Genomic DNA, 114917 nt, shown 5'->3' on the forward strand with positions numbered 1-114917 from the left:
CAAAAGATCGCAGCCTTCGGCAGCTCCTACAGGGTGTACGCCATTCAAATGTAGGAGCTGCCGAAGGCTGCGATCTTTTGGGCGCACCACAGGTTAATGCGAAGTCCCCTCCGCAAATTCAATCTTGTTACCCACGTTATATTTGCCCGACGGCTTGTTCATTGGCAGGCGCTTGATCTCTTTGAGGGTATTGCTGTCGTACACAATCAACGCGCCATCGTTGGCCCAAATACTCAAAAGCAGGTAGCGGCCATCGCGGGTGAACTCGACATGGGCGGCGGTCTTGCCGGGCATCGGGCGCAAGGTGTGGGCGACTTCCAGGGTTTGTTTGTCGATCAGGTGGATCGCATCGTTATCTGGCCCGAAGAACACGTCGGTCCAGGCATACCGCGAGTTGATGTGACTGCGCATGAAGAACCCCGGGCCGAGGGTCGGAATTTCCTTGATCAGTTTCCAGGTCTTGAAATCGATGACCGAGATCAGTCCCTTGCTGATGTTCGGCGTGGCGAACACCCACTCACCGTTACGTTTCCAATAGGTCCCGGACCCCAGATGCGGCATGCCCGGCAGCGGTATGTCGGTGACCACCTTGCCACTGTCGAGATCGACTACCTGACCGCCCTTGGCCTTGCGCGAGGTGGCCAGCAGTTGCTTGTAGTCCGGTGAAAAGGAAAAGTCGTCCAGCACATCTTCGGCTTTGATACGACGCGGTTCGAAGTCCGGTGTGCCGGCGCTCGACAGTTCCCAGACTTCCTTCACATCCTTGAGCGCCACGATGAAACTGTCCCGTGGCGGGGCGGTGTAGACCGCGCTGACCCGTGACGCGGTGCCGTCCTGGCCGATTGCGGGGATGTTTTTGACCAGCGACAGATCGCGGGCATCGAGCACCACCAGATTGCCCGGCAGATAGTTGCCCACCAACACCCAGCGGCCATCCTTGCTCACCGCCAGGTTGCGGGTATTGAGCCCGGCGCGGACCTCGGCGATCAGCTTCAGGTTGTGCAAGTCATACAGGCTGACCCAGCCATCCCGTGAGGCGACGTAGACGAAGCGTCCATCCGGCGAGAACTTTGGCCCGCCATGCACCGCAAAGTGCGAAGCAAACCGCGCCAGCACCTCGAAACGATCGCCGTCGAGGATGTCGATGTGATGGTCGCCGGCTTCCACTACCACAAACAGGTTCAGCGGATTGGCGCCATGCTGGGGCGTGTCGGGCAGTTTGCTGATGTCGGCGAGGATGGAATGACTGCCGCGAATGTCCTCGTTACTCCAGACAGGCGGGGTGGCCGGTGGTTGCCGAAGGTAGTTCACCAGCGCGTCGATCTGGGCGGGATTGAACACGCTGGCATACCCGATCATCTGACTCGCGGGGCGCCCGTTCTGGATGACGCTGCGGATTTCATCGGGTTTGATCCGGCTCAGGCTCTCCGGCAGCAAGGCTGGCCCCGTACCGCCGAAACGGTTGGCGCCATGGCAGCGCTGGCAATGCTGTTGGTAGAGGTCGGCGGCCGCGTCGGAGGATGGTAGTGCACCGGAATGAGCTGTACCGATCCATAACAAAGGGGCAAGCAGCATGCGCTTCATATCGCCACCTTACCGTGGCGTTGCGACACGGGAGCGGCGTAAAAGCGCGCCGGATATTCCTGCTCTCGGGTGGCGAACAGATCGATCACTCTGCCGATCACCGTCAGCGTCGGAATGCCCGGTGGGCAATCCAGCGCCAGGGTCGGCAACTGCCGCAATGTGCCTCGAGCGACGTACTGGTCGGGACGCGTGCCATTGCTGATCAGCGCCGCCGGTGTATCGGCGGCCATTCCGGCTTCGATCAGGCGCTGGGCGATAATCCCGAGGTTCGATAACCCCATGTAAAACACCAGGGTCTGGCTGTTGTCGGCGAGGCTGCTCCAGGGCAATTGCAATTCACCATCGCGCTGCAAATGCCCGGTAATGAAGCGGCAGGAATTGACCAGGTCCCGGTGGGTCAGCGGAATGCCGGCATAAGCGCTGCAGCCGGAAGCGGCGGTGATGCCCGGGACCACCTGGCAATCGATGTGGCGTTGCAGCAGGTATTCCAGTTCTTCGGCGCCACGACCGAATATAAACGGATCGCCGCCCTTGAGCCGGACCACGCGCTGCCCCTGATCGGCAAGGTCGGCGAGCAGTTCGTTGATCTGTTCCTGGGGCAGGCTGTGGCAGCCGCTGACCTTGCCAACGTAATGCCGGGCGCAGGTGAGAGGGATCAAGCTCAGCAGCTCGGGGCTGATCAGGCGGTCGTAAACCACGGCGTCGGCCTGCATCAACAGGCTCCAGGCGCGCAGGGTCAGCAGGCCTGGATCACCGGGGCCGGCGCCGACCAGGGCCACTTCGCCCGGTCTGAACGGGGACGCAAGTGCGGCTGGTAAAACAATCGATGGGTGCATGTGACGTCCTTGGTTCTTCATCAGGTGGGCCGGCTCCATCCTTTGCCAGATGGCTCGCCAGGCGGGTGCTTCAGTGCATGACGCAAGGGATGGTCATTAATGGCGGCATACCGATTTCTTCATCGCTGAGATAGCAACCGGGGTCCTGGCCCCAGAGGTCGCCCTCGGCCCAGGCGCGGGTGCGGGTATTGCCGTTGCAGATGTTCAGCCAGCGGCATTGGCCGCAACGGCCACCGACGGCGCGCGGATGTGCACGCAGTTGCCGCAACAAGGCGTCCGGCCGGTCCAGCCAGAGCGTGCGAAACGGCGTGTGCCGGACGTTGCCCACCGAGTGCTGCCACCAATAGGTGTCGGGGTGCACTTCGCCGGTGTTGTCGATGTTGGCGATGCCGCTGCCCGAGGCGTTGCCGCCCCAGGCCCTAAGCATGTGTTCCAGGCGCGGGTAATGTTCGGGCAGATGCAGGCCCACCCATTGCAGCAAGAGAATTGCGTCGGCATCGTTGTTGCCACTGACAAAATCGCTGTCGCGACCGCGCTCGATGTCTTGCCAGGCCCGTTCGAAGATCAGCGTCATCGCTTCGCGGCTCATCTGCTGCCGGGCGTCGAGCTTGCGGCTGCGTTTGCCGCGACCGCTGTAGTTGAGGTGCGACAGATAAAATTTCTGCACGTCGTACTCGCGCATCAGCGCCAGCAATTGCGGCAATTGTTGGTGGTTCTCCTGGGTCAGGGTAGTGCGCAGGCCGACACGAATATCCTGTTCACGACAGAGGCGGATCGCCCGCATGGAGCTGGCGAAGCTGCCCTTGAGTTGGCGGAATGCATCATGGGTGGCTTCCAGGCCATCGATGCTGATCCCGACATAATCAAAATTCGCCGCGCGGATCTGCGCGATGTTCTGCTCATTGATCAGCGTGCCGTTGGTGGACAACGCAACAAACATACCGTGGGTGCGGGCGTAGGCGCTGAGCACAAACAGATCGTCGCGCAACAAGGGTTCACCGCCGGAAAGAATCAGCACCTTCACCCCGGCGTCGTGCAGATCGTCGATCACGGCCAGCGCGGCGGGCGTATCCAGTTCATCGCGAAAGACGCTGTCGGCGGACGTGGCGTAGCAGTGTTTGCAAGTCAGGTTGCAGCGCCTGAGCAGGTTCCAGATCACCACCGGCGGCCGGTTGCTGCCCGGTGGGCTGGTTCTGGGAGCAGGCGCGTGGCCGGCCAGGGCGCGCAGGTATTGGCTGATCCTCAACATGCAAATCTCCTTGAGTCGGGGTGTGTTCTGCGCGAAGCGGGTGGTAAACGCAAACCTGATGCCCGTAGCAGCTGCCGAGCTTGCGAGGCTGCGTTCGGCTGCGCAGCAGTCGTAAAACCTGTATGCGTGGTGTGTCTGACATACCGCACTGCCTGATTTAACGACTGCTGCGCAGCCGAACGCAGGCTTCGCCAGCTGCTACACGGTGTGCGTCGAACTGGCCGGCACGACGCGCAAACCGGTTTTCTTCAGGATGCGGCTGCTCACCAGCATCTCGTCGGCGGCGCAGGCTTCGCCCAGCAAGTAGCGCAAGTGTTCGCGGTAGCTGTCGATCTCCTCGCGGCTGCGACCGTGGACCATGGCGAACAGGTTGTAGCGCCACGCGGTACGTCGCGGGCGTCGATAGCAATGACTGACGAAGGGCTGCGCACCGATCAGTGCGCCGAGGCGCGGCATGTCGGTATCGCGCACATCCCAGACCGTCATGCCGTTGTAGCGATAGCCCAGGCGATAGTGGTTGGGGACGGCGGCGATACGCCGGATGGCGCCCTCGGCCTGCAAACGCTTGAGCAAGTCCAGGGTGGATTCGATGCTCAGCTCCAGCTGTTCGGCGAGCCAGGCCCACGGATCGTCCAGCAGCGGCAGGCCGGCCTGGGTCAGCTCGATCAGACGCTGAGCCAGGGTGTCTTCAGACCGGGAAGTACAGACCGACATGGTAGGTCTCCTCTTTGGGCAAGTTGAGCAGCGGCAGGCCAGTCAGGGTTTCGATGTGCTGCAGGGTCTGGGTGATACCTTGTTCGGTCGGGCAAGCGAGCACGAACCACATGTTCCAGGCGTGTTCGCGTCGGTAGTTGTGCGCCACTTCAGGCAGCGCGTGCAGTTGCTCGGCGACGGCTTCGAAACGCTCTTCCGGCACCGCCAGCGCAGCGAGGGTGAAGGCGCCGCCGAGTCGTTCGATGTCGAACATCGGGCCGAAACGGGTGAGCATGCCGTCTTCCAGCAAATCATGGAGGCGGTCGAGCAGTTCGCTGCTGCTGCTGTCCAGTTCGGCGGCCAGTGCCTGCCACGGGTGGCGCACCAGCGGCAGGCCCAGTTGCAGACGGTTGATCAGCCGACGGTCGAGGTCATCCATGGGTGGGGGCTCCGGTTGGTGAGGGGGTAAAGCGTCCGCCGCACTGTTTGAACGCGTGAGTGCTGAACAGCAATTGATGGGGCAGATCGCTTAGCAAGTGTTCTTCCAGCAACGCCTGAATCTGCGCCTCGACCTGCGCGCGTTGGCGCCCGTGAACCATGCAAAAGAGGTTGTAGCGCCACTGCGGCAGACGCCGCGGCCGTTGGTAGCAGAGGGTAATGCCGTGCGCCCGGCCCAGGCGTTGGCCGACTTCGTCGATCAGCGCATCCGGCACATCCAGCACCAGCATGGCGTTGGCGGTAAACCCCAGCGCGCGATGGTTGAGCACCAGACCGATCCGGCGAAACAGCCCTTGCTCGTGCCACTGGCGCATTTGCGCGAGCACCTGGTTTTCGTCGGCGTCTATTCGTTCGGCGAGGGCCTGATAGGGGCGCGATACCCGCGGCAATCCGCCTTCCAGCTGCCGACGCAGCGCCAGTGCCTGTGTGGGAGTCAACCCCGGCTTCATGAGCTTTCTCCCAGGGCAAAACCGAGGTCGATGCGGTAAGCCGTCAGCATCGGCAGATCCAGCGGCATGAGGCCGGTGTCGTTCTCAAGTTGTTCGAGAACCCGTTCGATGTGTTGGCGATCAGGGCCGGTCAGCACAAACCACAGGTTGTAGAAATGCTCCCGCGCGTAGTTATGGTTGACTTCGGGGTATTGGCTGATGTGTTCGGCGACCTGTTGCAAGCGTTCGGCGGGCACGGCGAGGGCGGCGAGGGTGCTGGCCCCGGCGCGACTGTGTTCGAACACCGGGCCGATCCGTGAGAGGGCGCCGGCCTGATCCATTTCTTCCAGGCAGGTCATCACCTGGGCCTCGCAACAACCGAGCATCCGCGCCATCTCCTTGTACGGTTCCGCGCACAGCGGCATGCCGTGCTGGAAGCGGTCGATCAATTGGCGGCTGAGCAGGTCGAGGTTCATGTCAATAACCCATTTTTTGCGCGCGACTGCTGAAGAAGATGCCGCTCGGCGCGGTGGCGGGAAGGGTGCTCAGTTGCTTCAGGCTGTACGGGTCCCAGACCTGAACCTGATCGCCATCGCGTAACGACAGCCACAACTGATCGCCGCGCGCGGTGAATTCCATGTGCAGCACCGCCGGCCCTGGCCGCAGATCGGCAACCACGGCATGGGTTTCAGTGTCGATGACTTGAACCCGATCATTGTCCGGGTAGGCGAAATTGACCCACAGCTGCCGACCGTCCGGCCGCGACGTGACGAACACCGGTTGGCCAGCCACCGGGATGGCAGCGCTCTGCTTCCACGTACGCGAATCCATCACCAGCACCTGATGCCGGCCGACGGCGGGCACGAAGGCCTGGTGATCGGCGACGGCCCAGCCTTCCAGATGCGGCATTTTGTAGACGGGCAGTTTCGCCTGGCCGCGTCCGTAATTGCCGAGCACTCGCTGCACCCCGCGTTCGGGGTGCCAGAGGTCGAGTTGCGCCATGCCGTCTTCGCCGAACAGTCCCGCCATGTAATAGCGACCATCCGGGGTCACCAACGCGTCATAGGGTTGCTGGCCGATGCCGGTGAAACGGCTGATTTGCGGCGTGTTGCCTTGACTGAAATCGGCGCTCCAGATCTCGCCGGTATCGAACAGGCTGAACACAAACCGCTGACCGGGCGCGTCGACCAGGCCGACCACCCGCGAGCGCTTGCTGCCATCGGCCAGGGGCGTGGCCGGAATATTGGCCACCAGTTGCAGGTTTTCGGCATCGAACACCTTGACCCCGCCGGGCACGTAGTTGGACACGGCGATGAGTTTGCCGTCCTGACTGATCGCGCCGCCGATGCTGTTGCCGCCCTGTATCAGCCGTTGATCGATGCGTTGGGTCAGCAGGTCGATCTTGCTCAGCCCGCCGTCGCGGCCGAACACATAGGCATAACGCTGGTCGCGGGAAAACACCACCGAGGCATGGGACAAATCGCCCAAACCCTCGAGTCGGACCAGTGCCGTGCGGGTGTCACTTTCGATGATTTGCACGCTGCCGGTGGCGCGCTCCACCACCACGCCCAGATCGCCGGTGCCACGCAACGGTGTCTGAACACACGCGGATAACAACAGCCCGGTCGCCGCTATAAGCAGGGTTGATCGGATCATGGTGCGGGGTATCCCTGGAGAAGAAGATCGACCAGCCAACGGATGTCATCCGGGCTGAGCAGAGGGGCCCAACCGGGCATTGCGGTGCCGGGCCGGCCGTGGCTGACGGTGGCTATCAGGCTGTCCCTGGACTTGCCCGCCAGCGTTGCGCGGGTCAGGTCGGGACCCAGCCCGCCGGTCATGTGCAGGCCATGGCAGGCGCCGCAGTCCTGGGCCAGCAGGTGTTCGAGTTGTGCCTGACGCTTGGCATCGGGCGCGGCAACCGTGGTTGCACAAATGAGGAGGAGGGCCGCCAGAATCGCAGCGTGTCGATAAACCTTCATGGCGCCCTCCAGTTGGCTATTTGAGACTCAGGACCCAGGTTGCAAGTGTCTTCGCTTCTTCATCCGTCACCGGGTTGGCCGGCATTGGCATCGGGCCCCAGTTGCCTTGCGTACCGTTCTTGATGTGGCTGGCCAGGGTGTCCACAGCCCCGGCCACGCCCGCATTCTTGGCCGCGACATCCTTGAGCGCCGGGCCGACCAGCTTGGTGTCGATGGAATGGCAGGCGGCGCAGGGTTTGCTCTTGAACAGCTCCTGGCCGTCTTGGGCCATGGCCGGTTGCACGCTCAGCGCAGCGGTCAGGGCGAACAGTGAAAACAGAATATTTTTCATGGGGATTCCTTGCATTGATGGAGCTCAATAGATGTCGTGTTGGGTGTTGTAGACGTTGAATTTTCCGGTGGGGGTGATCAGTCGCTTGTCCTTGATGACTGATTTGAGCTTCAGCGTTTTGTCGTCGATCACGACCAGCGCCGACTCCTCTGACTGACCGCTCCATACGGAAAACCAGACTTCATCGCCGGCCTTGTTGTATTCCGGCTGTACCACCCGCATCGCGCCTTGCTTGATGCCGGCGTACTCGGCGATGGGCAGCACGGTGTAGCCGGCGTCGAGTTTGTCGATGTTGAACACCGCCACCGACTGGCTCAGCTTGGCGTCCGGGTTGAGGGTGGTGTCGACATACAGGTGGCGGGAGTCCGGGTGGGTTTTGATAAACAAGGATCCGCCGCCCTGGCCTTTGAGCGAGGCGACCTGTTTCCAGGCGAATTGCGGGTGTTTGACCGGGTCGGTGCCAATCAGCGAAATGCCGTCATCACCGAGGTGGCTGGTGGCCCAGACGGGCCCGTAAGTGGGATGGTTGAAATTGGCGCCGCGCCCCGGGTGAGGGGTTTTGCCGACCTCCACCAAAGCGGCCAGCTTGCGATCCTTGGAGTCGATCACCGCGACTTTGTTGGAGTTGTTGGCGGCGGTCATGAAGTAGCGGTGCGTGCTGTCCCAACCGCCGTCATGCAGGAAGGGCGAAGCATCGATGTAGGTGATGGTGAGGTTTTTGATGTCCTGGTAATTGACCAGCATGACCTTGCCGGTTTCTTTGACGTTAACGATGAACTCCGGCCATTCATGGGAGGCGATGATCGCTGCGACCCGGGGTTCAGGGTGATATTCCTGCTTGTCGACGGTCATGCCACGGGTCGAGACGATCTGTTTGGGCTCCAGGGTTTCGCCATCCATGATGGTGAATTGCGGCGGCCAATAGGAGCCGGCGATGGTGTATTTGTCTTCGTAGCCCTTGAACTTGGAGGTCTCCACCGAGCGCGCCTCGATGCCCACTTTGACTTCGGCGACCTTGGTCGGCTCCACCGGCCACAGGTCGATCATGTCGATTCGCGCGTCTCGACCAATCACCAGCAGGTAGCGACCGGAGGCGGAAATCCGCGAGATGTGCACCGCATAACCGGTCTCGATCAACTTGACGATTTTCTTGCTGTCACCGTCGATCAGGGCAATCTTGCCGTCATCGCGCAACGTCACCGAAAACAGGTTCGGCAGGTTGAGTTTGCTCAATTGCTTCTTCGGACGGTCCTCAGGCTTGACCAGCACTTTCCAGGTTTTCAGCGTCTCGGCCATGCCCCATTCAGGTGGCGTCGGCGGCGCGTGCTGAATGAACTTGGCCATTGACGTGATCTGATCCTTGGTCAGCGCATTGGACGTCCCCCAATTCGGCATGCCCGCCGGTGAACCGTAGGTAATCAACGCCTCCAGAAACGGTTGCCCGCGGGACTGGGTGATGTCCGGTGTCAGTGGTTTGCCGGTGGCGCCTTTGCGCAAAACGCCGTGGCAGCCGGCGCAGCGCTGGAAATAAATTTCCTTGGATGAGTCGAACTCGGCCTGACTCATGTCGGGCGCCCCGGCGGCTTTGACCATCAGCGGGCTGGCCGCAGGGGCAGCGGGCTCGTCGGCCCGGGCCGCATGAGTCACCGCAAGGGCCAGCGCCGAACACCATGTGGCGACAGTCAGAGCAAACGTTTTTCTATTGCTGATCAGCATTCCATTTCTCCTCAGGCAAGACCTTTGCGATGTGCTGAAACGGCAGCGCAGAACGCAGGTTCTTAGTGCCGTGCAAGGCTATGCCCGAGCAGGCCAATGCTTGCTTGACCGCGATCAAGTTTGCCGGCCATGTCACTTGCCAGGTTGTCGCAGGGGCCCGTAGCGTGTGGCTTGAATCCGCTTTTGGAACAGACAGCCCATGGACCGAAACCAGTCTTGCGACCCCTTCTATCAACCGCTCAACAATGAGGAGGCGCTGTTCGAGCAAGCCTGGCGACACGGCATGCCGGTGCTGATCAAAGGCCCGACGGGGTGCGGCAAGACCCGTTTTGTCCAGCACATGGCCCATCGGTTGAAACTGCCGCTGTACACCGTGGCCTGCCATGACGATTTGAGCGCCGCCGACCTGATCGGCCGCCATTTGATCGGTGCCCAGGGCACCTGGTGGCAGGACGGGCCACTGACCCGCGCGGTACGTGAGGGCGGTATTTGTTATCTGGACGAAGTGGTCGAAGCGCGTCAGGACACGGTGGTGGTGTTGCATCCACTGGCCGATGACCGTCGCGAGTTGTTCCTGGAACGCACCGGCGAAGTACTGCAGGCGCCGCCGTCATTCATGCTGGTGGTGTCGTACAACCCCGGCTACCAGAACCTGCTCAAAGGCATGAAACCCAGCACCCGGCAACGCTTTGTGGCGATGCGTTTCGGCTATCCGCCGGTGGCCGATGAAGAGCGCATTGTCGCCCGGGAAGCGCAGGTGGACAGCGCGCTGGCGGCTCAAGTGGTCAGGCTGGGACAGGCCCTGCGCCGGCTGGATCAACATGATCTTGAGGAAGTCGCCTCCACGCGGTTGCTGATTTTCACCGCGCGAATGATCCGCTCCGGCATGAGCCCGCGTGAGGCGTGCATGGCCTGCCTGGCCGAGCCGCTGAGTGATGATCCGCTGACGGTTGCGGCGCTGATGGGCGTGGTTGATGTCCACTTCGGCTGAGTCCGGACGCGTTGCGCCGGGGCACTTGCCGGGTGATCTGGCGATGTGGTTTTTCATTCTGGCCGAGCTGTCGGTGTTCGCCATTCTGATTCTGGCGTTCGCCGTGACCCAGGCACTCAAACCGCAGCTGTTCGGTGAAAGCCGTCTGTTGCTCAACACCTCTACCGGCCTGGCGATGACCCTGAGCCTGCTCACCGCCGGGCTGTTCGCCGCGCTCGCTCAAGAGCACGTCAAGCGCTCTCGGTCTCGCCACGGTGCTGTCTACCTGCTGGCAGCGTTGCTCGCGGCCAGTGTCTACGTGGTGTTGAAACTCACGGAATACCGGCACTTGCTGGCCTCGGGGCTGGGCCTGGAGCACAACACCTTTTTCACCCTCTACTGGATCCTCACCGGTTTTCATTTTCTCCATGTACTGCTCGGCATGGTCATCCTCGGCTGGCTGGCCGAGCGTTGCCGTCGTGGCTTGTACAACGCCGCCAACCGCAGCGGGCTTGAATCGGGTGTGCTGTATTGGCACATGGTCGATCTGATCTGGGTGGTGCTGTTTCCGCTGGTCTACGTGCTGAATTGACGGAGGTTCTGATGTCGGCTTCCAGGTTTTTGCTGATCTGTTGGGCAGCGCTGGCCGCGTTAAGTGTGTGCACCGTGGTGCTGGCACAGACAGGCGCGACATGGCTGCTGTCGGTGGCCGTTTTGCTGGTGGCGGTGGGCAAGGCCTGGTTGATTACCGATGGCTTTATGGAAATGCGCCATGCCCCGCGATTGTGGCGGTGGCTGATGGTGAGCTGGGCGGTGGTGTTGGCGGTGGTTGTGGGGCTGACGCTGGTGTCGCTCGACTAATCACCTGTGGCGAGGGGGCTTGCCCCCGTTGGGCTGCGAAGCAGCCCTAAAACCTGCAATCACATTTCATCAGGCATATCGCATTCATAGATTTGCGACTGCTGCGCAGCCGAACGGGGGCAAGCCCCCTCGCCACAGAGGCAGGTGTTCGGCTTTATGGTGCCAATACCCGACCAAAACCATCTGCCTTTCTTGATCGCCATCAAGCAGGTTTCAACCCTTCGCTTTCTATCATGGGCACGCCAAGCAAAGAGGAAGCGACCATGTCAGAGACCTTCACCAAAGGCATGGCCAGGAATATCTACTTCGGGGGAAGTATCTTTTTCTTCCTGATATTCCTGGCCTTGACCTATCACACGGAACAGACCTTTCCAGTGCGCAGCAACGAGGCGCAGTTAACCGAATCGGTGATTCGCGGCAAGACGGTCTGGGAGCAAAACAACTGCATCGGCTGCCACACGCTGCTGGGCGAAGGCGCCTACTTTGCGCCGGAGCTGGGCAATGTGTTCCAGCGGCGTGGCGGGGAGACAGGTTTCAAACCCTTTCTGCATGCCTGGATGAAAATGCAGCCGCTGGGCGTACCGGGCCGGCGCGCGATGCCGCAGTTCAAGTTGAGTGAGCAAGAGGTGGATGACATCGCCGAGTTCCTCAAATGGAGCTCGAACATCAACACCAATAACTGGCCGCCAAACAAGGAGGGCTAAGAGATGAGCATGGCTAATCCGCATCTGAAATTCGCCTCGCAAGCCGTGGCCAAACCGTACTTCGTGTTCGCCCTGATGCTGTTTCTCGGTCAGGTGCTGTTCGGTTTGATCATGGGTGTGCAGTACGTGGTGGGCGACTTTCTGTTCCCGATCATTCCCTTCAACGTGGCGCGGATGGTGCACACCAACCTGCTGATTGTCTGGCTGCTGTTCGGCTTCATGGGCGCTGCCTATTACCTGATTCCGGAAGAGGCCGACCGTGAACTGCACAGTCCGAAGCTGGCGATCATTCTGTTCTGGGTATTCGCCGCCGCGGGCGTGCTGACGATCCTCGGCTATCTGCTGGTGCCTTATGCAGGCCTGGCCAAACTGACCCACAACGAGTTGCTGCCAACCATGGGCCGGGAGTTCCTGGAGCAGCCGACCATCACCAAGATGGGCATTGTGGTGGTGTGCCTGGGCTTTCTCTACAACATCGGCATGACCCTGCTCAAAGGTCGCAAGACCACCGTCAGCATGGTGATGATGACCGGGCTGATCGGCCTGGCGGTGTTCTTCCTGTTCTCCTTCTATAACCCCGGCAACCTGGCCCGCGACAAGTTCTACTGGTGGTGGGTGGTGCATCTTTGGGTGGAAGGCGTGTGGGAACTGATCATGGGGTCGATGCTCGCTTTTGTCCTGATCAAGATCACCGGTGTCGACCGGGAAGTGGTGGAGAAATGGCTGTACGTGATCATCGCCATGGCGCTGATTACCGGGATCATCGGCACCGGTCACCACTTCTTCTGGATTGGTGCGCCTGAGGTCTGGTTGTGGGTCGGCTCGATTTTCTCCGCATTCGAACCGCTGCCGTTCCTGGCCATGGTGATCTTCGCCTTCAGCATGGTGAAGAACCGTCGCCGGCAACACCCGAACCGCGCCGCCACCCTGTGGGCCAAGGGCACCACCGTCACTGCGTTCTTCGGTGCGGGTGTCTGGGGTTTTCTGCACACCCTGGCACCGGTCAACTTCTACACCCACGGTTCGCAACTGACGGCGGCTCACGGTCACCTGGCCTTCTACGGTGCTTACGCAATGATCGTGATGACCTTGATCAGCTACGCCATGCCGCGTTTACGCGGGCTGGGTGAAGCCGCTGACGAGCGTTCGCAGACTTTTGAAATCTGGGGCTTCTGGTTGATGACCCTGTCGATGGTGATGATCACGCTGTTCCTTACCGCTGCCGGTGTCGTCCAGGTTTACCTGCAACGCTGGCAGGCCGACGGAATCGCGTTGCCGTTCATGTCCACGGTCGAACATTTGCAGGTGCTGTTCTGGGCACGTCTGGGCGCCGGTCTCGGCTTCTTCGCCGGCTTGCTCTGTTACCTCCTCAGCTTCAGGCAACGTGGCCGCGCCGCCTTGCGCGCCCCGGCTGCGGTTGTACCTTCATGAGCGGGTGCAATGGCTAGAAAAGGTCGGCCCGGCTGATACAGCGGGCCGTTTTTTTGGTTTCCAGCAAGGGCAAGCATCATGGCGTTTACCGTCGAACTGGAAGAGTGGGTAGGCAGTGTCTGGCATCGTTTCATCACCCGGCGTGCCAGCCCGGACTTCCCTGAAGCGCGGGTTGAACTGGCCAGCCAGCAACGCCCGCTGGCGCTGTTGTTTCGCGCCATGGGCGGCGCCAATGGCATCGGTGTGGAAGCGGCCAGCGACCGCGATCTGCTGCTGCGCCGAAATGTGTTGCAGCAGATCGCCGGCACCTGCAAACAAGTGCCGTTGGCGTGGTGTGACGCGAATAATTTGCGGCTGCCATCGAGCCTGGCGGTGTTCCCTGAAGTCGCCCTGAACGAGGAACTTTATCGCTGGCTCGCCTTGCTGGCGGCACAGGCCGGGCCGATGCGCCACTGGGGGCGGGACAATCAACGCTGGACGCAGCAGCTGTTGCAACGCTATCCCGCGTTGCGTGCTCGTTACAAACGACTGGTCGATGGGCATCTGCAATTGCGCCCCGATCCGGCCTCGTTGAACCCCAGCGAAGCCGCACTGGAACGGGCGCTGCGCCAGGCGCTGCGCGAACCGGGCAGTGTCGAGCATTTCCCCCGCAGCGAACGGGCCGCATGGCCGCTGCCGCTGTGGTTGTATCCGCCGCAAAACCTCGCCAGCCCGCAGGCCGCGGATCTGGGCGATGAATCCGAAGAGTCGCTGACCACGCTGCCCGGCGAACAGAAAAGCGGACGTAAACGCGCAACACGGATCGATGAAAGCACCCGCGATGGCGGGCTGTTGGTGGTGCGCCTGGAAAACCTGTTCAGCTGGACCGAGCACGTGGATCTGGATCGCTGGTCGGACGACAGCGAAGACCCGGACGCCGCCCGAGTCGCCGATGATCTGGATGAACTGACCCTGTCGCGCACCCGTCTGCGCAAGGGCGGCGGCCTTAAGCTGCACCTGGATTTGCCACCGGCCGATGTCGACGATATTCCCTTGGGCGAGGGCATCAAGTTGCCGGAGTGGGACTACCGCAAACAACAGATGCAGAACAGCTTCGTCAACCTGCAAATAATGGTGCCCCGCGACTGCGAGGCACAGCCGTTGCCTTCACGATTGAAGGCTTCGGCGCACCGCTTGCGGCGCCAGTTCGAGCACCTGCGCAACGATCGCCAATGGTTACGCCAGCAACCCCAGGGCTCTGAGCTGGACATGCAGGCCTGGCTGGATTTTCACGTTGAGCGCGAGCATGGCCAGTGTGCCGAACGGGGTCTGTTCATGGAGCAACGGCAGACCCGCCGCGACCTGGCGTGCCTGTTGCTGGCCGACGTGTCGATGTCCACCGACGCCCACCTGAACGATGAGCATCGAGTGATTGATGTCATCCGCGACAGCCTGCTGCTGTTCGGCGAAACCTTGTCGGTGTTGGGCGATGATTTCGCCCTGTACGGGTTTTCCTCGCTGCGCCGTCAGCAAGTACGCATGCAGGAACTCAAGGCGTTCACCCAGCGTTATGACGACACCACCCGAGGTCGCATTCAAGGGCTCAAGCCGGGGTATTACACGCGCATGGGCGCCGCCATTCGACAGGCCACGCAACTATTGGGCACGAGCAAGCGGCGCAGCAAACTATTGCTGCTGCTCACGGATGGCAAACCGAATGATCTGGACCTGTATGAAGGGCGCTACGGTGTCGAAGACACCCGCGAGGCGGTGCTGCAGGCGCGGCGTCAGGGGCTGACGCCGTTCTGTATCACGATCGACCGCGAGGCCGGGGATTACCTGCCGTACATGTTCGGTGCCAATGGCTACACCTTGATCCGTCAGCCCGAACAGTTGCCGCTGCGCTTGCCGCAGTTGTACCGCCAGCTGACTCAACCGTGATGTCCTTGACCACCTGCGTCGTTGTAGCAGCTGGCGCAGCCTGCGTTCGGCTGCGAAGCAGTCGTAAAACCATTCACTGCGGTGTTTCAGTAGTACCGTGGGCTCAGGATTACGACTGCTTCGCAGCCGAACGCAGCCTTCGGCAGCTGCTACAGGGACGCAGGCTGCGCCAGCTGCTACAGGGGATATGTGCGGTCTTCAGCTGCGCGGTAGCCAGAAAAACATCGTCACGCAAAAGATCGTGAGGCCAACGCAGAACCACATGAATCGACGCTGGCGACGTTCTTCGGCATGTTCGGCCAGTGCCGGCAGGGGCATGCCGCATTGGCGGCACTCGATCTTTTGTGGTGGGTTGGCGTGTTGGCAATACAGGCAGACGGACATGGCACTCACTCGAACTGTTCCAGGCGCAGGCGATCAAGAATGGCGATCTGGCGGCCGTCCTGAGTGATGATGTTTTCATCGATCAAGCGGCGAATGATCCGCGAAAAGGTTTCCGGCTGGATCGACAGATGCCCGGCAATCAATTGCTTGGCCATCGGCAGCTCGAATTGGCTGTCAACGGTTTGCTGGCGCACCAGTTGCGTCAGCAGATAACGCACGACCCGGTGGGTGGCGTTTTTCAGCGACAGGGTTTCGATTTCATTGACCCGTTGATGCAAGCGAACGCAGAGCTTGCCCAGCAGTGCAAAGGTCAGCCGACTGTTGTTCTGCAGCAGGCGCATGTAAGTGCTGTTGGATAACCGGTAGAGCTGGGTAGGGCAGATCGCTTCGGCCGAGGCCACATAGTTCGGGGTGTCCATCAGCATCATCGCCTCGGCGAAGGTTTGCCGATCGCTGATGACCTCGAACACTTTCTCCTGCCCATCGGGGGTCAGCCGGTAGATTTTCACCGCACCGGCAATGATGAAATAGAACGAATCGGCCGGCTCACCTTGACGAAACAACGGCTCGCCTTTGTCGATGCTCAACAAGTGGCTGGTACTCATCAATTCATCCAGCTGTTCTTCATTCAACGGCTCGAACAAGTGATGACTGCGCAGAATCTGGTGATGGACGCGATGAAGCACCATGGGAATTCATCCTGAAGACAGAGAAGGGAGGACAGGTCAGACGAGAACCAGGGAAACGCCACTGGCCAGGGCCAGGATCGAGGTCAACACAACAAACCAGGCCACTGGCTGGATGACTTTTTTCATGACGACTCCGGGTAATAGAAAGGGATCCAGGATTTTTGAAAGGTTGCCCATGCAGAGCAAGACGCGGGCCAGGCTTGGAGGGCCTTGTTTATGGGGGTTCTCAAGCATGAGGGTAAAAAAGACTATGCTCTGCAGGGTGTAAATAGCCCTGAAATGGTCATTTTTACCCTGGCGACCGATCACTTCTGTGGCGAGGGGGCTTGCCCCCGTTCGGCTGCGCAGCAGTCGTAAACCGGCAGATGGGTTCTATCTGACGCGCCGCGGATGCCGGTTTCAGGAGCGCTTCGCACTCCAACGGGGGCAAGCCCCCTCGCCACAGGGTCACCATTCTCCCTGTCCAGGCAGGTTCAAATGACCATCGGGGCACGTCCCTTGCACACTTGATCTGCGACAACGGCAAGGAATCGGTAATACCCGATGATTGCCCCTGGATTTACCTCGGCGCCTGCGGGTGGGCGCAAAGGTCGGCAACAAGGTAGAGGAGTGGTTTTATGCAAGTGCTTGACCGCCGTAAAGCGATGGCCATCACGCCGCTGTTTCGGCTGGCCTTTCGGCCGTTTTTCCTCGCCGGCTGCCTGTTGGCGGTGCTGGCCGTTCCGCTGTGGCTGGTCGCTTTTAGTGGTTCGATGTCCGACTGGCAACCGGCAGGCGGTTGGCTGGGCTGGCATCGGCATGAATTGCTGTTCGGGTTCGGCTTGGCGATTATCGCGGGCTTTCTGCTGACGGCCGTGCAGACCTGGACCGGTCGCCCCGGCCTCAGCGGCAAACCGTTGGCCGCTCTGACGCTGCTGTGGTTATTGGCGCGAGTGGCTTGGCTGGCCAACGCGCCGTGGCCGTTGCTCGCGGTGCTGGAACTGGCGTTCCCGTTGGCGGTGGCGGTGCTCATGGGTTTCACCTTGTGGAAGGTGCGGCAGAAACGTAACTACCCGATTGTGGTGGTCTTGCTGTTGTTGGCCGTGGCCGACGGGTTGTCCTTGTACGGCCTGGTCGAGGGGCATGAAGGCTGGCAGCGCCAGGGTGTGCTGAGCGGCATCTGGCTGGTGGCGGCGATGATGGGGTTGATTGGTGGGCGGGTGATTCCGTTCTTCACCCAGCGTGGCCTTGGCCGGGTCGAAGGCGTTGCCGCCTGGCCCTGGCTGGATAGATTGCTGTTGGTGGGCTCGCCGCTGGTGGCGTTGTTATATGCCGCAGGACCTGCGCTCAACCCCACTGTCTGGGTGGGCCTGTTGTTCGCGGTGCTGGCGGCGGGGCATCTGGTGCGACTGGTGCGCTGGCATGACCGGGCACTCTGGCACGTACCGTTGCTGTGGTCGCTGCACCTGGCTTATGGCTGGCTGGCGGTGGCGTGTCTCGGGATGGCGCTGTGGCATTTCGGCGTGCCGATCAATCCGAGCCTGGCGGTGCATTGCCTGACCATCGGGGCCATGGGCGGCCTGGTGTTGGCGATGATTGCTCGGGTCAGCCTGGGGCATACCGGCCGTGCGCTGGAGCCGCCGTCGGGCATGACCCTGGCGTTCATCTTGCTCAACCTGGCGTGCCTGAGCCGGGTCGTGTTGGTCGAGTTCTTTCCCTTGCCGGCATTGTGGCTGGCGGGCCTGTGCTGGGCGCTGGCGTTTGCGCTGTATGCCTGGCGTTATGGGCCGATGCTGTTGCGGGCCCGGGTCGACGGTCATCCGGGATGAGCACGCGAACTGACAGAGGCTGGCGCTGATGTATCCCTTTTTACTGGTCACGCATTTGCTGGCAGCGATTGCTTTCATCGGCACGCTGTTTTTCGAGGTGGTCATCTGGCATCGCGCGCGCCAGCGGTTGGTGGATACTGCGCAAACCACGGCCGATCAGGCGATTGCCATGCGTTCGCGCAAGGTGCTGCATGGTGTGGTGTTGCTGTTGTATGGCGCCGGCATTGGCCTGGCGTGGCAGTACCGGGGCGCATTGAGTCAGCCGCTGGCCAGCAGTTTTGGCACGTTGCTGAGCCTCAAGATCCTGTTGGCCCTGAGCATCATCGGTCATTACTTGCTGCTGGCTTATTGGCTGACCCATGCGCGCCTGACCGTGACTCGCGCCAGCTGGATTCGCCGCAGCATTCTCGGGCACATGGTATTGATCGTGATCCTGGCCAAGGCGATGTTCTATTGGCACGGTTGATCATGAGCGGTGCCGGGTAAACCAGACCCGCGTCAACCGGTAGGCTGCCGCGGGTTGGCGGTGACTGGCGATCGATCAATGACGAGGGTTGAGGGCATTGATGAACAACACGTTGTTTTCCAGATGGATGTGCTCCATCAAGTCATCTTTGAATTCCTGCAGCCCGCGATAGAGGGCGCGCCAAGTGTTACAGGCATCGGCAGGCGGGATGATGTCATTGGTCAGGGCGAGTATTTTCTCCAGTGCTTCGCCATGTTGATCATGTTCGAAGCGCAGCACCTGGATCGGCGGAACCGCATGAGCACCGATGCCTTGTTGCAGCATCGGGAACAGCACCTGTTCTTCCTTGAGCATGTGGCCTTCGAGCTCTTGCTGCATGTCGGTCAAAAGATCGGCCAGGCCGTTGGGGCAACTGCTGCGCGCGCCATGGACCTGCTCGACGCGGCGGGCCAGACGAATCAGCTCCGGCAGTTGCTCGCGGTGTCGGGCGTGGTAGCGCGTCAGAAGGTGGGCGATCAGCAGTCCCAAAGGTTCGTTACGCCAGTCGTGCTGGGTTTCGCCGGCGTCTTGCAGAATGTTCAGGGCGTCGGCAATGAGGACCGGATCGAGGTTTTTGCCAAGGGCCGCTTCACGCAGGCTTTTATGCCCGCCGCAACAGAAGTCCAGTTTGAAGGTGTGGAAGATCCGGGTGGCACCGGGAATGTCGCAGGCCAGTTGGCCGAGGCTTTGTTCCAATAGGGTCTGGCTCATCAGGGTTCCTTGTTTGGGTTTCAACGGTTCCCCAGGCTCATTGCATCCGACGTGCCATATTCAACTGATTGAAAAACATCGGTTATTTTTTAGTTGTGGTGATACAAACCCCGATGCTTCAGGGTGAAACCAACCATAGAGGGTGATTACTACCATGCTGCGAGAAAGCCTGGCAGCCGACCTGATCGTCGAGTTGCCCAATGCCGTGCGGTTGCAACGATTGGTCCAGACCCTGCGCGAATACTTCAACAGTGGCGCCGTGGGCTTGTTGCGTCTGGATGACGACAGCCTCAGGCCGGTGGCGACGGTGGGGCTGGTTCATGAAGCATTGGGGCGCCGCTTCGTCATTGCCCAGCATCCTCGGCTGGCGGCAATCATGGCGTCGCGCGAGCCGACCTGGTTCGAACCCGACAGTCGCTTGCCCGACCCTTACGACGGCTTGCTCGACAACCACATCGGCGAGCCGCTGCCGGTGCATGACTGCATGGGCGTGAGCCTGTATGTCGAGGGGCGGATCTGGGGCGCGATCACCCTCGATGCGCTGCACGCCGGGACCTTCGACAGCCGGGCGCGGGAAGAGCTCAAACGCTGCACCTTGCAGATCGAAGCCGCCGTGCGGGTCACCCGGCTCGAGCAGGAAAACCGTAGCTTGCGCCTGTCCCGCAGCGATCCCCAGGATTTGCGAATGCCGGTCGAGGAGGGCGAGATCCTGGGGCAGAGTGAGGTGTTGCATCAGTTGCTCAATGAGCTGGATGTACTGGCCGACTCCGATCTGCCGGTGTTGCTGTTGGGCGAGACCGGGGTCGGCAAAGAGTTGTTCGCCCGGCGTTTGCATCGTCTTTCAAGGCGCCACCACAAACCGCTGATACACGTTAACTGCGCCGCTTTGCCGGAGTCGCTGGCGGAGAGTGAGTTGTTCGGCCATGTCAAAGGCGCCTTCTCCGGCGCCACCAGTGACCGTGCCGGACGCTTCGATGCCGCCAATGGAGGCACGCTGTTTCTCGATGAAGTCGGAGAGCTGCCCTTGAGCGTGCAAGCGAAGTTACTGCGCACCCTGCAGAACGGCGAGATCCAGCGCCTCGGCGCCGACAAGCCGTTGCACGTGGATGTGCGCATCATCGCCGCCACCAACCGGCACCTGCCGGACAGCATCCGCGACGGCTTGTTTCGCGCCGATCTGTATCACCGGCTTTCGGTGTACCCGGTACCGATTCCGCCCCTGCGCGAGCGCGGTAATGACGTGTTGATGCTCGCCGGGCATTTCCTTGAACTCAATCGGGCGCGGCTTGGCCTGCGTGGTTTGCGCCTGTCGCCAGCGGCGGAACGCGCGCTGCTGTTTTATACCTGGCCGGGCAATGTGCGTGAACTGGAACACGTAATCAGCCGGGCGGCGTTGAAGCAGCTCAGTCGCGGTACGAGTCGCGCGTTGATCATGACGCTGGAGCCTGAAATTCTCGATCTCGACAGCGCGATGGCGGCATCGGGGGCGGCGGTCGAGCCATCCCCGGACGTTACCGCTGATCTGCCGTTCCAGCCCTTGGGCGAAGCCGTTGACGATTACCAGCGCAAGAAAATCCTCCAGGCCCTGAGCCTGTCCGGGGAAAACTGGGCCAGCGCCGCGCGGATTCTGGAAGTCGATCCCAGCAACCTGCACAAACTGGCGCGGCGGCTGCGTCTCAAGTAGGCGACAGTGTTGATGGCGGTCAAGGTGGCTTTGCGCAGTGCCTCGCACACTGCGTAAAACCTTCCGGAGATTACCGCCATGCCCCTGTCCCTGGCCCAAATGCGCCGCAACTACACCCTCAATGGCCTGCGAGAGGAGGTGGCGCTGGATGATCCGCTGGCAATGTTCCGCCAGTGGCTGCAGCAGGCCCGCGACACCGAGTGCGCACCTGTCGAGGCCAACAGCATGGTGCTGGCGACGGTCGACCCTGAAGGACGGCCCCACTGTCGGGTTCTGCTGCTCAAGGGCTTGAGCGATGAAGGTTTTACTTTTTTCGGCAATTACCAGAGCGACAAGGGTCAACAACTGGCCGCCAATCCCTATGCGGCGATGACGTTTTTCTGGCCGGGACTGGAGCGTCAGGTGCGAATCGAAGGGCAGGTGTCCAGGCTCGATCCGGCGTTGTCGGATGCATATTTCGATTCCCGTTCCATGGCCAGTCGCCTGGGCGCCTGGGCTTCACCGCAAAGCCGTCCGCTGGCTGATCGCACGGCGCTGGAAGCCATGCTGGCTGACACCATCAAACGCTTTGTTGGCCAAGCCGTCTCGCGTCCCCAACATTGGGGCGGCTACTGCTTGCGTCCTGAGCGTCTGGAGTTCTGGCAGGGGTGGGCCGACCGCTTGCATGACCGCCTCGATTACCGGTTGCGTGATGGGCTGTGGAAGCGAAGCCGGTTGGCGCCTTGAACACGATGGGGACAGTGTGGGAGCGGGCTTGCCCGCGAAGGCGTCATTTCAGTCAATACATGTGTTGAGTCGAGTATCGCCATCGCGGGCAAGCCCGCTCCCACAGGTTTTGTGTCCGGCACATTCTCTCTATGTCCCCGACGAGGTACCTCCTTGGAGGAATAGGCTCGCTCGCCATTCCGGTTCAGGCTTCGGGCCATACCCTCATCTACGGGAAGACCTGGATATGGCCCATCTGGCGCAACGCACGTTTGAACCCCTGAACATTGCCGTACTGACCATCAGCGATACACGCACCTTTGACACCGACACGTCGGGGCAGACCCTGACGGATTTGCTGCAAACAGCCGGGCATGTGCTGATCGATCGTGAGCTGGTCAAGGACGACATTTATCAGATCCGCGCCACCGTTTCCCGGTGGATCGCCGATCCCACGGTGCAAGTGGTGCTGATGACCGGCGGCACCGGTTTCACCGCTCGCGACAACACCCCGCAAGCGGTCTTGCCATTGCTGGACAAACATGTGGAAGGCTTCGGCGAGTTGTTCCGCCAGGTGTCTCTGGAGGAAATCGGCATGTCCAGCCTGCAGTCCCGGGCATTGGCCGGCATGAGTAACGGCGTACTGGTGTGCTGCGTTCCAGGCTCGCCGGGTGCCTGCCGGACGGCCTGGACCAAGATCCTGCTCGAACAACTGGACAGTCGCACCGGCCCATGCAATTTCGCCCCGCATCTGAAACCGCAAGCGCAGCGGGTCATCGACGCCTGCGAGACACGCTCATGACTGGCCGGGTGTGCGACCTCGGCAACCTGATGCCGGTGGACGAGGCCATCAGCCGTCTGCTGGACCAGGCACCGCCACCGCCCTTGGCGCAAAGGGTTCGTCTGGATCAAGCCATGGGGCGGGTACTGGCGGCGGACATTCATTCCCCGGTGAACCTGCCGGCCTGGGACAACAGTGCCATGGACGGCTATGCCTTCAGGGCGGCTGACCTGCCCCAGGCGGGTGGCTGTTTATCGATTGGCGGGCGCATTGCGGCGGGGGATCAAGCGTGCGCGCCCTTGCTCGCGCAGCAAGCGGTGCAGATCTTTACCGGCGCGCCATTGCCACCGGGCGCCGATACCGTCGTGCCGCAAGAGCGCTGCCGGGTCGAGGGCGAGCGCGTCTGGTTGCCGTCGGTGTCCGCGGGCGATCACGTGCGCAAGGAGGGTGAGGAAGTTCGCCGCGGGGATCTGTTGCTCAAGGCCGGCAAACGCCTGCGCGCACAAGAGCTGGGGTTGTTGGCCGGTGCCGGGATTGCGCGGGTCGAGGTCTATCGACCGTTGCAGGTGTGCCTGCTCAGCAGCGGTAATGAACTGCGTGAGCCGGGCGATCCGTTGGCGCCGGGGCAGATTTACAACAGCAACCGGTATTGCCTCGCCGCGTTGTTGCGCGGCTGGGGCGTCGAAGTGCACGACTATGGCGTCATGGTCGATGAGTTGGCGGCCAGCCGGCATGCGTTGAGCCTGGCGTCTTCGGAATGCGACTTGCTGTTGAGTTCCGGTGGCGTGTCAGTGGGCGAGGAAGATCACCTCAAGCAGGCGATCGAGGAGCTGGGCAACGTCGATTTCTGGCGGCTGGCCATTCAGCCGGGCAAGCCATTGGCCTTTGGTGAAGTGGCCGGCAAACCCTGGATCGGCATGCCGGGAAATCCTTCGGCGGCGTTGATTACCGCGCTGGTGGTGGTGCGTCCGTTCCTGCTCAGGGCCCAAGGCGTGACTGACGTACTGCCGGTGCCCTTGGCCGTGCCCGCCGGGTTCGACTGGTTGCAGCGTAACAAGCGTCGGCAGTACCTGCGGGCTCGATTGACGCCCGGTGCCGACGGCCAGTTGAGCGTGGAACTGCACCCTCAGCAAAGCTCGGCCATGTTGACCGCCGCATGCTGGGCCGATGGGCTGGCGGTGATCGAGTGCGAGCAGCAAGTGCTCAAGCACGACAACGTGATGTTCCTGTCCTTCGCCGACCTGATGCAATGATGGCAATTGATTGCCGTCAAGGCCATGCCTGCCGGTCTCGCTAGACTGTGTGGCGAGGGAGCTTGCTCCCGCTGGATCGCGAAGCGGCCCTGTTATTTAGGCCTGCTGCGCAGTCCAGCGCGAGCACGCCACAAGCGCATTCCAACCATGACTGATTAGGCCCCGGACTGCGTTTTTTCATGAGGATTACCCATGCAACTGGTCTGCCCGGCAGGGAACCTGCCTGCGCTTAAAGCGGCGGTGCGTCAAGGCGCCGATGCCGTCTACGTCGGCTTTCGCGATGACACCAACGCCCGGCATTTCGCGGGGCTGAACATGGACGACAAGCAGTTCGACGCCGCGGTCGCCCATATCCGTCAGCATCAACGCAAACTCTACGTCGCGGTCAACACATACCCGCAACCCAAGGGCTGGGAGCGCTGGCAGCGAGCGGTGGATCGTGCCGCCGATTTCGGCGTCGATGCGCTGATCGCCGCCGACCCCGGAGTGCTCGACTACGCCAGTCAGCGCCATCCGCAACTGGCGTTGCACCTGTCGGTCCAGGGCTCGGCGACCCATGCCGCCGCGCTGGAGTTTTATGCGCAGCGCTATGGCATTCGCCGTGCGGTGCTGCCGCGGGTGTTGTCATTGGCGCAAGTACGCCAGGTCGCTGCCAGCAGCCCGGTGCCCATCGAAGTGTTTGGTTTCGGCAGCTTGTGCATCATGGCCGAAGGGCGTTGCCATCTGTCTTCCTACATCACCGGCGAGTCGCCCAACCTGTGCGGTGTCTGTTCGCCCGCCAAAGCGGTGCGCTGGAGCGAGGACACCGAAGGCTTGAGCGCGCGCCTCAGCGAAGTGCTGATCGATCGCTACACCCCTGACGAGCCGGCCGGTTACCCGACCTTGTGCAAGGGCCGTTTCCTGGTCGGCGGCAAACGCTTTCATGCGCTGGAAGAACCCACCAGCCTCGACACCCTGGACTTGCTGCCGGAGCTGACGGCCATCGGCGTCGAAGCCGTGAAAATCGAAGGCCGCCAACGCAGCCCGGCCTATGTCGAACAAGTCACTCGTGTCTGGCGCGCGGCACTGGACGCCCATCGTGGCGCGCCGGGCAGTTTTCGGGTCAAGGAGGAATGGCGTCAGGTGCTGGCCGGTTTGTCCGAAGGCAGTCAGACCACCTTGGGTGCTTATCATCGATCATGGCAATGAGGGATTGGACATGAAACTCAGCCTGGGACCGGTCCTGTTTTATTGGGACAAGGAACAACTCAGCCACTTTTACGCCGAGATGTCGGCCTTGCCCCTGGATGTGATTTACCTGGGGGAAACCGTGTGTTCGAAACGTCGGGCTTTTTCATTGGATCAATGGCTGGGGCTGGGCCGTGAGTTGCAGGAATGCAGCCAGGCGCAGTTGGTGCTTTCCAGCCTTACGCTGATCGAAGCGGCATCCGAACTCTCCAGCCTGCGTCGGCTATGCGACAACGGCCAATTGCTGGTGGAAGCCAACGACATGGGCGCGGTGCATTTCCTGGCCGAACGCAAGTTGCCGTTCGTGGGCGGCCCGGCCCTCAATCTGTACAACGGACACTCATTGGCGCAACTGCTCGACAGCGGCATGACTCGCTGGGTGCCGCCGGTGGAATGTTCGGCGGCGCTGATTGCCGATGTGATCGGGCAGGTGCGCGAACTGGGCCGTGCAGTGCCGGAAGTTGAAATCTTTGCGTATGGGCATTTGCCGTTGGCCTATTCGGCCCGCTGCTTTACGGCCCGGGCGGAAAACCGGCCCAAGGATGACTGCCAGTTTTGCTGCATCAACTACCCCGACGGCCTGGCGCTGACCAGTCAGGAAGGGCAGGCGCTGTTCACCCTCAATGGTATTCAGACAATGTCGGCCGAGGTGACCAATCTGCTGGCCGATTACTCCGGCCTGGTGGCCTGCGGTGCCGATCTGTTGCGCTTGAGCCCTCGTGCTCAGGGCATGGCTGAGGTGGTCGCGGCCTATCAGCGGGTTCGTCTGGGCGAGACACCGCCGCTGTTCGTCGAAGGGTGCAATGGTTATTGGCATGGCCAGGCCGGCATGCTGCGTGTCGAGGAGGTCGGCCTGTGTTGAATCGAAAAAAGTGGCTGTTGAAAGGTGCCGACCGGTTGTTGCCGCTGGTGCGCCGAGTGCCTTTTGCCGTGCAGCGGCTGGCGTTGCAACAGGCGCTGAACCGCTGCCTCGCCGGGCCGTTGCGTGATGGTGAGTTTGAAGTTTTACGTGGGCGTTGGTTGTGCTTGCGGATTCCGGATCTGGGGTTGTCCTGGTATCTGACGCTCAGTGGTAATGGGTTGCGGATTGCCGAGCAGGCCGTGGCGCATGTGACGATCAGTGGCAACTGGCGGGAGTTTTTACTGTTGGCGAGTCGTCAGGAGGATCCGGATACGCTGTTCTTTCGCCGGCGTTTGGTGATTGAGGGTGATACGGAGTTGGGGCTGGCGTTGAAGAATCTGATCGACAGTCTGGATCCTGATGTGCTGCCTGTTTGGTTGTGGCGCAATCTGGAGCGGGCGGGGAAGGGGTTGGCGGCGGGGTAATCGACGTCGTTCAACTGTGGGAGCTGGCTTGCCTGCGATGGCGGCCTGATAGCCGACCTATATTTTGGTCGGAGTGCATATCCATTTCTGCGGTAACGGCGGCTTAGGGTTCCGCCCTTACGGCGGGTCACTTTGGAAAAGCCTGCGCGGCCCGGCGGAAAGTAACCAAAACGCTTTTGCCCCTGACGTACGGTGCCTCGCCCAGGCTCGGCATGCCCTCGCTCCGGTCCTGCTCCGTGGGCCCGCCGCCATCGGCCATCCATGGCCGGGGGCGGCTAACCCGGCATCCATGCCGGGTTGCCCACTGCGCAGAACCTGCGCTCGGCCTTCCGACGGGGCAGATCAAGATCAAAAGCCAAAGCAAAGCCAAAGCAAAGCAAAGCCAAAGCAAAGCAAAGCCAAAGCAAAGCAAAGCCACGGAAGCCGTTCCCACACTGATCGTTCCCACGCTCCGCGTGGGAATGCCGCCGGGGACGCTCCGCGTTCCGCTCGCGACGCAAGACTTGAGTCCTGCGCATTGGTCACGCGGAGCGTCACGGGATGCATTCCCACGCGGAGCGTGGGAACGATCAATACGCGCAGGCGTTGAAGAAAGCAGGACCGGAGCGAGGCACCGAACGAAAGGGGCAAAAGCGCTTTGGTTACTTTCCGCCGGGCCGCGCAGGCTTTTCGAAAGTGACTCGCTGTAAAAGCGAAACCGATAGAAGCCGTTACCGCAGGAATGGATATGTACTCCGACCAAAACTATAGGTCGGCAGTCAGTCCACCATCGCGGGCAAGCCCGCTCCCACAGGGTCTTTGTTGTTCTTCAGGCCGTCGTTTCCTGGCGGGATACATGCTGGCGAGCATCACTGGCAATCAACTGCTTGATCCCTTCAAACAACTCATCACTCTGCGCCTGCGTGCAGTCCTCGCCATGGCGCTTGCGCAACCCGTAATGGCTAAGAATCAAATGCACATCCGCATGCAGCCCATGTTGCTTGAGGCAGTTTTCAACGCATTGCAATGGACAGCCATCCAGCGCAAAAATCCGCCGTCCCGAGCGCGCTTTGTTGAGCAGCGCCGCCACATGCCCGCCGACACCGACGATGCAGGACATTTCCGCCAGGCCGCTGCGGTCCAGGCGCACGGCCAGGCTGTTGGCCAGTTGGGCGACGTTGGAGCAGCCTGAGCAGGAGTAAACCAAAGGCAGGGTTGAACGGGGCATTTGCACTCTCCGTGGATGGACGCTGCCAGTGTGCAAGACGCCTGGCATTGCGCCTTGATGACAGTCAATTTCGCCTATTGGAAAGCCGCCAGCTCCTCTTCAGCGAGGATGTTGATATGGCGACGTTCCATGGCGATCAGGCCGCACTCCACCAGACGATGCAAAATCCGCGAGAAGGTTTCCGGCTGAATCCCAAGCTTCGATGCCACCAGGCGTTTGGACACCTGCAAGACAATCTGGCCGGTCACCGGGTGGCGTTCCTGGAACAGAAAATTGATCACCCGACGAGTCGCACTGGCCATGGTCAAGGTATCGATGTCGCGCAGACGCAGGTGCAGGTGAACACTCATGCTCGCCAGGATCGCCAGACAGACTTTCGGCTGGTCCTCCAGGGCATTGCGGTAATGGTTGCCGTCGATGCTCACCAGCACGCTGTCCTTCAGCGCCGTGGCGCTCACTGGGTAGAGCCGGGCCTGGCTGAACAGCAAGGCTTCGGCAAAGGTCTGGCCGGGCTGGATGATCTCTACCAGATTTTCCTGGCCTTCGCCGGTGAGCCGGTACAGCTTGACCTGGCCGCTGACCAACAGGAAAAAACGCCTGGCCGGATCCCCTTGATGCATGAGCGTACTGTGACAACTCAGGCGCTTGAGCAGGGCCAGGCTGCAGACTTCCTCGAAGACTTTCTCCGGCAGTTGGCTGAACAGATGATGACGGCGTAACGTTAAAACGATGGAAGGGTGGGTCAGCATGGCGTACCTCCGCTGACCGTCATAGTAGAGAGCGAAGGCCAATTGACCTATGCCTCTGCTGGCCTACCTCTAAAGAGGAATGCCTGTCAGCCCGCACTGCGCAGATGTTCCATGGCCCACACCGCCGCCTCAACCCGCGAGCGCAAGCCGAGTTTGTGCAGCAGGTTTTTCACGTGGACCTTGACCGTCCCTTCGGTGATGCCCAGCTTGTGCCCGATGACCTTGTTACTGAAGCCGCTGGCGATGGTTTTCAGCACCTGACGCTCACGCTCGGTCAGTTCCACCACGGCCTGGCGCGGCGGCGAGCGCAGCGCCTGGGCCATGACTTGAGTCAGCCCCGGACTGATCACCAAGGCGCCGTTCAAGGCATCGCGGATGTACTGGATCAACAATTCCGGTTCCATGTCCTTGAGCAGATAACCGTCGGCATCCAGGCGCAGCGCGTCGCGAATATCGTCTTCTGCATCCGACACCGTAAACAGCAGCACTTTGCCGGTGTAGTTCATCGTCCGTAACCGGCGCAGGGTTTCGATGCCATTCATCTGCGGCATGTTGTTGTCGAGCAGGACCAGATCCGGTCGAAGCGGCTCGATCAGCCCCAGTGCTTCTTCACCCTGGCTGGCTTCGCCGACGATCAGGAAATCATCTTCGAGTTCGAGCATCTGGCGAATGCCGTGACGCATCATCGGGTGGTCGTCTACCAGCAGGATTCTGTGTTGCGGGGACGGGGTCATAGGGTGCTGCCTTCTGTTTGCTGTCCGAGAAACTCCGGATGGAATTCCAGTTGGACACGGGTGCCTTGGGGGTCTCTGGAGAGGATTTGCAGCTGGCCGTGCAAGCTGCGAGCCCGCTCATCCATGATGTTCAGGCCGTGGTGTTCGCGTTGGTCGACGTTGCCGCTGAAGCCGCGACCGTCGTCTTCGACCGACAACCTGACGGTCTCGCCGTCTTGGCGCAGTTGCAGCCAGGCGTTTTGCGCATGGGCGTGGCGCAAGCAGTTGGAGAGCGCCTCGCGGGTGATCTGCAGAATGTGGATCTGTTCGCTGGCCGATAGCTGAAAGGCCAGGGTGTCGACGTGCAAATGCACCTGGAATTCCCCGCGCCGGGAAAACTCCTCGGCGGTGTCCTTGAGTTCCTGCACCAGCCCCGCGTCGTGAATCTGCAAGCGAAAAGTCGTCAGCAATTCGCGTAACTGGCGATAGGCATTGTTCAGTCCCTCGCGCAATTCGACGGTAACGGTTTCCAGGGTCTGGACCGGTTCGCCGCGGCGCATCAGGGTCTGCATGCGGCTGACTTGCAGCTTCATGTAGGACAGGGCCTGGGCCAGTGAGTCGTGTAGCTCGCGGGCAATGATCGTGCGTTCTTCGAGCAGCAGCAGGCGATGATCCTGTTCCCGTTGGCGCTTGAGCGAGAGCGAGGTGCCAATCAGGTTGGCCAAGGCCTGGATCAGCTGGGTTTCCCAGGCTTGCATGGCATGTCCGTCGACAAAGTGTGCCTTGAGCTCACCCAGTTCACTGCCCTGGTTGCTGATGCTGAAAGTTTGCGGATTGGCTTTGTGGTGCTTCTGGCATGTGGCGCAGTCACTGCTGGCGCAGACTTCGCGGATGTTCGCACCATGCAGGGCCAGTAGCTGTTGAGCCGGTGCCTGCTGTTGGCCTTGCAGGCACAGCGACAGGCGCAAGCCAGGCAAGCGTTGCTGGAAGCGTCGAATCAACTGATCGAGACCTTCGGCATTGGCCAGGCGGGTGGCCAGGCTTCGGCTGCTTTGATACAGCAGCTCCAGGGCGGCATTGGCTTGTTGCAGGTTCAGGGTTTTCTGCCGGACCTGACTTTCCAGGGTGCGATGGGATTCTTCGATCGTCTCGGCCATGGTATTGAAACTCATGGCCAACTGGCCCAGTTCGTCCTGGGACTGATGGTTGACCCGCACCTTGAAATCGCCGCGACGAAAGCGCTGGGTGGCGTCTACCAATTCCTTGAGGGGCGTGACGACACCGTACTGCAACTCGTACAACCCGATCAGCAGGACAATCATGGTGGTGAACAAGGCCAAGCCCTGGATCGCCTGTTGCCAGCCTTGCTTTTGTTCGCTCTGGCGCTGCAACAGATTGACGAACTGGTTCAGTTGCTCAACGAAGGAATGAGCCTGGACTTGAAAGACAGCCGCATCGCCGCGCAGCAGTGCCGGGAGTAAATCCTCGTTCCATTGTTGCTGGATTTTCCCATAACTGACTTGCAGGGCGGCGGTGGGGCCATCTTCCAGCACGGCCTTGAGTGACTGGCTGGTGAGACGGGTTTGCAGGCTGTCAGTGATGGCGGCGATTTCTGCGGGCGTTGCACCCGCGGCCAGTTTCCAGCTCAGGTGATAAGTCTCCATGCGCACTGAGCCGGCGGTGTTGATGGCGGCGGCATCGCCCTGGCTGAACCAGGCGATCAGCCCGGCGCTCAGCGAACTGGCGAGCGCCAGCACGGCGATCAGGATCACCGCCAACCCGGCGCGAGCGGGCAGGGAGCTGCGCAACCAGCGCATCATCGGCGCAGGTCCCGGAGCAAATCAGGAAAACAGAGCATGTGCAGCACCAGAGTGGGTTTAGCCGCCGATCCCGGGCGCGCTACCTCTAAAGAGTTGTCGACAGTTCCTTGTCAGCAAAAGCGTCGGTAAAAACTCTTAACAAGCTGATAAATAAAGGGTTTTAAGACTCTCTTGCACTACCTCCTTGGAGGTAGGCCGCACAAGCATAGGCCTATGCCCCCTTGGGCTTCGTTGACATGGGTCAAGTTTTTGCGGGGTTGGCCTCTCTAGTCTGCCGCCATGGCTAACTGACGGGAGAGCATTGTGAACCCACCGCGAGTAAGACAAGGCTTGGTGCTGGGCATGAGCACGCTGGCCTTCACCGTGTGCTTCATGGTCTGGATGATGTTTGCCGTGCTCGGGGTGCCGATCAAGGAACTGCTCCAACTCAACGAAACCCAGTTCGGCCTGCTGGCCGCGACCCCGGTGCTGACCGGTTCGCTGGTGCGTTTGCCGCTGGGTTTGCTGACCGACCGCTTTGGCGGGCGCAGCGTGTTCTTCCTGCTGATGCTGAGCTGCGTCGCACCGCTGTATTTGATCAGTCACGCCACCGCCTACTGGCAGTTCCTGGTGCTGGGTTTGTTCGTCGGCCTGGCCGGCGGCTCGTTCTCGGTCGGGATTGCCTACGTCGCCAAATGGTTCGACAAGGAGAATCAAGGCTTCGCCATGGGCATCTTCGGCGCCGGTAACGCCGGGGCTGCGGTGACCAAGTTTCTCGCCCCGGCACTGATTGCCGCCGGCAGCTGGCAACTGGTGCCGAAAGTCTTTAGCGCGATCCTTTTTATTACCGCGCTGCTGTTCTGGTTTCTCAGTGCCGAAAACAAGGACCACCGCAGTGCATCCGGCGCTACGTTGCGTGAGCAACTGCGCTCATTGAAAGACCCTGCGGTGTGGCGCTACTGCCAGTACTACTCGATCGTCTTCGGTGGCTACGTCGCCCTGGCCCTGTGGATGACCAAGTACTACGTCCAGGAATACGGTTTCAGCCTGCAAAGCGCGGCGCTGCTGGCGGCCTGTTTTTCCTTGCCCGGTGGCGTGCTGCGTGCCGTCGGTGGCTGGCTGTCGGATCGCTGGGGGGCGCAAAGCGTGACCTGGTGGGTGTTGTGGGTCAGCTGGATCTGCCTGTTCCTGCTTTCATATCCCCAGACTCAACTGCAAGTGCAGACCATCAACGGCCCGGTGGATTTCCACATCGGCCTGAACCCCGCGTTGTTCACTGTGTTGCTGTTCGTCATAGGCATCGCCTTCGCGTTCGGCAAGGCCTCGGTCTTCAAATACATCGCCAATGACTATCCGAAAAACATGGGCGCGGTGTCCGGCATCGTCGGCCTCGCCGGTGGCCTGGGCGGTTTCGTGCTGCCGATCCTGTTTGGTGCCCTGGTGGACCTCACCGGCGTGCGCTCTTCCTGCTTCATGTTGATGTACGGCGTGGTCTGGGTCTCCCTCACCTGGATGTACTTCAGCGAAATACGCAAAAGCGCGGTGCTGGGTAAAGCGCCGCAGCTGACCCCGTCCCCGATTTCCAGTATTGCCCTAGGAGAAGAACATGTCCGTTCTGCAAAAGCCTGACAAAGGCCCGGTCATTCATGACTGGCGCCCCGAGGACCCCGCGTTCTGGGGAAGTAGCGGCAAACAGACCGCCACGCGCAACTTGTGGATTTCCATTCCTGCGCTGTTGCTGGCCTTCGCGGTGTGGATGGTCTGGAGCACGGTGATTGTGCGTTTGAACGCCATCGGCTTCAGCTTCACCACCGACCAATTGTTCTGGCTGGCGGCGTTGCCAGGGCTGTCGGGTGCGACCTTGCGCGTCTTCTATTCCTTTATGGTGCCGATCTTCGGTGGCCGGCGCTGGACCGCCCTGAGCACCGCGTCGCTATTGCTGCCATCGATCTGGATGGGCTTTGCCGTGCAGGACCCGAGCACCTCCTACAGCGTGTTCGTGTTGATTGCCTTGCTCTGCGGTTTTGGCGGCGGCAACTTTGCCTCGAGCATGTCCAACATCAGCTTCTTCTATCCCAAGTCGCAGCAGGGCACGGCCCTTGGCCTCAATGCCGGCCTGGGCAATCTGGGTGTCTCGGTGATGCAGTTCTGTGTGCCGCTGGTGATTACCTTCGGCGTGTTCGGCTTCATGGGCGGCTCGCCGCAAGCATTGCCGGACGGTGCCCAGTTGTGGCTGCAGAACGCCGGGTTCATCTGGGTGCCGTTCATTGTCCTGGTGACGGTGCTGGCCTGGTTCGGCATGAATGACCTGTCCAGTGCCCGGGCGTCGTTCAGCGAACAGGCGGTGATCTTCAAGCGCAAGCACAACTGGCTGATGTGCTGGTTGTACCTGGCGACCTTCGGTTCATTCATCGGTTTTTCCGCCGCGTTTCCGCTGCTGATCAAAACCTCGTTCCCTGATGTGATTGCCTTGAAATTCGCCTTCCTCGGCCCGTTGGTCGGTGCGCTGGTGCGGCCATTGGGTGGCTGGCTGGCGGACAAGCTCGGTGGCGCGAAAGTGACCTTGTGGAACTTCGTGGCGATGATCGCGATGGTCTTCGCCGTGATGCACTTTTTGCCGCAGAACGGCACCGGCGGCAACTTCTACGGCTTCCTCGGCATGTTCATGTTGCTGTTTATCACCACGGGCGTCGGCAACGGTTCCACCTTCCGGATGATCCCGGTGATCTTCCGTACCCAGCATGAAAAAGCGTCGGCCGGCAAACCGCCAGCCGTGCGCGAACAAGCGCTCAAGGATGCCGGCAAGGAATCGGCCGCGGTCCTGGGCTTCAGTTCGGCCATGGGCGCCTTCGGTGCGTTCTTCATTCCCAAATCCTTCGGCTCTTCGATGGCCCTGACCGGCGGCCCGGAGATGGCCTTCTACATGTTCGTCGGCTTTTACCTGAGCTGCATCGTGGTGACCTGGTGGTGGTACGCGCGCAAAGGCGCCGCGACACCCTGCTGAGACGACCCGAATTCAACCATTGCGTGGGCGGGGCACAGACTCCGCGACGAAGCCTGAGAGGACTGCACCGTGAGTCATTTACTGGATCAATTGCGGTTTTTAAACCGTAAGCAAAACGAGTTTTCCGATGGTCATGGAGAGACCCGCAAGGAGTCTCGCGACTGGGAAAACGTTTACCGTTCGCGCTGGCAGTACGACAAGATCGTGCGTTCCACCCACGGGGTGAACTGCACCGGTTCCTGCTCGTGGAAAATCTACGTCAAGAACGGCCTGATCACCTGGGAAACCCAGCAGACCGACTACCCGCGTACCCGCAACGATCTGCCGAACCATGAACCCCGTGGCTGCCCCCGTGGTGCCAGTTACAGCTGGTACATCTACAGCGCCAACCGGCTCAAGTACCCGAAAATCCGCAAGCCGTTGCTCAAGCTCTGGCGCGATGCGCGGCAGACCATGGCGCCGGTCGAAGCCTGGGCCAGCATCGTCGAGGACAAGGCCAAGGCCGATTCCTATAAAAGCAAGCGCGGCATGGGTGGCTTCATTCGTTCCAACTGGGAGGAAGTCAACGAGATCATCGCGGCGGCCAACGTCTACACCATCAAGCAATACGGCCCGGACCGGATCGTCGGCTTCTCGCCGATCCCGGCCATGTCGATGGTCAGCTACGCCGCAGGCTCGCGTTATCTGTCGCTGATCGGTGGCGCCTGCCTGAGCTTTTATGACTGGTACTGCGACTTGCCACCGGCCTCGCCAATGGTCTGGGGCGAGCAGACCGATGTGCCGGAATCGGCCGACTGGTACAACGCCAACTACATCATTGCCTGGGGCTCCAACGTCCCGCAGACCCGTACCCCGGACGCGCACTTCTTTACCGAAGTCCGCTACAAGGGCACCAAGACGGTCGCGATCACCCCGGACTACTCGGAAGTCGCCAAGCTCACCGACCTGTGGCTGAACCCCAAACAAGGCACCGACGCGGCGCTGGCCCAGGCGTTCAACCATGTGATCTTCAAAGAATTCCACCTGGACAAACCGAGCGCCTATTTCACCGATTACGCCAAGCGCTTCACTGATTTGCCGGTGTTGGTGCTGCTCAAGCAAATGGTCGACAAGGCACCGGGCGCCGGTTACCAGCCGGACCGCTTCCTGCGCGCCTCGGACCTTACCGACAACCTCGGCCAGGAAAACAACCCGGAATGGAAAACCATCGCCCTGGATGTAAACGGCGAACTGGTGTCCCCTCAAGGCTCCATCGGTTATCGCTGGGGCGAGAAGGGCAAGTGGAACATCCTGCCTCGTGAAGGTGGCGAAGGCCGTGAGATCGATCTGAAGCTGAGCCTGATCGGTGATGACGTGGCCGAAGTGGCGTTCCCGTATTTTGCCGGCGAATCCCATGAGCACTTCCAGCATGTGGCCGGCGATGCGGTGCAATACCGTCGCGTGCCGGTGCATAACGTGGTGCTGGCGGATGGCAGCGTGGCCAAAGTCGCCACCGTGTTCGACCTGTCGGCGGCCAACCTGGCGATCGATCGTGGTCTTGGTGGTGAAAACGTCGCCAAGGATTACAACGATGCTTCGGTGCCCGGCACCCCGGCGTGGCAAGAGCAGATCACTGGCGTGAGCCGCGAGAAAGCCATCCAGATCGCCCGTGAGTTCGCCGACAACGCCGACAAGACCAAGGGCCGCTCGATGATCATTGTTGGCGCGGCGATGAACCACTGGTACCACATGGACATGAACTACCGCGGGCTGATCAACATGCTCATGCTCTGCGGCTGTGTCGGCCAGACCGGTGGCGGTTGGGCGCACTACGTCGGCCAGGAAAAACTGCGTCCGCAATGCGGCTGGCTGCCCCTGGCGTTCGGCCTGGACTGGAACCGTCCGCCTCGCCAAATGAACGGCACCAGCTTCTTCTACGCCCACAGTTCGCAATGGCGCCACGAGAAGATGAGCATGCACGACGTGCTCTCGCCATTGGCCGATAAATCACAATTTCCCGAGCATGCCCTGGACTACAACATCCGCGCCGAACGCGCCGGATGGTTGCCAAGCGCACCGCAACTGAACACTAACCCTTTGCACATTTGCCGCGACGCGGCGGCTGTCGGCATGGAGCCGAAAGACTACGTGGTCAAGTCGCTGCAGGACGGTTCGCTACGTTTCTCCTGCGAACAGCCGGACAGCCCGGTCAACTTCCCGCGCAACATGTTCATCTGGCGTTCCAACCTGCTGGGCTCCTCGGGCAAGGGCCACGAGTACATGCTCAAGTACCTGCTCGGCACCAAGAACGGGGTGATGAACGAAGACATCGGCCAGGTCGGCGACTGCAAACCCGAAGAAGCCGAATGGGTGGACGAGGGCGCCATCGGCAAGCTCGATCTGGTCACCACGCTGGACTTTCGCATGTCGTCGACCTGCGTCTATTCCGACATCGTCTTGCCGACCGCGACCTGGTACGAAAAAGACGACATGAACACCTCGGACATGCACCCGTTCATTCACCCGTTGTCGGCCGCCATCGACCCGGCCTGGGAATCGCGTTCCGACTGGGAAATCTACAAAGGCATCGCCAAGGCGTTTTCCAGCATGGCGGTCGGGCATCTGGGCGTTGAAAAGGATCTGGTGACCATCCCGCTGATGCACGACAGCGTTGGCGAACTGGCTCAGCCGTTTGGTGGCACCGACTGGAAAAGCGCCGGCGTGGCCCCGGAGCCGGGCAAGAATGCGCCGAACCTGCATGTGGTGGAGCGCGATTACCCGAACATCTACAAACAGTTTTCGTCGCTGGGGCCATTGCTGGAAAAACACGGCAACGGTGGCAAGGGCATCAACTGGAACACCGACGCTGAAGTGAAATTCCTCGGTGCGCTCAATCACAAAGAAGGGGCTGTGGGTATCAGCCAGGGTCGGCCGAAAATCGACTCGGCGATCGATGCTGCAGAAGTGATTCTGTCCCTGGCGCCGGAAACCAATGGCCATGTCGCCGTCAAGGCCTGGGCCGCGCTGTCGGAATTTACCGGCATCGATCACAGCCACCTGGCGCTGTCCAAGGAACACGAGGCGATTCGTTTCCGCGACATTCAGGCACAGCCGCGCAAGATCATTTCCAGCCCGACCTGGTCGGGTCTCGAAGACGATCACGTCAGCTACAACGCGGGCTACACCAACGTTCACGAAGCGATCCCATGGCGCACCATCACCGGTCGCCAGCAGTTCTACCAGGATCACCCGTGGATGCAGGCGTTCGGCGAGCAACTGATGAGTTATCGCCCGCCCGTCAACACCCGCACCATCGAAGGGGTGAAAGGCAAGCGCAATAACGGCCACAAGGAAATCGTCCTGAACTGGATCACCCCGCACCAGAAATGGGGCATCCACAGCACCTACAGCGACAACCTGCTGATGCTCACCCTCAGCCGTGGCGGGCCGATTGTCTGGCTCTCGGAGAACGACGCGAAAAGCGCCGGCATCGAGGACAACGACTGGATCGAGTGCTTCAACGCCAACGGCGCACTGACCGCCCGGGCGGTGGTCAGCCAGCGTGTCAAGGACGGCATGGTGATGATGTATCACGCACAGGAACGGATCGTGAACGTACCCGGTTCGGAAACCACCAAGACCCGTGGCGGCCACCACAACTCGGTCACCCGCGTCGTGCTCAAGCCGACCCACATGATCGGCGGCTATGCCCAGCAAGCCTACGGTTTCAACTATTACGGCACGGTCGGTTGCAACCGCGATGAATTCGTCGTGGTGCGCAAAATGGCCAAAGTCGACTGGCTCGATGGTTCGTCCGGCGATGATCTGCCGCGTCCTCTGCCGACCGATATCGAGGAGAACTGAAATGAAGATTCGCTCACAAATCGGCATGGTTCTGAACTTGGACAAGTGCATCGGTTGCCACACCTGTTCAATCACCTGCAAAAACGTCTGGACCAGCCGCGAAGGCATGGAATACGCCTGGTTCAACAACGTTGAATCGAAACCCGGGATCGGTTACCCGAAAGAATGGGAAAACCAGGACAAGTGGAAGGGCGGCTGGATCCGCAACGCCAACGGCACGATCAACCCGCGCATCGGCGGTAAATTCCGCGTGTTGGCCAACATTTTTGCCAACCCGGACCTGCCGAGCCTCGACGATTACTACGAACCCTTCGACTTCGATTACCAGCACCTGCACACCGCGCCGCTGGGCGAGCATCAGCCCACCGCGCGTCCGCGTTCGCTGATTTCCGGCAAGCGCATGGAGAAAATCGAGTGGGGCCCGAACTGGGAAGAAATCCTCGGCACTGAATTCGCCAAACGTCGCAAGGACAAGAACTTCGACAAGATCCAGGCGGACATTTACGGCGAGTACGAAAACACATTCATGATGTATTTGCCGCGCCTGTGCGAGCACTGCCTCAACCCGACGTGCGCCGCATCGTGCCCGAGCGGTGCGATCTACAAGCGTGAAGAAGATGGCATCGTCCTGATCGACCAGGAGAAATGCCGTGGCTGGCGGATGTGCATCAGCGGCTGCCCGTACAAGAAAATCTACTTCAACTGGAAGAGCGGCAAGTCCGAGAAATGCATCTTCTGCTACCCGCGGATCGAAGCCGGGATGCCGACTGTTTGCGCCGAAACCTGCGTCGGGCGCATCCGTTACCTCGGTGTGCTGCTGTATGACGCCGACCGCATCAGCGAAGTGGCGAGCACCGCCAACGAACAGGACCTGTACGAGAAACAACTGGAGATCTTCCTCGATCCGAATGACCCGGCAGTGATCCGTCAGGCCCTGGCCGATGGCGTGCCGCAGTCGGTGATCGATTCAGCCCAGCGTTCGCCGGTCTACAAAATGGCCGTGGACTGGAAACTCGCGCTGCCGCTGCACCCGGAATACCGCACCTTGCCGATGGTTTGGTACGTGCCGCCGCTGTCGCCGATCCAGAACGCCGCCACTGCCGGCACCGTGGGTATGAACGGGGTGATCCCGGATGTCGACAGCCTGCGTATTCCACTCAAGTACCTGGCCAATCTGCTGACGGCAGGCGATGAAAAACCGGTCAAGCGTGCACTTAAACGCTTGCTGGCGATGCGTGCTTACAAACGTTCCGAGCAAGTCGATGGTGTTCAGGATCTGCAAGTACTCAAGGATGTTGACTTGAGCGTGGCCCAGGTCGAGGAAATGTATCGCTACCTGGCGATCGCCAACTATGAAGACCGCTTTGTGGTACCGAGCGCGCACCGTGAAGACGCCATGAGTGACGCCTTTGCCGAGCGCTCCGGTTGCGGCTTCAGTTTCGGCAGCGGCTGCAGCGGTAGCTCCGACACCAACATGTTCGGTGCGAAGAAAGCCAACCGCCGCGACGTTCTGAAAACCGTTCAGTTGTGGGAGGAGTGAGCATGCAGATTCTCAAAGTGATTTCGCTGCTGCTCGATTACCCGACCGAGACGCTGATTGACGGTCGTGACGAACTGGAGCAAGCGATCATCCAGTCACGGGAAATCAGCCCTAAACAGCGCGGCGCGTTGTTCGAATTGCTCGAGCTGATCTGCGCCAATGACCTGATGGACGGGCAGGAGCACTACGGTGCGCTGTTCGGCCGAGGGCGCTCGTTGTCGCTGCTGTTGTTCGAGCACGTGCACGGCGAATCCCGGGACCGTGGTCAGGCCATGGTCGACATGATGGCGCAATACGAAGCCGCCGGTTTTGCCATCGGCGTCAAAGAGCTGCCGGACTATATCCCGCTGTACCTGGAGTTCCTGTCCACCCGCGAAGACATCGAGGCCCGCGAGGGCCTGGCGGATGTTTCGCATTTGCTGGCCTTGCTCGCGGCGCGTCTGGAAGAGCGTGAAAGCGCCTATGCCAGCTGCTTCCGGGCGCTGCTGCAAATCGCCGGGGCAGAACCGCATCAGGCAGTGGCCGACCTGCGAGCGCAGGTGGCGGCGGAACCGCGTGATGACTCCCTCGAAGCCCTCGACAAGATCTGGGAAGAGGAGGCCGTGGACTTTCTCCAGGCCGAACAGCAGGACCGTTGCAGTGGGCTGCCAAGCGCACCGGGCAAGGCTCGGGAAGAAAGCGCGGTGCCGTTGCACTGGGTGGATTTTCAGCATGAAGGGCTGGCCGCCGCGCCAGCCCAGGAGGTCAGTAATGTCTAAATGGAATCTGTTGTTGTTCGGGATCTATCCTTACGTCGCCCTGGCCACTTGCCTGATTGGCAGCTGGGCACGCTTCGACCTGTCGCAATACAGCTGGAAGGCAGGTTCGAGCCAGATGCTCAACCAAGGCGGCATGCGGGTGGCGAGCAACCTCTTTCACGTCGGTGTGTTGTTCGTGCTGGCCGGACACTTCGTTGGCCTGCTGACGCCTGCGTCGGTTTATCACCACGTGATCAGCACTCAGAACAAGCAATTGCTGGCGATGGTGTCCGGCGGGTTCTTTGGCCTGTTGTGCCTGATCGGCCTGCTGATGCTGGTCAACCGGCGGCTCAACGATCCTCGGGTACGTGCCACCTCCAGCCCTTCGGACATCCTGATTCTGCTGGTGCTGCTGGCGCAATTGCTGCTCGGTCTGCTGACAATTGTCGCCTCCACCGGCCACATGGATGGCTCGGTGATGGTGAGTCTCGCGGATTGGGCGCAGAACACCGTGCTATTGCGGCCGATGGAAGCCGCGGCGGCCATTGAGCCGGTCGGGTTGATTTACAAGTTGCACGTGTTCCTGGGATTGACCCTGTTTGTGCTGTTCCCCTTCACCCGTCTCGTACACATGATCAGCGCACCGATCTGGTACCTGGGGCGCCGTTATCAAATCGTTCGTCAGAAGTACTGAGGAGACAATCATGTCAGGTGGATGTGGATGTGGTGGTAACGGCGGTAGCGGTGGCTGCGGGTCTTCGAAAAAAACCGAGGATGTGCTCGACATCGCGCCGCTCGCACAGGCGCAGTTTGAAGCCCTCCCGGTTGAGCCGGCGGCTACCCCCGACGCTCCGGCGCAGTTGATCGCCAGCAGCGAACAGGAGTGGCCGATCATCAGCGTCAATGAGGTATCGATCACCCCGGAGGCAATGGCCCAGGAGCTGCAATATCACCCGGCCGAAAGCCGCGAAGAGGCGGTGTACCTGGCCGCTCGGGCTTTGGTGATCCGCGAGTTGTTGCAGCAGCGCATCGCCGAGCTCGGCGTGTCGCTGGAGATTGGCGCTGGCGAGAATGAAGAAGAAGCAGCGACGCGCTTGTTGCTCGAACGCGAGGTGCAGGTACCGCAGTGCGACGAGGAAACCAGCCTGCGCTACTACGAAAACAATCGCGGGCGCTTTCACAGCGCACCGTTGCTGGCGGTTCGGCACATCCTGCTTGAGTGTGCGCCGGATGATGTCGAGGCGCGTGCCGTTGCCCGTGATCAGGCGCAAGTTCTGCTGCAACGTCTGGAGGACTTTCCCGGCAGTTTCGCCGAGCTGGCCATGACATATTCGGCCTGCCCGTCGAAGGCCCAAGGCGGTTCTCTGGGCCAGATCAGCAAGGGCCAGACCGTGCCTGAACTGGAGCGTCAGCTGTTCACCCTGGCACCAGGCCTGGCCAGCAAACCGCTGGAAAGTCGCTACGGCTGGCATGTGGTCAGTGTCGATCAGCGGATCGAAGGCATGCCCTTGCCCTATGAAGTGGTGTCGACGGCGATCCGCACGCAGTTGCAGCAAGGCGTCTGGCAAAAAGCGCTGGTGCAGTACCTGCAAACCCTGATCGGTGCGGCGGATATTCGCGGCATCCATTTGCAGGGTGCCGACTCACCGCTGGTGCAGTGAGCATCGAGGCAAACCGGGAGATGTGATGAACGTTGTCATGCAGGATGGCTTTGGACGGCAGATCGATTATCTGCGGATGTCGGTGACGGACCGGTGTGATTTTCGCTGTGTGTATTGCATGGCGAAAAACATGACTTTCCTGCCCCGTCAGCAGGTGCTGACGCTGGAAGAGTTGCAGCGTCTGGCAACGCTGTTCGTCGGGTTGGGCGTACGCAAAATCCGCCTGACCGGCGGTGAGCCGCTGATTCGTCCGGGCATTGTCGAACTGTGCCGCAACATCGCCGCGTTGCCCGGTTTGCGCGAACTGGTGATGACCAGCAATGGCTCGCAACTGAGCCGCCTGGCCCGGCCGTTGGCGGAGGCGGGGGTCAAGCGGATGAACATCAGCCTCGATAGCCTGGACGGGCAGAAGTTTCGTGGGATCACACGCATCGGCGATCTCGATCAGGTGCTCAACGGCATTGAAGCGGCGCGGGACGCGGGGTTTGAGCGGATCAAACTCAACTGCGTGGTGATGAAGGGCCGCAACTTCGATGAAGTCCCGGCGTTGGTGCAATACGCTATCGATCAGCGCATCGATATCAGTTTTATCGAAGAAATGCCGTTGGGCGATGTCGGGCGTTCCCGGGGCGAATCGTTTTGTTCCAGTGACGAGGTCCGGGCGCTGATCGCCAGCCAGCATCGGTTGCTCGATAGCACTGAAAACAGCGGTGGACCTGCGCGCTACGTGCGCCTGGAACGCCATCCTGATACCCGGATCGGTTTTATTTCGCCCAACAGCCACAACTTTTGTGGCAGCTGTAATCGGGTGCGGATGACGGTTGAAGGGAAGCTGTTGCTGTGTCTGGGGCAGGACGATGCGCTGGATTTAAGAGGATTGCTGCGGCGTTACCCGCTGGATGACCAGCCAGTGATCAACGCGGTGCAGAAGGCCTTGCGCGGCAAGCCGTTGCGCCATGATTTCAGCCCTGAAGGGGAGGTGCAGATTGTGCGGTTCATGAACATGAGTGGCGGTTGATCCTTGAAGGTAATGCCGGTCAGTTCTGGCAGCTACGCGGACAGTAGCAGCTGGCGAAGCCTGCGTTCGGCTGCGCAGCAGTCGTAAAATCAGGCACTGCGGTGTTTCAGGTTAACCGCGATGATCCAACTTGCGACTGCTACGCAGCCGAACGCAGGCTTCGCCAGCTGCTACAGGGAGTCTGTAGCCTGAGTTTGTTGACCCACTGGAATTAGCCGCCGCTGGCGGTTTTTTTCACCGCCAAATCTTGATATCGATCAATTGCAGATCAGCCCTTTGTCCGTAGTCTTCACTGCATGTTGTGTTTGTTTGTATTTAAACATCTATATGTAGTATCTGGAGGCCGAATGCAGAGCACGCTGATCTCAGTAGGATGTAACCGCTTGCACAAGCGCGATGGCAGTCTGGTCGCCTTCGATGCGGACAAGATCCGTCAGGCGTTGATCGCTGCCGGCAAGGCAACCGGGGAGTACACCGAGGTTGAGGTTGAAGGTTTGCTTCAGGCGGTACTCGCCCGGCTGGACGGACTGCCAAGGCTGCATGTCGAGCAGATCCAGGATCGTGTCGAACGGGTGTTGATGGACGCCGGTTTTTTCTTCGCCATGCGCGCCTACATCGTCTACCGCGAACAACACGGGCGTTTGCGTCGCGACCGCCGGACCATGGTCGAAGTGGCGACCTCGATGAACGAGTACCTGGACCGTGAAGACTGGCGGGTTCAGGCCAACGCCAATCAAGGCTACTCACTGGGCGGGCTGGTGTTGAACGTATCGGGCAAGGTCACTGCCAACTACTGGCTGGACGAGGTGTACAGCGAGGCCATCGGCCAGGCCCACCGCGAGGCGGATTTGCATGTGCATGACCTGGACATGCTCGCCGGCTACTGTGCCGGCTGGTCGCTGCGCACCCTGTTGCACGAAGGGCTCAACGGTGTGCCGGGGCGTGTCGAAGCCGGTCCGCCGAAGCACTTGAGCAGCGCGCTGGGGCAAATGGTCAATTTCCTCGGCACCCTGCAAAACGAATGGGCCGGGGCCCAGGCGTTCAGCTCGTTCGACACCTACCTCGCGCCCTATGTGCGCAAGGACCAGCTGAGTTATCAAGAGGTGCGCCAGGCGATCCAGGAGTTCATCTATAACCTCAACGTTCCTTCGCGCTGGGGCACCCAGACGCCGTTCACCAACCTGACGTTCGACTGGGTGTGCCCGCAGGATTTACGCGAGCAGATACCCGTCATCGGTGGGGAGGAAATGCCGTTTGCCTATGGCGACCTGCAACTCGAAATGGACCTGCTCAACCGCGCCTACATCGAGGTGATGCAGGCTGGCGATGCGAAAGGGCGGGTGTTCACCTTTCCGATCCCGACCTACAACATCACACATGATTTTCCGTGGGACAGTGAAAACGCCGACCGCTTGTTCGAGATGACCGCGCGTTACGGCCTGCCGTACTTCCAGAACTTCCTCAATTCGGATCTGCAGCCCAATCAGGTGCGTTCGATGTGCTGCCGCTTGCAACTCGATGTGCGGGAGTTGCTCAAGCGCGGCGGCGGTTTGTTCGGCTCGGCGGAGCAGACCGGGTCGCTCGGCGTGGTGACCATCAACTGCGCCCGTCTGGGCTATGTGTTCAAGGGCAATACCAGTGGTTTGTTGCAGCGCCTGGACGCATTGATGGCGCTGGCGATGGAGAGCCTGGAGGTCAAGCGCAAAGTCATTCAGCATCACATGGATGCCGGTTTGTACCCTTACACCAAGCGTTACCTGGGCACCTTGCGCAACCATTTTTCCACCATCGGCCTCAACGGCCTGCATGAAATGCTGCGCAATTTCACCGGTGACGAGGAGGGTATGCACACCGAACAGGGCCGCAAGTTTGCCCTGAACATGCTCGACCATGTACGCGCTACGTTGCTGCGTTTCCAGGAGGAAACCGGTCATCTCTATAACCTGGAAGCGACACCGGCGGAAGGCACCACGTACCGCTTCGCCAAGGAAGACCTCAAGCGCTATCCGGACATTCTCCAGGCCGGCAGTGTGCAGGCGCCGTATTACACCAACTCCTCGCAATTGCCTGTGGGCTATACCGAAGACCCCTTCGAGGCCCTGGAACTTCAAGACGAACTGCAATGCAAATACACCGGCGGCACGGTCTTGCACCTGTACATGGCCGAGCGGATTTCTTCGACCCAGGCCTGCAAGCAACTGGTGCGCAAAGCCCTGGGCCGCTTCCGCCTGCCGTACCTGACCGTGACCCCGACCTTCTCGATCTGCCCGGTGCACGGCTACCTCGATGGCGAACATGAGTTCTGCCCCAAATGCGACGAAGTCCTGCTACTGCAAGCGCAGAAAGCCGACGCTGTTCATTGATTTCGATCCACTCAACCGCAAGGAGCTTCACCATGACTGCATCGCAAACACTGCCCCAGGCTCAACGTCAACGCTGCGAAGTCTGGACCCGGGTGATGGGCTATCACCGTCCGGTGTCGGCGTTCAATCCGGGTAAACAATCGGAGCACCGTGAGCGGGTGCACTTCACAGAAAGCGCGACGCTGGCCGGGCGCCAATGAGTCGAATGCTTCGGGTCGGGGGCATGGTGCCCCTGACCACTATCGACTATCCGGGACAGCTCGCCTGCGTGCTGTTTTGCCAGGGTTGCGCCTGGCGTTGTCGTTATTGTCACAACCCGCAGCTGATTCCCCCTCGTGGCAGTGAGGAAGTGGATTGGCGGCGGGTGTTGGCATTTCTGCAACGTCGTCAGGACCTGCTTGATGCCGTGGTGTTCAGCGGCGGTGAGCCGACTCTGCAGGACGGTTTGCTCAGCGCCATGGACGAAGTGCGGGACATGGGATTTCGCATCGGCTTGCACAGCGCCGGGATCAAGCCTGCCGCGTTCGCCAAGGTACTGACCGGCGCGGATTGGGTCGGTTTCGACGTCAAGGCGTTGCCCGAGGATTGCCAGGCCATCACCCGGGTCGAGGGCAGCGGCACCGCCAACTGGCGCAGCCTCGAGCATCTGTTGGCCAGTGGTGTCGATTACGAATGTCGCACCACCGTGCATTGGCATCTGTTCGAGCCGGCGCGTCTGCTGACGCTGGCAAAACGCTTGAATGCGCTTGGCGTCAAACGCTTCGCCGTGCAACTGGTTCGCACCGAGCGGATGTTCGATCCGCTGTTGCCGAGCGTTTCGGCTCAAGCATTGCTGCCAGCGTTGTGGGAGGCGATGCGCGAGTTGTTTCCAGCCTTCGTGTTGCGGGGGTAACGGGGGGCTGGGGAACTCAAGCCCAGCCCCAGAATTGCAACCACCAGCCAAATCCCACCATGCCTTCGGCCAGGAGCAGGCAAGCGATGGCGGACCCGCGTCGCCCCCGGGAAAGATTTTCGCGACTCAGCCGTTTCCAACCCAGTAGCAGGCTCCAGCCCATCGCAGCCAATAACAGACAGGCCCTGGCCGGTTGCACCCACTCCAGCAGCAGCCCTTCATAGCGCAGTAATTTGACAGTGGTGGCCGACAGCCCGAGAAACAGTCCGGCACCGCCCAAGGGCGTGAGTGTCAGCGCCAGGGGCCAATACAGAGTGCGATTCCGCGCCAGTCGGGCCGTCAGGCGCAGAAGCAACATCAACGCCGTGCCAAGCACGATCGAGCTCAAACTCAGGTAAGCGACGATGCTGAAACCGTCGAGCCAACTGAAGCTGTCGTTGAGCTGCGGGTAATGGGTGAGCAGCCACCAGGGAGCGTTGTCCTGCAGGGCCCAGAGTTGGTCGTGTTCGACCAGCCACTGGGCGAGGAATTGTTTGAGGGCGACAAACCATGGGCTGACCGTCCACTGAAATGCGCCCATGGCCAAGCCGATTACGCCGAACAGCAGCAAGTGTGTATCCCAAGGGGGCAGCGTCTGCGCCGTCGCGTGGAGAATCTCCTGATTGCTGGAGCGGGCGATCAATTGCACGGCACCGCGTTGCCCGCTGCAGCGTCCGCAGGCGTGGCAATCACTGGCGCCTTGCAGGCGGCGGATATCGAGCAGGGGCGCGCAGTTGGGTGGCGGCAGGCGCGGTGCGGCATTTTCGATCCAGCGTTGTTCATCGACCTGAAAGTGCACCGGGGCGAGCCGGGCGAGCAGGGCGAAGACACCGCTGACCGGGCACAGGTAGCGGCACCAGACCCGCTTGCCTCGGGCGAACAACAACCCGACGATGACCGCTGCGACGGTCGAACCGCCCAGAATCAGCAGCGCAGCCTGGGCGTAGTCATAGACGCTGATCAATTGGCCGTAGAGAGTCGTCAGGCAGAACGCCAAGGTAGGCCAGCCGCCCCAACGCAACCAGCGCGGCACCCCCAGGCCTTTACCGTAATGGCTGGCCCATTCGCTGAGCGAACCTTCCGGGCACAAAACTCCACACCAGAGTCGGCCGAACATAACGATCGACAGCAACACGAACGGCCACCAAATCCCCCAGAACAGAAACTGCGCGAGCAAGGTCAGGTTGTCGAGTATTCGTGCCTGGCTGTCTGGCAGCGGCAACAGCGCCGGGGTCATCAACAGCACCGCGTAAAACAGTACAACAGCCCACTGCACCGCACGGATGACAGGCGCATGGCGACGCATCCCGTCACCCAGGCGCTGGAGCCATCGATTGCGCCGGCTCAGGTCGGGCATGGCAGGTTTTCCGCGGTGCGTTGCCGTAGCCAGCCGCCGACGGCCAGCCAATAACCGACCCACACCAACAAGGTCAGGCCACTGGGGCTTGCCCGATAACCGGCGAACCCGGCAAGAAAGCCACCCAATCCCTGACTGTCGCTCAGCAACACGCTGCAGTCCCAAAGCGCTTCGCCAACGAGGCGGTAAACCACGTCCGGCAAATCCAGGGCAAGCAGTTGGCCGCCGATGCGTTCGGTGCCGCTGACCAGTAACGCTGCGCCGAGCATGAGCAGGATGACTTCGCTGATGGCAAAGAATCGCTGCCATGAAATGAATCGACGACTGCTGTGCAGCAGCATGATGGTCAGCGCCGACAGCACCAGTCCCAATACGCCGCCGACGGCAAACAAACCAAGCTGCGGACCTCTCAACCGGGCGCCGGCGCCATAGAGAAAAACCACCGTTTCGCTGCCTTCGCGACTGATCGCGAGCATGGCCAGCAGTAATAGACCCACGCCACCTTGTCGAGCCAGATGGCTATCGGCGTGTCGTCGCAAATCGTGGTTGAGGTTGCGTCCGTGGCGATGCATCCAGCCCACCATCTGCACCATCAACAAACTTGCAACCAACGCAAGTGTGGCCTGGAACCATTCGCTGGCCGACCCGCTCATGGCCTCACCGGCAAACAGAATCAACACCGCCAGCAGGCCCGAGAGCATCAACCCCAGCACCACACCGGCCCAGAGGAATTTGACCAGACGATTACGCTGGCCTTGCTGGCTGGCCCAGGCCTGGAGAATCCCGATCACCAGCAAGGCCTCGACGCTTTCGCGCCAGACGATGAACATTGATTGATTCATGCAAGCTCCGTGCGCTAGCAGGTTATTTCGCGAGAATGCCGCCCTCGGGCAATTGCGGATTGAACTCGTCGAAGAAGGGGTAGTGGCCGGGCCTCAGGGGGTGAATGACCACGAAGGTCGTCACCCCCGGCGACAAGACTTTTTCAACCCGCAACGGCGTGCTCTCGAACTCGGCCGGTCCTTGGCCGAGGTTCTTCAGAACAATCTTGAAGCGCTGTCCGGCCGGCACCTCCAGCAAGGCCGGCGTGAAGTGGCCATCGCGAAGGATCAGCTCAAAACTGGGTAACTGGGCATAAGCCGTCACTGGCACGACGGCTCCGGCGAGGATCAACCAGGCAATGCGCAGGCGCTTCATTCAATAGCCGCCTTTTTTACCGATGCCGGCGTAGATGAATTCGTAGTGCAGTTCGCAGCGTTCAAACCAGGGCGCGACACCGGTTTCCTTATCGGTGTGACGCCCGAGCGAACCATGACCGCCAGGCGGCAGGACGGTGAACGTCAGTTGATATTTACCGGGGCCAAGCAGCTTCACATTGTCGCCATAGTGCGGACCGTCATTGGCCACCATGGCGTGGAAATCACCTTTGATCTCGGGGGCGCTGCCCTGTTTTTTCAGGTTGAAAGAAACATTCAGGTAAGGCACGAAACTGCCTTCCTGAAAGCCCTGCCGGTTGTCCGCAGTGGCGCGAATATCGGCTTCCAGGTGGACGTCGGAATCCGCCGTGGCGCGCATCATCCCCGCAGGTGCCATTTCTATCGGCTGCAAATACACCGCCCCGACTTCCAGCCCGGGACACAACTGTGGTTCCCCGATCGGGTATTCCTTGGCGTGAGCCAGCGGCGATAGCAAGAGCAGGGCGAGGGACAGCGAAAAAGGGGTACGCATAATTAGCTTCCTGGGCACTGACAAGTAGGAGCCCGAGTCTAGGAAGCTTTGCTGCGAACAATAATGATTGTTATCAAGTTTTGAATAATTAAAGGGTTGGTTCAGTGCGCAGGGGGCTCGATGTCGATTCTTGACAGGCATCAAGGCTGGTGTCGCGCAAGGGCTGTAGCTTGGGAAAACGCCACTCAATGATCGGAGATCGGCATGGCCAAGAACTTCCCCGCCAACCCCAAGCACCCCGAACGGATCTGTTGGGGATGCGACCTTTACTGTCCGGCAAAGTCCCTGGCGTGCGGCAATGGTTCGGAACGCACGATGCATCCAGTGGAGATGTTTGGAGAGGATTGGCAACTGCCTGGCGATTGGGGCCTTGGTGCTGTCATTACTACAGACAAGGTGGTGGATGACTTTCAAGCGCTGCCTGATGCGCTGCACGCAAAGCGTTGATCCGCTTTTCGTAGGAGCCAGCGGTGCATCGATCGCCACACCGCTGGCTCCTATAGACTGCAGGATATCAAGCGTGGGTGATGGAAAGGTCGCTGATGATGCACTGGTTATACACACCGCCGTCGAAGGCCAGCGTTTTGGTGTCCCAGGTGTTGTCGAGGCGCATGATTGCGGAGGTCGATTTGACCCCGTTACAGCTCGCCGAAACGGAGACAGCGCCGCTCGAATTGGCGTGAATGTTGATTTTGAAAAGTGCACCGAGCGGCACGTTTTCCAGAACCGTCGTGTTCACCGGATCTTCTTGAAGATAATTCGACCGGAACCCCATAGTGATTCGGCCTTTGTTCCAAAACACTTTCACCGGTGGTCGCTCTGAACCCTGCACATGAATCTGGCCGATCACGACCTTCTGCAGCGAGTTGACCTTCGTCAGGCGCATTTCTTGTCGATTCCAATGGTCAGCAGCGCTGGCGAACAGCCAATAACCCGGCTCCTTCCACTCGCAGCGGGTTCGGTGCGTGCTTTTGCTCGAAGCGCCGAGCGTCGGCGCCATCATTTGCAGCGAACCATCTGGAAGCATCGAAATGACTTCCGGGCATTCAAGCAGTGCCCGCCAGCCGATGAGCTCAAGTGCGATGGGGTTGGTGTCGGAGATAGGAAGCGGTGTAGCGATTGTGTAGTTGCTGATGTCTATGGTCATGGTCATTTTCCTTAATTCATTTTGATGTCACCTTTTGCTCCGTTGAGCCCCATTCTCAGTCGCGCCTTCCGCACAAAAAAACGCCGCTCACTGAGCGGCGTTTTTGTTGCAGAACCTCGCGGCTGACCTTGGTTATTTTCAAGAACGATAACGATGCTGAGTAAGCCCTTCTAATAATGGTGAGGTCGGGAACAAAGTGCCACGGCACTCATCACTCAGAAGCGAGTGCGGCATCCCCCCGTACCTGTTGGCTGTCAGCGACCGTTTGGCGACCGACCTTGAACCACGCGGCGTACAACGCTGGGACGAAGAAGATCGTCAGCAGTGTCGCCACCGTAAGGCCGCCCATGATCGCAATAGCCATCGGCCCCCAGAACACACTGCGTGTCAGCGGGATCATTGCCAGCACGGTGGCCAGCGCCGTCAGCATCACTGGACGGGCTCGGTGAATGGCGGCATCCAGCACTGCATTCCACGGGTCGCGCCCTTCGGCGATCTCGGTTTGTACCTGATCGATCAGGATTACCGAGTTGCGCATGATCATGCCGCCCAGTGCGATGATGCCCAGGATTGCGACGAAGCCCAGCGGCGACTGGAACACCAGCAGCGCCGGCACCACACCGATCAGGCCCAGCGGTGCGGTCAGCACCACCATCCACATGCGAGAGAAGCTCTGCAGCTGCAGCATAAGCAACAGCAGGATGCTGATCAGCATCAGCGGAGCCACCGCCAGCAGTGCCTTGTTGGCCTTGTCACTTTCCTCCACCGCGCCGCCCACGTCGATGCGGTAGCCCGATGGCAGCTTCGCTTCGATATCCTTAAGCAACGGCTGGAGCTCCTGCGTCACCGATACGCCCTGTTCGCCATCCTTCACGTCGGCACGCACCGTGATCGCCATGTCGCGGTTGCGGCGCCAAAGCACTGGCTCTTCCAGTTCAGAGCGTACCTGCGCGACTTGCGACAATGGCACCACAGTGCCCTGACGCGTGTAGAGATTGATGTCTTTCAGCGTGTCGAGGCTCAAGCGTTCCTCAGGTACGGCACGGGCGACGATGTCGATCAGGTCCTCTTGCACACGCAGCTGCGACAGGGTTGCGCCGTTCATCACGGTCTGGGTCGCCAGCGACACGTCGGCCGGCGTGAGGCCAAGCGCGCTCGCCTTGTCCTGATCAAGTTCCACTTTCAGGGTACGCACCGGGTCGTTCCAGTCGAGTTGGAGGTCGCGCACCTTCGGGTTGGATGCCACCATCTTCTCCACGTCGCGGGCGATTTGGCGCACCACCTGGGTATCGGGGCCGACGACGCGGAACTGCACTGGGTAGCCGACAGGCGGCCCCAACTCGAGCCGGGTCACGCGCACCCACGCCTGCGGGAATTGTTCGTCGGCCGTGGACACTAGCCGCTCACGCACCCGCTCGCGTGCATCCAGGTCCTTGGTCATTACAACGAACTGGGCAAATCCTGGATTCGGCAGCTCAGGGTTGAGCGAGAGATAGAAGCGCGGTGCGCCGGCGCCGGTATAGGCGGTGAAGAAACGCACGTCCTCGTCCTTCGCCAGGATCTCCTCCATGTGCTTGACCTGCTCGGTCGTCGCGGCGAACGAGGCGCCTTCCTTGACGCGCAGGTCAATGACCAGTTCAGGACGCGAACTGTTGGGGAAGAATTGCTGCGGCACCAGCTTGATACAGGCCAGAGCCAGCACCAGAGCGCCAAACGTCGTACCGATGACCACCCATCGACGCTCGATGGCGGCGTCGATCAGTCGGCGCAGGTTGCGATAGAACTTCGTATCGTAAAGATCACCGTGCTGGTGCTTGCCCAAGTCGTTGGGCAGCATCTTGACCGCCAGGTACGGCGTGAAGATGCCGGAACAGATCCACGAAAACAGCACAGCGGCGCCGACGATCCAGAAAATGCCACCGGCGTACTCGCCGGTGGTGGACTGCGAGAGACCGATCGGCAGGAAACCCACGACGGTTATAAGTGCTCCGGTCAGGCGCGGCATGGCGGTGGATTGGTAGGAGAAGGCGGCCGCCTTTACGCGGTCCATGCCGGTTTCCATCTTCGCCACCATCATCTCGATGGCGATGATGGCGTCATCCACCAGCAATCCCAACGCGATAATCAGCGAACCGAGCGAGATACGCTCCAGGTTCCAGCCCATCGCCAGCATTACCAGCGCCACGCCGCCCAGCACCAGCGGCACTGTGGTCGCGACCACGAGGCCGGCGCGCCAGCCCAGGCTGGCGAGGCTCACCGCGATCACGATGATCAGCGCCTCGGCCAGCGCTCGCCCGAAGTCCAGGATGGCATCCTTCACCGTGGTTGGCTGGTCGGCCACGAGTTCCAGCTCCACGCCATGCGCAAGTTCCGACTGGATCTTGGCGACTGCCGTGTCCATCGCCTTGCCGAGGTCGACGATGTTGCCGTCACTGGTCATCGTGATGCCGAGCATCAGCACTGGCTGGCCGTTGTGGCGCACTGTGTAGGTTGGCGGATCCTCAAAGCCACGTGTAACGGTCGCAATGTCGCCGAGCTTGATCAGCCGATCGCCTGCGGAGATGGGTACGTTGCGGATAGCCTCTTCGCTGGCGAACTGGCCGCTCACGCGCACCATGACACGGTCGCCGCGGGTGTCGATCTGACCTGCGGGCAACAGGGCGTTCTGGCTTTTGAGGCTTTCGGCGATGGCCAACGGTGTAATGCCCAGCGCTGCCAGGCGTTCGTGCGAGAACTCAACGTAGACACGTTTGGCTTGCTTGCCGATGACATCGATCTTCTTGACCATCGGCACCTTCAGCATGCGGCGCTTGATGTCCTCGGCCGCGTTCGACAGGTCGGCGTGACCGACACCGTCGCCCTTGACCGCGTACATCAGGCCATACACGTCGCCGTATTCGTCGTTTACGATCGGGCCGATCACACCGTCAGGCAGCTCGCGGTTCAGGTCGTTGAGTTTCTTGCGCGCCTGATACCAGGCCTCGCGCTGGTCAGCCTTGGAGGTGCCGCCGCGCACGGTGAGCGTCATGCCCGCGTAGCCTTGCCGCGCGTAGGTGACCACCTTCTCGAAGTTGTCGATCTGCTCGAATTTCTTCTCCATGCGGTTGAGAACCTGGTCCTGCATCTGCTGAGCGGTGGCGCCCGGCCAGATGACCATGGCGGTCATGGAGGGCACGGAAAAGTTCGGATCCTCGAGCTGACCGAGCCTGGTGAAGCTGAAGGCGCCGGCCACTGCGACAATGAGGAGCATGAACAGGACGATGGCGCGATGGCGCAGCGCCCAGTCGGTGAGGTTGAAGTTGTTCATCGGGCGGCCTGCTGCGTGATGTTCGCGTCAACAATCGCCGCGCCGGGAAGCGCGACCTTAAGTCCCGAGGCCATCTTCTGCACCCCGGCGGTAACGACCAATGCACCGGCCTGCGGCCCGGAGACGAGCACCTCGTCGTTGCGGTAGCCCAACACCGCCACTTGCACCAATTCGACGACGCCTATCGGATCCTTGCCCACGGGCGTGACCACCCACAGGGCAGGCTGGCCGCCGCTTTGCGTCAGTGCCGTGGCTGGCACTGCCGCTACCGAAATACTGGTCATCACGCGCTCGGCCGTTACCGTGGCAGTGGCACCCAGCGGCAGCGCCTGCATCGGCTTGAGCCGCGCGCGGTAGGTGCGCGTTTGCGCTGCAGCCTGGGGCGACAGCTCACGCAGCGTGACATCGAAGATCTCGTTCGGCGCACTGGCCAGCGAGGCCTTGAAACGCGCCTCCTTGAAGACGGACAGCTGATCCTCGGGCACATCGACAACGATCTCGGATTCATCGGGATTCGCGATCGAGACAACCGGTTGGCCCTCAGCCACGACTTGCCCGGCCTCAACGCGAACAGCCGTGACGACGCCGCTACGCGAGGCGCGCAGCACGGTGTACTTGAGCCGGTTGCGCGCGAGCTCAAGCTTTCGCGCCTCGGCTTCAGCGGTTGCATGCGCGGTCTGGGCATTGGTCTGCGCGCGCTCGTCATCGGCCGCACTGACCGAGCCGTCAGCCTTCAGCGCGGTCAGGCGCTGGCGGTCCGAATCGGCCTGGCGTGTCTGCTCGGCGGCAACCGCCCACTGTTGTCGAGACGCTTCTTCAGCGAGGCGGTAGTCGCTGTCATCCAGCACAGCCAATATGCTGCCTTCGCGTACAAACTGGCCTACATCGACGTTGCGCTGGGCGACTTTGCCGCCCACGCGGAAGGCCTGGTCGACTTCATGTCGCGACTGTACGGTGCCCACGTAGCGACTGATGTCGCGGGCATTGTCGTAGCTGATTTCAACGGTGCGTACTGGTCGTGGTGCCTGAACGGTCGGCTGATCCGGGCTGCACGCGGACAGCATGACGGCTACGGCCAAGGCGCCGGCCGCAGTAAGGGAGGTTTTCAAGGCGGTTCCTCTTTGAAAAACGGCAGTTTCTTAGGAAAGTGGTGGCCGGTCGGCTGTGGTGGCTGCGGTGGGAGTAGCGGGTTGTTCGAACACCTGCCAGCCCCCGCCCAGTGCCTTGTAGAGCTGCACGCTATCGAGCAGCAGCCGGGTGTTGCTGTCGTTGGCATTCAGGCGAACCGCCAGGCGCGCCCGTTGCGCGTCGAGCAGCGGCAACAGGTCGATCTGCCCCCTGTCGTAGAGCGATTGCGCGTGGCTCAGCGCCGCCTCCGCGGACTCGGTGGCCGACTGCAATGACTGGGCGCGCTGACGCTCTTGCGTCTGCGTGACGAGGGCGTTCTCCACGTCTTCGAGTGCGCGCACAATGCCGTCCTCGGCGCGCAATAGCGCCTCACGCTGGCCGCTCTCGGCAACCTCGTTGATCGCGCGTGTGCGCCCGGCGTTGAAGATCGGCATCGCGAGCAGACCGGCCACGTTGGTGAAGCGCGCGGCGCCCAGGTCCAGACCGTTCAGCTCAAGACCCTGGCGGCCGTAGGATGCGCCGAGGAACAGCCGCGGGAACCACTCAGCCGCAGCTTGTTTACGGCGCGCATTGGCGGCATCGAGCTGCGCCATCAGCGCCAATACATCAGGCCGACGCTGTAGCAGGGTGGCGGGCTGCCCCTTGCGGATCTCGGGCGCCACCGCGTTGCCACGGGAGGGCTGGATGCTCATGGCGTTAAAGGCCTGATCCCCGATCAGCACCGCGATGCGGTGTCGCGATACGGCTGCCAGCGTCTCCAGCGGTGGGATTTGCGCGCGCGCCGATGCGGCATCGGTCTGCGCGCGCTCGACGTCGAAGCAGGTTGCCAGCCCTACACGGTGGCGCGCGTTAACCAGGCGCAGTGTCTCGTCCTGCGCCTTGGAGATCGCGCCTAATGTTTCGGCCTGGCGCAGTGCGCCAACCAGCGTGAAGTAGTTGCTGGCGATGTCGCTCATCACCAGCAGACGCACGCCGCGCACGCCGTCCTCCGCAGCCAGTGCCTCGGCCTCGGCCGCCGCTGCTCCAGCACGTAGGCGTCCGCTGAGGTCAAGTTCCCAAGAGACGTCCAGACCGGCGCCCACGGTCTTGGTATCTGGGTAACCCTGCTTCTTGGCGGTGCTGTAGCCGCTGCTACGGTCGGAGCCAAAGGCGGACATTCCGACACTCGGAAAGAGCCAGGAGCGACTGATCGTCTCACCGGCACGAGCGGTGCGCACACGCTCGGCGGCGATCTTGATGTCACGGTTTTCGCGCATCGCGCGGCGCACCAGATCCGTCAACACCGGGTCCTTGAACGTCTCCCACCACGCGGCTTCGGGTTCCATTTCGGAGGCCGTGCTTGCGGCGAACTTGGCCGGCAGGTCTACCGACGGCTTGGCGACCTCAGTAGAGCAACCGGTCAAGACCAGCGCGATAGACGCGGCGAGCGCCGCACCCACGACGATGCCGAACAGGCGTTCGGCATGTTGCAAGGGCGTCTGCCCGGCGTAGCGGGACAACGGAAGGGGAAGGGGACATCGCAGCATCGGATTGGACTCGTATAGATTCGAGGTGGCATCAGCGTAGGGCCCGGTATGCGCGAAGTCGTCAGCGAAACGTCGCCGTTCGGTCGCCATATCGAGCGCTCATTCATGTTGGAGGCGTCACTCGCCGTCGGGATTTGCCGCGTGCTCGTCGGCCGCCGACGTGAGGTCCGAGTCAATCGACTCCAGTAATTCTTCGGCAGACGAAAACTCGCGCTGACGCCCGGTGACCAGGTTTTCAAGGCGGCCCACGAGGGCTCCGGGCGTGGCGTCGCTACGCAGTTTCACGACGTACGAGCGGCGGTTCGGGTACTTGGATTCAGGGTTCAGGCTCATTGCAGTCCAGGGGGCAAGAAAGTTCGACGACAGCGTAGGCCGCCTCCTGGGTCGAGTCGTAAGCGAAAGGTCAGACTTCGGTCGGGACAGCGCCGCTCCCACAAGTTTGCGACCTTAACTCTTCAATCAGGCTTTGCAGCCTGAAGCAGCGAGCGCGCACGTTTCACCAGCTCGGTTCCATCCGTTTCGGGCAGTTGATCAAGCAGCGCCGCCAGGGCCTGGTAGTCCTCGGTCGTAGCGTCGTGGTGCCCGCACAGTTCGACTAACGCCTGCAGCTCCAGCCACGGCGCTTCCTGAGTGCGCGCCTCCTCAACCGCACGCCGCACCGCAAGGCTGCCGGCATCGGGCCGGCCGTGCGTCCGCGCAATCGCTGCCTCCAGCAGCAACAATTGCGGCAGGTACACGCGCTCGCCCAGTTCTTCCACAACGTGTAAGGCTTCCTGTAGCTCGACTCGCGCGGCGCCGTAATCACCCGCCAGCAGTAACGCCTCGGCGGCGTAGCCGAGTACCTCGCTGGCACCGGAGCGCATGCCGAGTCCGGTGTGTTCGTTGTAAGCCTCGCGGATGCGGCGGTAGCCGTCTCGTGGCGCACCGTTACGTGCGTCAGCCCAGCCGCGCCACCAGCGGCAAGCCGTACGCCCCAGTGCGAGCGAATACTCGTCGACCAGCGTTTGCATGTCGTCAGCCAGCGCCGCCACACGCACAGGGTTTCCCATTCGCACCTCGATCAACACCTCCTGCCAGGTGGCGACCAACCAGGTCATAGGCTGGCGAAGCATTTGTGCGCGGGTCCGCGCCAGTTGCATATGAGCTTGGCCTTGCTCAACCAGGCCAGAACGCACGAGTTCTATAGCCAGCATGCCGTGCAGCATGACCTGAGGGTCGGCCGCAAATATTTCGTTCGTCCCGATGTCCAGCGACTCGGCGATTGCAAGTGCGCGCTCAAGCCATCGGCGGGTCGTCCGCGTGCGCCCTTGGAGATGATGCACCTCGCCCTGCACGATGCACGCCACCAGCATCAGTGCTGAATCGTTAGCCTCGCACGAGAGGGCTTCGGCACGTTCCGCTACCGCCAGCGCCAGCGCATAGTCGCCGCGCAGACCGAGCAGATAGCCGAATCCGTGCAGCAGGCGGCCGCGCATCGGATGTTCGGGTACATCCGCTAGCAGCGTGTAGGCGCGTTCGAACGCGTTCCTGGCTTCGCTGCCGACACCGAGCGTATGGAACGCCGACACGCCCTGCAGCGTGGTCAAGGTGATTTCGAGCGTATCGCGCTCCATCCCTGCTGGCGCTTGGCGCAGCAGGACCATCGCGCGCTCAGTGAGACTGATGCACAAAGCCGGGCTGAAGTGCAGTAGCGCGGCTTCCGCAGCCTCGGCGTAGTAATGCAACGCGATCATTGGCTGCCGGGCCCGGTCGAAGTGCGTCGCCAGCTCCGAGGCAGCAACCGGCACGCCGGCCATGCGTTCGCGTTCGAGCGCAGTGCCAACCTGGCGATGAAGGTGGATACGCAATGAGCGCGGCGTGCGGTCGTACAGTACCTGGCGGAAGAGGGCATGGCGGAACGAGTAGGGTAGCTCCACCGTCTCTTCAAGTTCGGCGGCTCGCGACCGCGTGAGCCATACCTGCTCGCGCACCAGTTCCTCGCAGGCGTCGGCCACCGAAGCGAGGTCGCGTTCGAGGGCCTGCGAAACTGTCTCGACCCGGAATTCGACTCCACTTACCGCTGCCGCCGAAAGCAGCGCACGCTGCTCGGGTCCGAGCTTGGTGATGTAGTGATCGATGATGGCCGCGAGGTTCTCGGGAACCGCCATTCCCGCCAGCCGGGCTTCGATGGTGGCATCGTCGTCCGTGGTGTCCATCACTTCACTGATGACTGATGACACGAACAGCGGTACACCGTCGGTGCGCTCGTGCAGGGCTCGCACGAAAGCTTCATCGCGGGCCAGAGAGGCCGAACGCAGCGCGACATAGTCAGCGACCTCGGTTTCCGAGAATGGATCGAGTACCACTTCCTCGCACAGACGTTGCAGGCGCAGTTCGTGGCGCAACGAGTTGAGCGGATGATCGAGCGCCACCACCTCGGCGACGCGAAAACTCGCCAGCCACATAAGCCGGGTGCGGCCCCGTCGTCGCGCCACATAGTCGATGAGCTGGACCGTCGCTCGATCGCTCCAATGCAGGTCTTCGGTTACCAGCAACAGTGGCCGGTGCTCGGTGTAGCGGTCCAACAGTTCGCCCATTTCCCGCAGCATGCGATCCGGACCGATGCCGGCAAGCTCGCGCCGCAACGCGTCCCGCTCTTGCGCGGTGCTCAGCCATGGCAGTTGCAGCAGCCAGGTCGGTGCCACGGCGCGCATCAGCGTCGGCAGGGCGGGGTCACTGCGGCACAGATCGGCCAACGCTTCCAGCACTGGCAGGTACGGCTCGCCGGTGCCGTAGTGCTCCACGCAATGGCCGCGTGCGCAGGCGATGTCGCCAAGACTGGCGAGGAAGTGCTCGATCAACGTGGTTTTGCCAATCCCAGGCTCTCCGGCAAGCCAGATTACTGCGCGTTGCCCTCCGTAAGCCCGTTCCCACGCGCGCTGCAGTTTTGAAAGTTTGTCGGTGCGACCGATGAATGACGGCGACGGATATGCACCGGCCGCCGGCACCGTCGCGGATGCCGGGGGCATCGAAGGGGTAGGGGATGGCGCGGCGATGAAGCGATAGCCGCGCCGCGACACAGTCTCAATGAAGCGGGGCTGCTTGGGGTCATCGCCCAGCACCTTGCGCAGATCGCTGATGGCCGTCTTCAGCACTGAATCGCTGACGAACCTATGCCCCCACACGGCATCAAGCAAGGCATCTTTGGTCACCAGCGACCCAGGCTGGCGCGCAAGTACGCACAGCAGAGTGAAGGGCGTTGGCGCCAACGCCACGGCTTCTCCGTTACGTAACAAACAGGCGTTGGCTTCGTTGAGCTCGAACTCGACGAAGCGGAGCTGGACTGGGTTCGGATGAGGCTGCGCACGCGCCACGTTGGATTCCTGAAGACAAAAATATAGTTTCTAGCACTGAGCCATTACTTCAATAACAACGCTGATCGGCTCGCAAGCCAAGCTTCATCGGTCGGAAAACCGATCCTCGGCATAACCTCAATGACCTTGTTCCTGTGCGGTAATGATCTCGAAAAAGTAATGACGAACATTTCAATATTGAAATATCTCTCAATTTTACATACCTTGGCCTTGCCTGACGATGAGATCTCCACGTCTCACCACTTCAATCACAGCAAGGGCTCGAGATGAACAACAACAAAAAAGCTTTGCAATCGCCTCCCGCCGCCGTCGATGTGCTGGTCGTCGGTAACGGCCCGGTAGGGGCGACAATCGCGGCGCTGCTCGGCCGTTATGGCGTGAACACATTGGTGTTGGACAAGACCCATGAGGTTCTCCTGATGCCCCGCGCGATCGCTCTGGACAACGAGGCGCTGCGCATCCTGCAACTCGCCGGCTTGTCGGAAGATGCTTTCGAGAAGATCGTTATCCCTGAAGTGAAGATGCATTCCCCGGTCCTCGGGCAATTCAGTCGAGCCAACACCGCCGGGTGCATCGACGGCCACCCCAAACTGGTGACCTTCTATCAACCCGACCTCGAACACGCGATGCGTAAACAGGTCTGCGGGCTCAAGTCAGTGACCAGCCTGGGTGGCTTCGAGCTCGAGAATCTGGTCGAGGAGCCGGATTGTGTCGTCGCCTCCGTTCGGGACCAGGATGGCCATCTGCATTTCATTCGCGCCCGATACCTGATCGGTGCGGATGGTGCCAGCTCCAGGGTCAGGGCCTTGATCGGTCAGGAGTTCGAAGGACAAACCTATGCAGAGGATTGGCTGATTGTCGACGTAAAAAACCGGCATAAGTCCGCCATTGATCACGTTGAGTTTCTCTGTGATCCAAAGCGCCCAACGCCGCACATGCCCGCTCCTGGCGGAAGAGAGCGTTGGGAGTTCATGCTGCACCCAGGCGAATCCCGGGAAGAGCTGGAAAGCCCGGAAAGCATCGCCCGGCTAATCGCGCCCTGGATCAATCCGCAGGCGCTGGAAATCGAGCGCAAGGCGGTGTATCGATTCCACGCGCGCTGCTGCAACCGATTCAGCAAGGGGCGCGTTTTCCTGGTGGGGGATGCCGCCCACATTACTCCCCCCTTTGTCGGGCAAGGGCTCGTCGCGGGGCTTCGAGATGGCGCCAACCTCGCCTGGAAACTGGCCTGGGTCCTTCGCGGCCAAGCCGCGCCTTCAGTACTTGATACCTATGACGTAGAGCGCCGCCCCCATGCCCAGGCGATGATCAATCTGGCAAAACTCATGGGCCGTCTGGTGATGCCGAGAAACAAGGTCGCCGCTTTCTTCATCCATGGCCTGATGCGCACATTGGCGTTGACTCCCGCTACCAGAAAGTACTTCGAACAACTGGACATCAAACCGAAGAACATCTTCAAAAACGGTCTGTTCATGCGTCATCGCCGTGGCGACAAACTGGTGCGTGGCAGCCTGTTTCCCCAGGCCTGGGTTCGCAACACGCAACAGCAGATCCAACTGAGCGACGATGCGCTTGGACACAACCTGACCCTGGTGGGGTTCGGTGTCGACCCGTTGTCGCTGCTGAGCGCTGCCGAGGTCTTTTCCTGGATACAGATGGGAGGTCACTTCTTGCAGATCGGAGCCTGCGGTCAGCGCTCCGACAGCGCTTGCGACTTCATCGAAGACCTGAACCATGACATCCTGCCGCTGGCTGCCAAAGGCACACTTGTCGTGATCCGCCCCGACCGTATCATCATGCACCACGCTCCCGGCGCACAGGCAGGCAGCCTGGTTCGAGACTGCCAGATCCTGATGGGTAGCGCCGACTCCACTGCCGACAACGTTTCCATTACCATCAACGAGCCTCCTCGATTAAGAGCGTAAAGATGCCTTCCCCCATTTTTCCTTCAGAAGCAACTGAGCAAGAGCCTCTCACTCGAGGCCACAAGAAGCGGGAACGCACCCGTCGCGGCCTGGTGGACGCGGCGTTGCGCCTGGTCGCACGCAAGGAAGTGGGGGAGATTGCACTGCTCGATGTCGCCGCGGAGGCCGCGGTCTCCAACGGCACCATCTACAACTATTTTCGAACGCGTGACGAAGTCCTCGAGGCGGTTGGCATCGCCATGGCGAGCGAGTTCTCCGATGCCATTTCCGCCCTGAGCTCGGACGTGCACTGCGGTGCGCAGCGCCTGTCGATTGGCGTGCGCATGTTCATTTGCCGGGCCGCGTACGACCATCAATGGGCTAACGCACTGCTGCGCATCATTCATTCCGATCAGACCATGCGCTCGCGCTTGGCCGCCCATGTGCTGGGCGACCTGCGTGACGGTCTGAGCGCAGGGACTTTCGCTTATGAGGACGAAGGGATTGCCCTGGACATGGTCGTATCGTGCACAACCGGAGCCATGCGTTCGGTTGTCGAAGGGCGTGTAGTGGCGGATCACGATCTGTTGGTTGCGGAAATGATTCTCAAGGCGCTGGGCGTAACGCCTGCAAGAGCCAAGAAAATCGCCGGTAAGCCGCTACCCTAGTCCTGATGTCATCCTCGGCCGGTGCTAAGCCCGGCCAATCCATTGCCGATAGTTCTTCGTCTGGCGACGAGACTTCAGCTGATTGCCGATCAATGCCATGAGTGGCGACGTCCTGGGTTTTGTCTGTTTGCCTTGGCTCAACAAGCCGAGTTGCTTCTTGACCACCGACGCCACGGCAAGCGACGCCAGCGCCTTGTTCTTCCAGGGGACGACGATGGGCTCCACTTCAGTGTCCTGACCTGCCATCCACTGGCTTGGCAGGGCTGGCTCGATTGCCAACGCAGTGGCAAGCCCCACCATCGACACCGAGCCGCTCACCACTCGCTCCGCGACTTCTTTTCTGCGCACACCGCCGGTGACCATCAGCGGCATGCGCGCGATTTCTCCTATTCTTTCCGCGCACTCGAGAAAATACGCTTCTCGAGCCAGGCGGCTGCCATCGCGGGTTTGCCCTTGCATCGCCGGGCTTTCGTAGCTGCCACCGGACAATTCGACCAGGTCGACCGCCTTGGCGTTGAGCATTTCCACCACACGAGCCGCATCCTCGGCATCGAAACCACCGCGCTGAAAGTCTGCTGAATTGAGCTTCACAGCGACGCAAAAGATCGGTGCCACTCGCAGGCGTATCGCATCGATGGTTTGCAGGAGAATTTGCGCGCGATTTTCCAGACTGCCACCCCAACGGTCGCTACGCCGGTTGGTCAAGGGGGAAAGGAATTGGCTGAACAGGTAACCATGCGCTGCATGAATCTCCACGCCGGTGAATCCGGCACGCTCAGCCAGCACTGCAGCCTGGGTATAGCGCTCAATCAGCTCTTCGATCTCCCGCTCCTTCAAAGCCCTGGGTGGCACAAAGGCCTTTGATAGTCCGGGAATGTCGACAGCCACCGCGGAGGGGCCCCGTGCCGATTGCCCCATGGAGGCCAATAGTTGCCGTCCGGGATGATTGATTTGCATCCAGGCCTGGGCTCCGCGACTGCGGCAAGCATCGGCCCAGAGCCTGAATTTGGCCAGGTTCCGATCGTCCTCAAGCACTACGCCAGCGGGGCCGGTCAAGGCGTGCCGGTCAACCATGACGTTGCCAGTGATGATCAGGCCGGCCCCACCGTCCGCCCAACGCCGGTAGAGCCTAACCAGCGCATCCCCTGGAGCGTGATCTTCATTGGCAAGATTCTCCTCCATGGCAGCCTTTGCGATCCGGTTTGGAATCACCATGCCGTTAGGCAAACGAAGCGGTTTGAAGAGCTTTGAGCCGGTCATGTTCTGTCCTTCAGCTGATGAGAATTCGGCCAGCCATCTAAGGGTCATACCGTTTGAGCACCGTCTGTACAGTGCTTGCTCAGGTTCTTGAACTCTTGGTTTGCATCGATGGGCCGGTTTGATGACCTGCCGGGACGGCGAGCCAGAAACACGATATAGCTGAACACGCGTGTTCAGTTGTGTCAATGTGTAAAACCCCGCAACGATCCTGCCATATCCAATCTACCCACCAGTTTTACGTCATAGAAAGGATGTCATTGAGAAAAACGTATTTAATTCAAAAAACGTTGTTGACGTGAACTGAACACAAGTGTTCAATCGAGCCATAAGGTAATCCTGGAGAGAGAACCGTGGAATCCCTGAATCCAACACAGCGCCGTATTCATCAAGCCGCCTTTCGCCTGTTCGCTGAAAGAGGCACCTCACAAGTGAACATTCTTGACCTCGCCCAAGAGGCAGGCGTGGCGCGCGGAACGGTCTATAGCAACATCGACAGCATGGAAAGCCTGTTCGAGGCGGTCGCCAGCCATCTCGCCAAGGAGATGCATGAGCGCGTCAACAAGAGCTTCAATTCCCTTTCTGATCCAGCGCAGCGCCTTGCCAATGGCATTCGATTGTTCATTCGTCGAGCGCACGAAGAGTCCCAGTGGGGGGCGTTCATCCATAAATTCGCCATGAGCAATGCTTCGTTGCGCGAAATGTTCAGCAGCCAAGCGACGACGGATCTTCTGAGCGGACTGTCCAGTGGGCGGTACACGTTTGAAAAAGGGCAATTGCTTTCGGTAATGACGCTGATATCGAGCAGTGTCCTGGGCTCGATTTTCCTGGTACTGGAAGGCCACAAAACCTGGCGCGAATCGGGCTCTGACACGGCCGAGCTGGTCTTGCGGGCATTGGGCGTACCGCCCGAAGAGGCTAGGGCGCTGGCGATCACCGAGTTGCCAGCACTGCCTTCGCTCGACTGATTCATTAACCGAGTCAACCAGACGCCCCTGGATTTTCAGGGGTGCGGGGACGGCTTTACCCTGAAAAACCCGGAAAACAAGAACAATGACCCACAAAAATGAAATGCCCCGGTTAGCGACACCACAACCTGCCCGGCATCCGAAGCCGACGGTGAAGGCCCAGGAGTTGACGCACCTGATCTTTCAACGGCCGGACTTGAACGAAGCGGCGCGGTTCCTGACCGACTTCGGCCTGTCGGTCAGTCAGCAGGACGCCGATACGCTTTACCTGCGCGCCACCGCCCCCACTGCTTACTGTTACCGTGTTCATCGTGCAGAACATGCACGTTTTATCGGGTTCGGACTGGCAGTCCAGTCGCTCAAGGATCTGGAAAAACTGACGCGTATCCCAGGCGCGTCATTGGTAGAAAAATCAGAGCATCCTGGTGGTGGGTATTGCGTCAAACTCACCGATCCTTCCGGATTCATCGTGGAAGCTGTTTGCGATCAGACGGCAGGTATAACGCTGGGACACCGGGCTCCTCTTTCCTGGAATCTGGCGCAAGAGCAACCGCGAATCAACGCCACGCAGCGCCCGCCGATCGCTCCGGCTGAAATCCTTAAACTGGGCCACATCGTCATCGAAGTGGCCGATTACCAGGCGACCTGTGCCTGGTATACGAAGCACTTCGGGTTTATTCCCAGCGATGTGCAGGTGCTCCCCGATGGAACACCTATTGTCACCTTTATGCGCCTTGACCTTGGTGACACTCCTGCGGACCACCATACGCTCGCGATAGCGCAAGGGTTCATGGCGACCTATAGCCATAGCGCCTATGAGGTCGTCGATGCAGACGCTGTGGGCATGGGCCAGCGCGTCCTGCGCGAGCGCGGTTGGGTGCACTCATGGGGCATCGGCCGACACATCCTGGGCAGTCAGATCTTCGATTACTGGCAAGACCCTTGGGGCGATAAGCACGAGCATTACTGCGACGGAGATATTTTCACGGCTGCACAGCCTACGGGCATTCATCCCGTGAGCCCCGAGGCAATGGCGCAGTGGGGGCAACGCATGCCCAAGCGTTTTACAAAACCGAAGATGAGCCTGGCCAATCTGCGTGCGCTGTTGCGCAACCTGCGACGCAGTCCGGACTTGAGCATTCGCAAGTTGATAACACTCATGCGGATGTTCGGGTAGAGCCGCCATGTCGGGCAATGCAACCAGATATGGCCGTCGGGATGTGCTCAAAGCCGGCGCCTTGATCGTCGGCGGCTCGTTGGTCTACAGCGTTGCCAGCCCACCCTCAGAACAACACCACAGTTCTCGCGCCGCCGAGCACGGGACAAACGCCGCTCCAGGAGTACCTTCAATGTCTGCTGTACACGTAGTCCGCTTCGAATTTCAGAACGGTATCCACTGGGGCGTGCTACGCCAGGGCCGTATCACGGTTGTCCCCGGTGCTTTTGAAACCACCGGTGATTTCATTCGCGAGAACAGTATCGACGACCTCGCTCAGTTGAAAGGTGCGGAACTTGCGGAGGGCGAAGTGAAACTGCTGTCGCCGGTGACGCGCAACCAGCAGTTCGTCTGCCAGGGCGCCAACTATCGTCAGCATATGATCGAGTCGGGCATGGACCCGGATGCGAAGAAATTCAACATGATCTTCACCAAGGCGACGAGTTGCCTGGTGGCCGCTGACAGCGACCTGATCAAGCCGCGCACCGTGCGCTTCCTCGACTACGAGATCGAACTGGGGCTGGTGATGAAACGCGCGATCACCGGCGCTGTTGCTGTCACCGACGCCAATCTGCATGAGTTCATTGCAGGCGTCGTCATCGTCAATGACTACTCGGCTCGTGACATTCAGATTCCTCAGATGCAGTTCTACAAGGGCAAGAGCTTCCGCACTTTCGGTCCGGTCGGCCCGTACCTCTGCCTTCTGGATGCCACGAATATTCGTTACCTGAAAGAGCTGCAACTGCGCCTGACGGTCAACGATCAAGTGCGACAGAACGATAGCACGGCCAATCTGGTTTACGGCCCCGCGGAAACCCTTACCGAGCTCTCCTCCGTGCAAGATCTCGCCGTTGGCGACCTTATTGCCACCGGTACGCCTGCCGGCTGTGCGCTCACGGTGCCTTCGCCTGCCAAACAGCGTATTGCGGCCCTGATGCCGGAGGCCACCAAATGGAAGCTTTTCCTCAAGGCGCAGGAAGGTCGGACGCAATACCTCAAGCCAGGTGACGTGGTCGAGGCGCGCATTCGCAGCGCCGATGGTGTGGTCGACCTCGGTGTACAACGCAACCGAGTCGTGGAGCAAGCCTGATGATTGTGCAGACCCTGAGTGACATCGAAAGCCTCGAACAAATCCCCCTGTCGGAACGTGGCCTGGCATCCAGCACTTATGAAGCGCTGCGACAGGCAGCCCGGCGCTCCCCACAGGCACCGGCGCTAAGCTTTTTTGCCGATGCCGCCGATTTCAAGCGCACCTACACATGGAGCTATTCCCGGCTCTTCGGGGATATCACCCGCGCGGCGAATGCTTTCCATGACTTGGGTATAAAGCCGGGCGAGGTCCTTGCCTTTATCTTGCCCAATCTGCCGGAAACCCATTTCACGATATGGGGTGGGGAGGCGGCGGGCATCGTCATGGCGATCAATCCGCTGCTCGAGGCCAAGCAGATAGCTGGCTTGCTGGATGCTGCGAAGGCATCCGTGGTAGTGACGCTCGCACCGACGGCGGGCAGCGATCTGTGGCCCAAACTGGCTTCGCAACTGGATCAGTTGCCCACGGTCAGGTCTGTCGTGTGGGTCAGCATGGAGCCCTATGTCGCCGAACCCGTGCGTGGAGCCCTGAAAGCAGCGGCACTGAAGGAACGAGACTTACACCGAGATATCGCGATCCACGATTGGCAATCGCTGATGAGTACTCAGTCGCACACATACCTGAAGAGTGGTCGGCAAATCCGCCAGAATGAATGCTCCTCCTACATCTGTACGGGCGGCACCACCGGGCTTCCCAAGATTGCCGCACGCAGCCATGGCTCTGAAGTGTTCAATGCATGGGCCGTAGCCGCTCATTTGCAGCCACGCAGTGGTGGCCAGGTCATCTTTTGTGGCCTGCCGCTGTTTCATGTCAATGGACAACTGGTGACGGGGCTGGAGCCTTGGACTCAAGGCGACCATGTGATCCTCGGCACACCTCATGGCTATCGTGGCGAGGGGGTGATCCCACGATTCTGGGAGATGGTCGAGCACTTCGGTATCAACTTCTTTTCCGGCGTGCCAACTGTCTACGCTGCGCTTCTGCAAAATGAATGGCAGGGCTGCGACCTGTCCAGTCTTCGCTATGCGATGTGTGGTGCCGCCCCCATGCCGGCTGAGCTTTTCCGGGAGTTCGAGCGCCGGACCGGGGTAAAGATCCTTGAAGGCTACGGGCTGACGGAGGGCACCTGCGTTTCCTCGATCAATCCGCCCCATGGCGAGCGCCGTGTCGGCTCCATCGGGATACGGATCGCCTACCAGCGTATGCGCGCGGTCGTGCTCGATGATTCTGGAGATTACCTGCGCGACGCCAACGTGGATGAAATCGGCCTCATCACGGTCAGTGGTCCGAACCTCTTCGAGGGCTATCTGGAGGAGCGTCATAACCAGGGCCTTTGGATCGATATCGACGGTCAGCGCTGGCTGAATACGGGCGATCTGGGTCGCCAGGATGCGCAGGGTTACTTCTGGCTGACCGGACGCAAGAAGGAGTTGATCATTCGCGGCGGCCACAACATTGATCCCAAGCAAATCGAGGAGGCTTTGCAGACGCATCCCGCCGTCGCCTTGGCCGCTGCAATCGGCAGCCCCAATGCCTACTCGGGCGAGGTGCCAGTCGCCTACGTTCAACTGCGTCCCGGGCAAGTCTGCAACGCCGAAGAACTTGAGGCATTCGCTCATCTCAACATCAGTGAGCGAGCAGCAGTCCCCAAGCGCATTGAAATCCTCGATGCGTTGCCACTGACTGCCGTGGGCAAGATATTCAAGCCTGCTTTGCAACAGCGGGAGATTGCCAAAGTAGTCCAGGAAGAGGTGGAGCGCCTGGGGCTTTCGAATATTGCTGTTGAGGTCGTGCAGGACAATCGCCGTGGGCATGTCGCCTGCATCCGGGCCGGAACTGCCCAGGAAGTCCTGGCTCCGCTCTTGGGGCGTTATAGCTTTCAAACCGAATGGCTTAATTGAGTCTCTGATTCGCGTGCCCTGGCGCTGTTCAGTCAGGGCTTTTTACACAACTTCGATCAATTCCAACCGGCACTGAAAAGTGCACAGGAAGGCGAAGCCTTGCCTGCGTGCAATCAACAAAAATAATAAACAAGAGGTGGACAATGAAACTGAATAGCCGTGTGGCCCCGTGTTTCTTTACTCAGCGAAAGTATGCTGTCTGGATCAAGTTCACCAGCGCCATGGCCCTGCTCAGCGCCTCTTCCATTGCAAGTGCCAATGGCATTGCTCTAAACGAACAAAGTGCAAGCAGCGCGGGAACTGCTTATGCGGGAAGGTCATCTTCGGCGCTGGACGCCAGCACCATCTATGGAAATCCTGCTGGCCTGACCAAGTTGAAGCGCAGTGAGATTTCCGGCGGTGCCGCGATCATTTCGGTGAGTGACGACATCAGTGATGCGCAGGGCAGTGCCGCAGGAACAAACGAGGGAGATTCGGTGCCTTTGGGCGTCGTGCCCTTTGCCTATATGTCGACGCCGCTTGATGAACGTCTTTCGGTAGGGCTGGGCCTCTATGCTCCGAGTGGCCTGATCAATGATTACGAGGGCTCTTTTCAAGGTCGCTACCATGGCTCCTACAGCACGACCAAGGAGATAACCCTGCAGCCTACCATTGCCTATCGGATCAATGATCACGTATCTATCGGGGGTGGACCGACCCTGAATCGTTTCAATGCAAAGCTTCAGAATTACATGGCAACCGGCGCCCTGAACAACGGCCAGGACACCCTGGTTACCATCAAGGGCGATGACACGGCGATTGGCTACAACGTGGGACTCTTGGTCGACTTTAATGAGTCAACCCGGTGGGGGATTACCTATCACTCGAAGGTGAACTATCAGCTCGAAGGGCACACTGAGGTTTCCGGTTCCCCAAGCATTATCCCGCTGGACGGAAAGTATGACACCACGATAGATCTTACGATGCCCGAATCAGTGGATACGTCCATCACCCATCGATTCAATAGTCGCTGGACCGGCTATCTGGGGACCACCTGGACACGCTGGAGCCGGATTCAAAAGATCGAAGCAATCAACAGCGATGTTTCCGCCATGGGCCAGGCTGCTGGCCTGGGGCGTGTGGCCGAAGAGATGAACTGGCACGACACTTGGTCCACCGCGGTTGGCGCATCCTATCAGTTGAACCCGCAATGGCTGATACGCGCAGGCTATGCCTATGATCAGGCACCGGTTGGAAATGCCGACCGCAGCGTGCGCGTTCCGGTCGGGAATCGCCAGGCCGTGACCTTGGGCGGCGCTTATTCGCCGACTGCCGATCTGACGGTAGATTTTGCGTATGGCTACCTCTGGGATTCAAAAGCCTCAGTACAGCATTCGAACACCTCCGGACTTCAACCGGAATACAGTGCCAACTACAACAATAGTGCGAATGGAATTTCAGTGCAGGCAACCTATCGGTACTGATCGACACAGCTATTATCCCGACGGGGCCGTGATGCCTGTCAGTCAGCCCCCAGTGCCGCGACTACTTTTGCGGTAATGGGTGGGTTTTGCTCAGCCACCAGCAGCAACGACTGCGGCATAGGGCTTTGCGGGTGCTGCGGTTCCTGCAAGCCGGCCAGCCGAAAGCCGGCCATGTCCAGGGCATTGAACCAACTGGACAGTGTTCGCAAGTACCACGGCATGGGTTGCCACTGCCCCTTGAACCCAGCGAAGGTCTCCTCCCGCCAACCATCCTGATAATCGCCCACCGACGCGGTCCACGGATGCACAGTCTGGATCACCAGCGTGCCGCCAGGAACGAGCAGGGCGTTCATGGCCGCGAGCAGGGGAATGATGTCCTGGTGCAACAGGGCAAAGTTGGCGCAGATCAGGTCGTAGTTGTTGCCAATGTCTACTTTCGCCTCCGCTAACTCTTCATAGCTTGCCAAATGCACCCGCGAAGAGCCCGCCGCCCGCGCCGCCTCAACCAGCGCAGCGTCGCCATCCACACCCACCGCCTGGATGGCGCGGTCAGCCAGCGCACGCAACAGCCAGCCCTCGCCGCAGCCCAGGTCGAGCACGTGCTCGGGTTGGCGGCTGAGTACCGCCAGCAGGATGGCCTGGTCGGTGACTTGCAGGCGGCTTTCGATGCTGCCGGTACGGACGGCCTCGATCCAGGATCGAGCGTTGTGGTGCCAGCTCTGGAGGAGGGTGGACTCGGGGGTGAGCATTTCGATATCCGGGCTCATGGGTTAGGTGGAAGGATAGGACACCTGCTGATGCAGCGGGCGCCGTTTGGCGCTGGGCCCCGACTTTCGGCAGCGTGGTCGCGAACCATGTGGAAGCCACAATCATTGTCCCGTTACCCGAACCTCTGCCATCATTCAGGAACTCACACGCCGAGCAAGAAAATATGAACCGTCGTAAAAAAATAAAGCAGCTATTAAAGGCTCACGCCAAAAAGGCCAGCGCCAAATTGGCACCGGCCAGTAAGTCTAAATACATCAGTAAAGCTGACCGATTGAAACTGGCTGCTGAATCCGGTCTGGATTCAACTATCACGCCTGAGAGCTGATCCAGGTTTTTTGGGTCGATAACTGTGCGGTGGGTTGGGGCGAGTCATGGCCCTGGTCGCATAAATTTGAAATGCATAGCGTTACTCGACAGAATCGCGCCCCGATCCGGCCAAGGTGTCGGATGTTCGTGGTGAAAAGGGGCTGCTGTTGAACGAACACACATTGTCCATGCGTCTGGAACGCGTTGCGGCGTATGTACCAGCTGATGCGCGCCTGGCCGATATCGGCTCGGATCACGCCTATCTGCCGGTGGCATTGATGCGCCGTGGCGCCATCGCAGCGGCGGTGGCGGGCGAGGTGGCATTGACGCCATTGCGCTCAGCCGAACGCACTGTGCGCGAGAACGGCCTGGACCAACGGATCACCGTGCGCCTGGCCAATGGCCTGGCGGCGATCGAGCCGGAAGACGGGATCACGGCAATCAGCATCTGTGGCATGGGCGGCGAGACGATCCGAGACATCCTCGACAGCGGCAAGGCTCGCCTCAGTGGCCATGAGCGACTGATCCTGCAGCCCAACGGTGGTGAGCAGCCATTGCGCCAATGGCTGATGGAGAATGGCTACCGTATCCTCTGCGAAGAAGTGCTGCGGGAAAACCGCTTCTACTACGAGATCATCGTCGCCGAGCGCGTCGGGCCGGTGCGGTATACCGCTGAGGAGCTGTACTTCGGCCCGGTGCTGATGCAGGCACGCAGCCCGGCGTTCCTGATCAAGTGGCAGCGCATTCTGCGCCATAAGCAGCAGACGCTCAGCAACTTCGCCCGGGCTCGGCAGGTCGTGCCCGAGGAAAGGGTGCAAGACATCGCCCGGCAAGCCCGGTGGATCACCGAGCTGCTGGCTTGAACACGGTCCAGCGGGGTACATGAAGTCGCCAAGCAAAGGATTCACGGATAAGACGGTCTGCCCTGCAATTATCCTGGGAGCGCCTGGTTCGGACTACGCTAAAGCTATGCTGATCCTCGATCAATGACCTGTTCGCGCTGCGTCCATCCCTGGAGCGCCCAATGCCACCCATCACCACGCGCCTGGGGGCGCTGTTCGTGCTTTGCCTGACGCTTGACGTGCCAGCCCAGACCACCGCTTGCCCGGCTGGCGAGACACAAGTGTGCCTGAACGGCTGCATCTGCCTGCCAGACCTGGAGCCGATGCTCGGTTCTTTGCCGGATGACGTCCACCAGATCGCGGCACCTGCCTTGGCGCTCTGGTTGACCCAAGCCCGTGCTGATGCCGCCAACACTGGCACCCAACCCATTCCACCGCACATCCGGCAGCAACTGCTGCGCTGGTACGACCCCGGCGTCCTCGATATCGCGCGCTACAAAGTTGGCGACGACGGCCAATTCAACGCCGCCACTGCCATGCTGCAAAACCCCGATGTCGGGGCCGTGACGCTGATCGACATCATCCTTTTCCGGGATGCTCAAAGCGCGGAACAGAACATCGCGCTCTGGGCTCACGAGTTAAAGCATGTGCAGCAGTATCAGGAATGGGGGGTAGAAGGATTTGCCCAGCGGTATACACAGGATTTCAATGCTGTAGAGGCGCCGGCTTATGCCATACAGGCTGAGGTCAGACGGTCGGTGCGCGAAGGGCTTTTGCAAAATAGCGATGCAGGCAGGTGATATTTGATACCTGTTCGACGAATTGACGTGTGCATGGATGTGCACATATAGTCATCCGCATGACGAACCGAATTTCCATACGTTCCCGGGCAATTGATGCCGCAATCGACTCTCTCGATGGCGCTTTCTTCAAAGCGCTGTGCGAGCCGTCGCGGGTAGCTGTACTCAAGCGAGTCATGCAATTGGGGCGTGCGGATATCGCCGAGATTGCCGAGGGGCTGCCTCAAGAGCGTTCTGTGGTATCTCGCCATCTGCAAGTGCTCTCAGAAGCGGGCATCGTCCGTGCGACCAAAGTCAGCCGACAGATGTTTTACGAGGTGGATGGAGCGGCGGTGGTGACACGGCTTGAAGGCATTCTCCAACACATGAAGAGTCTGGCGCCGTTCTGCTGCCCTGGTGCGCCAGTGTAGTTTTTTTATTGTCTGTATATATGCATGAGTGCGCATACATGAATGTAAAAATTGAGCCCATGGACGTCATTGTTATCGGTGCGGGCCAAGCCGGGCTCGCATGTGGTTGGCACCTGCAGCAGCAAAACCTCAGGTTTCTCATTCTGGATGCCGAGAACCAGCCCGGTGGAAACTGGCGCAATTACTACGACAGCCTGAGACTTTTTTCCCCTGCCGCTTACTCATCATTACCTGGGATGCCCTTTCCAGCTGACGCCAGGCATTATCCGCTACGCGATGAAGTCGTACGTTATCTGGAGCAGTACGCCGACGTTTTCCAGTTACCCATTAGGCAGAACACACAAGTTCAGAACGTGCGTAAGGAGCACGGACTATTTTTGCTTCAGGCATCGGATGGTCAGTGTTTCTATTCCAAAGCGTTGATCGTTTGCACCGGCGGATTCAATCAGCCGTTCATTCCTGACATTCAGGGGCTGGAAAGTTTTCGCGGGCAATGTTTACACAGTGCGGATTACCGAAATGTCGACAGCTTCAGCAATCAACGAGTAGTGGTGATAGGAGCGGCCAACTCAGCGGTACAAATTGCCCATGAGTTGGCTCAAGTCAGCAGCGTCGTATTGGCGACAAGGGAATCGATCCGGTTTTTTCCGCAAAAGATTCTCGGTGTGGATTTTCATACTTGGCTCAAGTGGACAGGGATAGAGAAGACTCGTTGGCTGAATGATCAAGGTACCCCTGTGCTGGATGATGGCGTCTATCGTCGAGCCATGAAGCAGGGGCTTTTTGAGCGCAAGCCAATGTTCACGCAGGTAACGTCAACGGGCGTGCTCTGGGCCGATGGCCAACACACCGAAGTGGACAGTTTGATTTTTGCGACCGGATTTCGTCCAGGCCTTGGTTTTTTGGCAGGTCTGCACAAGGAGGCCAACGGAAACCTTGCTCAGTGCAATGGGCAGGCGGAGCACGTACCGGGTTTGTATTTTGTGGGATTGCCGAAACAGCGCAATTTTGCTTCGGCCACCCTCAGAGGCGTTGGGCCAGATGCTTCTCACATCATTCCCAGCCTGATGCGTTTCATTCACGATGCAACGTCGATGAATTCCTTGTACAGCTGACTTTCAAACGTTTTGCAGAGCAAGACCCCGCCCTTCGAAATTACTGAGGGCGGAGCAGATGAGCATTACTGTCAATGATGGTCTGGATTATTTCCACTGAGCCATTAATGGCGAACTGCGCACCCATGCATACCAGAAGGAACCCCATAAGTCGTGATATGGCATCAATGCCTGACTGTCCCATCATTCTCATGATCATTCCTGAGCCAAGCAGGCATACCCAAAGGATAAGAGCGGTAAGCAGGAAGATTAATGGAGGGGCTACCAATATGACCCAGGCAGGGAATAACGTGCTGTGTTTGATAGTGGCGGCGGAACTTATGATCATCGCAATGGTGCCAGGGCCGGCCGTACTGGGCATGGCCAAGGGAATGAAGGCGAAGTTCGGTTGTTCGGTTGCGCCATTGCTGGAAGCAGCGTGCTGAAGCGGCGGCGGAAACAGCATCTTCAAGCCCATGATAATGAGAATTCCGCCACCGGCCATACGCAAGCCCGGTATGGAGATGCTAAATGCATCCATAACAAACGCGCCTAAGTAATAAGTGACCGTCATGATCAGAAAGACATAGAAGGACGTCAGAAAAGCCTGTGTATTTTTTTCCTTGTGACTCAGTCCCTTACTCAAGGCGAGAAACAGCGCCACTGTCGTGGGAGGGTTGGTCAACGGCAGCAACGCCAGTAATCCAAGTCCGATTGCATTGAACAGATCTGTCATGTCGAACTCAAGTCCTGTTGTTCGAGACCGCGTTTGTCGGTGAGCGTCGTTAGCGTGAAGTTTTGACCTTCAGGACTTCGGTATAAATGGCATCGATTGTCTGACCCACCTGGAGTTTCTTCATTCTTTCTTGAAGCTTCGGGTCTTCGACTTTCAGTACAGTGGCTTCTCCCTCCGGCGGAAGCAAGGTCACCTCATGCTTTTTAAAGTCGATGTGAGTGATCTTGGACGTGACCTTGACCTGGCGAACCGCTTCCCCTCCGGGATTGGGATTGTCCTTGGTGGCGCGGATGGACATGGATTCGTCAGTGATGCCTGATGCACCGCCAACATCGGTATCAAGTTTATAAGCGACCGAGCGAATCACATGAATATCGACCACGTCCCCGACTTTCAAATTGTGCAGGTTTTTGGCCTGGTCGGTGAGCTGGATGGGCACGGGATTCTTGTCGTGACCTTCGATGGTGACCTGGTAGTTGGCGGGATCAACGGCCAGTACCCGTGAAACGATGTGACCTTCCATGGCATTGCTGCCCAACGGTATGTCGGCGGCATGGGTCGTCAGGCCGGCGGTCGAGAGGAGTGAAGCGAGGGCAATGGCGCGGATTGGTTTCATGGGTCTGCTCTTCCATAGATGGTTGACAGAACGAATCCAGGGATCAGGGAGAGCCTTGCCCTGGACAATCGCTTCGATATCCGAGAGTGGACCGATCACCGCGGTTTTTCCAGTATGGCGGGCAAAATCGCAGTCCGCTTGGACCTGCGAATCATTGCCGTGGGGCGATCCCCGTTGGTTGCCGGATGGATCATTCGAGTTGGCGTTCAGTAGCGATGCATTTATTGATGACACCGGAAAAAAAGAACAGCTGGCGAGGCGCTGATCGCGGCTATGAGTGCCAAACGAATGCGGATGCGCTACAACAATACATAGCACTCCAAAGGCCTGACAGGAAGCGAGCGAATGTGGATGAAACACAATCCCTGCTTCGTCAGGCTGGTTCGGTTCGCTTCCGCCTCGCTCATCATCGTAACCTCCGGTGCTGGCGCAGAAGATCTCGAACCCCGGTCCTACGCCAATACGCCGGTCGGTATCAATTTCCTGCTCATGGGCTATAGCGATCTGCATGGCAACGTAACGGCCAACCCCTCAATCCCGCTCCAGGACGCCAAGCTCAACATCAAGACTGTCGTGTTTGCCTTTGCCAGGTCCCTGGACGTCTGGGGCCGTTCCGGGAAATTCGATATCGTCGTGCCTGAGGCAAGATTGACCGGCTCCGCTCTGTTCGCCGGTGAACCCAAGGAGCGTAATGTTACTGGCTTGATCGATCCAAGATTCCGCTTCTCGGTCAACTTGTATGGCGCCCCGGCGCTGTCCCTGGCTGAATTCCCCAGCTATCAACAGGATGTGATTATCGGCGCCAGCCTGGCGATCACGGCGCCACTCGGACAATACGACGCTAGTAAGCTGATAAATCTTGGTAACAATCGCTGGTCATTCAAGCCCGAACTTGGGATTTCCAAGCGCTTGGGGTCAGTGACTTTGGAATTATCCGGCGCGGGCACCTTCTACACCGACAATAATGAGTTCCTCGGCGACCGCACATTTTCCCAGAGCCCGATTTATCAGGTACAAGGGCATCTTATCTATGCCTTCAACAATGGTGTTTGGGTTGCACTGGATGCGACCTACTTCGCTGGCGGGAGTAGCTCAGTCGATGGGGTCGGTAATCACGACTACCAGGAAAATACACGTTACGGATGCACTCTGACGCTGCCGTTGAACCGAAACCATTCACTAAAGCTGAATGCAAGTAATGGCGGGCATACCCGCACAGGCAGCGAATATGATGCCATTGGCATAGTCTGGCAATATCGCTTCGGTGGAGGGCTGTGAAACTTGGGACTGACTTAAATTCCATTTATGGGGCCGAGCTTTCCCAATGTCATAAGTCGTTGACGGAAGGGGGGGCATACCCGAATCGAGCGATTTTTCTTTCACTCCTTGCGGATTTAGCGCGCCTCCTCGATCTCACCCTTCAGCTTTTTGGCGGCATCTTCCTTCGCCGTCCTGGCTTCGATGAGCAATTTGTAGGCAATGTAGTACTTGTAGATGTTACTCACGTAGGTCACTGTCTCCGCGCCGATTTTCTCGGCGACAACATACTCCACATTGTGAAACCAGACATTTGGGTCCAGGCCACGATTGGCCGCTTCTTTGCGAAGCTTCGAAATCCGCCCTGCGCCAGCGTTATAGGAAGCGAAAGCGAACAGCGCCTTGTCCAGCTTGCTCATGGGTTCATTGCCGTAGTACTGATCCATCATCCAGCGCATGTATTTGATGCCAGCATGGATGTTCGGCTCCACTTGCGAAATGTTGCCTACAGCGAGTTCCTTGCCGGTAGCGGGCATGACCTGCATCACACCAATCGCGCCGACCTTGCTCTTGACGGCCTGATTGAGCTGAGACTCCTGGTACCCCTGGGCTGCCATCAGCAACCAGTCCACATCATACTGGTCGCCGTATTTCTGAAAGAGCTGAATCATGGCGAGGAATTTCTGGCGTTCGGACTCTGAAGCCGCATCCTTCACATACTTTGCGTTCTTCAAATAACGCGCCAGGATAATGTTCCCCTTCGTAGTCCCCTGGTTATGGCCAGCCACAAAATTGTTGATGGCAGCCAGAAATTGCGGACTGTCTTTGCGGATCGCCCAAGCAATATCACCGCCGGTGCGCACGGCGACATTTTCATGCACCGTGATTTTGGTAAAGATCTGTTTCCAGAAGTTCGCCTTGTGCTTGTCCACGATAATGAGCGGAATCAATCCGGCGTTGAGCATCTCAATCAGATCCTCGTCCTCCAGGTTCTCCGGCGCCAATTTGAGAATCACGGCAGGTTTTTTCTCGGTGGCGAAGCGCCGGTTGAGGGCCGTCAGGCTTTGATAATAGCTGGAGGATTGGCGAACGAAGACTACCTTTCCCGCTAGCTCATACACGCTGGACACTGGGGGAGAGGCTGGACCGGTTACCACCACTTCGCTGGCGTTCCGATATGTCGGTACGGAAAAGTCGACTTGTTTCTGGCGCTCTTCGGTTACGGTGAGGTTGGACGCCGCAATGTCGCCTTTACCGGCAACCAGCGCCTCCAGCAGGTCGCCCCGTGCGACCGGAACAAAAATCATCCGGACCTTGAGATGCTTATGCTTGAGCTTGTTGTCCTTAGCTAGTTTCTTGTTTAAATCTTCCTCGAACAGGCGAAAAATCTCATAGGCCGCGCCGCGCTGGACACCCTTGTCAACAAAATAGAATGTTTTGCTATAGACGGTCAGGACTCGAATGGTTCCGCGCTGGATCATCCCGTCGAGATCGCCTTTCCACGGAATCATCACCTCTTGGGGCGAGATCGTGAGTTCCTCGAGCTGCGATGGCGTCTGGGGAGAGGTTTTTTCCTCGGTCGCAGCATGGACTTGACTGGCAAACAGCGCGAATGTGAGGACCGCAATCGCGATCGCGGCCAGCCTGGAGTCGGTTGGCGAATAACATGGATGCCATGTTTGCAGGGCGTGGTTCCAAAACATAGTGAGCGCTCCACACGTTGCGTTGTCGCATCGGCCTACTGCTCCATCCTCAGATACAGCGGTGGCACGCCGGCCACGAACTTCACGCTAGAAGCACATTTCGAAGTCTAGTTCAGCAATGGCAGAGTGATTGATTTAAGAAATCAATTTCCGAAGACGACTAGCGACTGACGTAGATTGCGGCGTGCCTCATACGGTCCGATAGCCGGTTTGTGCGTCCGGCGATCGCACCTTGCGTAACTGAACCAGTTCCCACTTTCCCGCTCAGGATTCAACTGCTCGCTGCGCTTGGCAAACCTCAAGCGCTTGAGTTGCGCGATCTCATGGTCAGTGTGATCGAACCGCCAGTCTCGCGCGTTGCCAAGGCAGGCCCAGCACTCATGCTGCCTTTGCATCGGGGCCTTCGACCCAAAGCAGCCGTTGAGATCTATTTGTTATCGCTTTATGTTGGTCCCTTTCATGGAGGATTCTGACTGATGGCACGCGTGGGATTGATACTGACCCCCGGTTTTGCGGACTGGGAATATGCTTTCATTGCAGGGACCGCGTCCCCATTTTACGGGATCGACGTCAGGTTTTTCGCCTGTGTTACGGGGCAGTTCCGCTCGCAGGGGGGATTGGCTGTAACGGTGGATAGCAACTTGCAACAATGCCTGGACTGGAAACCGGACGTTGTTGTCGTCATCGGTGGAATGACCTGGGAGCATGCAGATGCACCGGACATTCGAGACTTTCTTCATGCTAGTCGCTCAAGTGGAGCGACAATTGCCGGTATCTGTGGGGGAACACTGGCACTCGCGAGGGCCGGGCTTCTAGACATGGTTCCTCATACCTCGAACAGCGCTGATTTCTTACAACAGAATGCCGTAGGTTATGAAGGCACCGCGCTTTATCAAAGCAGCCAAATAGCAATGGTTGCCGACCGCATCATAACTGCTCCAGGCCCTGCACCCGTTAGCTTTACCTGCGCAGTGTTCGAAGCTGCCGGACTATCTTCAGAGATCGTTTCGCAGTTCAGGTCATTGTTGGCAGCGGAACACGGGTAACCGCTTCGCCCTACAAAAATAGCCGATCAGGTGATGTGTTCGGGTGTCCGTTTCTGGCCAAATTAATGACCGTCGCGGGGGCAGCCGACGGCCAAAAGCGGTCAGTCGGCGGATGAAATTTGGCTTGTACCAACCCACGATGTTGTATGTAATTTCACGCCAATTCAGTGCATAAAGGTCGTTCGCAGTTATGGAAGCCAGTACCCTCACATTTCAAGAGTTGTTTCGTCCGGGAAGCGCCTCAAATGGCTGCACCGTGGCCGAACGATGCTCCTCCGATTTTCTGATAAACGAACGTTCGTTGCTCAATGCTATCGTTATGGCTGATGGTGGACATTCCGACTTTATGGGTTGTTTTGTTAAGGGCTTCCTAGAGCAAAACAAACAATCTAATTCTCGTCTGCTATTACGCGAGCCCGCTGAAACAGAAAGCGGTCGGATACTCCTTTACATCTGCCCCGAGTGCGGCGACATCGGGTGTGGCGCCTACGCAGTATCTGTTCGCCAAAACGATGACTTTTTCACGTGGGATTCCTTTGCTTACGAGAACGGTTATGAAGAGCCTCGCATCATTGAAGGAGTCGGCCCCTTCACATTTGAGAAGCATGCCTATGAGGCAGTTATCAACGATGCGGCTACGTTCTGAAAGGTAATTCAACTTGCGCTGCAAAAGCGGGCCGATTGTGTCCGTCGACCGCCGCTTTTGGTCAATCGTGATAGGCAGAAATCGGCCCAGAGTGTGTAAAAACGCTCAAGGCCTCATCGTCTTGGGTCATTGACGTTCGTGGCTGAACGATCACATGGCAAATGCTGCGTATTGCATCAGTCGCGACCTGGAACGCGTCAACGCTGTTTTTACAGCCTCTGGGATGGACTCACCCCGGCCAGCTTTCGGGTTAGGAAGTGCGTCGCACCCATCCATTGGTTGAGCGTCCCGAAGGGATGCTCAACCGTCCGTTTTCGGACTCGCATCATCTCAGGGGCTTTGCTCAGCCGAAGCTGCATTTCCTCCAATACGGCTTCATGCTCCCAGCGTCGAACTCGTCGTTCCGTGCTAGGCGTGCATTGCGACTTCAACGCGCAGCCCTGGCATTTTGAACTCCAGTAACGATGCAACTTCAGGCCTTTTTCAACGTAGGAGTAGTGCCAGATCAGCGCCTCGCCAGCGGGACAAATGTATTCGTTTTTTGCCGCGTCATAGATGAAGGCATCGTTATTGAAACGCCCGTCAGCCTTGGCTCCAGAGGTCATCGGTTTGGGCACATAGGCGGTGATACCGGCATCGTGACAAGCGAGGATTTGTTCGCTTTTGAAGTAACCTCGATCAGCCACCACCGACAACGTATCCGACGCCATCGCCTCGCGGGCTTGCTTGGCCATCGAGCTGAGTTGATCGCGGTCGGAACCGACGTTGGTCACCTCATGCGCAACGATCAAATGGTGCTGAGTATCGACCGCTGTCTGCACGTTGTAGCCGACGATTCCCGTGCCACGCGTCATCATGGAACGGGCGTCTGGATCGGTCAGTGAGACCTGTTTATCCGGGGATTCGTTGAGCTGGATTTCGATCGCTTGAAGCTCCTTCATTTGCGTCTTGAGCTTGGCGATTTTCTCTTCTAGCCGCACGGCGTTGGGCTCGGAAGCTGTGGGTTCTTGCCGATCGGCAGCATCGAGTGCCGCCAGGTAACGGCTGATGCTCGATTCAATTTCTTCCATTCGCCGCTTCAGTTTGGCGCTGGTGAAATTGCGGTCGCGGTTGTTGACTGCTTTGAATTTACTGCCATCGATGGCGACCAGATTTTCTCCGAACAGTCCCAACTGCTGACAGAGCACAACGAACTGGCGACAGACGCCTCGGATGGCCTTGCTGTTGTCTTTCCGGAAGTTGGCAATGGTCTTGAAATCAGGCATCAAACGCCCGGTTAGCCACATCAGCTCGACGTTGCGTTGGGCCTCTCGCTCCAGCCGTCGGCTCGACTGGATGCGGTTGAGATAACCGTAGATATAGATCTTCAGCAGGATTGCGGGGTGGTAAGCAGGCCGGCCTGTGTCAGCAGGAATAGCACCGTCAAAACCCAGATTGACCAAGTCGAGTTCATCGACGAAGACGTCGACTATGCGCACCGGATTGATATCGCTGACGTAGTCGTCGAGGCTTTCGGGAAGTAAGGTGCTTTGGCCTCGATGTTCACCTTGGATAAAGCGCTTCATGGGCGATCCTTGCGATGAAATCCCCGGAAATCATAGCAAGGGTTCAAGAAAGCGTTTTTACACACTATGGGCCGTTTTCTGCCGGTCAGCTATGGGATGAAAGTCACCTCTGACGACTCGACTGCGTCGGCCAAAACCAATTACTCGCGGCACGGAACCTCTCATCTTTGGCATGACGCACACGTCCACTTTTTCAAGTATTTAGCTTCGAAGCAGGAAAGGCGTCACTCTCGCGTCTCGACACGGCGAGACGTGTGAACTGCGGCAAGCGACGTTCCTATAGGTCATTCGTCTCACCAGGGTCTGTTGACGTTTCGCTGCGAACCGCCGCGATCAGGGAAATGTGACCGCCGCCGCGAGGTACAGCAGCAACGCCAGCAGCAACACCACGGTGAAGCCCAGGTGGATCGCCAGCAGGGTCGCCAGCACGGCCGCTACCACCGATACGCTGGCGTTGACGCCCCAGGCGATCGGCACCAGGGCTTCGGCGCGCGCGGAGATGCGCTCGAGTCCGAGCGGAAACGGCATGCCCATGGCGAACGCCAGCGGCGCTATCAGCGCGGCGCAGATGCCGAACCTGGCGAGGGTTCGCACCGGCGCCAGCAGCTGGAACAACGGGGGCAGGGCGATCAGGTAGAGCAGGGCGATCACGCAGATCGCCAGGACTGGCCACGTGAGCGGATGACGGCGCGCTACACCCGTTCCAATGTCCCGCCGCCGGCGGCCGGAGTAACGGCTGCCGAGGCCAGCGAAAATCAGGAACGCGCTGAGCGTTACCGCCACCGAATACAACGGGTGGCTGAGGAAAAGGGTGAACTTCTGGATGAAGGCGATTTCCACGAACATGAAGGCGCAGCCAATGGCGGCGAAGTAGGACACGACCCTAAGTTCGAACCTGCCCAAAGCCGCATTCTGAGAGCGCCGCCGCGCCACCCATAGCGGCACCAGGATCAGCAGCACGGCGGCCACGCTGGACTGCAGCAGGGTGGCGATCAGCACCGGATAGCCCCACTCCAGCATTGACAGGCCGCCTTGCTCCTTCAGCGCCAGCAGTTCCTGCAGCGAGCGCCACTTGAAGAAATGGAAGAAATACGGCCGATCATCCATGGTCGGACGCACGTCGAACTTGTAGCGTTCCAGGAACTCCGCGCGTTCGCCGGACAGCAGGGCCTGCGCCGCTTCGAAAAACCAGGGCCGGTCGAGCAGGTTATAGCGGTTCGCCTCGGCCACGGTCATCCCGGGGTAGTAGGCCAGGTCGAAGGAGCGCGCTCGGCAGAACTCCCGCAGCACGGCGATGCCAGCGTCGTCGAAATCCCTGTTGCTGACCAGCAGCGTCGCGGTCTTCCAGCCGCGGATCATGACGATGCGACGCGCCGCGTTGGCCTGCCCGTCGCGCTCGATGGCTGCGGCCGCGGTGGCCAGTAGCCTGGGAACATCGCGGGGCGGCAGGGTGACCCAGCGGGTGATGGCCAACATACCACCGGGCGCGAGATGGCGCAGGTACTCGGCGAAGGCGTCCACCGTGTACAGGTAGTTTTCGGACAGCGCATGCAGGCCGCCCGAGGCGGTGCCGAAGGAGTCCAGCAGGGCGATCTGGATCAAGTCGTAAGGCTCGTCGCGTGAAGCCACCAGGCCGCGCGCCTCGCCGATCAACACACGGACGTTGGGCGCGCTGTACGGCTTGCCGGAGAAATCGGCGAAGCGGCGCTGGACCAGATCGATCACCTGCGGGTTCAGTTCGATGGCATCCACCGCGCTGGCGCCGTGGTAGATCGCCTGCAGCACATCGGCACCGGCGCCGCTGCCCAGCACCAGCACGCGGGGTTGCCGCAGCAGGTGATAGGGCAGAGCCGAGGTCAGGTAGCCCAGGTAGGCGAGCGGTTCACGGCGCCCGTCATAGCGGTTCAGCACGGAAAGGCCATCGCCGTCAGTGAAGATGGCCAATTGGGCGGGCGGTTCCTGCGTCGCGTTGAGGCTCAGACCCGGCGCGTGGCGCAGGGGAATGGTCGGGCTGTCGACGACCGTGAGCAGGCCCAGCGGACTCCAGGTCTGGGTGATTGCGTACGCATCCTTGATACGCAGCGTCTGGCTCAGTTCCTTGTACTCGGAGGGCGACAGGGCGATCCAGCGCTCGGGCACGCCGGCAGGTACAACCACTGCCGCCGCCAGCAGCAACGGCGCGAGCCAGTGCCTCTTCCCCGTGCAAGCCATGCCGGCCAGCGCCCCGGCGGCGATGCCGGTGCCGCCCAGCAGCCGCAGCGCATCGACGGGCGTCAAGGCGAACAGCGCGGCGACGATTACCAGGCTGCCCACGCCGGCGCCGAGAATATCAAAGGCGTAGATCCGATGAATCTGTTCCTGAAAGCAGGTGAAGGTCAGGCAGATGCACACCGCCGCGCAGAAGAACGGCACGAACAGCAGCAGGTAGATCATCAGCAGGCGCGCCGACTGCCGCGCGTCCCAGAGGATCTCAAGGGGATTGAATGGAACCTTCTGGGCCAGGCCGAAGCAGGCAATGGCGCTCAGCCCGAACAGCACCGCGCCGCCGATGAACACGCCGTGGAAGCGCGGCGCCAGGACAGACCGCGCCAGCGCCACGGCGGTGCCGGCGGCGCCGTAGCCGAGCAGCGCGACGCTGATCATCATGTAGGCGAAATGGTGCCACTGGATGATCGAAAGCAGCCGCAGCAGCAGCACCTCATAGCCGAGCGCGGAGGCAGACAACAGCGCCAGGGCGAGCAGTGGTGGCGAATGCATGCTCAATCGCCTCCGACCAGAGGCACGAAGCGCACAGGCAGCACCTGCCGGGTGGACACGCTGCCATCGCCGGCCTTCTCGATCAGCAGCAGGTACTGGATCATGAACGGCGCGCCGACCGGGATGACCATCCGTCCGCCGGCCTTGAGCTGGGCGATCAGTGGCGGCGGCACATGGCTGGCGGCGGCAGTGACGAGGATGGCGTCATAAGGTCCGTGCTCGGGCCAGCCGTGGTAGCCATCACCCAGCCGGGCCTGCACCTTCGCATACCCCAGCCGCCCCAGGCGCTCACTGGCCTGCACTGCCAGCGGCTCGATGATCTCCATCGTGTAGACCGCCTGCGCCAACTCGGCGAGGATCGCCGCCTGATAGCCCGAGCCAGTGCCGATCTCGAGTACCACGTCGCCGGGCCCGACCTGCGTCAGGTCGGTCATCAGGGCGACGATGTAGGGCTGGGAGATGGTCTGGCCGTAGCCGATCGGCAGCGGGCGATTCTCGTAGGCGTAGGGCACCTCGTCGGGCGGGACGAACTTATGGCGTGGCACTTTGGCCATCGCGGCCATCACCGGCGCGGCAAATTCGACCCTGCCGGTTTCGTCGCGCGTGACGGACGACATGTTGGTGATTTCCCGCACCATGGCATCGCGCAACGGTGCGAACGGATCGTCGGCATGCAGGCCGGCGGATGCCAGCGCCAGAGCGATGGCAGGCGCCAGGATGCGTGTCAGGAGCATCACCGGCTTCACAATGACTCCTCCGCCTGAGGAATAATCGAATCGTATGGCCGGCGGGCTGGCTCGGCAAGCCCGGGGTGCTGATACAAAAGTGAATGCGATTGTCAGCTAGTAGCTGATTCTGTTGAAAAAGTCGGCGTTCGGATTCAGTCTCTTCTACAGAGCCGATCCATAACGGCCGTTCCATCAGAGTTTCGGGCACCATAACGACCTTAAAAAACAGAACCTTGAATATGAATCATGAACTTTGGCAGGAACCTGATGGCTGTCAGACCTTTTGTCTAGCCGGTGCTGAAGGTGATGGTGCGCGTGCGCTTATGCATTCGGAAGCGAAGCTTGTTTGGGAGGTTGAGGCTGAAAGTCATTTCGAAGCGATGACTAAATATTATGCGCACATGCAGTGGGGCGAGTACCTGACGGACTTTCCCGAACAAGACAAGACTTCCTACAGAAAACTGGGCTGGGAATGACCAGTCAAGAGTCGGATAAAACTGCGGAACCCTCTCTATCTGATAACCACTTGCCATGGTCTGCTTTGGGTCGACCTTGCTAAGAATGGCGCCCCTGTGTCGTCTACGGCAAAATCACTCCATCGGCCAGCGAGAGAGTACGCAGCATGATGGGACAGTTAGTGGGCAGGATCGACTGTTTTACTCGTTCAACCTTGAAGATCACATCCCAGCCAATCACCTTCTGCGCAGCATTGATCAATGTCTCGATCTGAGCGACCTGCGCCATTACCTCGCCGATTTTTATAGCCCGATTGGGCGTCCGTCGATTGATCCAGAACTGATGATTCGCATGCTGATCGTCGGCTACTGCTACGGCATTCGCTCCGAACGGCTGTTGTGCGAAGAGGCCCATTTGAACCTGGCATATCGCTGGTTCTGCCGGTTGAGCCTTGATGATGAAGTCCCCAACCACTCGACCTTTTCCAAAAATCGACACGGCCGTTTTCGGGACAGCGATTTGTTTCGCTGGTTGCTCAACGAGGTGCTGCGTCGTTGCATGGAGGCTGGCTTGGTCAAAGGCGAAGGATTTGCTGTGGACGCCAGCATCATCAAAGCGGATGCGAGTCGGCAGCGCGGCGTCCCGGCCAAATCTGAAACCGTTATGAACACGTTCAGAATCAAATCTGAACGCGTTCAGAACGTGGTATGAGGCTTGTTCCTACGATGTACTTGCTTCGGCCTGGTGGTGCGTCGTGGGGCTTGATTTGCGTGTGTTCTTGATAAACATCGCGGTTCCACCGTGGCGCATATCGATCTCGAATAGCTCTGACGTGCGAATGAGATCGCCCAGCGTACGATGCCCGTAATTGACTGCTGAGAACGAGCTGTTGTTGCGGATGAATTGACCGACTTGACTGAGATGCGACCACCCGGCGTCGTCTGCGGTTTTCTCTGCTGCTGTCCTCAGCAATCGGACAAGGGACGTGTCGCTGCGCAGCTCGTTCCGGGTTCGCTTCGTGGATTGTGGTGGTTCGCCCTCGGCAGCTTTTTCCTGATCGTCGCTCATCAGGTTCTCTGTGTAGATAAACTGAGAGCAGGCATCCACGAACGGCTTAGGAGTCTTCTTCTCGCCAAAGCCATACACTGGCAGGCCGCTTTCAAGCAGTCGCAGCACAAGCGGGGTGAAGTCGCTGTCGCTGGTCATGAGCGCGAAGGCATCGACGTTCTTACTGTATAGCAAGTCCATTGCGTCAATGATCATTGCAGAGTCAGTGGCGTTCTTGCCTTTCGTGAAAGCGAACTGCTGCATGGGTCGAATAGCGTAGGGGTGGACCTTCTCGACCCAGCCTGCAAGGTGCGGAGAGCTCCAATTGCCGTGAGCGTGCCTGATGTTCACCATGCCATATTTGGCAAGCTCATCGAGCACACCGCCGATAGCGGCGTGGCTTACGTTGTCGCAGTCAATCAGCAGTGCTATCCGTTTCGACTCCACGATGGATCCTTATCAGTCTCGATGAGTCGCCACTATGTCATCAGGCCGGCACGGCCTTCAAGACTCAGTGCTGGCCTGTGGTGCGGTTGGAGTCGGGACACTCACGCCAGATATTTCATTTTTTGTAGTTGATGTGCAGTGTCGTCGTAAGCGGGCTTTTTCCCTATCGCTGCGCTGGTCCTCAGGCCGACATGGAGACGTTTTCGAATGACTCGCATCCACTAGAATTTAAATCCGTATTTTTTCATTTAATAACAAAAAGATAGGTATGCTTTTGCATCGTACTAAAGATACAAGAGCAAGTAGCTTAAAAGCTTCACCCTGGTCATTAACGCGTCAATCAAGATTGACCGCTGCCTCTGTTAGGGTGGTGTCAGGTCTTCTGTTTCTGCGAGATTGTGTGATTTGGAAGGACAGTTTCTGGGCTAAGCGGTCAGCTATCCCCAATGAATACGTCCTCTTTTCACGCACGTACCATTTCACGTAACCCCACTTGCGATATTTTATGAGGGAGTTGCTGATCCCTTGCGCAAGCGGCCAGATGTACTAGCCTGCATTAACCACTATCGCGGAGCTAGACTTATGATACCAATGACTATTAAGGATGAAGAAAGCAAAAGCGAAAATGGAGACTCTAGTTCATCGGGTGATGCAGATAAGCGAGACAATATTGTCTTTTGGGATCTGCTAAAAAATAACAGAAGTAGAATAAAGCAGGTTGAAGGTAAAGGAGTCTTGTTGGCAGGAGACAAAAGCTTTGCGACCCATGGGGCATCGATCTATGTAAGCGCAAAAAAAACAGGAGAGTGTCACTGGGAACTATCGAAACAAATTGGTCATGACTGGACGAAGGTCTATCTATTAAATTACTCCGCTAAAAAAGTTACGTGCGTTCAACGTAGCGACTACGAAAGTGATCATGAGTTTTTTATCACAGTCGAGCTAAGTGGCTGCAGGTTCACTATTACTGACGAATTTGTTCTTCATATCGCCGCAGACGTTGGGCTTAGTTACGAGTCGGGTCACGTGAGGCGCGATAAAGCCGAGCAGACGGCACTCAAAAATAAGGCGCCTAATATGCGGCGGAGAGTTTCGATAACTGAAAGACCCGGAACTCAACCTTATGTTGCCCGCAGAGGGGAGGGTCTTGTGGATGTTGCAACAAATACTTTGATGAGCGCTTGGCCGGAAAACCGCTACACGGCAACAACATTGCGGAGTATTTATAAGGAAAAAGGAGCATCTGCGGACACGATAACGAGTATAACCACGTCGGTCGTCCAGTTGGCAATGTCAGAAGGCAAGAGCGAGGAGGATGCCAAGATAATAGCTGCAAAAGTCAAAGCTGCAGCAGAGGATGCGTTGCCCACCATGTTGTCAATACCATTGGGTGCCTTCATCTTTGGACTTAGAACAGACAGCGGATGGAACTATTATGCTTTAATCAACGGTGAATGGTCTGATATCAATCCGGTACCTCTGAGTAGTTCTAGCAGTTCTGGTATGTTGTTTTCGAAATGACTTTTCTCAAGAAATGGCACAACAAGAAATGGTGCGGATTTTATTTTTCAAGAAATGGGATAGATTTGTTTTTCCATACTGTCACGTAAAAAATCTGTCCCCTTTCTTTTTCTTTCTTTGTTTACTTAGCTCGCTGGAGCGGGATAAAGCCCACCCCTTATCCAAATGTTATACATCCAAACAAGCCCAGGCCGCCATCGTCCAGGCCAGCGCGGGCTTTAACCAATGGGACCAGAGGCGCCCATGCGGACATGAGTAAACCCGCGATAAGGAAGGCGATGCGTGTAGACATCCGCTCGATGTGGTTAGCCGTGGGTACCAACACGGGCGATGGAGCATTCATAGTTCTCGGTAATCCTTATCGATGATGCAAGCCATCGTTTGTTGGGCTTAGACAGTATGGGTTTCTTGTGTGTGTTTGGCGGGCCGAGGTTTCGGAAAACCTAGCGCCTGCGCTCATACGTTGCTCTATAACTGCTTGGCGCTACGCCAAAGAAGTCACGAAAACGCATATGGAAATTGGCGAAACTACAGAAACCGGTCGCTATCGCGATATCGGTGATGGGCCGATTGCTCTGCAGAATAAGCTGCCGCGCTCGAGTCAAGCGCAGCTCAAGGTAGTAGCGTGTGGGCGTGGCCCCCACGAAACGGCAGAAGCGACGCTCTAATTGTCGTCGGGAAATGTTCACACACTCAGCGACTTCGTCGATGGATAACGGCTCTTCAATGTTCTTTTGCATCAGTTCTAAAGCAAGCTTCAGGGTTTGAGGCAAGGTAGGGTCAGAGTCAACGATGACTGTCGATATCCCAGACACTTCAGCGGTCTGATCACAACTGAGTATTTCCTCGACAGCATGGGTCAGCGAGACGCTTTGTTTAGTAGTGATGAGCTCGAGCATCATGCGTAACGAGCTGCTGGCGCCAGCGCACGTGATACGGTTTTTGTCTATTACGTGAGTTCGACAAGAGACCAAGACTTTGGGGAAAACATCCTTCATCATCGCTCGTCCATCGGGATGGAAGGCGCACTCGACACCGTCCATTAGCTGAGCTTCCGCCAGGAAAAATGCACCGTTCCACAAACCTCCCATCGTCGCGCCAAGAGAGGCGACGTTACGCAGCTTGCGTCGTAATAGTGGATCGCTGACCAGCTTCACTCTTAAACCACCGGCGACAATGAGAACGTCGATACGATCCGGTAGTTGTGACAGCTCCAGGTCTGCTGAAATCGCAATGCCCAAATCGCTCATTACCAGACGGTTTTTGATGCCGACAGTCAACACCTCGAACGCCGGTGTCTCGCTAATCAGGTTGGCGGTCACCAGCGCATCGATAGCGCCGGTGAACGACATCATCGAGAAATTGTTCAAAAGCACGAAAGCCACACGAGTCACTGCCTGCGGCCTTACTGGTTTCTGCGCCGTATAGGAGTACCCCATGTTTTTGTCTTTGAGCACGCTCTCGAATACGAATGTCATAAATCCTCTTTGACACCTGAACCAATAGCTAAGAACACGCTGCGCAATTTAAGCAGCGGTTTTTGGAGCGGACAGCAACAAATCAAAGAATGATTGGCAGTCATCACTACCGGGCAGTGCCTCAACACTGTTCTTGATGGCATTGCTGAGTGTGGTTCCCAAACTGTCATCAGCCAGTAAATGGTATTTAGCGGTGAGTTCGTCACTCGACATAGGGTTGCCGGGGTCGCCCTTGGCCGTCGCGGTTGGGCTCGTAAGACGCGTGCCGTCTTTCAGGGTAACCGTGACGCGGGACAGAATTTCCTCCGGGAACCTGGTCGACAGGTCAGGCGCCTCATGAAGGGTGATTTTCTCGCTGATGCTCAAGATGTCTGGTGCATGAATGGAATCACCGGTGACCTCTTTTGGCCCCAGCTTCCCGCGAACGATCAAGGCCGCCAGCGGGAACGCCAGCGCATACTGGGCCTCGTCCGCGTTCTTCGGAAAATGCCCTTGCAAGCACACAGACTCATGGAATGTTTCGACATCTATGGTCTCGATCAACTCTGCAGTGATGACCGGATGTGCTCGCATCAAATCGGTCATGGCGGTGAGTGCCGGTTGCGCCCAGCGACATACCGGCCAAGGCTTGAAATATTGCTCGTCGATCTCCCAACGGGTTCCGATGTCCTGCCAGAAAGTGGAAATCTCCAACGGTTCAACGGTGGCGGCTGGGGCGCCAGTGACACCGAGCTGCGCCATCAGTAGTGCGTTCAGTCCGGCATACGCCCCGGCGCCGTGGGCATCACGCAACATTGTCGGAAAGCTCACCAGGCGCATCATCGGGCATCTCGGGCCGAAGTATTCTGCGATACCCAGCGCATGACGGAATGTCGCTTCATCAAGCTTCAGCAGGCGGGCACCGGCGCAAACGACCCCGATTCCGGAAAAGGCGCCTGAGGCATGATATTCAGGAGCGGTGGCCATCAATGCCTCGCCCGCACGCAGGGCGGTCTCGTAACCGATGCACAGTGCGCTGAGGAATTCCTCGCCGCTGATGTCTTTGCCCTGGCTGCGATACGCGTCAACCAATGCAACAAGGGCCGGGACAACGGTTGCACCCGCATGTCCCTTGGAGGTGAAGTGACCTTCATGTGCATCCAGGCTATCAACGCAGAAACCGCCTGCATACGCAGCGCCCAATGGATGCACGACTCTGCCGTCGAACCAAAGGCGGCTGGACAGCTTGTTGGCAGAGTAGTGGGTGTCAGCGTAGGTTTTGAGCGTCACGCTGGTTTGATTGTCGCGAGCACCGGCGGCCACACCAATGATGTCGAGCAGGCAAGTTTTAACCAACTCGCGTGTATGCAGGGGCGCGTCCTTGTAACTGAAATTCTGGACGAATGAATACAACTGCATTTCATGATTCCTGAATGATGAACGCCGAAACGGATAAAAAGTTGCCCGGGGAAGGGCAACCTTTTATGCAGATTTAAATGAAGGGATTAATTTTTTGCGGTGGCGGTATTAGCCGCGGCTCGTGCGTCTACCAGCCAGCTGTTGTATTTCGCGTGATGGGCCGCGATCCATTCTTTGGCGTGACGAGTAATGTCAGCTGCACTTTTTTCACCATTGTGCATTTTGAGATTTTGCGCGCTTTCATCGTCAGTAGAGATCTGCATTTCAGACAGGAACTTCGCGGCAGCCGGATTTTTCTCGGCGAACTCTTTGTTGATGACCGCTCTGACACTGTCGACCGCGAAACCAAGGTTTTTACCATTGAAGGTAGTGTTGACATCGTTTTTACCACCTGGAAGATCCGTACGTGGCACGGTTAACCAAACAACATCTTTACCTTCGACCAGAACACCGGAGATCCACTGAGGTACCCAGGTGTAATAGAGAATCGGCTTGCCTTCTTTGTAACGAGCAATGGTGTCGGCCATCAGGGCAAAATAGGAGCCCTGGTTATTTGTGACAGTCTTATCCAGGCCATAGGCTTTCATATGGTGGGCAATGATCAGCTCACAGCCCCAGCCGGGGTTGCAACCAGTCAGGTCCGCTTTACCGTCACCGTTACTATCGAACAGCTTGGCAATCTCTGGCTTTTTCAAATCATCGAGAGAGGTGATGTGATACTGGTCAGCCGTTTTCTTATCGATCATGTAGCCCTGTAGTACGCCCGGCATAATATTGCCGGTTTTCACCATCGCTTCATCACCGCCGGCCTTCGCGTAGAACGATTTGTGCAGTTCCTCCCACAGATGAACCGAGAAATCAGCGTCACCATTGGCAATCGCAATCATCATGGTGGAGTATTCGGTTTCCTTAGGCGTCTGAACGTCGTAACCCAATTCCTTGAGTCCCGCCATTGCGATCTCTCCGCGAAATCGCTCTTCGGCGATTGACGGGAAAATCGGGGTGATTGATACACCTTTTCCGGGCTCCTGCGCCGTGGCGGCTGATGCGAAAACAGGTGAGACTGCTAGTACTAAAAGCGCCACAGAGTGAATGAATTTCTGTTTTATTCCGAAGGTTGTGAAGTTCATTATCGTTTGCCTTGGCTGGATTAAAGAAGTTGGCATTTCTTTTGGTTCACGACGCGCCGCTTAGCGGAGTTAGCTTTCTTTAGGACTGACTTCTATTTTCATGACAGGGTTTTTTCTTCTCAGGCGATAAATGACGCCCGCCGGTCCTGTCTGGTACCAGTGTTCACCTTTGGTTGCCCTGTTACTGCGTTCGCCCATTGCCTGGGTCAGTCGGTCGAGGAAAATCGCCAGCAATACCAGACCCAATCCACCGACGGTTGCCAAGCCCATATCGAGGCGGCCAATCCCTCGAAGTACCATCATCCCCAGTCCACCAACCGATATCATTGAAGCAATCACCACCATGGACAGTGACAACATCAATGCCTGATTCAGACCCGCCATGATCGTCGGTGCAGCTAAGGGAAGTTGAACCCGCCTCAGCATCTGGCGTGGGGTGCATCCGAAAGCCCGTGCAGCTTCAACCTTGTCTTCCGGTACCTGGCGAATGCCCAGATTGGTGAGCCTGATCAGTGGTGCGACCGAAAAGATGATCGTGACCAGTACTCCCGGTACGTTACCGATGCCAAACAGCATCACCACGGGCACCAGATAAACAAATGCAGGCAGTGTTTGCATTGCATCGAGTACCGGGCGCAGAAGCATCTCTAGTCGGTCACTTCGGGCACACAGGACGCCCAGCGGAATGCCAATAACTGCACAGAAAAACAGTGAAGTGAGCACCAGGGCGAGGGTGATCATGGCGTCATTCCATACGCCGATCACTCCTAAGAGGGTGAGGGTGACGAAACAAAGTATGCCTATCTTTTTCCCTCCTATCTGCCAGCCGAAGAGCGTTGCAATAATAATGAATATTGATGGAGGAATAGCCAACAATCCGAACTGAATACCATTAAGTACCTGGTCGATTGGCCATCTTATCGATCGGAAAATCTCGCGGAAATTATGAACCAGAAAGTTCAGGGCAACTTCTACCCATTGGCCCAAAGGGACGTTGATGGATTGAAAGGGGTCTAGGAAATTGAATTCGTTCATGTCATCACCTGAATGTCCGAGCCTGGCAAGCCAGCAAATAGAGCCTGTTAGTGTCGGCTCATTGTTTGAAGCAGTAGGCTCTTGGAGATCGTGCCTTTGAACACACCCTGGCGATCGAGCACGGCAACTGGATTAACGGCATCAGCAACGATGTGAAAGACGTCCTGCAGAAGTACATCGTCGCGAAGCGTAGGAGTGGAGTGATCCATGGCGTACGGATGCTCTGCGCAAATTTTGGCGACGTCCCCCGCCTTGAGGATCTTCGAGGCATCAAAGCCTTTGAAGAAAGCTCTGACGTAATCGTTCGCTGGGTTGCAAAGCAGCTCTTGCGGGGTACCGATCTGAACGACCTGACCACCCTCCATGATCGCGATGCGATGGCCGATGCGAATAGCCTCGTCAATGTCATGGGAGATGAAGATGATGGTGCGATGCTGTTCTGCCTGCAGGCGGATCAGTTCGCCCTGCATTTCGTGGCGAATCAGTGGGTCGAGTGCCGAGAAGGCTTCATCCATCAGCAGGATGGCGGGATCATTGGCCAGCGCTCGGGCCAGACCTACCCGCTGCTGCATGCCGCCGGACAGTTGATGCGGATAGCTGTAGGCGTGGCCATCGAGCCCCACCTGTTTGAGTGCCTCAAGTGCACGTTTATGCCGTTCACTTTCCTCGACACCCGAGATTTCCAGGCCGAAAGCGACGTTGTCGATCACACTCATGTGGGGCATCAGGGCGAATGACTGAAACACCATGCTCATGTCTTTGCGACGAACGCTGAGGAGATCAGCATCTGACAGGCCGGTGATTTCCTGGCCGTTGAGATGGATGGTGCCCGAGGTCGGTTCGATCAGTCGGTTGAACAGCCGAACCATCGTCGACTTTCCAGAGCCGGAAAGTCCCATGATGACGAAAATCTCACCGCGTTTTACGGAGAAACTGGCATCAAAAACGCCAACGACTTGACCGGTTTTGCTGAAAATTTCATTCTTGTCAGCACCGCGAGCCAGCATCTCCATCGCGAGCTTTGGCTGAGTACCAAAGACTTTGTAAATGTTTTTTACCGAGAGTATCTCGTCACCAAGACTCATAACCCCTCCTGCTGCAATTACGACGTAAGATCAAGATTTTAGGTGTACGTGTCTTGATCAGTTAAGACAGTGCTTGTGGGGGCAGTCAAAATGGGAGACAGATTGGGAATTAGTCATTGTGACCATCCTCTTTATTATGTGATGTTTATTATTTTTGTTTTGTCGGCGCTGAATTAAGCAGTTCCTTGAGAACCAAGTTATTACCTAATAGGGTCAGCGTCTAACAACATTTCTTCCTGCCAATCAATAACGTGATGTTATCAATCATTTAAATAGGTCAATTTGCGACTGCGGCAGTGCTAGTTGCGAAGACGACTGCCGCTGGGCCTGTCTTAGACTCACTGTTTCAGCTACGCTCCAGTGTAGGCTCTAGGTGGAACCCTTCGGCCGATCTCATCCCTAACGGCCCTCCGAAAGGCCCCAAATCGGATATTCAATACTCTAGGTTATGGTTAAGCACATCGATCCAGACATGACGCTGCTGAAAATGCCGTCTCTGAAAGCAGTGAAGTCATTCGTAGCCGCCGCCAAATATCAGAGCTTTACGCGTGCGGCTGAAGCGCTGTGCGTTACCCAAGCGGCAATCAGCCGTCAGATTCGGGAGCTTGAGGCGTACCTTGGGGTGGATCTTTTCAAGAGGGTGGGTCGAGCGGTCGAGTTGACGGAAGCCGGGTCCATCTTTTTTGATGCGGCACAGCTATCTTTCGTCAATATTTCCCAAGCGGCGGAGCGCATTCGCACCAAAAATGCAGGCAAACGCACGCTGACGCTTTGCTGTTCTCCCGCGTTTTCAGCCCTCTGGCTCGCAGCGAAGCTGCCGGGGTTTTTTACCAAGAACGCAGACATCGACCTCAACCTGGTAACCACTCAAAACTTTTTGTCGATGGAGCCGGGTGTAACTCCGGACATCTTCATCACCAAGATGGCCAGGATTCAGGATGGGTATCGTAGCTATCCGTTGTTCCATGACGTCATCTACCCGGTGTGCACGCCTCGTTACAAAGCGGAGCACCCTGAGCTATCCAGCCTGGAAGGATTACGCGACGGGGTTTTGCTAAACCTCAGCCCCTATGGCAGATCCCAGGTAGCGGAGCACGTCGACTGGGGTGTTTGGCTGGCTTATCACGATGTTGATATCGAGAAGCGCCCCCACGACAGTCCTCACGTTTTCAACGCGAATGACTACAACCTGGTGATTAGCATGGTGTTGACACACCAAGGTGTAGCGCTGGGCTGGAATCACCTGGTCGAAAACCTGATCGAAAACGGCACGCTGATTCGGCCGATCGACGAGGAAGTGGTTCTCCATGAAAGCCAGCACTATCTGACATTTCGTGAAGACCGGATCAATGACGACGCCTGTTGCCGGCTACGCGACTGGATTCTGGCCCAGTTTTCCTGAGCCGTTTAGAAGAAAGGAAGGCGGCCGTGATTGAGCAATCACTCGAGGTGCGGGGAGCTCCACCGCCAACAGGTATTGCTCAAGGCAGAACTGAAGGGGATGCCGGTGGTGATCATTCATGATTCTCACCACCGGCAGTGTTGCACTTAGCCGACAGATCTTAACGGGATGGTGTCATTGAGCTGATCAAGCATCGTTTTGCAGTACCAATCATCAAATTGACACACACCAATTTCGCTGGCTACCGACAATGGGCCAGGCTCGTAAGCAGGAGAACTGACGCCGACCTGTGCCCCTTCAACCAAGGTGCGATCCTGGTCATTGGTTGCAAGCCAAACCTTGGTCAGGTGATCGATGTCATAGTCGACACCTTCTTGCGCGTCCTTCTTGACGATCCATTTTGTGGTGACCAACGTCTCGCCCGGACCAATGGGCAGTACGCGGAAGCTCAGCGCGTGATCGCCCAGAAAGTGGTTCCAGGTTGATGGGTAGTTGAAATACAGCAGCGCACCGATGTTGGCTTCTCCGGTGGTGTCCAACCGGCCAGCGACCGCAGGCTTGCCATCCATTGTGTAGCTGACGGCCCCGGAAAACAGGGGGATGCGCGTTATTCGGAAACGACCTTTATCATCCATGACCAATCGGCTAGGCAGACCTGCCGCCTCGCAGCGATCCCAGTGCTCTTTGAGTTCGGGATCTTCATCGCCGCCGGCGCCACCCACCGATGGGTTGTCCACGAATGAGTGCATCAATTCCGGGTGAGTACAATCGCAGTGGTAGCACTCACGGTTGTTCTCGAAAACCAGTTTCCAGTTGCCTTTCTCAATGATGTTCGACTCAAACGCGACTTTGCAGTCGTCCAGGTTATGAGGCGCAACGAAAGGGGTGACGGATTTTCTGAACGACGAAAAGTCTGGGGCGACCTCTGCAACGCACACATAGATGTACGTTTCGACGACCTCACAATGCACCGACTTCAACCCATGCTGAGACTTGTCGAAATCGTCCCCCATATTCCCGGCGAAAAGCAGTTTGCCGTCCAGCTCGAATGTCCATTTGTGGTAAGGGCACACCAGTTTGGCAACTTTGCCACTGGCTTCCGGGCACACCTTGGAACCGCGATGGCGGCAGGCGTTGTGGAATGCACGAATCTGCTTGTCTGCGCCGCGCACGATAGCGACAGGGTAGTCGCCGATTTGCAGCGACAGGTACTGACCTGACTTCTCCAGCTCAAATGTGTGCCCTGCGAAGATCCAGCTTTTGTGCCAGATCTGTTCCAGATCCTGCCTGTAAACGTCTGGATCGCTATAAAGGGCACCTGGCAGCGCGTGGTCAGGCTTGCGCTGCGCGATAAGATTTGAAACTGCCGATTTAGTGCTCACGGTCAACACACTCCAAAATACCAAGGGGGCGAAACGTTCAGCCTGCTCAGCGAGGTGAGGCCAAACGGTCTTGAGTTCGCAGTACCGTCTGAGGATGCAAGCCCATCAAACTGTGCTGCTTCTATCCGCGAACCGGAACGGTTTACCACGTCCAGAAAGCGCCTTACGAAAAGTGTGCCTTCTTGGATGATGGTGCCATCCGTGCACTCATTTCGTTCAAGTCCTTATTCATGCAGACATTTCTGGAATGCCAATGTTTGCATCAATAGCTATATTTCTACATCACCTTAATTCGAGCTTGGGAAACCAGATCTTAATTAATGAGACGACTGTACGAGAAAATCTTTTGTCCAATGTGTCGGTAGAATATCGCTGTTGTAAGGCTACGACGGTAATCGTGCGTCAACAAGAAACATTTACTCTTATCAATGCATAAACAAATGTTATCGATTGATGCCGCTGCTTCGGTGATGATTTTTTATGTTATTGATTATTAAGGAAAATTAATTTTATTGGCTGAAGGATTTACCCTTTCAGAAAGGTATGCGGCAGCAATACACTCTATTGACCACCTTCTTGGCGCATGCGAGTCTGGATTCAGCAGTCCACCGCACTAGTTGGTAACACAGCCTCTGCAGGTCATTTGTGAAAGCAGAAAACTGCTCTTTACAGGGACTTTAAACATCAGGGCCTGTGTCCCGTGAAACATGGAGTTTTTTATTGCGCCTCAAGGCATCAACGCTGACGCGCTCGTTTATCTTCCACCTGACTCGCATTCGGAGCATTTATCTTGAAATTTGAAGGTATTTATACGCCAGCAGTAACTCCTTATAACTCGGACGGGGAGATTGACTGGAATGTGTACTCGCAAGTTTTGGAGTCGCTGATTGAGGCGAAGGTGCACGGCATTATTATCGGCGGGTCAACCGGCGAGTATTATGCGCAGACCTCCGAAGAACGCACCGAGTTGGCGGCCTACGCCAAAGATGTGATCGGCACTCGGGTGCAACTAATCGTCAGTACCGGGGCGATTCGTACCGAAGATGCAGTTCAGTACGCCAAGGATGCCAAATCGATCAAAGCGGACGCCATTCTCGTCACGTCCCCGCCCTACGCGCTGCCAACCTCACAGGAAAACGCGATCCACGCGCTCACTATCGATCGCGCAGCGGATTTGCCAATCATGCTTTACAACTATCCGGGGCGCATGTGCGTTTCGATGGATGAAGAGTATTTCACGCGTGTCAGCCAATCGAAAAACGTTGTCGCCATCAAGGAAAGTTCTGGCGACATGGGCCAGGTGCATATGCTGGCCCGGCAGTTCCCCAACATCGCCTTGTCCTGCGGATGGGACGACCAGGCCCTTGAGTTTTTTGCCTGGGGCGCCCGCAGCTGGGTGTGCGCAGGTTCCAACTTTTTGCCCAAGGAACACGTCGCGCTTTATGAAGCCTGCGTGATCGAAAAGAACTTCGACAAAGGCCGCCAAATCATGTCGGCGCTGATGCCGCTGATGAATGCGTTGGACGGTGGCAAGTTCGTGCAGTCGATCAAGTACGGCTGCGAAGTTGCGGGATTGAAAGTCGGTAACGTGCGCCTGCCATTGCAGCCACTTGAAGCGGACGAAAAACAGAGTTTCGCGTCGGTCATTACAGAACTCAAACGTAACGTAGCCAACATTTCTTCGGGAGCCAGCCATGGGTGATCTTCTGAGCAAGGCCGAATATGCCGCTCTGGCCAAAGACATTTCGTTGCCATCCAAGGCGTTCATCAATGGCGCGTTTAAACCCGCGATCTCTGGCAGAACCTTCGCCACGAACAATCCGGCGACCGGTGACTTTTTGACCGACGTTGCAGCTTGTTCGTCCGATGATGTCGACTTCGCGGTGAGCAATGCCAAGGAGGCATTTGAGGATGGACGCTGGAGATCTATTTCTCCTCGGGAGCGCAAAGCGGTTCTGTTGAAGTTTGCAAACCTGCTTGAAAGCCATCAACACGAACTGGCCGTCCTCGAAAGTCTCGATAGCGGCAAACCGGTCAGTGAATGTCAGTTGGTCGACATCCCGGACACCATCCACACGATCCGCTGGCACGCAGAACTGATTGACAAGATTTATGACAACACAGCACCGGTTGGCAGCGACGCGCTGACCATGGTGGTCCGGGAGCCGATCGGCGTGGTGGGCTGTGTATTGCCCTGGAACTTCCCGCTGCTGATGCTTGCCTGGAAAATCGGTCCGGCGCTTGCTGCGGGCTGTTCGGTCATCGTCAAACCTGCTGAACAAACCTCGCTGACTACGCTGCGTGTCGCTCATCTGGCGTTTGAAGCCGGTATACCCGCTGGTGTACTCAACATTGTCACCGGCACGGGTAAAGACGTTGGTGAGCCCATCGGTTTGCATAACGATGTCGACATGGTCAGCTTCACCGGCTCCACCGCGACCGGCCGCCGCTTCCTGCATTACGCCGCCGATTCGAACCTGAAACGCATCGTCCTTGAGTGCGGCGGAAAAAATCCGGCCGTGGTGATGGACGATACCCAAGACCTGGATCTCGTTGCTCAGCATGTCGTCAACGGCGCATTCTGGAACATGGGCGAAAACTGCTCCGCGACTTCACGTCTGATCGTCCATGCGTCTGTTAAAGACGAACTGCTGGAGCGCATGGGCGCCTACATCCGCGAATGGAAAATGGGTGACCCACTCGATCCGCAGAATCGCGTAGGGTCGCTGGTCAGCCCAGAGCATTTCGCAAAAGTGAAGTCGTACCTTGAGCACGCCACCGCCGGAAAGCTTCAAGTTGTTTACGGTGGTGCGACCAAAGACGGTGCCTTTGTAGAGCCAACGGTGATTGACGGTGTTGGTCGAGACGACCGGCTGTTCCAGGAAGAGATCTTCGGCCCGATCCTTTCGGTCACCACGTTCAACACGATCAGCGAAGCCATTGCGCTGGCCAATGACACGGTGTACGGCCTGGCCGCCTCGGTCTATACCGGCAGCCTGCGCCGGGCAATCAAGTTGTCGCGGGAAATTCGCGCGGGCATCGTCACCGTGAACTGCTTTGGTGAGGGCGACGCATCGACACCATTCGGTGGCTACAAGGAGTCGGGATTTGGCGGCCGGGACAAATCGATTTTTGCTCATGATCAGTACACCGAAATCAAAACCATCTGGATCGATGTGTCTGATCGGTCGGATGAAGAGACCGAAAAATGAGCACCCATACCATCAAGCGCCTGCCGGTAGACACCGGAGTTTCAGGTTGGGAGGCGATTTCCGCACGCACTGCGCCTGTGCGCATGCTTGATGGAAACGTGACGGCGGATTGGCTGATTATCGGGGCCGGTTTTGCCGGCCTGTCCGCCGCTCGCAGACTTTCACAACTGCACCCGGGGGACAGCATAGTTGTGGTCGATGCTCATGAAGTCGCCAAGGGGCCGGCGGGCAGAAACTCTGGTTTCATGATCGATGTGCCGCACAGTCTGTCGTCCGGGGAATACTCCGTGGCGAGTGAGTCTGCAACGGCCCTGGAAATCACGCAAAATCGTTTTGCGATTGCTTTTGCCGCTGAAGCTGCACGGGAGTACGGCATGTCTGCCGACACGTTCGATCCTTCCGGGAAAATCAACGCAGCCGCCACTGAGCGGGGATTGAAGCTGAACGTCAATTACGCTCAATCCCTTGAGCGCATTGGTGAGAAGTTCGAGATGTTCGATGCCGCGCAAATGCGTGAAATCACCGGGTCCACCTATTACCACGGTGGGATCTACACTCCCGGCGCGGTGATGATTCAACCCGCGCAATACATTAGAGACCTGGCAGCAGGGCTCGACGGGAAAATCACGCTGTTCGAGCGCTCTCCGATTATTGAGTTGACCAAGCAGGGAAACGGTTGGAGCGCTCGATCTCATAACGGTACGGTGCACGCACCCAAGGTCATCCTGGGGGTTAACGGGCACATTGAAAACTTCGGCCATTATCAAGGACGCCTGCTGCACGTCTTCACTTACGCGTCCATGACGGCGGCGTACAGTGATGATGAATTCAGGAAAGAGGTGCCGGGCAAAGCCAAGTGGGCGTTGCTGCCGGCTGATCCAATGGGAGCGACCGTTCGCAAGATCTCTTCAGACGGTCTCTCGCGAATTGTCATTCGGACAAAGTTCACCTATGAACCGAGTATCCAAGTCACTCCAGAGCAGGTAGCTGCGGTGGCTAAGGAGCAGCGTCACTCCCTGGATGCGCGCTTTCCCGAGCTGAAATCCACGGCGTTGGAATTCAGTTGGGCCGGCCGCCTGTGCTTAAGTCGTAACAGTGCTGCGGCATTTGGCGAGATTGAAGAAAATCTGTATTCGGCATGTTGCGAAAATGGACTGGGTACTGTGAAAAGCACCTTGGCAGGTGTGATGGCTGCGGAGTTGGCATCGGGCACGCGTTCGGCGTTTCTCGATAGCTTCTGTCACGCACCAGGTCCCAGCAAGCTACCACCTAAAATAATAACGAAACTGGGCGTCAGTTCGGTTATTCGCTGGCATGAGTTTTGGGCCGGGCGAGAAGGTTAACAAATTTAAGTTGTCGGACTTTCCAATAAAGGCCGTTTAACAAGTCACTAATAAGAACGGAAATCCAAGAGAAATATCTGGAAGGCATTCTGCGCGCTCGCGCTTGTGGGCGTGATGAGTTTTGGTTACCGGCCTTCGAGAGAAATGCGAATGGCGAAGTAAAAAACAGGCCGTTGCTGAAATTTTAAGGAGGAGGGCATGGCCGAGTTGCGATTGAAGAGCGACCGAACAAAAAATACTGCGCCCACTGTCGCCGCTAATCCTGGGGTCGCGAGGCCACAACTCGGGATCTTTCTATGCCTGCTTTCAATGCTTATCTTTGCGAGCCAGGACGGAATAACCAAGGTGCTTGTCAAAGACTTCCCGGTCGCCCAACTGGTCATGATGCGCTATTGGGTGTTTGTCATTTTTGCACTCGGATATGCCGCCTGCCACGGTAGGGCAAAAGTGTCGTTTCGCAGTAAGCACCCCTGGCTGCAAATCATTCGAGCGTTGCTGGCTGTGGGTGAAACCGTACTGTTTGCAGTGGGGCTACGATATTTGGGCCTGGCCGAAATGCATGCGCTCTATGCCGCATTTCCGCTGATGACACTGGCATTGGCGGGGGCGGTGCTTGGGGAGTTCATAGGGCTGCGGCGCTGGGTTGCTGCGGCGATAGGGTTCACCGGCACACTGACCATTCTCCGACCAGGCGCGGGCGTCTTTGAACTCGCGGCGCTGATCCCCCTGCTGGCTGCTTTGGCGTTCGCGGTGTTCAACGTACTGACGCGCCGGATTAGCCAGCACGACTCCTTCGCAACGAACATGCTCTACATGGCAAGTGTGGGTGCCCTGACGGTCACATTTGCGGGGCTGCCTGCATGGGTGACTCCGACTCCAGTCCAGGGCCTCTTGATGGGGATCCTGGCATTGACCGGAGTAGTCGCACAGGTTCTCTTCATTCAAGCACTGAAATACGCGACCGCTTCTTCCCTGCAGCCGTTCAACTATGCGCTGCTGGTGTTCGCCACGTTGATTGGTGTGATCGTGTTTGCCGAGCGCCCGGACACCTGGGTGATTGTCGGTGCAGCGTTGGTGATTATTGGGGGGCTGTATGCGATTAAGGCAAAGGCGTGAACGTACCTGAGTGTATGAAGTAATCAATGCGTGTTTGGTTTTCAGGGCGAGGCTGCGATAAAAAAGGGCAGCTCAACGCTGCCCTTTTCCCAACCTACCCCTTAGGCCGCGCTAAACAGCTTGTGCGGGTCCATGACAAATTTCTTCGGCACCCCGGCGTCGAACTCGTGGTAACCGCGCGGCGCGTCGTCCAGGCTGATCACTTGCACGCCGACGACCTCGGCAATCTTGATCCGGTCCCACATGATCGCCTGCATCAGCTGGCGGTTGTACTTCATCGTCGGGGTCTGGCCGGTGTGGAAGCTGTGGGACTTGGCCCAGCCGAGGCCGAAACGGATGTTCAGGCTGCCATGCTTGGCGGCTTTGTTGACCGCGCCCGGGTCTTCGGTGACATACAGACCGGGGATACCGATATTGCCGGCGACCCGCACCACGCCCATCAGGGCGTTGAGCACTTCGGCCGGGGCCTCGTGCTGTGCGCCGTCATGGCCGTGGCCACGGGCTTCGAAGCCCACCGCATCGACCGCACAATCGACTTCCGGCTCACCGAGCAGGTCGGCGATTTGCTCGTGCAGTGGAGTGTCCTTGGTCAGGTCGGCGATCTCGAAGCCCTGAGCCTTGGCATGGGCCAGACGCAGCGGATTGACGTCGCCGACGATCACCACCGCCGCACCCAGCAGACGGGCGGAGGCGGCGGCAGCCAGTCCGACCGGACCGGCACCGGCGATATACACCGTGCTGCCAGGGCCGACACCGGCAGTCACCGCGCCGTGGTAGCCGGTCGGCAGGATATCGGAGAGGCAGGTCAGGTCGCGGATTTTCTCCATCGCCTTGTCGCGATCAGGCAGCTTCAGCAGGTTGAAGTCGGCATACGGCACCAGCACGTATTCGGCCTGGCCGCCAACCCAGTCGCCCATATCCACATAGCCATAGGCACCGCCGGGGCGCGCCGGGTTGACCGTCAGGCAGACGCCTGTGTGCTGTTCCTTGCAACTGCGACAACGGCCGCAGGCGACATTGAACGGCACCGAGACCAGGTCACCGATCTGCACGTTCTCCACATCGCGGCCCTTCTCGATTACCTCGCCGGTGATCTCATGGCCAAGCACCAGCCCGACCTGAGCCGTGGTCCGACCACGCACCATATGCTGGTCGGAGCCGCAGATATTGGTCGAGACCACGCGCAGGATCACGCCATGGTCAATGCGCTTGCCGCGCGGGTCTTGCATTTTCGGATAGGGGATGGCCTGCACCTCGACCTTGCCTGCGCCGAGATACACGACACCACGATTACCAGACATGATTTCACCTCGCTTTTGTTGTTGTGAGAACACGGCCCTTGTACTGCGAAGGGTCGCATGGCCTTACAGTGCGGCGGTATATGTCTTGCGTTTGCGCGTGAATGCAGATTGGTTGGAAGTCACCTTCCAACGACGCATGATTAGCAGTCATCGTATCGATCCTACGCCTGGTATCAGTACCCGGCGAGAGCATTTAGTCAAAACGGCAGTGGTAGTTTCGCCGTGCGTCCCCCATCCACCACCAGCACCTGCCCGGTGATAAAGGCCGATGACTCCGAGGCCAGGAATACGACTGTCCCGCCAACATCCGCCGGCAATCCGGTACGCCCGACCGGGTGAAGGCGCAGGAGTGCCAGGCGCGCCGCACGCGGATCAGCTTGAGCGGCGAGGTACGCATCACTCAACTCGGAATTGATCCACCCTGGAGCAATGGCATTGCAGCGGATCCCGTCCCGGCCGAGATCGATTGCCAAGGCTCGGGTCAGCCCATGGATGCCGGCCTTGGAGGCACAGTACGCGGCATGTTCAGGGTTGGCGCCTATGCCTTCGATCGAACCGATGTTGATAATGCTGCCACGGCCTCGCTGACGCATCTGAGGCACCAACGCCTTACACAAGAATGCTGGCGCCCGCAGATTGACTGCCATCATGCGATCCCAGTCCTGCTCGGTCATATCATCAATGGATTTCTCGAACATGAACCCGGCGTTGTTAACCAGGACATCGATTCCGCCAAGCTGCTCCTGGGCGAACTGGGCAATCAAATTGGGTGACTCCATCGAGGCGAGATCAGCCTCGACGAAATAGACTTGAGGGTGATTTTGCAAGTCGGCGTCCAGTGCCTGACGCTGAGCGATCAACACAGAAGCTCCCGCCTCAAGCAATTGTTCGGTGATGCCTCGGCCAATCCCTCTGCCGCCCCCGGTCACCACTACATTTTTACCGTTGAGCATCGCTACCTCTCCTTAGCCGGATACCGGCTTGGCGCCTGTGACTTCTACCGTTTCACCGGCGATGTACCTGGCCTCGTCGGACGCCAGAAATGCGATGACATCCGCAATGTCTTCAGGCTCGGCGATGCGGCCTAATGGCACGCTCTTGTTCAGTTCTTGCACGGCTTTGTCCGGATCCAGGCCGCGACGCTCAAAGCCGCTGCGTATCATCGGGGTGTTGATTTCGTGCGGGCATACGGCGTTGACACGGATGCCCAAAGGGGCGCAATCGCGGCCCAGATTTTTGGTTAACGCCGCAACAGCCCCTTTGCTTGTGCAATACGCCACATGAGCGGGGCCGGGATAAATGCCCCAGACAGATGATGTGTTGACGATTGCGGCGCCCGGGCGATTTTTCATGTGCGGTATCGCGGCACGGCAAATGAAGAACACCGCATTCAGGTTTACGCTCATGGCGTCGAACCACATGTCGTCGGTGGTTTCCTCAATCGTGCCGCGGGGAATGATGCCCGCATTGTTCAATACGATGTCGATCCCCGAAAAAACATCGACGGCGGTTTGGACAATCGCTTCGCAATATTCTTTTCGGCGTAAATCGCCTGCCACGTAGTGGACTTCTGCGCCCAGGTCATGGACTTTGGCGGAGATTGATTTGCAACCGGCTTCATCAAGATCAGACAAGACAAGCTTGGCGCCTTCTCGGGCGAACAATAGTGCTAGCGCCTGTCCGACACCGCCGGCAGCGCCGGTAATGACCACCACTTTATTATTGAATTTCATAGGGCAACCTGCCTGAAGTTTTTGGCGCAGCCATTATTTGGTTTCAATGGATCGCAGCGTCCAACAACTTTTTTACTGGGCCAAAGGATGACGTGGCGTTATCCAAAAAATCGCGCGCGCAACATCCTCTTGGCATGGCGAACATATGTCTAAAAAATGTACGCCGATGTACATGCCGTGTACGCCACAGATTCCGAGGTGTACAGTGACGAAGAATTTTCAAAGAAAGGTGCAACCCGAATGTCACAGACAGGAAGGGCGAAAACCAAAGCGCAGGACGCAGGCTGGCGAGGTTCCGTCGATGGTTGGCTGGATGCCGCTTACGATGCTCTCAAAGAGTCGGGTGTGGATGCTGTGCGGGTGATGCCGCTGGCCAAGCGTTTGAATTTGTCTCGTACCAGCTTCTACTGGTTCTATGAAGATCGGGAACAGCTGCTAGCGGCACTCCTGGCTCGTTGGCGGGACAAGAACACCGGCGGTATGGTCAGCCAATGTGAGAGTTATGCGGAAAGTATTTCCGAAGCGATTCTCAACGTCTTCGAGTGCTGGCTGAACCCTGAGCTGTTCGACTCGCAGTTTGAATTTGCCGTGCGCAGTTGGGCGCTGCAATCGGACGAGGTCAAAGCTGAAATCGCTTTAGCCGATGAAGCGCGGATGAATGCCTTGGCCGCGATGTTCCGACGGTTTGGTTACGACGTCGAGGGGGCTGACGTTCGGGCCAGGACGATCTATCTCACACAGATCGGCTACATCTCGATGAAAACCAATGAAGATATTGTCGTGCGATTTCGACGGATTCCTCAGTACGTGAGCGTGTTTACCGGCAAGGTACCGAAGCGTCGCGAGCTGGACCGCTTTTATGGAAAGTTCGGCTACGCAGAAAAAGAGCCCGGTGTTTTCGTTCCCTTGGTCGATACATTCGAGGAGTCTCCTGCCGATGGAGAATAGAACCCTGGGCATCATTGGGGGCACCGGCTGGCTCGGGCGCGCAATCGCGCAGGCGCTCCTTGAAAGCGGCTTCATCAAGCCTGACCATTTGTTGATCTCGAACCGCTCCGGCGTCAGTACTTTCGAGCCAGGCGTGAGGCTGCTGGCCGACAACCAGCAGTTGGTGGACCTCAGCCATATTGTCGTGCTGTCCATCCGGCCGGAGCAGTTTCGTGAACTGCTGATCAACGCCCGCGGCAAGTTAGTGATTTCTCTGATGGCCGGAGTTCCGGCGGCAGCCATCAGCGCGGCAACCGGTGCGGATGTAATCGTGCGGGCCATGCCGAATGCGGCCGTGGAAATCAGGCAGTCGTTCACGCCCTGGTACTGTGCCGGAAACCTTGTTGAGCGCGACCGCCAGTGGGTGCAGCGACTGTTCGAGTGCGTAGGTTCGGCGGACGAAGTGCCTGATGAAGACTGTATTGATTATCTCAGTGCATTGTCCGGGACTGGGCCGGCCTTCCCAGCGATGCTGCAAATGGCGCTGACTAATCAGGCGGTGGCTGCAGGAATTCCACTTGCCATCGCGCAACACGCTGCACAAAGCGTGGTGGTGGGGGGAGGCCAGATGCTTGCCAGCCGCGATCCGCGACAAATGATTGAGTCGTTGATGGCTTATCGTGGCGTGACGGCGGCAGCGCTGCAGTCGATGGCCGATCAGAACATCGAGTCCATTGTGGGGACGGCGGTAAAGGCCGGCGCTGAAGTTGCGCGTCGGGGAATGTAGCCAGGGCAGGGGATAGACAGTGAAGACCCGCTGAAGGGCCTTCACTGTAGAAAGCGTCAACCGATTGCGATTATTCGGCCTTGAAGCAGTAGACAGCCAGTTTGTTGCCATCAAGGTCCCGAGCGTAAGCGGCATAGGCATTTTCAGCCCAGCTACGCGAACCCGGTTGGCCTTCACAGGTGCCACCCGCCGCGAGTGCGGTTTCGTGGAATGCATGTACTGCAGCGCGACTTGGCGCTTCGAAACTCACGGTCACGCCATTGCCAACGTTGGCAGGATTGCCATTGGCGGGTTTTAGCACGAAGAACGACGGTTTATCCACGCCCCAAATGGAGCCGGATTCATCAAGGTCGGCAACACGGTTAAGACCAATTTCTTTGAGAACACGATCATAGAAGGTCCGTGCTTCGGCAAGGTCATTGGTACCGACAGTGACATGGGTAAAAACAGACATTTTGATTTCCTTTGGGTTGTGATGCGGGTGTGAGCGCTGGCCGGTATCACGGCAGTGCCTTGGTCAAAAATGAATGACGGTGCGGATGCTTTGCCCTGTATGCATCAATTCGAAAGCCTTGTTGATGTCTGAAAGGCCAAGGTTGTGAGTGATGAAGGTTTCCAGCGGAATTTCGCCGGTGCTCGCTTTCTCGACGTAGCTGGGAAGCTCCGTGCGGCCCTTGACTCCACCAAACGCGCTGCCACGCCAGACGCGCCCGGTTACCAGTTGGAAAGGGCGGGTACTGATTTCCTGGCCCGCACCGGCAACACCGATAATGATCGATTCACCCCAGCCCTTGTGGCAGCACTCCAGAGCAGCTCGCATCAATTTGACGTTGCCGACACATTCAAACGAATAGTCCACGCCACCGTCGGTGAGCTCGACAATCACGTCCTGGATGGGCTTGTCATAGTCCATGGGGTTTATGAAATCGGTGGCGCCGAGCGATAGGGCGACGTCCCGTTTGGCCGGGTTGATATCAATGGCGATGACTCGCCCGGCGTTGGCCATTTTCGCGCCGATGATGGCCGCCAGCCCGATCCCGCCGAGCCCGAATATCGCAACGCTTGCCCCGGCCTCGACCTTGGCAGTGTTGAGTACGGCACCTATGCCTGTGGTCACGCCACAGCCCAGCAGGCACACCTGCTCTAGAGGCGCATCCTTGGGGATTTTGGCCAGGGAGATCTCCGGCAATACCGTGTACTCGGAGAAGGTCGAGCAGCCCATGTAATGGAACACCGGCTGGCCCTCAAAGGAGAAGCGCGATGTTCCGTCAGGCATCAAGCCCTTGCCCTGTGTCGCTCTGACTGCCTGGCACAGGTTGGTCTTGCCCGACAGACAGAATTTGCATTGCCGGCACTCGGCCGTGTACAGCGGAATCACATGGTCGCCGACCGACAATGACGTCACGCCTTCGCCGATCGACTCGACAATCCCGCCACCCTCATGACCCAACACGGCAGGAAAGATCCCCTCGGGATCGTCGCCCGACAGAGTAAAAGCATCCGTGTGGCAGACACCGGTTGCCACGATTCGTACCCGTACTTCGCCAGCCTTGGGCGGTGCGACATCAATGTCCACCAGCTGCAACGGCTGTCCTGGGCCAAAAGCGACTGCCGCCTTCGATTTAATGGTCACTGCTGACATGGTTCCCCCTCTTGTTTTTGGCGAGCCTCCGTTCCAACAAGAATGGAGGCTCGAATTCAGATTTCTTTCACCAGGCGCAAAGCGTCGTAGATGGCCGCGTGGGTGTTGCGAGCAGACACGGCGTCGCCGATCCGGAACAGCTGGAAACGTCCTTCGGGATTGGTGACGATGTTCTGTGCCGTGCCGGCTATCAGGTCATGCTGCTCTACCGCGCCGCCATTGGTGGAGAGAGGACGCAGGTCGAAGTACAAGTCGTCCAGAGGAAGAGTGCCGTGGTTGACGACCACCTGATCGACCACGCGCTGCTTGTGGACCTGCCCGTAATCGCTGCCAAAGGTTGCAACGAGCCCGTCATCACGTTTTTCCACTGTGTCGACCCGATAGGTGACGGTGAAGGTGACGTCCAGGTCCTGCAGGCTGCGCATGTAGGGCACCAGGTTCATGGCCATGACTTCAGGTGCAAACGAGCGGTCAGGGGTGACGATTTCTACTTTCGCGCCGCTATTGGCGATGACTTCGGCTGCCTGTAGAGCAGCATGATCCCCGGCATCGTCGAAGATCAGTACGTTGCGACCGGGCTTGATGTCACCGGAAATGATGTCCCAGGTTGAAACCACGAGTTCGTTGCCTTTGCGGAGCACCTCGGTATCCGGTAGACCGCCGGTCGCAACGATGACCACGTCAGGCTCGAAGGCTTGCACGGTGTCGGCTTCGGCCCAGGTGTTGAAATGAAACTTCACCCCCAGTCGTTCGCATTGCGCCATGCGCCAATCAATGATGCTGATCATTTCGCGACGACGCTCGTTCAATGCCGTCAGACGAATCTGCCCGCCAGGTTGGTCAGCCGCCTCAAGTACCGTTACATCATGGCCGCGCTCACCGGCGACCCGCGCCGCTTCCAGCCCGGCAGGGCCCGTACCGACCACCAGCACCTTGCGCTTGACCGCGGCTTTGGGAATGTCATGAGGCATGGTGGTTTCCCGCCCCGTCGCTGCGTTGTGGATGCAGTAGGCCGCGCCACCCTGATAGATGCGATCCAGACAATAGTTGGCGCCGACGCACGGGCGAATATCTTCTTCGCGCTTCTCGATGATTTTGCGCACGATGTGCGGATCGGTCATGTGCGCGCGGGTCATGCCCACCATGTCCACTTTGCCCGAGGCGATCGCGTAGCGCGCCGTGGCAACATCGGGAATCTTCGCTGCGTGGAAGGTCGGGAAGCCTGTTGCCGAACGGATCTCTCCAGCGAAGTCGAGGTGGGGTGAGTTGCGCATACCCTGAATCGGGATGACATCGGTCAAGCCAGCGTCCGTATCGATGTGGCCGCGTACCACGTTCAGGAAGTCGACCAGTCCGCTGTCCTTGAGCATGTGGGATATCTGCATGCCCTCGCTGGCATTGAAGCCACCGGGCAGTTCTTCATCTCCGGTGTAGCGAACCCCGAGCAGAAAGTCTTCGCCGACCCGATGGCGGATGCCACGCAGGATGTCGAAGGTAAAGCGCATGCGGTTTTCCAGCGAGCCGCCATAAGGGCCGTCGAGGTCATTGGTCAACGGCGACCAGAACTGGTCCATCAAATGCCCGTAAGCCTGAAGCTCCAGACCATCGAGACCTGCCGCCTTCATGCGCTCCGCCGCGTCTACATAGTCCTTGATGATCCTCTCAATGTCCCATTCTTCCATTTTCTTCGGGAAGGAGCGGTGTGAAGCCTCGCGACGGTGTGACGGCGACACCACCGGCAACCAGTCGGCCTTGTCCCAGCGGGTGCGGCGGCCCAGGTGAGTCAACTGGATCATCACTGCCGCGCCATGTTCGTGGCATTCATCGGTCAGGTCCTTCAACCATCCGACCACTTCATCCTTGTAGGCGAGCACATTGTTGAATACCGGCGGGCTGTCTCGGGAGACGGCTGCGGAACCGGCAGTCATGGTCAGGGCGACACCGGCCTTTGCGCGCTCCACGTGGTAGGCGCGATAGAGATCCTTGGGCATGCCATCCACAGGGTAGGCCGGTTCATGGGAGGTGGTCATGATCCGGTTTCTGAGGGTCAGATTCTTGATTTTATAGGGTTGCAGCAAGGGATCGCTGGACATCGTGGTGCGCTCCAAAGTGGGCTTCATCAGGCTTGGTGACTAGAAATTAGGATAAATGTACACCTGTGTCAATGCTTTGTGACACAGGTGTACATTTTGCTTGCGCAACAAAAAATCCAGGATTAACATCCGTCAAAACAAGGACTGAACTGGCTTAACCACGCCTGTCATCCATTGCATCGATTGATGAGTGCCCGAGGGAATTATGAAAGTGCTCGTAGCGGTAAAACGCGCCATTGACCCGAACGTGAAGGCTCGTGTTAAAGGTGATGGTTCAGGCGTCGACCTGAATGGCGTAAAGATGGCCTTGAACCCTTTCTGCGAAAACGCAGTGGAAGAAGCTATTCGCCTTAAGGAAAAAGGCGTGGTTTGCGAGGTGGTGGTCGTTTCAGTTGGCACTTCTGCTGCGCAAGAACAATTACGTACGGCATTAGCGCTTGGCGCAGATCGAGCACTCCTGGTTGAAACGAACGCGATGCTCGAGCCGCTCAACGTGGCCAAATACCTAAGCAAAGTGATCGATAACGAAAAGCCGCAATTGATCCTTTTTGGTAAACAGGCTATCGACCAGGAGAACAACCAGACCGGGCAGATGGTTGCGCAATTAATAGGTAGTGCTCAGGCCACCTTTGCCTCAGCCGTCAGCTATGCCGATGGCCGATGGGTTGTTGAGCGTGAAATCGATGGTGGCAGCCAGGTTGTGGCCCTTACGGCACCCGCAGTTGTTACCTGTGATCTGCGCCTTAATGAACCGCGCTACGCCTCGTTACCTAACATCATGAAGGCCAAGAAAAAACCGCTCGAGGTGATTGCCGCTGATGGCTTGGGCGCGAGCGTGAGGGAGCACACCCGGCTGCTCAAGGTGACGCCACCTCCAGTGCGAAAAGCAGGTATCAACGTCAGTTCGGTATCTGAACTGGTGGAAAAACTGAGAAATGTGGTGGGGTTAGTTTGATGCGCACATTGGTTATAGCCGAGCACACAGGTAGTCAACTCACGGCAGGCACGTTGAGTGCAATTACTGCTGCTATCGATCTGGGCTTCGAAACGGATTTGCTTGTGATGGGGGGCGCACAGGCATCAGACGTTGCGGAACAGGCCGCGCTTACCAAGGGCCTGCATCGAGTGCTGCTCGCGCAGGATGAGATGTTCGAGAAGACGCTGGCCGAAAATGTCCAGCCACTGATCACTTCGCTAGTGGGCGACACTTATACCCATGTAATGGCGGATGCGAGCAGCATGGGTCGCAATGTGTTGCCACGGGTAGCGGCCAGCCTGGATGTCGGAATGCTTTCGGACGTCATCAAAATTGTGTCGGTAGACACTTTCGAGCGACCCATTTATGCGGGTAATGCGATCGCCACCGTTCAGTCCATCGATTCAGTCAAGTTGTTGACCCTCCGTGCCTCGGCTTTTGCCCAAGCCTCGTCCCATCAGGATCGCTGCGAAGTCATGGCCGTTAATGGGGGACGCATTGCAAGCACTGTCAGCTTTGTAAGCGAACAGCTGACGGTGAGCGAAAGGCCTGACCTGTCGAGCGCTCGTGTCGTCGTTTCCGGTGGTCGCGGGATGCAGAGCAAAGCGAATTTTGAATTGATCGAACGTGTTGCAGACAAGCTCGGTGGCGCCGTAGGCGCATCACGCGCTGCAGTGGACGCAGGTTTTGCCCCCAACGACTTGCAAGTCGGGCAGACGGGGAAAATAGTGGCACCGGATCTCTACATCGCCGCAGGTATCAGTGGCGCCATTCAACACCTGGCGGGTATGAGTGGATCAAAGGTAATCGTCGCGATCAACCAGGACGCTGAGGCGCCGATCGCCCAAGTTGCAGATTACATGTTGGTTGCGGATTTGTTTGAGGCATTACCGGCGCTCGAAAAGGCATTGTGAGTGAGTTGATAATGATTCCATGGCAGAACAATGTGCGAAATTTTATATTTGAAAGTTTAATATTAGCTTCGCATTTTTATGAGGGAAGTTGATGCTTCTGCTGTCCTGTCAATAACTATTAATACAGCACGCGGAGATGCACATGATTACGTTATCCAGTAAAACTTGTACCGGCTGGCTTGCAGGTTTGGTTATGATCTCCAGCAGCCTGATAGCTCAAGCCGAGGAGCCCGCGCCTATCCGTATTGGTTGGGTGAATTGGTCGGATACGGAGATCGCTGTAAAGCTGGCAGATACAGCGTTGCGAAATCACCTGAAGCAACCGGTTAAATTGGTTCTGGCCGATATTGGTATTCAGTTTCAGGCGCTGGCTAACGGTAATATCGACCTGATTCCTATGGTTTGGCTGCCAAGCACTCACAAGTCCTTTTATGACAAATACCGCGACAAGCTCGAAGACTTAGGGGTGCTTTATGAGGGGCGGATTGGCATGGCGGTACCCACTTCTATTCCTGTCAGTGAAATCGCCAGTGTCGAAGACCTTAACAAGCCAGAGGTAAGGGAAAAACTCGGCGGCAAGATTTTGACTTCCGAAGTGGGTAATGGTCAGTACAAACTTACGGAAAAGGCCATTAAAGAATATCGTCTTGATGGTTATAAGATGGTCGCTTCTTCAGAGTCTGGAATGTTGAGCGAGTTGGACCGTAATCTGAAACGTGACAAGTGGTCTTTGATTAACGCATGGAGCCCGCACTGGATGTTCTCCAAGTGGTCACTGCGATATTTGGATGATCCGAAGCAGATTTTCGGAGGCTCTGAGCAAATCCACGCGGTCGCACGCAAAGGTTTTAGCGCAGAACACCCCGATGTTGCTCGATTCTTCGCCAACTTCAAAATCCCTAAAGCTGACCTTGAGAAAATGATGGCTACTGCGCGTGATAGCTCGGCAGATAAGGTAGTTGCAGAATACTACTCAGCCAACAAACCCCGCTTTGCAGCAATGTTTGACGACACGACTGCTTCAACAACAGCGGGCCAGTGACGACGGCCACTGTCTTGTCACTATTTTGCAGTTCGATGCCCTTTGCAGTGAGTGAAGGGTGTTGAGTGTTTATCTTTGGATCGGATTTTTATAAATGCCGGACACAGGTCATTGTATTGCCTTGCGGCGTTATATGATGAGTGGTTCTTGAACATTAGTTTGAGAAAAATAAACGAGCATTAGCATGCGGGCACGCTGTTGAATCATGTGACTCAGTGAGATCAAAGAGGGCGTCGCCGTGCTTTCTAAATCTTCTGCCTAATTGACATTCTTGAAAGGAGAACATACATGACAGAGTTATTTGATATTCGTCTGGCTAGCAAAC

General features: G+C 58.5%; 103 protein-coding genes and 4 pseudogenes (1 of these 107 running past the window's edge). 56 read left to right on the plus strand and 51 right to left on the minus strand.

Annotation, left to right across the window (positions count from 1 at the left end; genetic code table 11):
- Nucleotides 1-93 precede the first annotated feature (93 nt).
- The 11 genes from BZL43_RS07990 to BZL43_RS08045 all read right to left on the minus strand — a co-directional run bounded on the left by BZL43_RS07990 (nt 94) and on the right by BZL43_RS08045 (nt 9314).
- On the minus strand, nt 94-1584 hold the full coding sequence (locus BZL43_RS07990; RefSeq protein WP_095631806.1) for a nitrite reductase: 1491 nt from the start codon (nt 1582-1584) through the stop codon (nt 94-96).
- On the minus strand, nt 1581-2420 hold the full coding sequence (gene cobA, locus BZL43_RS07995) for a uroporphyrinogen-III C-methyltransferase (RefSeq protein ID WP_095632009.1): 840 nt from the start codon (nt 2418-2420) through the stop codon (nt 1581-1583). The genes BZL43_RS07990 and cobA overlap by 4 nt, the downstream gene beginning before the upstream one ends.
- 70 nt (nt 2421-2490) lie before the next feature.
- Complete coding sequence (gene nirJ / locus BZL43_RS08000) at nt 2491-3669, minus strand: heme d1 biosynthesis radical SAM protein NirJ (protein ID WP_095631807.1); 1179 nt, start codon at nt 3667-3669, stop codon at nt 2491-2493.
- A gap of 198 nt (nt 3670-3867) precedes the next feature.
- Nucleotides 3868-4383 (minus strand): Lrp/AsnC family transcriptional regulator, encoded by a 516-nt coding sequence (locus BZL43_RS08010; protein ID WP_095631809.1) that lies wholly within the window; start codon nt 4381-4383, stop codon nt 3868-3870.
- Nucleotides 4358-4801: an Lrp/AsnC family transcriptional regulator gene (locus BZL43_RS08015; RefSeq protein WP_095631810.1), complete on the minus strand. Its 444-nt coding sequence runs from the start codon at nt 4799-4801 to the stop codon at nt 4358-4360. The genes BZL43_RS08010 and BZL43_RS08015 overlap by 26 nt, the downstream gene beginning before the upstream one ends.
- Nucleotides 4794-5309: an Lrp/AsnC family transcriptional regulator gene (locus BZL43_RS08020; RefSeq protein ID WP_095631811.1), complete on the minus strand. Its 516-nt coding sequence runs from the start codon at nt 5307-5309 to the stop codon at nt 4794-4796. Before BZL43_RS08020 ends, BZL43_RS08015 begins: the two co-directional genes overlap by 8 nt.
- Nucleotides 5306-5764, minus strand: a complete 459-nt coding sequence (locus BZL43_RS08025; RefSeq protein WP_095631812.1) for an Lrp/AsnC family transcriptional regulator — start codon at nt 5762-5764, stop codon at nt 5306-5308. Before BZL43_RS08025 ends, BZL43_RS08020 begins: the two co-directional genes overlap by 4 nt.
- Nucleotide 5765: 1 nt before the next feature.
- Nucleotides 5766-6944, minus strand: a complete 1179-nt coding sequence (locus BZL43_RS08030; RefSeq protein WP_095631813.1) for a cytochrome D1 domain-containing protein — start codon at nt 6942-6944, stop codon at nt 5766-5768.
- Complete coding sequence (locus tag BZL43_RS08035) at nt 6941-7267, minus strand: cytochrome c (RefSeq protein ID WP_095631814.1); 327 nt, start codon at nt 7265-7267, stop codon at nt 6941-6943. The genes BZL43_RS08030 and BZL43_RS08035 overlap by 4 nt, the downstream gene beginning before the upstream one ends.
- Nucleotides 7268-7283: 16 nt before the next feature.
- The gene (locus BZL43_RS08040) at nt 7284-7598 is read right to left on the minus strand and encodes a c-type cytochrome (protein ID WP_052964437.1); all 315 of its coding nucleotides are present in this window, start codon (nt 7596-7598) and stop codon (nt 7284-7286) included.
- Nucleotides 7599-7622: 24 nt separating this feature from the next.
- Nucleotides 7623-9314, minus strand: coding sequence for a cytochrome D1 domain-containing protein (locus tag BZL43_RS08045; RefSeq protein WP_095631815.1), 1692 nt, complete (start codon nt 9312-9314; stop codon nt 7623-7625).
- 199 nt (nt 9315-9513) lie between these two features.
- Between BZL43_RS08045 and BZL43_RS08050 the strand changes: the two genes are divergently transcribed.
- The 6 genes from BZL43_RS08050 to BZL43_RS08075 all read left to right on the plus strand — a co-directional run bounded on the left by BZL43_RS08050 (nt 9514) and on the right by BZL43_RS08075 (nt 15200).
- Nucleotides 9514-10305 (plus strand): CbbQ/NirQ/NorQ/GpvN family protein, encoded by a 792-nt coding sequence (locus tag BZL43_RS08050; protein WP_095631816.1) that lies wholly within the window; start codon nt 9514-9516, stop codon nt 10303-10305.
- On the plus strand, nt 10289-10876 hold the full coding sequence (locus tag BZL43_RS08055) for a cytochrome c oxidase subunit 3 (protein WP_095631817.1): 588 nt from the start codon (nt 10289-10291) through the stop codon (nt 10874-10876). The genes BZL43_RS08050 and BZL43_RS08055 overlap by 17 nt, the downstream gene beginning before the upstream one ends.
- 11 nt (nt 10877-10887) lie before the next feature.
- Nucleotides 10888-11145, plus strand: coding sequence for a cytochrome C oxidase subunit IV family protein (locus BZL43_RS08060; protein ID WP_095631818.1), 258 nt, complete (start codon nt 10888-10890; stop codon nt 11143-11145).
- A gap of 263 nt (nt 11146-11408) precedes the next feature.
- On the plus strand, nt 11409-11849 hold the full coding sequence (locus tag BZL43_RS08065) for a cytochrome c (protein WP_095631819.1): 441 nt from the start codon (nt 11409-11411) through the stop codon (nt 11847-11849).
- A gap of 3 nt (nt 11850-11852) precedes the next feature.
- Nucleotides 11853-13280: a cbb3-type cytochrome c oxidase subunit I gene (locus tag BZL43_RS08070; protein WP_095631820.1), complete on the plus strand. Its 1428-nt coding sequence runs from the start codon at nt 11853-11855 to the stop codon at nt 13278-13280.
- 78 nt (nt 13281-13358) lie between these two features.
- Nucleotides 13359-15200, plus strand: a complete 1842-nt coding sequence (locus BZL43_RS08075) for a nitric oxide reductase activation protein NorD (RefSeq protein ID WP_095631821.1) — start codon at nt 13359-13361, stop codon at nt 15198-15200.
- A 198-nt stretch (nt 15201-15398) separates the two neighbouring features.
- Here the strand turns inward: BZL43_RS08075 and BZL43_RS08080 are convergent, their stop codons facing one another.
- Nucleotides 15399-15593, minus strand: a complete 195-nt coding sequence (locus BZL43_RS08080; RefSeq protein ID WP_095631822.1) for a protein DnrP — start codon at nt 15591-15593, stop codon at nt 15399-15401.
- Complete coding sequence (locus tag BZL43_RS08085) at nt 15590-16273, minus strand: Crp/Fnr family transcriptional regulator (protein ID WP_095631823.1); 684 nt, start codon at nt 16271-16273, stop codon at nt 15590-15592. The genes BZL43_RS08080 and BZL43_RS08085 overlap by 4 nt, the downstream gene beginning before the upstream one ends.
- Nucleotides 16274-16890: 617 nt before the next feature.
- Here BZL43_RS08085 and BZL43_RS08095 point away from each other — a divergent pair.
- Complete coding sequence (locus BZL43_RS08095) at nt 16891-18081, plus strand: NnrS family protein (RefSeq protein WP_095631825.1); 1191 nt, start codon at nt 16891-16893, stop codon at nt 18079-18081.
- A 28-nt stretch (nt 18082-18109) separates the two neighbouring features.
- Complete coding sequence (locus BZL43_RS08100; RefSeq protein WP_095631826.1) at nt 18110-18547, plus strand: hypothetical protein; 438 nt, start codon at nt 18110-18112, stop codon at nt 18545-18547.
- Between the two features lie 75 nt (nt 18548-18622).
- On the opposite strand, the gene ytfE is transcribed toward BZL43_RS08100, so the two are convergent.
- The gene (gene ytfE, locus BZL43_RS08105) at nt 18623-19297 is read right to left on the minus strand and encodes an iron-sulfur cluster repair protein YtfE (protein WP_095631827.1); all 675 of its coding nucleotides are present in this window, start codon (nt 19295-19297) and stop codon (nt 18623-18625) included.
- A 154-nt stretch (nt 19298-19451) separates the two neighbouring features.
- On the opposite strand from ytfE, the gene norR reads away from it, so the two are divergent.
- The 7 genes from norR to BZL43_RS08140 all read left to right on the plus strand — a co-directional run bounded on the left by norR (nt 19452) and on the right by BZL43_RS08140 (nt 26273).
- Nucleotides 19452-20981, plus strand: a complete 1530-nt coding sequence (gene norR, locus BZL43_RS08110; protein WP_095631828.1) for a nitric oxide reductase transcriptional regulator NorR — start codon at nt 19452-19454, stop codon at nt 20979-20981.
- A 78-nt stretch (nt 20982-21059) separates the two neighbouring features.
- On the plus strand, nt 21060-21707 hold the full coding sequence (gene pdxH, locus BZL43_RS08115; RefSeq protein WP_095631829.1) for a pyridoxamine 5'-phosphate oxidase: 648 nt from the start codon (nt 21060-21062) through the stop codon (nt 21705-21707).
- A 226-nt stretch (nt 21708-21933) separates the two neighbouring features.
- Complete coding sequence (moaB, locus tag BZL43_RS08120) at nt 21934-22488, plus strand: molybdenum cofactor biosynthesis protein B (protein WP_095631830.1); 555 nt, start codon at nt 21934-21936, stop codon at nt 22486-22488.
- Complete coding sequence (gene glp, locus BZL43_RS08125) at nt 22485-23720, plus strand: gephyrin-like molybdotransferase Glp (protein WP_095631831.1); 1236 nt, start codon at nt 22485-22487, stop codon at nt 23718-23720. Before moaB ends, glp begins: the two co-directional genes overlap by 4 nt.
- Nucleotides 23721-23912: 192 nt before the next feature.
- The gene (locus BZL43_RS08130) at nt 23913-24908 is read left to right on the plus strand and encodes a peptidase U32 family protein (protein WP_095631832.1); all 996 of its coding nucleotides are present in this window, start codon (nt 23913-23915) and stop codon (nt 24906-24908) included.
- Nucleotides 24909-24918: 10 nt separating this feature from the next.
- Complete coding sequence (locus tag BZL43_RS08135) at nt 24919-25809, plus strand: U32 family peptidase (protein ID WP_095631833.1); 891 nt, start codon at nt 24919-24921, stop codon at nt 25807-25809.
- On the plus strand, nt 25803-26273 hold the full coding sequence (locus BZL43_RS08140) for an SCP2 domain-containing protein (RefSeq protein ID WP_095631834.1): 471 nt from the start codon (nt 25803-25805) through the stop codon (nt 26271-26273). Before BZL43_RS08135 ends, BZL43_RS08140 begins: the two co-directional genes overlap by 7 nt.
- Nucleotides 26274-27081: 808 nt before the next feature.
- Here BZL43_RS08140 and BZL43_RS08145 read toward each other — a convergent pair.
- The 4 genes from BZL43_RS08145 to BZL43_RS08160 form a co-directional block, all read right to left on the minus strand.
- Nucleotides 27082-27480 (minus strand): putative zinc-binding protein, encoded by a 399-nt coding sequence (locus tag BZL43_RS08145; protein ID WP_095631835.1) that lies wholly within the window; start codon nt 27478-27480, stop codon nt 27082-27084.
- A gap of 74 nt (nt 27481-27554) precedes the next feature.
- Entirely contained in the window at nt 27555-28229 is a 675-nt protein-coding gene (locus BZL43_RS08150) for a Crp/Fnr family transcriptional regulator (RefSeq protein ID WP_095631836.1), read from the minus strand.
- A gap of 86 nt (nt 28230-28315) precedes the next feature.
- Nucleotides 28316-28963 (minus strand): two-component system response regulator NarL, encoded by a 648-nt coding sequence (narL, locus tag BZL43_RS08155; RefSeq protein ID WP_095631837.1) that lies wholly within the window; start codon nt 28961-28963, stop codon nt 28316-28318.
- Nucleotides 28960-30762: a HAMP domain-containing protein gene (locus tag BZL43_RS08160; protein WP_095631838.1), complete on the minus strand. Its 1803-nt coding sequence runs from the start codon at nt 30760-30762 to the stop codon at nt 28960-28962. Before BZL43_RS08160 ends, narL begins: the two co-directional genes overlap by 4 nt.
- Before the next feature lie 303 nt (nt 30763-31065).
- Here BZL43_RS08160 and BZL43_RS08165 point away from each other — a divergent pair, with 303 nt between their 5' ends.
- From BZL43_RS08165 to BZL43_RS08215, 11 genes are all read left to right on the plus strand, one after another.
- Entirely contained in the window at nt 31066-32370 is a 1305-nt protein-coding gene (locus tag BZL43_RS08165; RefSeq protein WP_095631839.1) for a nitrate/nitrite transporter, read from the plus strand.
- Nucleotides 32348-33745 carry a NarK family nitrate/nitrite MFS transporter gene (locus tag BZL43_RS08170; RefSeq protein WP_095631840.1) on the plus strand — a complete coding sequence of 466 codons (1398 nt, stop codon included), beginning with the start codon at nt 32348-32350 and terminating at the stop codon, nt 33743-33745. Before BZL43_RS08165 ends, BZL43_RS08170 begins: the two co-directional genes overlap by 23 nt.
- Nucleotides 33746-33814: 69 nt before the next feature.
- Nucleotides 33815-37588 (plus strand): nitrate reductase subunit alpha, encoded by a 3774-nt coding sequence (locus BZL43_RS08175; protein ID WP_095631841.1) that lies wholly within the window; start codon nt 33815-33817, stop codon nt 37586-37588.
- 1 nt (nt 37589) lies between these two features.
- Nucleotides 37590-39128 carry a nitrate reductase subunit beta gene (gene narH, locus BZL43_RS08180; RefSeq protein WP_095631842.1) on the plus strand — a complete coding sequence of 513 codons (1539 nt, stop codon included), beginning with the start codon at nt 37590-37592 and terminating at the stop codon, nt 39126-39128.
- 2 nt (nt 39129-39130) lie between these two features.
- Entirely contained in the window at nt 39131-39886 is a 756-nt protein-coding gene (narJ, locus tag BZL43_RS08185; protein ID WP_095631843.1) for a nitrate reductase molybdenum cofactor assembly chaperone, read from the plus strand.
- Nucleotides 39879-40559, plus strand: coding sequence for a respiratory nitrate reductase subunit gamma (gene narI, locus BZL43_RS08190; RefSeq protein WP_095631844.1), 681 nt, complete (start codon nt 39879-39881; stop codon nt 40557-40559). The genes narJ and narI overlap by 8 nt, the downstream gene beginning before the upstream one ends.
- 10 nt (nt 40560-40569) lie before the next feature.
- Nucleotides 40570-41526 carry a peptidylprolyl isomerase gene (locus BZL43_RS08195; RefSeq protein WP_095631845.1) on the plus strand — a complete coding sequence of 319 codons (957 nt, stop codon included), beginning with the start codon at nt 40570-40572 and terminating at the stop codon, nt 41524-41526.
- 25 nt (nt 41527-41551) lie between these two features.
- Nucleotides 41552-42544, plus strand: coding sequence for a GTP 3',8-cyclase MoaA (moaA, locus tag BZL43_RS08200; protein WP_095631846.1), 993 nt, complete (start codon nt 41552-41554; stop codon nt 42542-42544).
- A 347-nt stretch (nt 42545-42891) separates the two neighbouring features.
- Nucleotides 42892-44907 carry a ribonucleoside triphosphate reductase gene (locus BZL43_RS08205; protein ID WP_095631847.1) on the plus strand — a complete coding sequence of 672 codons (2016 nt, stop codon included), beginning with the start codon at nt 42892-42894 and terminating at the stop codon, nt 44905-44907.
- A 32-nt stretch (nt 44908-44939) separates the two neighbouring features.
- The gene (gene nrdD / locus BZL43_RS08210) at nt 44940-45107 is read left to right on the plus strand and encodes an anaerobic ribonucleoside-triphosphate reductase (RefSeq protein ID WP_095631848.1); all 168 of its coding nucleotides are present in this window, start codon (nt 44940-44942) and stop codon (nt 45105-45107) included.
- Nucleotides 45104-45799, plus strand: coding sequence for an anaerobic ribonucleoside-triphosphate reductase activating protein (locus BZL43_RS08215; protein WP_177409321.1), 696 nt, complete (start codon nt 45104-45106; stop codon nt 45797-45799). The genes nrdD and BZL43_RS08215 overlap by 4 nt, the downstream gene beginning before the upstream one ends.
- Before the next feature lie 16 nt (nt 45800-45815).
- Here the strand turns inward: BZL43_RS08215 and BZL43_RS08220 are convergent, their stop codons facing one another.
- Genes BZL43_RS08220 through BZL43_RS08235 form a run of 4 tightly spaced genes read right to left on the minus strand, consistent with a single transcriptional unit; the run spans nt 45816 to nt 48923 of the window.
- A complete protein-coding gene (locus BZL43_RS08220) occupies nt 45816-47195 on the minus strand; it encodes a 4Fe-4S binding protein (protein WP_095631850.1) in 1380 nt (459 codons plus the stop codon).
- On the minus strand, nt 47183-48037 hold the full coding sequence (locus BZL43_RS08225; protein WP_095631851.1) for an FTR1 family protein: 855 nt from the start codon (nt 48035-48037) through the stop codon (nt 47183-47185). The genes BZL43_RS08220 and BZL43_RS08225 overlap by 13 nt, the downstream gene beginning before the upstream one ends.
- A 22-nt stretch (nt 48038-48059) precedes the next feature.
- Nucleotides 48060-48392: a cupredoxin domain-containing protein gene (locus tag BZL43_RS08230; RefSeq protein ID WP_095631852.1), complete on the minus strand. Its 333-nt coding sequence runs from the start codon at nt 48390-48392 to the stop codon at nt 48060-48062.
- A complete protein-coding gene (locus BZL43_RS08235) occupies nt 48393-48923 on the minus strand; it encodes an iron transporter (RefSeq protein WP_095631853.1) in 531 nt (176 codons plus the stop codon).
- A 204-nt stretch (nt 48924-49127) separates the two neighbouring features.
- Between BZL43_RS08235 and BZL43_RS08240 the strand changes: the two genes are divergently transcribed.
- Nucleotides 49128-49370: a DUF3079 domain-containing protein gene (locus tag BZL43_RS08240; RefSeq protein ID WP_095631854.1), complete on the plus strand. Its 243-nt coding sequence runs from the start codon at nt 49128-49130 to the stop codon at nt 49368-49370.
- Nucleotides 49371-49437: 67 nt separating this feature from the next.
- Here BZL43_RS08240 and BZL43_RS08245 read toward each other — a convergent pair whose 3' ends face one another.
- The 6 genes from BZL43_RS08245 to BZL43_RS08270 form a co-directional block, all read right to left on the minus strand.
- On the minus strand, nt 49438-50070 hold the full coding sequence (locus tag BZL43_RS08245; protein WP_095631855.1) for a polysaccharide lyase family 7 protein: 633 nt from the start codon (nt 50068-50070) through the stop codon (nt 49438-49440).
- Between the two features lie 211 nt (nt 50071-50281).
- The gene (locus BZL43_RS08250) at nt 50282-53377 is read right to left on the minus strand and encodes an efflux RND transporter permease subunit (RefSeq protein ID WP_095631856.1); all 3096 of its coding nucleotides are present in this window, start codon (nt 53375-53377) and stop codon (nt 50282-50284) included.
- Complete coding sequence (locus BZL43_RS08255; RefSeq protein ID WP_095631857.1) at nt 53374-54486, minus strand: efflux RND transporter periplasmic adaptor subunit; 1113 nt, start codon at nt 54484-54486, stop codon at nt 53374-53376. Before BZL43_RS08255 ends, BZL43_RS08250 begins: the two co-directional genes overlap by 4 nt.
- A gap of 30 nt (nt 54487-54516) precedes the next feature.
- A complete protein-coding gene (locus tag BZL43_RS08260; protein WP_095632010.1) occupies nt 54517-56031 on the minus strand; it encodes an efflux transporter outer membrane subunit in 1515 nt (504 codons plus the stop codon).
- 117 nt (nt 56032-56148) lie between these two features.
- The gene (locus BZL43_RS08265; protein ID WP_095631858.1) at nt 56149-56364 is read right to left on the minus strand and encodes a hypothetical protein; all 216 of its coding nucleotides are present in this window, start codon (nt 56362-56364) and stop codon (nt 56149-56151) included.
- Nucleotides 56365-56486: 122 nt separating this feature from the next.
- Nucleotides 56487-59384: an AAA family ATPase gene (locus BZL43_RS08270; protein WP_095631859.1), complete on the minus strand. Its 2898-nt coding sequence runs from the start codon at nt 59382-59384 to the stop codon at nt 56487-56489.
- A gap of 266 nt (nt 59385-59650) precedes the next feature.
- Between BZL43_RS08270 and BZL43_RS08275 the strand changes: the two genes are divergently transcribed.
- Nucleotides 59651-61309, plus strand: coding sequence for a bifunctional 3-(3-hydroxy-phenyl)propionate/3-hydroxycinnamic acid hydroxylase (locus tag BZL43_RS08275; RefSeq protein ID WP_095631860.1), 1659 nt, complete (start codon nt 59651-59653; stop codon nt 61307-61309).
- 2 nt (nt 61310-61311) lie between these two features.
- The gene (locus tag BZL43_RS08280) at nt 61312-61956 is read left to right on the plus strand and encodes a TetR/AcrR family transcriptional regulator (protein WP_008067041.1); all 645 of its coding nucleotides are present in this window, start codon (nt 61312-61314) and stop codon (nt 61954-61956) included.
- A 24-nt stretch (nt 61957-61980) separates the two neighbouring features.
- Here BZL43_RS08280 and BZL43_RS08285 read toward each other — a convergent pair whose 3' ends face one another.
- Nucleotides 61981-63216, minus strand: a complete 1236-nt coding sequence (locus tag BZL43_RS08285; protein WP_095631861.1) for an NADH:flavin oxidoreductase/NADH oxidase family protein — start codon at nt 63214-63216, stop codon at nt 61981-61983.
- Between the two features lie 350 nt (nt 63217-63566).
- Here BZL43_RS08285 and BZL43_RS08290 point away from each other — a divergent pair, with 350 nt between their 5' ends.
- The 5 genes from BZL43_RS08290 to BZL43_RS08310 all read left to right on the plus strand — a co-directional run bounded on the left by BZL43_RS08290 (nt 63567) and on the right by BZL43_RS08310 (nt 69851).
- Nucleotides 63567-64181: a TetR/AcrR family transcriptional regulator gene (locus BZL43_RS08290; RefSeq protein WP_095631862.1), complete on the plus strand. Its 615-nt coding sequence runs from the start codon at nt 63567-63569 to the stop codon at nt 64179-64181.
- Nucleotides 64182-64266: 85 nt separating this feature from the next.
- A complete protein-coding gene (locus tag BZL43_RS08295) occupies nt 64267-65358 on the plus strand; it encodes a VOC family protein (protein WP_095631863.1) in 1092 nt (363 codons plus the stop codon).
- Nucleotides 65359-65530: 172 nt separating this feature from the next.
- Entirely contained in the window at nt 65531-66487 is a 957-nt protein-coding gene (locus BZL43_RS08300) for a fumarylacetoacetate hydrolase family protein (RefSeq protein ID WP_095631864.1), read from the plus strand.
- Nucleotides 66487-68388 carry an acyl-CoA synthetase gene (locus BZL43_RS08305; RefSeq protein WP_095631865.1) on the plus strand — a complete coding sequence of 634 codons (1902 nt, stop codon included), beginning with the start codon at nt 66487-66489 and terminating at the stop codon, nt 68386-68388. The genes BZL43_RS08300 and BZL43_RS08305 overlap by 1 nt, the downstream gene beginning before the upstream one ends.
- 143 nt (nt 68389-68531) lie before the next feature.
- Nucleotides 68532-69851, plus strand: a complete 1320-nt coding sequence (locus BZL43_RS08310) for an outer membrane protein transport protein (RefSeq protein WP_095631866.1) — start codon at nt 68532-68534, stop codon at nt 69849-69851.
- Between the two features lie 38 nt (nt 69852-69889).
- Here the strand turns inward: BZL43_RS08310 and BZL43_RS08315 are convergent, their stop codons facing one another.
- On the minus strand, nt 69890-70600 hold the full coding sequence (locus BZL43_RS08315) for a bifunctional 2-polyprenyl-6-hydroxyphenol methylase/3-demethylubiquinol 3-O-methyltransferase UbiG (protein ID WP_095632011.1): 711 nt from the start codon (nt 70598-70600) through the stop codon (nt 69890-69892).
- A gap of 182 nt (nt 70601-70782) precedes the next feature.
- Here BZL43_RS08315 and BZL43_RS08320 point away from each other — a divergent pair, with 182 nt between their 5' ends.
- From BZL43_RS08320 to BZL43_RS08340, 5 genes are all read left to right on the plus strand, one after another.
- A complete protein-coding gene (locus tag BZL43_RS08320; RefSeq protein WP_095631867.1) occupies nt 70783-70944 on the plus strand; it encodes a DUF2986 domain-containing protein in 162 nt (53 codons plus the stop codon).
- Nucleotides 70945-71092: 148 nt separating this feature from the next.
- Complete coding sequence (locus tag BZL43_RS08325) at nt 71093-71788, plus strand: tRNA (adenine(22)-N(1))-methyltransferase TrmK (RefSeq protein ID WP_305884070.1); 696 nt, start codon at nt 71093-71095, stop codon at nt 71786-71788.
- 161 nt (nt 71789-71949) lie between these two features.
- Entirely contained in the window at nt 71950-72567 is a 618-nt protein-coding gene (locus BZL43_RS08330; protein ID WP_095631868.1) for a DUF4157 domain-containing protein, read from the plus strand.
- A gap of 59 nt (nt 72568-72626) precedes the next feature.
- Complete coding sequence (locus tag BZL43_RS08335) at nt 72627-72977, plus strand: helix-turn-helix transcriptional regulator (protein WP_095631869.1); 351 nt, start codon at nt 72627-72629, stop codon at nt 72975-72977.
- 38 nt (nt 72978-73015) lie between these two features.
- Entirely contained in the window at nt 73016-74092 is a 1077-nt protein-coding gene (locus BZL43_RS08340) for an NAD(P)/FAD-dependent oxidoreductase (RefSeq protein ID WP_095631870.1), read from the plus strand.
- 40 nt (nt 74093-74132) lie between these two features.
- Here BZL43_RS08340 and BZL43_RS08345 read toward each other — a convergent pair whose 3' ends face one another.
- From BZL43_RS08345 to BZL43_RS28385, 3 genes and pseudogenes are all read right to left on the minus strand, one after another.
- Nucleotides 74133-74807, minus strand: coding sequence for a MarC family NAAT transporter (locus BZL43_RS08345; protein WP_095631871.1), 675 nt, complete (start codon nt 74805-74807; stop codon nt 74133-74135).
- A gap of 49 nt (nt 74808-74856) precedes the next feature.
- A complete protein-coding gene (locus BZL43_RS08350; RefSeq protein ID WP_095631872.1) occupies nt 74857-75423 on the minus strand; it encodes a hypothetical protein in 567 nt (188 codons plus the stop codon).
- 51 nt (nt 75424-75474) lie between these two features.
- Nucleotides 75475-75570: pseudogene (locus BZL43_RS28385) on the minus strand (carbamate kinase); the annotation flags it as partial.
- Between the two features lie 198 nt (nt 75571-75768).
- Between BZL43_RS28385 and BZL43_RS08360 the strand changes: the two are divergent.
- Nucleotides 75769-76701 (plus strand): transporter, encoded by a 933-nt coding sequence (locus BZL43_RS08360; RefSeq protein WP_095631874.1) that lies wholly within the window; start codon nt 75769-75771, stop codon nt 76699-76701.
- Between the two features lie 116 nt (nt 76702-76817).
- On the opposite strand, the gene BZL43_RS08365 is transcribed toward BZL43_RS08360, so the two are convergent.
- Nucleotides 76818-78383: a lytic transglycosylase F gene (locus BZL43_RS08365; RefSeq protein ID WP_095631875.1), complete on the minus strand. Its 1566-nt coding sequence runs from the start codon at nt 78381-78383 to the stop codon at nt 76818-76820.
- Between the two features lie 476 nt (nt 78384-78859).
- Here BZL43_RS08365 and BZL43_RS08370 point away from each other — a divergent pair, with 476 nt between their 5' ends.
- Nucleotides 78860-79429, plus strand: a complete 570-nt coding sequence (locus BZL43_RS08370; RefSeq protein ID WP_095631876.1) for a DJ-1/PfpI family protein — start codon at nt 78860-78862, stop codon at nt 79427-79429.
- A gap of 190 nt (nt 79430-79619) precedes the next feature.
- A complete protein-coding gene (locus tag BZL43_RS08375) occupies nt 79620-80075 on the plus strand; it encodes a hypothetical protein (protein WP_095631877.1) in 456 nt (151 codons plus the stop codon).
- Nucleotides 80076-80287: 212 nt separating this feature from the next.
- Here the strand turns inward: BZL43_RS08375 and BZL43_RS08380 are convergent.
- The 3 genes and pseudogenes from BZL43_RS08380 to BZL43_RS08390 form a co-directional block, all read right to left on the minus strand.
- A pseudogene (locus tag BZL43_RS08380) lies at nt 80288-81640 on the minus strand (IS1182 family transposase); the annotation flags it as partial.
- A gap of 333 nt (nt 81641-81973) precedes the next feature.
- The gene (locus BZL43_RS08385) at nt 81974-84397 is read right to left on the minus strand and encodes a class I SAM-dependent methyltransferase (RefSeq protein ID WP_095631878.1); all 2424 of its coding nucleotides are present in this window, start codon (nt 84395-84397) and stop codon (nt 81974-81976) included.
- Nucleotides 84398-84399: 2 nt separating this feature from the next.
- Nucleotides 84400-85143 (minus strand): protein-L-isoaspartate(D-aspartate) O-methyltransferase, encoded by a 744-nt coding sequence (locus BZL43_RS08390; RefSeq protein ID WP_256582818.1) that lies wholly within the window; start codon nt 85141-85143, stop codon nt 84400-84402.
- A gap of 221 nt (nt 85144-85364) precedes the next feature.
- On the opposite strand from BZL43_RS08390, the gene BZL43_RS08395 reads away from it, so the two are divergent.
- Together BZL43_RS08395 and BZL43_RS08400 are read left to right on the plus strand one after the other, a co-directional pair.
- Nucleotides 85365-85601 carry a hypothetical protein gene (locus BZL43_RS08395; RefSeq protein WP_048381736.1) on the plus strand — a complete coding sequence of 79 codons (237 nt, stop codon included), beginning with the start codon at nt 85365-85367 and terminating at the stop codon, nt 85599-85601.
- A 121-nt stretch (nt 85602-85722) separates the two neighbouring features.
- A pseudogene (locus BZL43_RS08400) lies at nt 85723-86223 on the plus strand (transposase); the annotation flags it as partial.
- Between the two features lie 78 nt (nt 86224-86301).
- Here the strand turns inward: BZL43_RS08400 and BZL43_RS08405 are convergent.
- Nucleotides 86302-87075 carry an NYN domain-containing protein gene (locus BZL43_RS08405; RefSeq protein ID WP_218228029.1) on the minus strand — a complete coding sequence of 258 codons (774 nt, stop codon included), beginning with the start codon at nt 87073-87075 and terminating at the stop codon, nt 86302-86304.
- A gap of 582 nt (nt 87076-87657) precedes the next feature.
- Here BZL43_RS08405 and BZL43_RS08410 point away from each other — a divergent pair.
- The gene (locus BZL43_RS08410; protein WP_095631880.1) at nt 87658-88596 is read left to right on the plus strand and encodes a hypothetical protein; all 939 of its coding nucleotides are present in this window, start codon (nt 87658-87660) and stop codon (nt 88594-88596) included.
- Nucleotides 88597-88777: 181 nt separating this feature from the next.
- On the opposite strand, the pseudogene BZL43_RS28515 reads toward BZL43_RS08410, so the two are convergent.
- The 6 genes and pseudogenes from BZL43_RS28515 to BZL43_RS08440 all read right to left on the minus strand — a co-directional run.
- Nucleotides 88778-88939: pseudogene (locus BZL43_RS28515) on the minus strand (MFS transporter); the annotation flags it as partial.
- 100 nt (nt 88940-89039) lie between these two features.
- Nucleotides 89040-90074, minus strand: a complete 1035-nt coding sequence (locus tag BZL43_RS08420; RefSeq protein ID WP_095631881.1) for a GlxA family transcriptional regulator — start codon at nt 90072-90074, stop codon at nt 89040-89042.
- Nucleotides 90075-90122: 48 nt separating this feature from the next.
- Entirely contained in the window at nt 90123-91472 is a 1350-nt protein-coding gene (locus BZL43_RS08425) for an MmgE/PrpD family protein (protein ID WP_095631882.1), read from the minus strand.
- An 86-nt stretch (nt 91473-91558) separates the two neighbouring features.
- The gene (gene proX, locus BZL43_RS08430; RefSeq protein ID WP_168185071.1) at nt 91559-92602 is read right to left on the minus strand and encodes a glycine betaine/L-proline ABC transporter substrate-binding protein ProX; all 1044 of its coding nucleotides are present in this window, start codon (nt 92600-92602) and stop codon (nt 91559-91561) included.
- Nucleotides 92603-92671: 69 nt separating this feature from the next.
- On the minus strand, nt 92672-93676 hold the full coding sequence (gene proW, locus BZL43_RS08435) for a glycine betaine/L-proline ABC transporter permease ProW (protein ID WP_095631883.1): 1005 nt from the start codon (nt 93674-93676) through the stop codon (nt 92672-92674).
- Between the two features lie 8 nt (nt 93677-93684).
- Entirely contained in the window at nt 93685-94722 is a 1038-nt protein-coding gene (locus BZL43_RS08440) for a glycine betaine/L-proline ABC transporter ATP-binding protein (protein WP_095631884.1), read from the minus strand.
- Nucleotides 94723-95170: 448 nt separating this feature from the next.
- Between BZL43_RS08440 and BZL43_RS08445 the strand changes: the two genes are divergently transcribed.
- Complete coding sequence (locus BZL43_RS08445) at nt 95171-96124, plus strand: LysR family transcriptional regulator (RefSeq protein WP_168185072.1); 954 nt, start codon at nt 95171-95173, stop codon at nt 96122-96124.
- 146 nt (nt 96125-96270) lie between these two features.
- Here the strand turns inward: BZL43_RS08445 and BZL43_RS08450 are convergent, their stop codons facing one another.
- Nucleotides 96271-97506: an aromatic ring-hydroxylating dioxygenase subunit alpha gene (locus BZL43_RS08450; RefSeq protein ID WP_095631885.1), complete on the minus strand. Its 1236-nt coding sequence runs from the start codon at nt 97504-97506 to the stop codon at nt 96271-96273.
- A 790-nt stretch (nt 97507-98296) separates the two neighbouring features.
- On the opposite strand from BZL43_RS08450, the gene BZL43_RS08455 reads away from it, so the two are divergent.
- The 4 genes from BZL43_RS08455 to BZL43_RS08470 all read left to right on the plus strand — a co-directional run bounded on the left by BZL43_RS08455 (nt 98297) and on the right by BZL43_RS08470 (nt 103177).
- Nucleotides 98297-99208 (plus strand): dihydrodipicolinate synthase family protein, encoded by a 912-nt coding sequence (locus tag BZL43_RS08455; RefSeq protein ID WP_095631886.1) that lies wholly within the window; start codon nt 98297-98299, stop codon nt 99206-99208.
- Nucleotides 99201-100718: an aldehyde dehydrogenase gene (locus BZL43_RS08460; RefSeq protein ID WP_095631887.1), complete on the plus strand. Its 1518-nt coding sequence runs from the start codon at nt 99201-99203 to the stop codon at nt 100716-100718. The genes BZL43_RS08455 and BZL43_RS08460 overlap by 8 nt, the downstream gene beginning before the upstream one ends.
- A complete protein-coding gene (locus tag BZL43_RS08465; protein WP_095631888.1) occupies nt 100715-102061 on the plus strand; it encodes an FAD-binding oxidoreductase in 1347 nt (448 codons plus the stop codon). Before BZL43_RS08460 ends, BZL43_RS08465 begins: the two co-directional genes overlap by 4 nt.
- 198 nt (nt 102062-102259) lie before the next feature.
- A complete protein-coding gene (locus BZL43_RS08470) occupies nt 102260-103177 on the plus strand; it encodes a DMT family transporter (protein ID WP_095631889.1) in 918 nt (305 codons plus the stop codon).
- Nucleotides 103178-103278: 101 nt separating this feature from the next.
- On the opposite strand, the gene fdhA is transcribed toward BZL43_RS08470, so the two are convergent.
- The 3 genes from fdhA to BZL43_RS08485 form a co-directional block, all read right to left on the minus strand.
- Nucleotides 103279-104478 (minus strand): formaldehyde dehydrogenase, glutathione-independent, encoded by a 1200-nt coding sequence (gene fdhA / locus BZL43_RS08475; RefSeq protein ID WP_095631890.1) that lies wholly within the window; start codon nt 104476-104478, stop codon nt 103279-103281.
- A gap of 197 nt (nt 104479-104675) precedes the next feature.
- Nucleotides 104676-105431, minus strand: a complete 756-nt coding sequence (locus tag BZL43_RS08480) for an SDR family NAD(P)-dependent oxidoreductase (RefSeq protein WP_095631891.1) — start codon at nt 105429-105431, stop codon at nt 104676-104678.
- Between the two features lie 12 nt (nt 105432-105443).
- Complete coding sequence (locus BZL43_RS08485) at nt 105444-106211, minus strand: SDR family NAD(P)-dependent oxidoreductase (RefSeq protein ID WP_095631892.1); 768 nt, start codon at nt 106209-106211, stop codon at nt 105444-105446.
- Between the two features lie 240 nt (nt 106212-106451).
- Here BZL43_RS08485 and BZL43_RS08490 point away from each other — a divergent pair, with 240 nt between their 5' ends.
- Nucleotides 106452-107159: a TetR/AcrR family transcriptional regulator gene (locus BZL43_RS08490; RefSeq protein WP_095632016.1), complete on the plus strand. Its 708-nt coding sequence runs from the start codon at nt 106452-106454 to the stop codon at nt 107157-107159.
- Complete coding sequence (locus BZL43_RS08495; RefSeq protein WP_095631893.1) at nt 107149-107925, plus strand: pyrroline-5-carboxylate reductase; 777 nt, start codon at nt 107149-107151, stop codon at nt 107923-107925. Before BZL43_RS08490 ends, BZL43_RS08495 begins: the two co-directional genes overlap by 11 nt.
- 70 nt (nt 107926-107995) lie before the next feature.
- On the opposite strand, the gene BZL43_RS08500 is transcribed toward BZL43_RS08495, so the two are convergent.
- The 3 genes from BZL43_RS08500 to BZL43_RS08510 all read right to left on the minus strand — a co-directional run bounded on the left by BZL43_RS08500 (nt 107996) and on the right by BZL43_RS08510 (nt 111660).
- On the minus strand, nt 107996-108379 hold the full coding sequence (locus tag BZL43_RS08500; protein WP_095631894.1) for a VOC family protein: 384 nt from the start codon (nt 108377-108379) through the stop codon (nt 107996-107998).
- A 63-nt stretch (nt 108380-108442) separates the two neighbouring features.
- Nucleotides 108443-109567: an S-(hydroxymethyl)glutathione dehydrogenase/class III alcohol dehydrogenase gene (locus tag BZL43_RS08505; protein ID WP_095631895.1), complete on the minus strand. Its 1125-nt coding sequence runs from the start codon at nt 109565-109567 to the stop codon at nt 108443-108445.
- A gap of 56 nt (nt 109568-109623) precedes the next feature.
- Entirely contained in the window at nt 109624-111660 is a 2037-nt protein-coding gene (locus BZL43_RS08510; RefSeq protein WP_095631896.1) for an NADH:flavin oxidoreductase, read from the minus strand.
- A 205-nt stretch (nt 111661-111865) separates the two neighbouring features.
- Here BZL43_RS08510 and BZL43_RS08515 point away from each other — a divergent pair, with 205 nt between their 5' ends.
- The 4 genes from BZL43_RS08515 to BZL43_RS08530 form a co-directional block, all read left to right on the plus strand.
- The gene (locus BZL43_RS08515) at nt 111866-112615 is read left to right on the plus strand and encodes an electron transfer flavoprotein subunit beta/FixA family protein (RefSeq protein WP_095631897.1); all 750 of its coding nucleotides are present in this window, start codon (nt 111866-111868) and stop codon (nt 112613-112615) included.
- Nucleotides 112615-113550 (plus strand): electron transfer flavoprotein subunit alpha/FixB family protein, encoded by a 936-nt coding sequence (locus BZL43_RS08520; RefSeq protein WP_095631898.1) that lies wholly within the window; start codon nt 112615-112617, stop codon nt 113548-113550. The genes BZL43_RS08515 and BZL43_RS08520 overlap by 1 nt, the downstream gene beginning before the upstream one ends.
- A gap of 142 nt (nt 113551-113692) precedes the next feature.
- Nucleotides 113693-114592 (plus strand): glycine betaine ABC transporter substrate-binding protein, encoded by a 900-nt coding sequence (locus tag BZL43_RS08525; protein ID WP_095631899.1) that lies wholly within the window; start codon nt 113693-113695, stop codon nt 114590-114592.
- Between the two features lie 288 nt (nt 114593-114880).
- Nucleotides 114881-114917 carry the 5' portion of an isopenicillin N synthase family oxygenase gene (locus tag BZL43_RS08530; protein WP_095631900.1) on the plus strand. It continues 944 nt past the right edge of the window, so the window shows 37 of its 981 coding nt (coding positions 1-37); it begins with the start codon at nt 114881-114883; its stop codon lies beyond the right edge, outside the window.

It is taken from the genome of Pseudomonas sp. PICF141, from assembly GCF_002286815.1.
GTDB lineage: Bacteria > Pseudomonadota > Gammaproteobacteria > Pseudomonadales > Pseudomonadaceae > Aquipseudomonas.

Bases quoted from the DNA above. Each gene is read 5' to 3' on its own strand.
- BZL43_RS08510 (WP_095631896.1), bottom strand. From the start codon at position 111,660: ATGTCCAGCGATCCCTTGCTGCAACCCTATAAAATCAAGAATCTGACC.
- BZL43_RS08075 (WP_095631821.1), top strand. From the start codon at position 13,359: ATGGCGTTTACCGTCGAACTGGAAGAGTGGGTAGGCAGTGTCTGGCAT.
- glp (WP_095631831.1), top strand. From the start codon at position 22,485: ATGACTGGCCGGGTGTGCGACCTCGGCAACCTGATGCCGGTGGACGAG.
- BZL43_RS08300 (WP_095631864.1), top strand. From the start codon at position 65,531: ATGTCTGCTGTACACGTAGTCCGCTTCGAATTTCAGAACGGTATCCAC.
- BZL43_RS08525 (WP_095631899.1), top strand. From the start codon at position 113,693: ATGATTACGTTATCCAGTAAAACTTGTACCGGCTGGCTTGCAGGTTTG.
- BZL43_RS08265 (WP_095631858.1), bottom strand. From the start codon at position 56,364: ATGAGCCTGAACCCTGAATCCAAGTACCCGAACCGCCGCTCGTACGTC.
- BZL43_RS08035 (WP_095631814.1), bottom strand. From the start codon at position 7,267: ATGAAGGTTTATCGACACGCTGCGATTCTGGCGGCCCTCCTCCTCATT.
- BZL43_RS08055 (WP_095631817.1), top strand. From the start codon at position 10,289: ATGTCCACTTCGGCTGAGTCCGGACGCGTTGCGCCGGGGCACTTGCCG.
- BZL43_RS08360 (WP_095631874.1), top strand. From the start codon at position 75,769: ATGTGGATGAAACACAATCCCTGCTTCGTCAGGCTGGTTCGGTTCGCT.
- BZL43_RS08245 (WP_095631855.1), bottom strand. From the start codon at position 50,070: ATGACCATAGACATCAGCAACTACACAATCGCTACACCGCTTCCTATC.
- BZL43_RS08215 (WP_177409321.1), top strand. From the start codon at position 45,104: ATGAGTCGAATGCTTCGGGTCGGGGGCATGGTGCCCCTGACCACTATC.
- BZL43_RS08030 (WP_095631813.1), bottom strand. From the start codon at position 6,944: ATGATCCGATCAACCCTGCTTATAGCGGCGACCGGGCTGTTGTTATCC.
- BZL43_RS08010 (WP_095631809.1), bottom strand. From the start codon at position 4,383: ATGTCGGTCTGTACTTCCCGGTCTGAAGACACCCTGGCTCAGCGTCTG.
- BZL43_RS08070 (WP_095631820.1), top strand. From the start codon at position 11,853: ATGAGCATGGCTAATCCGCATCTGAAATTCGCCTCGCAAGCCGTGGCC.
- BZL43_RS08240 (WP_095631854.1), top strand. From the start codon at position 49,128: ATGGCCAAGAACTTCCCCGCCAACCCCAAGCACCCCGAACGGATCTGT.
- BZL43_RS08345 (WP_095631871.1), bottom strand. From the start codon at position 74,807: ATGACAGATCTGTTCAATGCAATCGGACTTGGATTACTGGCGTTGCTG.
- moaA (WP_095631846.1), top strand. From the start codon at position 41,552: ATGAACGTTGTCATGCAGGATGGCTTTGGACGGCAGATCGATTATCTG.
- BZL43_RS08420 (WP_095631881.1), bottom strand. From the start codon at position 90,074: ATGACATTCGTATTCGAGAGCGTGCTCAAAGACAAAAACATGGGGTAC.
- BZL43_RS08340 (WP_095631870.1), top strand. From the start codon at position 73,016: ATGAATGTAAAAATTGAGCCCATGGACGTCATTGTTATCGGTGCGGGC.
- BZL43_RS08170 (WP_095631840.1), top strand. From the start codon at position 32,348: ATGTCCGTTCTGCAAAAGCCTGACAAAGGCCCGGTCATTCATGACTGG.
- BZL43_RS08460 (WP_095631887.1), top strand. From the start codon at position 99,201: ATGGGTGATCTTCTGAGCAAGGCCGAATATGCCGCTCTGGCCAAAGAC.
- BZL43_RS08145 (WP_095631835.1), bottom strand. From the start codon at position 27,480: ATGCCCCGTTCAACCCTGCCTTTGGTTTACTCCTGCTCAGGCTGCTCC.
- BZL43_RS08470 (WP_095631889.1), top strand. From the start codon at position 102,260: ATGGCCGAGTTGCGATTGAAGAGCGACCGAACAAAAAATACTGCGCCC.
- BZL43_RS08485 (WP_095631892.1), bottom strand. From the start codon at position 106,211: ATGAAATTCAATAATAAAGTGGTGGTCATTACCGGCGCTGCCGGCGGT.
- BZL43_RS08060 (WP_095631818.1), top strand. From the start codon at position 10,888: ATGTCGGCTTCCAGGTTTTTGCTGATCTGTTGGGCAGCGCTGGCCGCG.
- BZL43_RS08160 (WP_095631838.1), bottom strand. From the start codon at position 30,762: ATGATGCGCTGGTTGCGCAGCTCCCTGCCCGCTCGCGCCGGGTTGGCG.
- BZL43_RS08235 (WP_095631853.1), bottom strand. From the start codon at position 48,923: ATGCGTACCCCTTTTTCGCTGTCCCTCGCCCTGCTCTTGCTATCGCCG.
- pdxH (WP_095631829.1), top strand. From the start codon at position 21,060: ATGCCCCTGTCCCTGGCCCAAATGCGCCGCAACTACACCCTCAATGGC.
- BZL43_RS08100 (WP_095631826.1), top strand. From the start codon at position 18,110: ATGTATCCCTTTTTACTGGTCACGCATTTGCTGGCAGCGATTGCTTTC.
- BZL43_RS08285 (WP_095631861.1), bottom strand. From the start codon at position 63,216: ATGACCGGCTCAAAGCTCTTCAAACCGCTTCGTTTGCCTAACGGCATG.
- BZL43_RS08095 (WP_095631825.1), top strand. From the start codon at position 16,891: ATGCAAGTGCTTGACCGCCGTAAAGCGATGGCCATCACGCCGCTGTTT.
- BZL43_RS08310 (WP_095631866.1), top strand. From the start codon at position 68,532: ATGAAACTGAATAGCCGTGTGGCCCCGTGTTTCTTTACTCAGCGAAAG.
- BZL43_RS08040 (WP_052964437.1), bottom strand. From the start codon at position 7,598: ATGAAAAATATTCTGTTTTCACTGTTCGCCCTGACCGCTGCGCTGAGC.
- narL (WP_095631837.1), bottom strand. From the start codon at position 28,963: ATGACCCCGTCCCCGCAACACAGAATCCTGCTGGTAGACGACCACCCG.
- BZL43_RS08440 (WP_095631884.1), bottom strand. From the start codon at position 94,722: ATGAGTCTTGGTGACGAGATACTCTCGGTAAAAAACATTTACAAAGTC.
- ytfE (WP_095631827.1), bottom strand. From the start codon at position 19,297: ATGAGCCAGACCCTATTGGAACAAAGCCTCGGCCAACTGGCCTGCGAC.
- BZL43_RS08275 (WP_095631860.1), top strand. From the start codon at position 59,651: ATGAACAACAACAAAAAAGCTTTGCAATCGCCTCCCGCCGCCGTCGAT.
- BZL43_RS08025 (WP_095631812.1), bottom strand. From the start codon at position 5,764: ATGAACCTCGACCTGCTCAGCCGCCAATTGATCGACCGCTTCCAGCAC.
- fdhA (WP_095631890.1), bottom strand. From the start codon at position 104,478: ATGTCTGGTAATCGTGGTGTCGTGTATCTCGGCGCAGGCAAGGTCGAG.
- BZL43_RS08015 (WP_095631810.1), bottom strand. From the start codon at position 4,801: ATGGATGACCTCGACCGTCGGCTGATCAACCGTCTGCAACTGGGCCTG.
- BZL43_RS08020 (WP_095631811.1), bottom strand. From the start codon at position 5,309: ATGAAGCCGGGGTTGACTCCCACACAGGCACTGGCGCTGCGTCGGCAG.
- BZL43_RS08500 (WP_095631894.1), bottom strand. From the start codon at position 108,379: ATGTCTGTTTTTACCCATGTCACTGTCGGTACCAATGACCTTGCCGAA.
- nrdD (WP_095631848.1), top strand. From the start codon at position 44,940: ATGACTGCATCGCAAACACTGCCCCAGGCTCAACGTCAACGCTGCGAA.
- BZL43_RS08385 (WP_095631878.1), bottom strand. From the start codon at position 84,397: ATGCATTCGCCACCACTGCTCGCCCTGGCGCTGTTGTCTGCCTCCGCG.
- BZL43_RS08085 (WP_095631823.1), bottom strand. From the start codon at position 16,273: ATGGTGCTTCATCGCGTCCATCACCAGATTCTGCGCAGTCATCACTTG.
- BZL43_RS08515 (WP_095631897.1), top strand. From the start codon at position 111,866: ATGAAAGTGCTCGTAGCGGTAAAACGCGCCATTGACCCGAACGTGAAG.
- narH (WP_095631842.1), top strand. From the start codon at position 37,590: ATGAAGATTCGCTCACAAATCGGCATGGTTCTGAACTTGGACAAGTGC.
- moaB (WP_095631830.1), top strand. From the start codon at position 21,934: ATGGCCCATCTGGCGCAACGCACGTTTGAACCCCTGAACATTGCCGTA.
- BZL43_RS08135 (WP_095631833.1), top strand. From the start codon at position 24,919: ATGAAACTCAGCCTGGGACCGGTCCTGTTTTATTGGGACAAGGAACAA.
- BZL43_RS08480 (WP_095631891.1), bottom strand. From the start codon at position 105,431: ATGCTCAACGGTAAAAATGTAGTGGTGACCGGGGGCGGCAGAGGGATT.
- BZL43_RS08330 (WP_095631868.1), top strand. From the start codon at position 71,950: ATGCCACCCATCACCACGCGCCTGGGGGCGCTGTTCGTGCTTTGCCTG.
- BZL43_RS08335 (WP_095631869.1), top strand. From the start codon at position 72,627: ATGACGAACCGAATTTCCATACGTTCCCGGGCAATTGATGCCGCAATC.
- nirJ (WP_095631807.1), bottom strand. From the start codon at position 3,669: ATGTTGAGGATCAGCCAATACCTGCGCGCCCTGGCCGGCCACGCGCCT.
- BZL43_RS08375 (WP_095631877.1), top strand. From the start codon at position 79,620: ATGGAAGCCAGTACCCTCACATTTCAAGAGTTGTTTCGTCCGGGAAGC.
- proX (WP_168185071.1), bottom strand. From the start codon at position 92,602: ATGAACTTCACAACCTTCGGAATAAAACAGAAATTCATTCACTCTGTG.
- BZL43_RS08205 (WP_095631847.1), top strand. From the start codon at position 42,892: ATGCAGAGCACGCTGATCTCAGTAGGATGTAACCGCTTGCACAAGCGC.
- BZL43_RS08230 (WP_095631852.1), bottom strand. From the start codon at position 48,392: ATGAAGCGCCTGCGCATTGCCTGGTTGATCCTCGCCGGAGCCGTCGTG.
- BZL43_RS08225 (WP_095631851.1), bottom strand. From the start codon at position 48,037: ATGAATCAATCAATGTTCATCGTCTGGCGCGAAAGCGTCGAGGCCTTG.
- BZL43_RS08260 (WP_095632010.1), bottom strand. From the start codon at position 56,031: ATGCTGCGATGTCCCCTTCCCCTTCCGTTGTCCCGCTACGCCGGGCAG.
- BZL43_RS08465 (WP_095631888.1), top strand. From the start codon at position 100,715: ATGAGCACCCATACCATCAAGCGCCTGCCGGTAGACACCGGAGTTTCA.
- BZL43_RS08280 (WP_008067041.1), top strand. From the start codon at position 61,312: ATGCCTTCCCCCATTTTTCCTTCAGAAGCAACTGAGCAAGAGCCTCTC.
- BZL43_RS08350 (WP_095631872.1), bottom strand. From the start codon at position 75,423: ATGAAACCAATCCGCGCCATTGCCCTCGCTTCACTCCTCTCGACCGCC.
- narJ (WP_095631843.1), top strand. From the start codon at position 39,131: ATGCAGATTCTCAAAGTGATTTCGCTGCTGCTCGATTACCCGACCGAG.
- BZL43_RS08250 (WP_095631856.1), bottom strand. From the start codon at position 53,377: ATGAACAACTTCAACCTCACCGACTGGGCGCTGCGCCATCGCGCCATC.
- BZL43_RS08150 (WP_095631836.1), bottom strand. From the start codon at position 28,229: ATGCTGACCCACCCTTCCATCGTTTTAACGTTACGCCGTCATCATCTG.
- BZL43_RS08520 (WP_095631898.1), top strand. From the start codon at position 112,615: ATGCGCACATTGGTTATAGCCGAGCACACAGGTAGTCAACTCACGGCA.
- BZL43_RS08445 (WP_168185072.1), top strand. From the start codon at position 95,171: ATGGTTAAGCACATCGATCCAGACATGACGCTGCTGAAAATGCCGTCT.
- BZL43_RS08315 (WP_095632011.1), bottom strand. From the start codon at position 70,600: ATGCTCACCCCCGAGTCCACCCTCCTCCAGAGCTGGCACCACAACGCT.
- BZL43_RS08050 (WP_095631816.1), top strand. From the start codon at position 9,514: ATGGACCGAAACCAGTCTTGCGACCCCTTCTATCAACCGCTCAACAAT.
- BZL43_RS08195 (WP_095631845.1), top strand. From the start codon at position 40,570: ATGTCAGGTGGATGTGGATGTGGTGGTAACGGCGGTAGCGGTGGCTGC.
- BZL43_RS08295 (WP_095631863.1), top strand. From the start codon at position 64,267: ATGACCCACAAAAATGAAATGCCCCGGTTAGCGACACCACAACCTGCC.
- narI (WP_095631844.1), top strand. From the start codon at position 39,879: ATGTCTAAATGGAATCTGTTGTTGTTCGGGATCTATCCTTACGTCGCC.
- BZL43_RS08370 (WP_095631876.1), top strand. From the start codon at position 78,860: ATGGCACGCGTGGGATTGATACTGACCCCCGGTTTTGCGGACTGGGAA.
- BZL43_RS08130 (WP_095631832.1), top strand. From the start codon at position 23,913: ATGCAACTGGTCTGCCCGGCAGGGAACCTGCCTGCGCTTAAAGCGGCG.
- BZL43_RS08410 (WP_095631880.1), top strand. From the start codon at position 87,658: ATGATACCAATGACTATTAAGGATGAAGAAAGCAAAAGCGAAAATGGA.
- BZL43_RS08495 (WP_095631893.1), top strand. From the start codon at position 107,149: ATGGAGAATAGAACCCTGGGCATCATTGGGGGCACCGGCTGGCTCGGG.
- BZL43_RS08425 (WP_095631882.1), bottom strand. From the start codon at position 91,472: ATGCAGTTGTATTCATTCGTCCAGAATTTCAGTTACAAGGACGCGCCC.
- BZL43_RS08490 (WP_095632016.1), top strand. From the start codon at position 106,452: ATGTCACAGACAGGAAGGGCGAAAACCAAAGCGCAGGACGCAGGCTGG.
- BZL43_RS08305 (WP_095631865.1), top strand. From the start codon at position 66,487: ATGATTGTGCAGACCCTGAGTGACATCGAAAGCCTCGAACAAATCCCC.
- norR (WP_095631828.1), top strand. From the start codon at position 19,452: ATGCTGCGAGAAAGCCTGGCAGCCGACCTGATCGTCGAGTTGCCCAAT.
- BZL43_RS08065 (WP_095631819.1), top strand. From the start codon at position 11,409: ATGTCAGAGACCTTCACCAAAGGCATGGCCAGGAATATCTACTTCGGG.
- cobA (WP_095632009.1), bottom strand. From the start codon at position 2,420: ATGCACCCATCGATTGTTTTACCAGCCGCACTTGCGTCCCCGTTCAGA.
- BZL43_RS07990 (WP_095631806.1), bottom strand. From the start codon at position 1,584: ATGAAGCGCATGCTGCTTGCCCCTTTGTTATGGATCGGTACAGCTCAT.
- BZL43_RS08505 (WP_095631895.1), bottom strand. From the start codon at position 109,567: ATGTCAGCAGTGACCATTAAATCGAAGGCGGCAGTCGCTTTTGGCCCA.
- BZL43_RS08220 (WP_095631850.1), bottom strand. From the start codon at position 47,195: ATGCCCGACCTGAGCCGGCGCAATCGATGGCTCCAGCGCCTGGGTGAC.
- BZL43_RS08395 (WP_048381736.1), top strand. From the start codon at position 85,365: ATGAATCATGAACTTTGGCAGGAACCTGATGGCTGTCAGACCTTTTGT.
- BZL43_RS08045 (WP_095631815.1), bottom strand. From the start codon at position 9,314: ATGCTGATCAGCAATAGAAAAACGTTTGCTCTGACTGTCGCCACATGG.
- BZL43_RS08320 (WP_095631867.1), top strand. From the start codon at position 70,783: ATGAACCGTCGTAAAAAAATAAAGCAGCTATTAAAGGCTCACGCCAAA.
- BZL43_RS08365 (WP_095631875.1), bottom strand. From the start codon at position 78,383: ATGTTTTGGAACCACGCCCTGCAAACATGGCATCCATGTTATTCGCCA.